Genomic DNA, 115,343 nt, shown 5'->3' with positions numbered 1-115,343 from the left:
AGATCCGGCGCACCGTGTCCGGCGTGATCAGGTTCTCCTGCGGCAGGTTCAGCTCCTCGGCGAGCGCCGAGACCGCCGCGCGGGCCGCCGACAGCCGGGCCGCGGCCGCCGGGTCCTTGTCCGCCCATGCGCGCGGCGGGGGCGGGCCGGTGTACGCGGCCGCCGGCTGCGGCAGCTCCCGCTCGGGCAGCGCCCGGGCCCGGTCGATCGCCGCCTGCCACAGCTCCAGCTGGCGGCGCCCCATCCGGTGGCCGAAGCCGGGCAGCGCGGCGAGCGCGTGCACGTTCGGCGGCGACTCCAGGGCGGCGGTGACGATCGCCGCGTCGGTGAGCACCCGGCCCGGCGAGACGTCCCGCTCCCGGGCCGCCTGGTCCCGGGCCAGCCACAGCTCGCGCACGATGCCGATCTGCCGGCGCCGCCGCACCTTGTGCAGGCCCGATGTGCGCCGCCAGGGGTCCACCCGGGGCGCCGGCGGCGGGGCGGCCGCGATCGCGGCGAACTCCTGCAGCGCCCACTCCAGCTTGCCCTGCTCGCGCAGCTCCGCCTCCAGGGCGTCGCGCAGGTCCACCAGCAGCTCGACGTCCAGGGCCGCGTAGCGCAGCCAGGGCTCGGGCAGCGGGCGGGTGGACCAGTCCACGGCGGAGTGGCCCTTCTCCAGGACGAAGCCGAGGACGTTCTCCACCATCGCGCCCAGGCCCACCCGGGCGAAGCCGGCCAGCCGTCCGGCCAGCTCGGTGTCGAAGAGCGACGTGGGGCGCATGCCCAGCTCGAACAGACAGGGCAGGTCCTGGGTGGCCGCGTGCAGCACCCACTCGGTGTCCGCCAGCGCCTCTCCGAGGGCGGACAGGTCCGGGCACGCGATCGGGTCGATGAGCGCGGTCCCCGCCCCGGCCCGGCGCAGCTGGACCAGATAGGCCCGCTGGCCGTACCGGTAGCCGGAGGCGCGCTCGGCATCGACGGCGACCGGTCCGCTCCCTGCGGCGAAGGCGGCCACGACGTCCGCGAGAGCCTGCGGGCCGGCGGTCACCGGCGGGATTCCCTCGCGCGGGTCCAGCAGCGGGACCGGCGCCGATGGTGCGGGGGTTGCGGTCTCTCTGGCGTCGGTCACCTGTCAAGGGTAGCCGTGCGGAGCCGCTCCGGTGGGTCCGTGTGACCATGCTGTGAAGATCCAACCGCGCGGCGGCGGGTCCGCCGGGTGCCGCACCGCCTGCCGCGCCATCCGTCGTACGACCCGCCGCGCCGTTCGTCGTCCTGCCTGTCGTGCTGCTCGAGCGCAGCCTGTACTACGTGCCTGGGTGCCGCTCGTCGCAGCGCCTGCCGTGCCGCCCGCCGCCGGAACGTTCCGCCGGCGGGCCGGGAGGGGGCGAGCGGTCAGTGGATGATGCCGGTGCGCAGCGCCACCGCGACCATCCCGGCGCGGTCCCCGGTGCCCAGCTTGCGGGCGATCCGGGCCAGGTGGGACTTCACGGTGAGGGCGGACAGGCCCATCGAGACGCCGATCGCCTTGTTCGACTGGCCCTCCGCGACCAGCCGCAGCACCTCGACCTCGCGGCCCGACAGCTCCCGGTAGCCGCCCGGGTGGCCGGGCACGCCCGGCGGGCGGCGCTGCAGGCGGGCCGCGGTGGCGCCGAGCGGGGCGAGCCCGGGGCGGCCGGCCAGCGCGCCCGCGGTGTTGCGGGTGCCGGTGACGACGTAGCCCTTGACACCGCCGGCCAGCGCGTTGCGCACCGCGCCGATGTCGTCGGCGGCGGACAGCGCCAGGCCGTTCGGCCAGCCGGCCGCGCGGGTCTCGGCGAGCAGTGTCAGGCCGGACCCGTCGGGCAGGTGGACGTCGGCCACGCAGATGTCGCGGGGGTTGCCGACCCGGGGCCGGGCCTCGGCGATGGAGGACGCCTCGATCACGTCCCGGACTCCGAGCGCCCACAGGTGTCGGGTGACAGTGGAGCGGACGCGCGGGTCGGCGACGACGACCATGGCCGTCGGCTTGCTGGGACGGTAGGCGACCAGGCTCGTGGGCTGCTCGAGAAGAACGGACACCGGGCCTCCTGTGGCAAAGGGGAGTGAAACGGTCACAGTGTCCTTCGGCAGCATGAGCTCCCGGCTTTAGGGAAAGATCACGATTTGTTGCGAACCAATTCCGGCACATCGGGCAGTGGTGTCCGGCAGGGTGCGCCTCGATGGGTGCACGGGGGCGTACGGGGGCTCGCGCAGGTGCCCGGGGGAGCGCCCCCGGGGGCGCGGAGAGCGCGGCGAGGCCCGGGGACGCGGCCGTGTGGCGGCGGCGTGGGGGCCTCGTACGGGTGTGGTGGAGGGTCGCGCGGACTGTTGGCGGGCAGTGCCGGAGCAAGTGCCGGGGCAGGTATCGGTGCCTGGCCCTGCCGGGCCGGCGATCGGTCAGCTGCGGCGCTTGGGGAGGGGCAGGACGCCGGTGATGCCGCGGGCACCCGGCTCGGGTCCCTCGGACGGCGGCAGGCCCGCGCACGCGCAGAGCAGGTCGCAGAAGGCCGCCAGGTGCGCGGCGGTGTCCGGGCCCGCGCCGCCGGGCCGCTCGCTCGGCGTCCAGGACGCCCGGATCTCGATCTGCGTGTCGTCCCGGCGGTCGGCCAGGGCGCCGAAGTGGTGCGAGGACGCCCGGGAGACGGTGCCGCTCGGGTCGTGGTACCCGGCGCCGTGCGCGGCCAGTGCGCCCGTCAGCCAGGACCAGCTCACCTCGGGCAGCAACGGGTCCCCGGCCATCTCCGGCTCCAGCTCCGCCCGGGTCAGGGTGACCACGCGGAACTCCCCGTGCCACGCGTCGTGGCCCTCGGGCTCGTGCAGCAGCACCAGCCGCCCGTCGGCCAGTTCCTCGCCGTCGGCGAGCACCGTGGCCTCCAGCGCGTACGCGTACGCGGCGAGCCGCCGCGGCGCCGCCGCCTCCTCGATGCGCACCTCGGCGCGCACCCGGGCGGCACGCAGGCCGTCCACCGCGCGCCGGAAGGAGAAGGGAGCCTCGTCGGCCGAGTGCTCGTGAACCGCTGCCATGCCCGGAAGAGTAGGCCGCCCCGGTGTGCTTGGCGCGCATCAACACCCGTGGCCGGCAGTAATTGGCGGCTTCCCGAGGGTGTTCGGCCGGGGCACCTCCCGTGCGTGCGGACGGCGGCCGCGGGCGTGGGAGGATTCGGGGTGTGAGTGCGCACCAGCAGACCGCTGCTTCCCCGTTCATCCGCGCCTGCCGGCGCGAGCCCGTGCCGCACACCCCGGTGTGGTTCATGCGCCAGGCCGGCCGGTCGCTCCCGGAGTACCTCAAGGTGCGCGAGGGCATCCCGATGCTGGAGTCCTGCACCCGGCCGGAACTCATCGCCGAGATCACGATGCAGCCGGTGCGGCGGCACGGGGTGGACGCCGCGATCTACTTCAGCGACATCGTGGTGCCGCTGAAGGCGATCGGCCTGGACCTGGACATCAAGCCGGGCGTCGGCCCCGTCGTGGCCGACCCGATCCGCACCCGCGCCGACCTCGACCGGCTGCGGCCGCTGGAGCCCGACGACGTCCCGTACGTCACCGAGGCGGTCGGGCTGCTCACCGGACAGCTGGGCGCGACCCCGCTGATCGGCTTCGCCGGGGCGCCCTTCACACTGGCGAGCTACCTCGTGGAGGGCGGCCCCTCGCGCAACCACGAGCGCACCAAGGCGATGATGTACGGCGAGCCCGAGCTGTGGCGCGACCTGCTGGACCGGCTCGCCGACATCACGATCACCTTCCTGAAGGTGCAGATCGAGGCGGGCGCGAGCGCCGTGCAGCTCTTCGACTCCTGGGTGGGCGCGCTCGCCCCCGCGGACTACCGCACCCATGTGATGCCGGCCTCCGCCAAGGTCTTCGACGCCGTCGCCGGCTACGGCGTGCCGCGGATCCACTTCGGGGTGGGCACCGGCGAACTGCTCGGCCTCATGGGCGAGGCCGGGGCGGACGTCGTGGGCGTCGACTGGCGGGTCCCCCTGGACGAGGCGGCCCGCCGGGTGGGCCCCGGCAAGGCACTCCAGGGCAACCTCGACCCCTCCGTCCTCTTCGCCCCCACCGCGGCGGTCGAGGCGAAGGCCGACGAGGTGCTGGCCGCTGCCGCGGCTTCCGGGACGGGGCACATCTTCAACCTCGGCCACGGCGTCCTCCCCACCACCGACCCCGACACCCTCACCCGCCTCGTCGACTACGTCCACGGCGCGTAGCTTTTTCCGCGGGGCGGCTTTTCGCCGTTGGGTTCCCCGCCGTTGCCGACTGCCGCGCTGTCCTGGCTGGTCGCGCAGTTCCTCCCCCGGAGCTTCGCCTGGGAGGTGCCCCCAGCGCCCCTATAACGCTTGCCCTTTGCGCGCAGGGCGAGGTTGTACGACCCAGGGGCGCTGGGGGTGCCCCCAGGCGAAGCTCCGGGGGAGGAGCGGCGCGCGCAACCCACCGCCGGGCGGAACCCGGCACCGCAAGGGAACCCGAGTGCGCCGTAAGGGAACCCGAGCGGCGGGGAGCCGTTAGGCGCGGCGGCGACGGATTCGGTACCCCAGGACGGCCGGCACGGCGGCCACCGCGAGAAACGGCGCTGCCGCCGAGACGCCGACGAAGATGCCCCGCAGGGTGACGTAGAAGCCGTGCCAGCCGGAGGCGAACGCGTGGCCCACCGCGCCCCAGAAGCCGCGCCGCGCGTGGTGCCGGGTGGGCGCGGGAGCGACCGGCGGTTCGGAGAGCCGCAGCGTGATGGTCGCGAGGTCGGTCCGCGAGCGGAGCGAATCCCGCTGGGCCTCAAGGGACTCCAGCGACGCCTCGCGCGTACTCAGCTCGCCCTCCAGCGTGACGACGTCGTGCAGGCTCGCCGCCCGGTCCATGAGGGCGCGCACCCGCGCGACACTCGCCTGCTGGGAGCTGATCCGGCTGGCGACGTCCACGACCTGACCGGTGACGTCCGCTACCTTCACCTGGCGGTCGAGCAGGGTGCCCAGGCCCGACAGGCGCGTGAGCAGGTCGTCGTAGCGGGCGGTCGGCACCTTCAGCTGGATCGACGAACTCGCGTGGCCGTGCGCGTCGACCTGCGTGTTCTCGTCGCCCGCGTACCCGCCGGCCGCCTCCACGTATGCCCTGGCCTTGCCCAGCTGCTCGGTCACGTGCGGTGTCTGCACGCTCAGCACCGCGCTCCGTTCCAGGTAGCTCGCCTGCACCTTGGCCGCGCTCGTGGTCCCGGCCGACGCCGTGGGCCCCGCCGTGTCCCCGCCGGCCCCGCTCGGCGCCTGCGTGACACGGGCGACGGCCGGCCCGCCCGCCTTGGCGGAGTCGCTGGTGCTCCCGCCCGACGAACTGCACCCCGCGACGGCGGCCGCCCCCACCAGCACGGCCACCACCCCGCCCACCAGCGCTCCCCGTGCCCGCGCCCGGCGCGCTCTCGTGACTGCGGTGATCCTCATGTCGATCCCCCCTGGCTCAGCGGTTGTTGGAGCACGATCGCGGGTTGGACGCGGCGGGCAGGGGGCGGGTTTCGAGGGGGCGATTTCGATGGGGTCACGTTCGGGAGGCGGAACGGCGTCTGCGACAGTGGGGGGATGAGGCAGGCGCAGGACGGCCGTGGCGACGGGGGCCCGGCCGCGGGACATGTGGTGGTCGTGGGCGGCGGGATCGCGGGGCTCGCCGCGGCGTACGAGCTGGTGCACGGCGGGGCGCGGGTGACCGTGCTGGAGGCCGGCGACCGGCTCGGCGGGACGCTCCACGCCGACGAGATCGCCGGGGTGCCGGTCGATCTGGGAGCCGAGTCGCTTCTGGCGCGGCGGCCGGAGGCGGTGCAACTGGCCCGCGAGGTCGGGCTGGGGGAGGACCTGGAGCCGCCCGCCGTGCTGGGCGCCACGCTGTGGACGCGGGGGCGGCTGCGCCCCATGCCCAAGGGCCACGTCATGGGCGTTCCCGGCGACCTGGCCCCGCTCGCGGCCTCCGGCGTGCTGTCGGCGGCGGGGCTCGCCCGGCTGCCGCTGGACCATGTGCTGCCCCGCACCGAGGTCGGCGAGGACGTCGCCGTGGGCACCTATGTCGCCGCGCGGCTCGGCCACGAAGTGGTGGACCGCCTGGTCGATCCGCTGCTCGGCGGGGTGTACGCGGGCAACGCCTACGAGCTGTCGCTGCGCGCCACGGTGCCGCAGCTGTGGGCGGCCGCCCACGAGGGCCGCTCCCTGATCGAGGCGGCCCGCGAGATCCAGCGCAAGGCGGCGCAGGGCGGTGCCGGCGAACCGGTCTTCAACGGCATCCGTGGCGGGGTCGGGCGCCTGCCGCTCGCGGTCGCCGACGCGTGCCGGGCGGCCGGCGCCGTGATCGAGACCGGAGCGCGCGTGCGCGGCCTGCGCAGGACCGGCGCGCACGGCTGGCGGATCGCCCTGGAGGGGCGCGAGCTGACCGCCGACGCGGTGGTGCTAGCGGTGCCCGCGCCGGCCGCGGCCCGGCTGCTGGCCGCCGAGTCACCCGCCGCGGCGGCGGAGCTGTCGGCCGTGGAATACGCAGGCATGGCCCTGGTCACGATGGCCTTCCGCCGTACCGATGTGCTCCAACTCCCGCAGAGCAGCGGCTTTTTGGTGCCACCGGTGGACGGCCGTACGATCAAGGCGTCGACGTTCGCCAGCCGCAAGTGGGGCTGGCTGGACGAGGCGGGCGGCGACACCTTCGTGCTGCGCACCTCGATCGGGCGGCACGGCGACACCGCCGAGCTGGCGTGGGACGACACCGACCTGGTGCGGCTGTCCCGGGAGGACCTGGGCGAGGCGGTGGGCCTGCGGGCGGCGCCGGTCGCGGCCCGGGTGACCCGCTGGGAGGCGGGCCTGCCGCAGTACGCGGTGGGACACCCGGACCGGGTGCGGCGGATCCGCGAGCAGGCCGCGAAGCTGCCCGGACTCGCCCTGTGCGGCGCCCTGTACGACGGCGTGGGCATCCCGGCCTGCATCGGCGGCGCCCGCAAGGCGGCCGCGGCCCTGCTGGCCACCCTGCCGCAGGGCGGCGCGGACGATGCGGGAGAATAACCGCATGAGCGACTCGACCGCCGATCGCGCCCCGGACGCCGCCGAAGCGGCTGCCGCCGCACCCGCGAAGGCACCCCACGCAGGCAAGAAGGCCAAGGACCTCAACGAGGTCATCCGCTACACCCTCTGGTCCGTCTTCCGGCTCAAGGACGTCCTGCCGGCCGACCGCACGGGGTACGCCGACGAAGTGGAGGAGCTGTTCGCGCAGCTCGCCGCGAAGGACGTCGTCGTGCGCGGCACGTACGACCTGTCGGGCCTGCGGGCCGACGCCGATCTGATGATCTGGTGGCACGCGGAGACCTCGGACGCGCTGCAGGACGCGTACAACCTCTTCCGCCGCACTCGGCTGGGCCGCGCGCTCGTCCCGGTGTGGTCGAACATGGCGCTGCACCGGCCGGCGGAGTTCAACAAGTCGCACATCCCGGCGTTCCTCGCCGAGGAGGAGGCACGGGCGTACGTCAGCGTCTACCCGTTCGTGCGCTCCTACGACTGGTACCTGCTGCCCGACGAGGACCGGCGCCGCATGCTCGCCGACCACGGCAGGATGGCCCGCGGCTACCCGGATGTGCGGGCGAACACCGTGGCGTCCTTCTCGCTCGGCGACTACGAGTGGCTGCTCGCCTTCGAGGCGGACGAACTGCACCGGATCGTGGACCTGATGCGGCACCTGCGGGGCTCCGAGGCGCGCATGCACGTCCGCGAGGAGGTGCCGTTCTTCACCGGCCGGCGGCGTCCCGTGGCCGAACTCGTCGCCGGACTCGCATAAGGACCGCTCCGGCGGGTCCCCAGCCGACAGGGCGTGCTCCCCGTTCGCGGAGGGCACGCCCTTGCTGCTGTCCTTCTGCTGTCCTCCGCTGCCCCTGCCCCGCGGGTGCCTTCTCAGAGCAGTGCGGGGTGCTCGGCCACGACCGTCACCGAACCCGGGGCGACCTCGGTGAAGCCCGCGTCCTGGACGGTGGGGAGGCCCGAGGCCGTCAGGGCGGACCAGCGGGCGGGGCTCGCGGTGCGCGCGGCCAGCGGGAAGCCCGCCTTGCGCCAGGACTCGCGCGCCTGCGGGTCCAGGGCCCACCAGGCGAGCTGGGCGCCGTGCCCGGCCTGGGCCATCGCCTTGCCGGCCGACATGGCCAGGCCCGGGTTCAGCCACAGCACCGGGACGCCCGGCTCGGGGGCCGCGGGCGGCTCGGGATCCTCGAGTTCGGTACCGGAGACCTGGAGGCGGGCCAGATCCTTCGGCCAGCCGTCCAGCGGGACCGGCGGGAAGACCCGCACCTCGGCGCCGGCGCCCTCCACGGTGATGCCGGGCAGTGCCTCGGCCCGGCGCCACTCCGCGCCCCTGGCCCGGCGGACGACCTTGCGGATGCGGGCGTCCTGCCAGTTGCGTACGGCCTCGGTCCACTCGCCGTCCTCGGCGGTCGCCCGCTCGTCGGCGAGCAGGGTCAGCACGGCGCGGGCCGCCGTCTCCAGCGCGTCCGTCCGTGCGGGCGGCGCCCCCCGCTCGATCCGCACGACCAGCGGCAGCACGAACTGCGGCGCCGCGTCGCGATCCTCATCTGTCACGGTCCCACTCTTTCAGGCGGGGGCAGCTGTTCGCCGTCGGGGTTCCTGTCCCGTCGCCGACAGCCGGCGCCGTCGTGGTGGGTCGCGCAGTTCCTCCCCCAGAGCTTCGCCTGGGCGGTGCTCCCAGCGCCCCTATTCGGCTCACCCTTCGGGCGAAGGGCAAGGTTTTCAGGGGCGCGGGGAACTGCGCGCCCAACCGGTCACCGGGCGGCAGGCGGCGACGAGAGAGGAACCCGAGCGGCGCGGAGCCGCCCCGTACTACGCCTTCGGCGCGAGCCGCAGCGAGATGGAGTTGATGCAGTAGCGCTGGTCGGTGGGGGTGGGATACCCCTCGCCCTCGAAGACGTGGCCCAGGTGGGAGCCGCAGCGGGCGCAGCGGACCTCCGTGCGGACCATGCCGAGGGAGCGGTCCTGGATCAGCTCGACCGCCGCGGAGTCGGCCGGGTCGTAGAAGGACGGCCACCCGCAGTGCGACTCGAACTTCGTCTCGGAGCGGAACAGCTCCGCACCGCAGGCGCGGCAGGAGTAGACGCCCTCCGTCGTGGTGTCGGTGTACTCACCGGTGAAGGGGCGCTCGGTGCCGGCCTGCCGCAGGACCGCGTACTCCTGCGGGGACAGCTCGGCGCGCCACTGCTCGTCGGTCTTGTCGACCGGGTACTTGCTCACGTCCTGCGACATGCGGTCCTCCTCAGTCACCGAGGCGGGCGAGAATCTGCGGACCGAGGTCGGTCACGTCGCCCGCACCCATGGTGAGAACGAGATCACCCCTCTTCGCCATTCCTGCCACCACGTCCGCGACCGCCTCGCGCTCGTGCACGGCGGTGGTGTCGGCGCCCGCGGCCCGGGCCGCGTCGATGATGATCGCGCTCGTCACGCCCGGCAGCGGGTCCTCGCGGGCCGGGTAGATGTCCAGCACCAGCGAGGCGTCGGCCAGCGCCAGCGCGCCGCCCATCTCCACGCCCAGCTCCTTGGTGCGGCTGAACAGGTGCGGCTGGAAGACCACGAGTACCCGCCCCGCGCCCGCGGCGCCGCGGATCGCCTCCAGGTCGGCGGTCATCTCGGTGGGGTGGTGCGCGTAGGAGTCGATCACCTGCACCCCGCCGGCCTCGCCCTTCGGCTGCAGGCGGCGCTTGACACCGGTGTACTTCGCCAGGGCCGCGGCCAGTTCCGCCGCGGGCGCGCCGGCCGCGATGCCGGCGGCGAGCGCCGCGGCCGCGTTGGAGGCGTAGTGGCGGCCGGGCACGGAGACGGTGAAGTCCAGCGGGCGGCCCTCGATCTCGACGGTGACCTCGCTGGTCAGCCCGCGCGGGACGATCGCGGTGATGCGCACGTCGGCGTCCGCGGCCTCGCCGACGGTCACGATCCGCAGGCCCTCGCGGCCGCGCAGCCGACGGGTCAGCTCCACCGCGCCGGACTGGTCGGCGGAGACCACGAGGGTGCCGCCCGGCCGGATCCTGCCGGCGAAGGTGGCGAAGGATTCGTAGATCTCCTCCATGGAGGCGTAGTTGGCGTGGTGGTCCAGCTCCACGTTGAGGACGAGGGCGACCTCGGGGGAGTAGGCGTGGAAGCTGCGGTCGCTCTCGTCGGCCTCGGCCACGAAGATGTCGCCGCCGCCGTGGTGGGCGTTGGAGCCGGGAGCGTCCAGGTCGCCGCCGATCGCGTACGAGGGGTCGAGGCCGAGGGCGGCCAGCGAGACGGCGAGCATCGAGGTGGTGGTCGTCTTGCCATGGGTGCCGGCCACCGCGATGGTGCGGGCGCCGGCCATCAGCGCCGCCAGCGCGTCGCTGCGGTGCACCACCGGCAGGCCGCGGGTGCGGGCCGCGGCCAGTTCGGGGTTCTGCTCGCGGATCGCGCTGGAGACCACCACCGCGGAGGCGTCCGGCGCGAGGTGCGCCGCGTCGTGGCCGATGTGCACGGTGACGCCGAGACCGCGCAGGGCCTGGGCGGTCTCCGACTCCCGCGCGTCGCTGCCGGCCACCCGGGCGCCCCGCTGGGCCAGGATCTTCGCGATCCCGGACATGCCCGCGCCGCCGATGCCGACGAAGTGCGGGCGCTCCAGGCCGGGCGGGACGGCGGGACCGGTCGGGCCGGACGGGGCGGACGTGCTCATGCGCGGGTCTCCAGGGTGTCCAGGGGCGGTGCCGAGGGCCGGCGGGGACGGGTGCGACGATTCTCGCACCTCGGCGGGGCGGACCCGGCGGCCACTCGCCCTACCGCTCGCCCTGCTCCTGGGTCTCCTGCTCGACGGGCTCGCTCTGGGCGAAGAGCTTGAGCACGGGCACGCCGACGCGGTGCCGGGCCCGCGAGGTCCAGTCCCGGTGGAAGAACTCCTCCACGAAGTGCGGGGCGGTGAGCACCACGACCTCGTCGGCGCCGTGCTCCTCCACCACGGCCTTCAGCCGGTCCAGCGGGTGGTGCTCGACGACTTCGCCGTCGGCCTGCGCGCCGGCGGCCCGCAGCGCCTCCAGCGAGTGCCGCAGGGAGCGTTCGGCGGCGCCGGCGGCGTCCTTGCCCTCGGGCACCTCGTTCTCCCGGGCGGCGTCGTCGAGGCGGCCGAGTGCCACGTCGTCCACGGCCCGCAGCAGGCGGTCCTGGTCGCCGCGCGGCTGCATGAGTACGACGAAGGAGACCTGCTCGTCGCCGTGGAGCGTGGTGACCAGCTCCACGTCCGCCGGGGCGAGCGGCTTCTCGATCATGAGTACGGTCGTGAACACGGGACGCGTCCTTCTTTCTGGTGGCCTTCTCGCGGCACCCCTGATCTTCCCGGGGCCCGAGACCAAGTGTTCCCGCGCGACACGAAGCGGAACGACTCAATCCGTATTTTCCGCCGAGATCCATCCGGGAGAGTGTGCCGCGCGCGGCCAAACCCCGGCCAGAGCCGATCGGCCCCCCTGCTCATGGGGCCGCCGTACGCTCCTGCCGGCGCGGCTACCCCCGTACGTAGCGGGCGAACAGGAAGCCGTCCTCGGTGAGCAGGCCGGCCGGGACGTAGCGGGCCGGGCCCGGCACCTCGGGGCCGTTCATGATCCGCGGGGCGCTGCCGCCGGTGAGGACCGGGGCGAGCGTCAGGCACAGCTCGTCCAGCACGCCGGCCGCAGCGAACTGGGCCAGGACGCGGGGGCCGCCCTCGTGCAGCAGGCGGGTGTGGCCCAGCGCGGCCAACTCGCGCACCGCCCGCGCCGGGTCCACCGACTCGCCCTCGCCCGCGGTCACCACCACCGCGCCCGCCTTCTCCGCGGCCGCCCGCCGCTCGGGGTCCGCGGCGGAACCGGTGAGCACGATCGTGGGCGTACTGGCTCCTGTGAACAGGGGCGCGGAGAAGTCCAGGTCCAGGCGGCGGCTGAGCACGGCGATCGCCGGGGCCGGGCTCTGGCCGTCCGCGGCGCGCTGCTCCTGGAAGTCCTTGCGGGCCTTCGCCGGGCGGTACCCCTCGCGGCGGGCGGTCTCGGCGCCCACGAGGACGGCGTCCGCCAAGGCGCGGAGCACACCGAAGATCTTTTTGTCGCCCGGTGAGGAGAGGGGGCCCGAGGTGCCCTCGTGGCTTGCCGCGCCGTCGAGTGAGGCGACCATGTTCGCCCGCAGATACGGCCCCCTTGGGCGGCTGGGGTACGGGTACGCCGCCGCCAGGGCTTCGAGGGTGTCCAGGGTGCCGCTGCTGTTGGCTTCGGGGGCCGGCATGAGCTGCTGCATGGACCCGATTTTCCCCCGCCCGCCCACCCCTTGCCCCCACGGCTCCCCGCCGCCGGGGTTCCCGCCGTTCCCGGCCGCCGGGCCGGTGGGTGGTTATTCGCGCAGTTCCTCGCGCCCCTCGGACGAGCGTCTCCCCGATGGGCCCCATCCCGGCTGCGGGGCGGTGGCCTCTTCCCGCGCAGTTCCCCGCGCCCCTGCGGCGACGCGGCTGCCCCCGCCTCGCCGTCCCCGGCTGCCGGGCCGGTCGTCGGTTGCTCGCGCAGTTCCCCGCGCCCCTGTTCGCCTTGCCCTTTGTACGCAGGGCGATCCCGTACAACCCGGGGGCGCGGGGACTGCGGGAGCAGCCGGGGGCGGGCTGCGCCCCGGGACGGCGGCGTAGGTCCGGGGACTCGCCCGGTAGGGTGAAGCCGTGTCGTTGAGGGGAGCTGCCGTGCCGGTCCGGCTGGCCGGGAGGAATCCGGAAGTGGCCGTGGAGCGGCTGCTGGGCGAGATGGTGCCGCCACCGCGGTTCGACGCCGTGCGGTTCAGCACGTACGTGCCGGACCCCGCGCAGCCGAGCCAGGCCCGGGCCGTACGGACGCTGGAGGAGTTCGCCGCGGGACTCGGCGGCGCCGGCGGGGACGGCGGGAAGCGCTCGTGGTTCCGGTCCCGCCCCAAGGCGGAGCGCACCGGGCCCGGCGGGATCTACCTCGACGGCGGCTACGGCGTCGGCAAGACCCACCTGCTCGCCTCGCTGTGGCACGCCACCGACGCCCCCGCGGAGCAGAAGGCGTTCGGCACGTTCGTGGAGCTGACCAACCTCGTGGGCGCCCTCGGGTTCCGCCCCGCCGTGGACGCCCTCAGCGGCCACCGCCTGGTCTGCATCGACGAGTTCGAGCTGGACGACCCCGGCGACACCGTCCTGGTCTCCACGCTGCTCTCCCGTCTCTCGGACGCGGGCGTGCGGCTCGCGGCCACGTCCAACACGCTGCCGGGCCGGCTCGGCGAGGGCCGCTTCGCCGCGGCGGACTTCATGCGGGAGATCCAGGGCCTGTCCGCCCGCTTCACCAGCCTGCGGATCGACGGCGAGGACTACCGCCACCGCGGCCTGCCCGAGGCCCCCGAGCCCTTCACCGACGAGCAGGTGACCGAGGCGGCCGGCCGTACCCCGGGTGCCGCCCTGGACGACTTCCCGGAGCTCGCCGCCCACCTCGCCACCGTGCACCCCAGCCGCTACGGCGCCCTGTGCGACGGCGTGGAGGCGGTCTTCCTGCGCGGGGTGCAACAGGTCGCCGACCAGGCCACGGCGCTGCGCCTGGTGGTCCTCGCCGACCGGCTCTACGACCGCGAGGTCCCGGTGATGGCCTCCGGCGAGCCCTTCGACCGGCTCTTCTCACCGGAGATGCTCGCCGGCGGCTACCGCAAGAAGTACTTCCGCGCGGTCTCGCGCCTCACCGCCCTCGCCCGCGACGCCGGCCGGCTCGCCCGCACCCCCGAGTAGGGCCCGGGGCGCTGGCGGAGCGCCCGGAACCGGCGCAGGATCGGGGCATGGGCAAGGGCAAGGGCACGAGCAAGAACGGCGGCAAGGCGGCCGGCAAGGGCAGTGGCAAGGACGCCACCAAGCCGGCGGGCAAGGCGGCCACCGACGGTACGCACAAGGGCGCGGGCAAGGCCGGGAAGGGCGCCGGCGGGGATCTGCGGGCGTTGCTGCGGGTGCCGTCCGGCGGCGGGGCGGTGGACCTGGCGGCGTACGACACCTCGGCCACCCCCGGTGGGCCCGGCGGCAAGCAGCGCGGCCGGGAGGAGATCGAGCTGATGCGCCCCCGGCTGGCCGAACTGCAGGAGAAGCTCTTCGCACAGAGCGCGGCGGGCGGCGACTCCCGCCGGGTGCTGCTGGTGCTCCAGGGGATGGATACCTCGGGCAAGGGCGGCACCGTCAAGCACGTCGTGGCCGGGCTCAACCCGGCAGGCCTGCGGGTGCGGGCGTTCAAGGCGCCCACCGCCGAGGAGCAGCGGCACCACTTCCTGTGGCGGGTGCGCAAGTCGCTGCCGCTGGCCGGCGAGATCGGCGTCTTCGACCGCTCCCACTACGAGGACGTCCTGGTCGCGCGGGTGCACGGCCTGGTGCCGCGTACCACCTGGCGCCGCCGCTACGGCGAGATCAACCGCTTCGAGCGCGCCCTGGCCGACGACGGCACCACCCTCGTCAAGGTTTTCCTGCACATCGGCTACGACGAGCAGCGCGACCGGCTGCTGGCCCGGCTCGACCGCCCGGACAAGCACTGGAAGTTCACCCCGGGCGACCTGGAGGAGCGCGCCCTGTGGCCGGCCTACCAGGAGGCGTACGAGACCGTCCTGGAGCGCTGCTCCACCGAGGCGGCGCCCTGGTACGTGGTCCCGGCCGACCACAAGTGGTACCGCAACTGGGCGATCAGCCGGCTGCTGCTGGAGCACCTGGAGGAGCTGGGCCCGAAGTGGCCGAGGACGGGCCTGGACGTCGCCGACTACCGCCGGCGGCTGCTCGCCTCCTGAGCCGTCCCGGGCCGCCCTCGCCGTACGCCCTGCCCCGCCTGCCCTGCGGGACCCGCCGAATCCGCTGCTTCCGGCGCTTTTGCCTCCAGCGCCTTCGCGGTCAGCCCGAGCAGGACAGGCGCTGGGCCTCCTGCCACTCGCAGACCGGGCACAGCGTTACGCCCTTCGTGCTGTTCGGGTACTCCGTGGGCTTACCGCACAGCACGCAGCCGGCCGCCGGCTCGGCCGGGGCGGCAGAGGTCCCGCTGGGAGCGGGCGCCGTCGAGGCACCGGCGGAGGCACCGGCGGAGTTCCCGGTCGAGGTCCCGGTGGAGGTCGTGTCGGTCATACGTCCACCGTAGTCCCGGTGCCGTCCGGCCCGTCCCCGTCGTCCACAGCCCCCGCCCCGCCGGCCCCGACCGCCGTGTCCACCTCGTCCGGCGCCTCGTGTTCCTCCGCCCGCAGCACCGCCGCGCCCCGGGCCGGCAGGTACACCGCGGGTCCCGGGAGCACCTTGCACTCCGGGCGGGCCAGCACCACCTCGCAGGGGGTGTTCAAGGGGATGCGGGCGGGGGCGTCGGAGAAGTTGACCAGGATACGGAAGGGGCCGCGGGCCACCCGCAGCGTGCGGCCGCCCGCGGCGGTCGTCACCCGGTCCAGCCGCGGGTCGCTCAGCGCGGGTTCCGAGCGGCGCAGGGCGATCAGCGCCCGGTACCACTCCAGAAGTTCGCGGTGGACCGGCCGGTCGGGCTCGGTCCAGTCCAGGCAGGAGCGGTCGCGGGTGGCCGGGTCCTGCGGGTCCGGCACGTCCTCCTCGGCCCAGCCGTGCGCCGCGAACTCCCGGCGCCGCCCGCGGGTGATGGCGGCGGCCAGCTCCGGGTCGTCGTGGTCGGTGAAGAACTGCCAGGGCGTGCCCGCCCCCCACTCCTCGCCCATGAAGAGCATCGGCGTGAAGGGCGAGGTGAGCACGAGCGCGGCGGCCGCGCCCAGTTGCGCCGGGGTGAGGCGGTCGCCGGTGGCACGGTTGCCCACCTGGTCGTGCGTCTGGGCGTAGCCGAGCAGCCGGGAGGCGGAGAAGGTGGCCGGGTCCAGCGGCCGCCCGTGGTGGCGGCCGCGGAAGGAGGACCAGCTGCCGTCGTGGAAGAAGCCGTGGGTGAGCACCTTGGCCAGGGCGCCCGGGCCCGCGGCGGCGAAGTCGGCGTAGTAGCCCTGGGACTCGCCGGTGACCGCGGTGTGCACGGCGTGGTGGAAGTCGTCGTTCCACTGGGCGTGCAGGCCCAGGCCGCCGGCCTCGCGGGGGGCGGTGGTGCGCGGGTCGTTCAGGTCGGACTCCGCGATCAGGAACAGCGGGCGGCCGAGCGCCGCCGCGAGCCCGTCCACGGCGGTGGACAGCTCCTCCAGGAAGTGCAGGGCGCGGGTGTCGACCAGGGCGTGCACGGCGTCCAGCCGCAGCCCGTCCAGCCGGTAGTCGCGCAGCCAGGCGAGCGCGCTGCCGATGAGGAAGTCGCGCACCTCGTCGGAGCCCGGCGCGTCCAGGTTGACGGCGTCGCCCCACGGGGTGTGGTGCCGGTCGGTAAAGTACGGACCGAAGGGCGGCAGGTGGTTGCCGGACGGGCCCAGGTGGTTGTGGACGACGTCGAGCACGACACCCAGGCCGTGCCGGTGTGCCGCGTCGACAAAGCGCTTCATCGCCTCGGGGCCGCCGTACGGCTCGTGCACCGCCCACAGCGACACGCCCTCGTACCCCCAGCCGTTGGTGCCCGGGAAGGGGCAGACCGGCATCAGCTCCACATGGGTGATGCCGAGGCGGGCCAGGTGCGGCAGGTGCTCGATCGCGGCGTCGAAGGTGCCCTCGGGGGTGAAGGTGCCCACGTGCAGCTCGTAGAGGACCGCGCCGGACAGGGCCCGGCCGGGCCACGGGCCGCACCAGGCGAAGGCGTCGTGGTCGACCACCGCGCTCATGCCGTCGGGGCCGTCGGGCTGGCGGCGCGAGCGCGGGTCGGGCAGCGGCGGCCCGCCGTCGAGCAGGTAGGCGTAGCGGGTGCCGTGGACGGCGGGGACGTCGGCCCGCCACCATCCCGACCGGGCGGGGTCGGGGGCCAGGCCGTGGGCCCGCTCCTCGACGAGGACCTCGACCTGCCGGGCGTTCGGCGCCCACACCTCGAACAGCACGCAACGGCTCCCGTCCGCCCGGGGGTTGCCCGGGCCTGTTGTCGTCCACGGCTCGGGCCGGCACGGCTCCCGAGCGCGCCGGTCCCCGGGCAGATGCATGCCCGGGGACCGGCCGGTCTAGACGGCGGGCGGCGCGAAGTCCACCCCTTCCTGGGTGATCGGGTAACCCGCTCTGGCGAAAGTACCGGCCATCGGGAAGTTCCCCTGGTCGGTGGCGGCGGCGATCCGTGTGGCGCCGTACCCGACCAGGTCGTGGGTGCATTCGACCAGCAGGTCGTAGGAGTGGCCGCGTCCGCGGTGCTCGGGCACCACCGCGATGAAGCCGATACAGGGGGTGGTGGTGTTGGCCGCGGGGACGTGCAGGCCGACGACCTCGCCGTCCTGCGTGCAGGCGACGCGGCGCCACTCGCTGGGCGAGGGCATCCAGTCGAGGATGCCGAGCGTCTCGTCCAGGGCCGCGGCCAGGCCCCGGGTGTCCAGCATGCGGCGGTCATGGGCGTCCAGGGTGCCCTCCATGGTGCGGGCCATCAGGGCGCGGAAGGCCGCGTCGTCGGGCTCCGGGCGGTAGACGAGGCGGCCGGTACGGGGCGGCAGCGGGTCGCGGCCGGCCGTCCACGTGTAGCGGTAGCGCTCGACGAGCTTGCGCAGGCCCGCCGCCTCCGCGACGGCTGCCCGCTCCTCGTACGCGGTCCGCAGCGCCGGCACCTCGCGCCAGCCGGGCGGCAGCAGCAGGCCGTACTCGGCGCGCAGCGGTGCCGCTCGCAGCAGGGCGACGGCGGCTTGCTGCTCGCCGGGGGCGAAGTCGAGCCAGTCGAGGGCGACGGGCTCGGTGTGCTCGGGGCCGCCCCACCAGGCGGCACGGGCCACCACGGTCCCCGCGCGCAGCGCGACCCACGACCACTCGGGCCGGTACTCGCCGCCGGCGTCGAGGGTGGCGAACTTCTGCCCCACGAGGGGGCGGCCGAGGTCCGCCGGCGCGGGCAGGGAGGTGAACAGGTCGGTCTCGCCCGCGGCGAGCGGGCGCAGGACCAGATCGGAGAACTGCTCAGGCATGGACATCCTTCGGGAGTCAGGTGATGCGCTCCCGTCCGGTGTCACGGACGCCCTGCGGGTCGGCGGGAGCGCGGCGTCGTCTGTGTCGACATCGCTCTCGCCTCCCTCCGGCTCCTCACAACGGGCGTCGTACGCCCACGGTACCGGGGGCGGGTGAGCCGCGGCCAACGCATTTACGGGGCGCGGCCCCCGCCGTTTGGGGGTCTGCGCGTTTCCGGGCGCGGCCCGGTACTTGGCTTTGGGGGTGCCCCCCTCTGGGGAGGAACCGCGCGACCAGCCACGATGGCGCGGCAGTCGGCGACGAGAGGGGAACCCCAGCGGTGGGAATCCGCACCGTAAGGCTCAAGGGGCACCCGTGGGGCTCAGAGGGCCGCGGTTCGGTGGGCCCAGGTGAGTTCCGCCGAGCCGGCGCCGTCCAGGCCGGAGGGCCAGGCCGCGGTGATCTCGGCGAGGTGGTGGCGGGGGTGGGCGGCGCCGTGGACGGGGTGGAGGAAGACGGCCGCGAGGGGTGAGGGCAGCGTGCGGCCCGCGGCGAGCAGCATCGGGGTCGCGGCCGCGACGGAGGCGAGCGGCCGGGTCAGCACGACCCGGTGCGCCCCCGCCGGCCGGTGCGCGTCGAACAGCGCGAGCAGGTCCGGCGGCGCGAGCGGCCCGACGTGCGCGGTCAGCGGCGAGCCCAGCCGTCTCAGCGCGGCGACCTGGACCTCGCCCGCCCCCGGGGCGCCCGACCACGCCGGGACCAGCAGCAGCACCGGCGCGCCCCCGGGCCCCGGCAGCACGCCCGCCGTGACGGTGAGCTCGGGCGCCGAGAAGCCGTCGAGCCCGGCGAGGACGGCCGCCGCGTCGGACCAGGCGAAGACGATCGCCCCCGCGGACAGATACGGCAGCCGGTGCAGCCGCACCCGCATCGAGACGACCACCCCAAGCCCTCCGCCGCCGCCCCGCAGGGCCCGCAGCAGGCCCGGCTCGCGCGTCTCGTCGGTGGTCACGAGGTGGCCGTCGGCGAGGACCACGCGGGCCGCGAGCAGATTGTCCGCGGCGAGCCCGATCCGCCCGGTGAGCGGACCCGGGCCGCCGTGCAGGACGATCCCGGCGACGCCGGCGCCCGCGGACGTCCCCGCGGCTGCCGCCAGCCCGTGGCGGTGGGCCGCGGCGGTGAGTTCCCCGGCCGTCGCACCGCCGCCCACCGCCGCGACCCGGGCCGCCGTGTCCACCTCGACATGGCCCATGGCGGCCAGGTCGAGCGTCAGCACGCCTTCCTGCGGCTCGCGTTCGTAACCGCCGCCGCGGACCGAGAAGCGCACCCCGGCATCGCGCGCGGCGCGCACGGCGGCCCGTACGTCCTCGGCGTCGGCGCAGCGCACCACCACCGCGGCCCGCTGCGCCACGGCGGCGCCGCCCGACACCGCCGGGCCGTACGGCGAGGGCGTGCCCGCCCACACCTTTTGCGCTCCGAGCCGTGCCGCCAGCCCGCGCCCCACACTCTCCAGGTCCGCGCCCACGGAACCTCCCAGCTCGCCCGACCTCCCGGCGACCCTACGGTCCCGATCCCCCCGTCCGTCCTGCTTTGCCCCCTCTGTCAGCCATACGAGCGGCCCGCACGCCACCCGCCTGACGCGCGCCCCGAGCCGAGCGGGCCGGACGCCGCGCGCGCGTGAGCAGGGCGGATGCCTCCGGTTACGGGGTCGGGGCGGCCGGCCGTGGGGGCGGGGCGTGACCGGCTGCCGGGCCCCACGGGCGTCGGGCTGAACCCGCGCTGGTGCCGGGTGGGTCGACCGGGGCTGTCGCCACGGGACGCCGTCGGGTGGCGGGTGCCGGAGGCTGAACTCGCGCTGACGGCTGGCGGGTTGGCGCCGTTGCGGCGTGAACGGACGCCGGGCGGCCCGCTCGCGTGGCGGCTGGAGTCGAACACGACCCGGTGCGCCGGGAGTTGGGTGCCGCTTCGTGCGCGCAGCGCGAACCCACCGCCCGGAGCGGCCTCCACCGGCTGCCTGAAGCGGGATGCCGTTCCACGGGGCGGCGGTTGGCTATTCCTCCCGGGTCAGCAGGGCCACCGGCTGTTCCGCGAGGAGGTCACCCACGCGGATACGGCCCCCGTAGGTCCCCCCGGTCAGCAGGTTGCGCCAGCGGCCGTCGGGGAGGGGGAGGACGGTGTCGCGCCAGCCGCCCGCGGCCTGGAGGCGGCGGGAGAGGCGGGTGGCCACCGTCAGGGCGGTGCCGGCGCGCAGGAAGGCGAGGCAGTGGGCGGCGGCGGGGCCCTCGGCGGTGATCGGCTCGTAGGCGGCGTGCGGGCCGTACCAGTCGGGGTGGTCGCGGCGCAGGCGCAGCGCGGTCGCGGTCAGGTGCAGCTTGGCCTCGTCGGTGCCGCGCGGTGCCCGCCCCTCCAGCAGGCCGGCGAGGGTGCGGTCCGGGCCGAGGCGTCGGGTGCCGGGCTCGGGCTCGGCCAGGGTGCCGCGGTTGTCGGGATCCACGAGGGTCCGGACCGGGAACTCGGTGCCCTGGTAAAGGTCGGGCACCCCCGGCATCGTCAGGTGGACCAGGGCCGCGCCCAGGATGTTCGCGGCGGCGTGGGGCTCCAGGCTCCGGGCGAATTCCCCGATGTCGTACGCCTGCGGACCGCACGGGCCCTGCTCGGTGAAGTCGGCGACCGCCTTCTCGTACGCCTCGTCCTGCTCGGTCCACGTCGTGTGCAGCCCCGCCTCGCGGGCGAACTTCAGCGCGGCCGGCACCAGCCGGTCGGGGTGCGCGAAGCCGAGCCCGACGGCCGTCTGGAAGACCGTGTACGCCGTGTGCGGGTCCGGCGCCGCAGGCGCGCCCAGCGCGGCACCCCGGGCAGGCCTGGCGGCCATGAACTCCCGCCACGCGTCCGGCATTTCCGAGAGCACGGCCAGCGTGAGCCGCAGGTCCGCGCTGCGCTTGGTGTCGTGCGTGGACAGCACGGTGCCGGCGGCCGGCCGCTCGCGCGCCATCCGGGCGCAGTAGGCGTGGAACTCCTCGGGGGAGGTGGCGGGCTTGCCCGGGTCGCGCCCCACCTCGCACAGCGGCAGCAGCGGCCCGTAACGGTAGAAGGCCGCGTCCTCCACGGACTTGGCGTGCAGCGCGGAGGCCACCTGCGGGAACCGTACGAGGAAGTCGTCGGCGTCCGTGCCGCTCCCGCCGCCCAGCGCGAGGTCCCGCAGCGCGGCCAGGACGGGCGCGAGCCCCCCGCACGCCTCGGCGGCCTCCTGCGCGGCACGCGTGAGCAGCGCGGTGTCCTCCGGCGTCGCGGGAACCCCGGGCCTGACGTACGTCCGGTAGACCGGCACCCGCACGAGCAGCTCCCGCAGCGCCTCCTCGACCTGCTCCTGCCCGAAGCCCGTGGCTGCGGCGGCCGTGGCCCCGAAGCCCGCAGCCGCGGAGGCCGCGGCTGCGGCCCCATCCGCCCGGGCGCCGCCCGCCCCGGACCCACTCGCTCCGGGCCCGCCCGCCCCCGGCGCAGCTCCGCGCTCGGCCGCCGCCAGCGCCCGCACGGCGCTGCGGGCCAGGCGGGAGACCTCCGCCGCCAGGTCACGGGTGACGACCCGGTGGGCGGCCCGGCGGACCGTCGGGTCCCAGTGGCCGCCGCGGTCGTCGGCGACGCCGGTGAACTCCCGGTAGAAGCCGGCGACTTCGGCCGCGCCTTCGGGGTCGGTGAAGAGGCCGTCGATCCGGGCGAGCGCGTCGTAGCCGGTGGTGCCGGCGCACTGCCAGTCGGCGGGGAGGGCCTCGCCCGGCTGGAGGATCTTCTCGACCACCGTCCACCGGCCGCCGCTCGCGTCGGCCAGGCGGCACAGGTAGCCCGCGGGGTCGGCCAGGCCGTCGGGGTGGTCGATGCGCAGGCCGTCGGCGACGCCGTCGCGCAGCAGGCGCAGCACCGTCTCGTGCGTGGCGTCGAAGACCTCCGGCAGCTCGGCGCGTACGGCGATGAGGTCGGAGATGGTGAAGAAGCGGCGGTAGGTCAGCTCGGTGCGGGCCGCGCGCCAGTAGGCGAGGCGGTAGTGCTGGGCGTCCAGCAGCGCGGGCAGCGGCAGGTGCTCGGTGCCGGGGCGCAGCGGGAAGCGGTGGTCGTAGTAGCGCAGCACCTTGCCGCCCGCGCTCTTGTCGGTCACCACGGCGAGGTCGTCCAGGACGTCGGGCAGCGGCTCGCCGAGGACGGGCAGCAGCACCTTGCCGCCCAGGGCAGCCCAGTCGATGTCGAACCACCGGGCCCAGGGGGAGCCGGGGCCGTCGCGCAGGACGGCCCACAGCGGGCCGTTGAGGTGCTCGGGGGCGGGGACGGCCATGTGGTTCGGCACGACGTCCAGGACGAGCCCCAGCCCGTGCTCGCGGGCCCGCGCCGACAGCTCCCGCAGGCCCTCCTCGCCGCCCAGCTCGGCCCGTACCCGGGTGTGGTCCACCACGTCGTAGCCGTGCGTGGAGCCGGGGACGGCCTCCAGCACCGGCGACAGGTGCAGGTGGCTGACGCCCAGGGCGGCCAGGTAGGGCACCCAGGCGGCCGCGTCGGCGAAGGTGAAGGCGGGCTGCAGCTGGATGCGGTACGTGGCCGAGGGGGCGGGGCGGTCGGAGCGGTCGGGATGGCCGGAGTGGCCGGGGAGGTCGGGGCGCGGTCCGGGCGCGGAAGGAGCCGTCATGGGATCTTCTCTACCCCGGATCGGCCGTTTGGGCGCGCGGGGACGATTTGTACGCGCCCGTCCGGCGGGCTGTTCCTATCATCGCCCGCGCCGGTCGCGGCGAGTGGGCCCCGTCGGGGCCGGTCCCGGTCCAGGTCGGCCGCAGTCGGCCAGCTGCCGGCCGCGCCCGGTCGCGGCCCGGTCGCACCCCGCCGCAGCGCCCGAGCCCGCCCCCGCCCGTGGACCGCCCCCTCAGTCCGCGGGCCGCTGCAGCACCACCAGGCTGTGGTCCGCCAGCAGCAGGTGGTCGCCGGCCGCCACCTTCTCGCCGGTGCCCGGCGGCACCCCGTCCGGCCGCTCGGTGTCGATCACCAGCTGCCATTCGCGCCCGTGGTTGACCGGGACCACGAATTCCAGCGGCTTGGGCGCCGCGTTGAACAGCAGCAGGAACGAGTCGTCGGTGACCGGCTCGCCGCGCGGGCCCGGCTCGGAGATCGCGTTGCCGTTGAGGAAGACTACCAGCGAGCGGGCGTGCGCGGCCTGCCAGTCACGCTGGGTCATCTCGTGCCCGTCGGGGGTGAACCAGGCGATGTCCGACAGCTCGTCGTGGGTGCCCTGCACCGGGCGGCCGTGGAAGAAGCGCCGGCGCCGGAAGACCGGGTGGTCCCGGCGCAGCCACACCATCGTCTTGACGAACTCGTGCAGTTTCGACGCCTCGTCGTCGGCCTCGTCCGCGCCCGCCTTGCCCGGCCAGGCGATCCAGGCCAGCTCGCTGTCCTGGCAGTAGGCGTTGTTGTTGCCGCGCTGGGTGCGGCCGAACTCGTCGCCGTGGCTGAGCATCGGCACGCCCTGGGAGAGCATCAGGGTGGCGATGAAATTGCGCATCTGGCGCATCCGCAGCGCCTGCACGGCGCGGTCGTCGGTCGGGCCCTCCACCCCGCAGTTCCAGGACCGGTTGAAGCTCTCGCCGTCCCGGTTGCCCTCGCCGTTGGCCTCGTTGTGCTTCTCGTTGTAGGAGACCAGGTCCCGCAGGGTGAAGCCGTCGTGGCAGGTGACGAAGTTGATGGAGGCCAGCGGGCGCCGCCCGTCGTCCTGGTAGAGGTCGGAGGAGCCGGTCAGCCGCGAGCCGAACTCCGCGAGGGTGGCGCTCTCGCCGCGCCACAGGTCGCGCACGGTGTCGCGGAACTTGCCGTTCCACTCCGTCCACAGCGGCGGGAAGTTGCCCACCTGGTAGCCGCCCTCGCCGACGTCCCACGGTTCGGCGATCAGCTTCACCTGGGAGACCACCGGGTCCTGCTGCACCAGGTCGAAGAACGCCGAGAGCCGGTCCACCTCGTGGAACTGCCGGGCGAGGGTGGCGGCGAGGTCGAAGCGGAAGCCGTCCACGTGCATTTCGGTGACCCAGTAGCGCAGGCTGTCCATGATCAGCTGGAGCACGTGCGGGTGCCGCATCAGCAGCGAGTTGCCGGTGCCGGTGGTGTCCGTGTAGTAGCGCCGGTCGCTGCCCAGCCGGTAGTACGAGGCGTTGTCCAGGCCGCGCAGCGACAGCGTCGGGCCCAGGTGGCTGCCCTCGGCGGTGTGGTTGTAGACCACGTCGAGGATCACCTCGATGCCGGCCCGGTGCAGCGCGCGCACCGCCGTCTTGAACTCCAGTACCTGCTGCCCGCGGTCGCCCAGCGAGCAGTAGGCGTGGTGCGGCGCGAAGAAGCCGATGGTGTTGTAGCCCCAGTAGTTGGCCAGCCCGGCGTCCGCGAGCCGGTGGTCCTGGATGAACTGGTGCACCGGCATCAGCTCCAGGGCGGTCACGCCGAGTTCCACCAGATGGCTGATCACCGCCGGGTGCGCCAGGGCCGCGTAGGTGCCGCGGATCTCCTCCGGCAGGCCCGGATGCGTCATCGTCAGGCCCTTGACGTGGGCCTCGTAGAGGATCGTCTTGTGGTAGTCCGTCTTCGGCGGCCGGTCGTCGGCCCAGTCGAAGTACGGGTTGACGACCACCGAACTCATCGTGTGCGGCGCGGAGTCCAGGTCGTTGCGGGAGTCCGGCTGGCCGAAGCGGTAGCCGTAGACCGCCTCGTCCCAGTCGATGTGCCCGCTCATCGCCTTGGCGTACGGGTCGAGCAGCAGCTTCGCGGAGTTGCAGCGGTGGCCGCGGGCCGGGTCGTAGGGCCCGTGCACCCGGAAGCCGTACCGCTGGCCCGGCATCACCCCCGGCAGGTAGGCGTGCCGTACGAAGGCGTCGGCCTCGCGCAGCTCCACCGCCGTCTCCGAGCCGTCGTCGTGCAGCAGACACAGCTCGATGCGCGAGGCCACCTCGGAGAACACGGCGAAGTTGGTGCCCGCGCCGTCGAAGGTGGCACCCAGGGGGTACGCCTGACCCGGCCAGACTTGCATGTTGAGACTCTTCCGTTCCGGCCGCAGCAAGCGGCGTGCGTCCGCGCGCTCCGGCGGTTACGTTTGGCTTCTCCGGTTCGGATTGCCCGACCGGCCCTGCCGAAGCATCCTCCCATCCCGGTACGCCCGGGGGGTGACAGCGCGGCAACGGGCTGCGACGGCGCGGCAGATGGGGTTGTCTGCTAGTAACTCAAGTAGGGTCGATACGGCTGCGACGCCCCCCGCACCGCAGTACCCTTCCTTGATCGTGGGCGGGGGCGGGAGGCGGTGAGCGGTGACGTCCGGAGGTCTGATGCTCCCGAGTGGTGGTGAGCAGGGCGACCGGCACGTCACGGACGAGGCGGCCCAGGACAGCCCGTCAGGTGCCGTGTCGGTGGCCGCGCCGGTCGAGATCGGCGCCGAACTGGACTGGGGCGCCGAGGCGTGGGCCGAGGTGCGCACCCGCGCGGCCCGGGCCGGCCGCGCCTACGTCTGGCTCAACATCGTGGAGCAGCGGCTGCGGGCCGTCGTCAACGCGGTGCTGCGGCCCATCTACGAGCCCGTGCACGGCGAGGAGTGGGTGGTCGCCGCCGCCGGCCCGGCCGGTCACGAGTGGGTGCAGCGGGCGGTCGCCGTACGGGAGGTGAGCCGCCGCAAGGGCTTCCTGCTCGACCCGGCCGACGACAATGTGCTCAGCTTCCTGACGCTGCCGCAGCTGCGCGAGCTGGTGGTCCAGCACTGGCCCTGCTTCGAGCCCTACTTCGACGACCGGCGCGAGCTCGAACTCGCCCTCGACGAGCTGGAAGTGGCCCGGCACGTGGTCTCCCGCAACCGGGCCCTGTCGCGCACCGCCCTGGAGCAGGCCGAGCGGGCCTCGGCCCGGCTGCTGGAGCTGCTGGGCTCGGGTCCCGCGCGGACGGCCGGCCGGCGGCTGCCGGTGGACGCCGTGGAGGAGCTGGTCGCCGACCGCTACTCCGACGTCGTCGGCGTCTACCCCGACCGGGTGCGGCTGCAGCGCCAACTCCCCGTCGAGGACCTGTTCTCCGGCGCCCGGCGGCTGGACGCGGTCGGCATCGGCCTCAACCTGCTGGTGCAGAACTTCTCCGGGCGGCGGCTGGTGCGGCTGGCGGAGTCCGGCTGCCGGGTGCGGCTGCTGTTCCTCAACCCGGCGAGCAGCGCGGTGCGCCGCCGCGAGCGCGAACTCGGCCTGGGGCGCGGCGAGCTGGCCCGCTCGGTGGAGATGAACATCATGCACATGCGCCGGGTCCGGGCCCGGCTGCGCGACCAGGGCGCCTTCGAGATCCAGGTCTTCGACGAGACCCCGCGCTTCACCGCCTACCTCATCGAGGGGAACGGGCCCGAGCGCTCCGACGGCCTCGCGGTCGTGCAGACCTACCTGCGGCGGGCGCGCGGCATGGAGGTGCCGGTGATGGTGCTGCGCGGCGGCAGCACACGGGTGGTCACCGACGACAAGCCGGTCGAGAGCGGCCTGTTCGAGGTCTACCGCGAGGAGTTCGAGGGGATCTGGGCGGACTCCCGGCCGGTGTCGTGACCGGCACCGCCCGGCGGTGCTGTCAGAGGGCCACGGGATGATGGACGCGCACACCGGGGGGACAACCGGGGGACGAAGCGGGAGGGACGCGCCCATGGCATGGCACGAAGAGCTGCTGGTCGGCTTCGACCTGGAGACCACCGGGACCGATCCGCGGCAGGCCCGCATCGTGACCGCGGCCGTCACGGAGGTCAAGGCGGGCGAGCCGGTGCGGCACCGCAAGTGGCTGGCCGACCCCGGGGTGCCCATTCCGGCCGAGACCACCGCCATACACGGCGTCAGCACCGAGCAGGCGCACGCCGAGGGCCGCCCCGCCCCCGAGGTCGTCGCCGAGGTCGCCGACGCCCTGCGCGGCTACTGGGCGGCCCAGGTCCCCGTCGTCGTCTACAACGCGCCCTTCGATCTCACCCTGCTGGACGAGGAGTTGGCCCGCTACGCGCTGCCCCGGCTCAGCGCCGCCGCCGGGCGCACCGGCCCCGTCATCGACCCGCTGGTGATCGACCGCGCCCTGGACCGCTACCGGCGCGGCAAGCGCACCCTGGAGGCCGCCTGCACCGTCTACGGGGTGGTGCTCGACGGCGCCCACGAGGCCGGGGCCGACGCCCTCGCCGCCGTCCGGGTGGCCCGGGCGCTGGCGCTGCGCTTCCCCGAGGCAGGGCAGGCCGACCTGTGGGAGCTGCAGAGCCGGCAGCGCGAGTGGTACGCGGTCTGGGCCGAGGACTTCCAGGGCTGGCTGCGCCGCAAGGGCTCCCCGGACGCGGTGGTGGACCCGTCCTGGCCGCTGAAGGCCGCCCAGGCGGCGGTCTGACGCCCCGTCGACCGAAGGTCCACGGCCCGCGGCTCATCGCCGGGGGCCTCACCCGAAAGGAGGACCCTCGGGGTCGGGCCTGACCACCCGTCAGAAGGAGTACCAGCGGACCGAGGGGTCCTCGGCCCGCAGCGAGGCCACCCGGCGGCGGAACTCCGTGCGGGCCGCCGGGTTCGCCGGGGCGTGCTGGGCGACCCAGGCGCAGCCGGCGGTCTCGCGGGCGCCGCGCAGCACCTCATAGCCGTCCCAGTCGATGACGTCCCAGCCGTAGGCGGCGGTGAAGGCGTCGTAGTCGGCGGCGGGCACGCCGTAGCGGTCGCGGTCGAGCGCCTGGACCACCAGGTCGTGCTCGCGCAGGTCGGAGGAGAAGGTCTCCAGGTCGACCAGGACGGGGCCGTCCGGCCCGATGTGCACGTTGCGCGGCAGGGCGTCGCCGTGGATGGGGCCGCGCGGCAGGTGCGGCACGAGGTCGGCGGCGGCCTGTGCCAGGTCGTTCCGGCGGCGGCGCAGGTAGGCCGCGTCGGCCGGGTCGATCGCGTCGCCGGCCGCGAGCAGCCAGCGCTCCACACCGCCGAGCAGGTCGCGCGGCGGCAGGCCGAAGTCCGGCTCGGGCAGGGCGTGCACCAGGCGCAGCAGCGGCGCCACGTCCGCGGTGGTGGCCGGGCGCAGCGACTCCGGCAGGCGCTGCCAGTACGTGATCGGGTGCCCTTCGACCAGCCGCACCTCGGACTCCGCCGAGCGCACCGCCGGCACGTCGTGCTTGGCCAGCCAGTCCGCGGTGCGCACCTCGCGGCGGGCCCGCTCCAGCAGGTCCGCGCCGCGGCCCACCTTGATCACCAGGCGGCCGGCGGCGAAGACCGCGTTCTCCCCGAAGGACAGCAGGTCGGCATCGGGATGTCCGGCGGCGTCCAGCACCGCCCGCGCCCGCTCCCGCGTGAACACCGTGTCCGCCATCACGCCGCCCGCCCCGCCTCTCGCCTCTCCCACCCGTGCCTCACCCGTGCCCGCCCGTCCGCACCCCGTCCCGGTGCCGCCCGCGGCGGCCGCCCTGCCGGGGCCGCACGCATGCTCGCATATGCGCTCGGCACCGGCCACGCGTTCGGACAGGGCAAGTCTCGCACCGTAACCGCGGGAAACCCACGGGGACTGCCGCCGGTTTCCGGCTGTTCCGCGAAAACCCGTCGCCGATACGTACCCCTCCCGGCGATGACTTACCACCGTGCGACCGGTCCTATCACGCGAGGGGCGCGCTCCGGGCGAGCCCCGAGGCATCCCCTAGGGAATCGGCAGGGAATCGGCAGGAAGGGAGGGCGGCTGTGGCGGCCCCCACCGGCCCACGCGCCGCTGCCGTACGGCTGGACGCCCGCGGCCTCGCGGCCACCACCGGCACCCTCGCGGCACTGGCCAGGGTGCTGCTGGCGGCGCGGCGCACCGGCCGACCGGTGCGGCTGTGCAGGGCGTCGGGGCAGCTAGCCGCGCTGCTGCGACTCGCCGGGCTCGCCGGGGAGTTCGAGTGGCAGGCCGAAGAGGGGGAAGAGCCGTTCGGTGTCCAGGAATGAGGTGAGCGCCGTGATCCGGCCTTCGGCGTCGACATCCAGCACTTGCAGGGCCCAAGGGGTGTGGCCGCGGCCGTCGGCGGCCGGACGGTACTGCGCGAAGCCCGGCGCGCCGTTCGCCGCCACCGGCAGCAGCCGGGAGCCGCGGCAGCCGCGGCCGGTGCCCAGGAACCAGGCCCGTATGTCGGCGTGGCCGCGCAGCCACATCGGGTAGGGCGGCATGGACAAGGTGGCGTCCTCGTGCAGCAGGCTGGTCAGGAGGTCCAGGTCGTACCGCTCGAAGGCGTCCACGTACGCGTCGAGCAGCGCCTGGTGCTCCTTGTCCATGCCCGCGGCGTCGGCCGCCCCCTCCCCGTCCGCGGCGACCCCGGCCTGGGCGAGGGTGGCGCGGGCGCGCTGCAGCGCGCTGTTGACCGAGGCGACGGTGGTGCCCAGCAGTTCGGCGGTCTCGCTCGCCTTCCAGGCCAGCACCTCGCGCAGGATCAGCACGGCGCGCTGCCGCGGCGGCAGGTGCTGCAGGGCGGCGACGAAGGCGAGCCGGATCGACTCGCGGGAGACCACCACGTCGGCCGGGTCGCCCGAGGCGGGCAGCGCCCGCACGTCCGGCACCGGCTCTATCCAGTCGGCGGCCGCGGTGGTGCCGGGCAGCACCGCGTCGGCGTGGGAGGCCGGCGACAGGTCGATCGGGCGGGCCCGGCGGCTGCCGGCGCGCAGACTGTCCATGCAGACGTTCGTGGCGATCCGGTACAGCCACGAGCGCAGCGAGGACCGCCCCTCGAAGCCGCCCGCACCGCGCCAGGCACGCACCAGGGTCTCCTGCACGGCGTCCTCGGCCTCGAAGGGCGAGCCGAGCAGCCGGTAGCAGTAGCCCGTCAGCTCCGCCCGGTGGGCCTCAAGACGCTCTTCGATCCCGGCCTCGGCCAGCGCCTGCCCGCCGCCCGAAGCGCCGCTTCCGCTCTGCATTGAGCTCATATGGCCCACCGTACTAGCGCCCACCGACAACGCCCCCGCCCAACCCGGGCAGGGGCGTTGCATGAAGCCGTCCGTGCAGGTCGGCCCTTCCGGCAGGTCGACCGGTGCCGCTGCCGGCCCGCGAGCCGACCGGCTCGGGGACCCCTCACACCGGGTCGGTGAGGCGGTGGGGTTCGGGGGTGGTGGGGTGGGGCGGGGTGGGGAGGGCGGTCTCGTCGTGGGTGAGGTCGGGGAGGCGGTGCAGCCAGCGGGGGAGGTACCAGTTGCGCTCGCCGAGGAGGGTCATCACCGCGGGGAGCAGGACACCCCGGATCACCGTGGCGTCGATCAGCACCGCGAAGGCCAGGCCCACGCCCATCTGCTTCATGCTCTGCATCGACAGCGTCCCGAAGATCGCGAAGACGGCGACCATGATGACGGCGGCGCTGGTGACCACGCCCGCGGTCGTGGTGATGCCGTGCTCGATCGCGCCCTTGGTGGTCAGCCCGCGCATCCGGGCCTCGCGGATCCTGGAGACCACGAACACGTGGTAGTCCATGCTCAGCCCGAACAGGATCACGAAGAGGAACAGCGGCAGCCAGGCCACCACCGCCCCCGTGCCGGACGCGCCCACCAGCGAGGCGCCCACACCGTGCTGGAAGACCAGCGTGAGCACGCCGTAGGCGGCGCCCACCGACAGCAGGTTCAGCACGATCGAGGTCAGCGCGATGGTCAGCGAGCGGAAGGAGAGCAGCATCAGCAGGAAGGCGAAGACCGTCACGAAGGCGAACACCGGCGGCACACTGCTGGTGATCTTGTGCGTGAAGTCCATCGAGGACGCGGTCTCGCCGGTGATCGGCGCCTGCAGGCCGGGCACCTTGCCGAGGGTGTCGGGCCGTACGTGCTCGCGCAGCAGCTTCAGGTCGGCCTCGGCCTTGCCCCGGTCGGTGCCGCCGGCCAGCGGCACGTCGATCCGCGCGAGGTTCTGCGGGCCGTGCAGGGTCACCGTGACCGGGCCGCGGCTGGCGCCCGAGGCGACCGCCTCGGTGCGGAAGTCGGCGATGGCGTGGCGCACTTGCGGCGAGTCGATCCGGTCGGCCTTGACGACGACCTGCGCGGGCTCGGGGCCGCCGGGGAAGGCCGCGTCGATGCGGTCGTAGGTGCGGATGACCGGCAGGTGGTCGCCGAGCTCCTGCTGGAGCGAGAGGTTCGCGGTGTGCATCGAGAACGCGGGCACCGCGATGGCCACCAGCGCGCCGCCGGCGATCACCACCGCCGCCCGGGGGTGGCGCAGCACCGGCCGCAGCACGGTCCGCCAGAAACGGCTGGAGCCCTGCCCGGCCCCGGCGCGGCGGGCGGCCCGGCGCCCGGCCCGGCGGTTCGAGAACGGCAGCCGGCCCTTCTCCACCCGCTCGCCCAGCAGCGACAGCAGCGCGGGCAGCACCGTCACCGAGCCGAACATCGCGATGGCGACGACGATCATCGTGGCCACGCCCATCGCCTTGAAGTCGCCGATGCCGGTGAAGAGCATGCCCGCCATCGCCACGATCACGGTGAACCCGGAGATCAGGATCGCCCGTCCCGAGGTGGCCGAGGCGATCCGCAGCGCAGTGTGCGGGTCGTGGCCCGCGGCCCGCTCCTCGCGCTCCCGGCGCAGGTAGAACAGGCAGTAGTCGACCCCGACGGCCAGGCCCACCAGAAGCATCACCGAGTTCGCGGTGTCGCTCATCGGCACCCGGTGGCTGACCAGGGCCACCACGCCGGAGGCGCCGAGGAAGGCCGTCAGCGCCAGGGCGACCGGCAGCAGCGCGGCGACCAGCGCCCCGAAGGCCACCAGCAGGATCGCCAGCGCCACCGGCACCGCGGAGAACTCCGCGGTCTTGAAGTCACTGCCGAAGGCGTCGTTGACCGCCTTGTTGCCGCTGGCGTCGCCGAACTCCTCGATCCGCAGGTCCTTGTGCTCCCCCTGCACCTTCGCCACCGCGTCCAGCACGGGCTGCACATGGTCGGGCGCGTCGTCGGAGGAGCCGCGCATGTCGAACCGGACGAGTGCCGAACGGTGGTCCGCCGAGACGGACTTGGTGGTGTACGGCGAACTGACCGCCGTCACCAGCCCGGTGCCGTCCACCGCGTGCATCACGTCGGCGACCGCTCCCCGTACCGCCGGGTCCTCGACGCTGCCGTGCGTGGTCTGCACGAGCACCATCTCGCTCGCGGCGTCCTGCAGGCCGGCATTGTCGATCAGGGTGGCCGCCTGGGCCACCTCCCCTGGTGTGGCCTTGTCCTCGTCGACATCGATACGGCCGGCGGCCTGGCCGACGACCATGACGAGGATGACGAAGAGCAGCCAGCCGCCCACCGCCGCCCAGCGGTGCCGGGCGCTCCACCCTCCCATCGCCGCCGCGATGCCCATTCTGCTGCCGTGTGCGCGAGCGCGACTCACGGTGTGCCCCCTTGGTGAAGGATCGTCGTGGGTGGCGGCCTGACCAGCCGCTCTTTCCATCCACGACGGTATGGGCGCGGGCAGCGCCGACCCATCCGGCCAACCGGTGACTTCGGGGAGGGCACTCTCCCCCTCAGGGGTGGGGCTACCCCCACCGTCCCCTTGCGGGACAGCCCCGAGGAGCCCCCGGGGACGGGCCGCTGAGCTGGAACGGCGGATGGGGCCGGCAGGACCGTCGAGCCGGGGAGGACCGGCCCCTGCCGGCCGGACGCCGGGACGGCGGGAGGCCGCGTCCCCCGAACCCGAAGGATCGCCCGCGGCTCAGACGGCAGTGGTGGCGACGGCGGTGCTCACCGCAACGGCCACGGCGACGCCGACCGCGAGCCCGCTCAGGCGATCGCGGGCCGCGCCGACTGCGCCAGCGCCTCGTCGTACCGGCGGAGCAGGAGCCCGCACAGCTCCGGCGCCGCGCCCAGGACCGGCGCGAGCACATCGGCCCCGGCCTCCTCGGCGCCGCGGACGATGCGGTCGGGCAGGAAGCCGGGGGCGATGACGTAGGGGGCCACCGCGACCCGGGCGGCGCCCTCGGCCCGCAGCGCGCGCACCGCGTCCCCGGTGCGGGGCAGCGCGGCCGAGGCGAAGGCGGGACGCACCGCGTACCACCCGGTGCGCTGCCAGGCGCGGGCGACGGCGGCGATCACCGCGGCCGCCTCGGGATCGGTGGAGCCGGCCGAGGCGAGGACGACACCGGTGGACGCGCGCTCGCCCGGCCGCAGTCCGGCCTCACGCAGCCGCCGCTCCAGCGCGGCGGTCAGCAGCGGGGAGGGCCCGAGCACGTCGGCCATGTGCAGCCGCAGGCGCGGCAGCACGGCCGCCGCGCCGCGCAGCACCGCGGGGATGTCGGACTTGGCGTGGAAGGCGCGGGTCAGCAGCAGCGGCAGCGCCACCGCCTCGCGCACCCCGTCGGCCGCGAGGCGCTCCACGGCCTGCGGCACCGAGGGCGCGCAGAAATCCAGGAACGCCGTCTCCACCCGCAGCCCGGGCCGCGCGGCGGCGACCAGGGCCGTGACCTCCCGCACGGTGCGGGCGTGCCGCGGGTCGCGCGAGCCGTGGGCGATCACCAGCAGCGGCGGCCGCTCGCGCCCCATCCCGGCCGGGCCCCGGGCGGCGGCCGACGCCTGCTCGCGTACGGCCCGGCGGCCGCGCGACAGCCCGCCCGGGCCGGCGTGCGGCGCCGGGCCCGGGGGAGCGGGGTACGGGATCATGCGGTGGCTCACAGACTCACAGACTCACAGACTCACAGACTCACAGACTCACAGACTCACGGACTCGGGGACTCACTGGCTCCTGGCCGTCAGGCCGCGGGTGCGCAGGACATGGCGCTCCAGCGGGCTGAAGACGATCTGGTCGATGGCGATGCCGACCACCAGGATCAGCAGGATGCCGAGGAACACCCCGGCCATGTCGGACGCCTCGCGCATGTTCTCCAGGTACCGGCCCAGGCCGACGCCGAGGTCGGGGGAGGAGGCGATCAGCTCGGCGGCCATCAGCGAGCGCCAGGAGAACGCCCAGCCCTGCTTCAGGCCCGAGACATAGCCGGGCAGGGACGCCGGCAGCAGGATGTGCCAGGCGCCGCGCAGCCCGGTGGCGCCGATCGTGCGGCCCGCGCGCAGGTAGATCGGCGGCACCTGGTCGATGCCGGAGACCAGGCCGTTGGCGATGGAGGGCACGGCGCCCAGCAGGATCACCGCGTACATCGCCTTGTCCTCGATGCCGAGCCAGATCACCGCGGCCGGCACCCAGGCCACCGACGGCAGCGACTGAAGGCCGGTGAGGATCGGCCCGATCGCCGCCCGTACGAAGGGCACCCGGGCGACGACGAGGCCGAGCGGCGTGCCGATGACGAGGGCGGCCAGGAAGCCGAGCAGGCCGCGCTCGACGCTGGTCCAGATGATCGAGAACAGGTCGCCGGCCTGCCAGCGGTCCACCAGCTCCTGCCACACCGCGTGCGGGCTCGGCAGCTTCGTCGGGTCCGAGGCGCCGGCGGAGACCGCGATCTGCCACACCGCGACGATGACCACGATCGCGGTCAGCGGCGGCACGACCTTCTTCAGCAGCACCGCCCCGAGCGGGGTGCGGCCGACCGTGCGGGTCTCCAGCGCGTCGAGCCCGGCCTCCAGGCCGCCCAGGTCCTGCCCGGCGGCGCCGTCCCCGCCGGCCCCGCCGGCCCCGATGTCTCCGGTGCCCCCGGCCTTCCCGGGTACCGGTTCGTCCAGCGCGCCCTGCGCGCCCGTCTCAGTGCTTGCCATGGCGGCGGATCTCCCCCCGGAGCTCGTCGGTGATCTCGACGGACAGGTCCGCCACGGCGGCGTCCTCGATCCGCCGCGGCTGCGGTATGTCGATGGCCCACTCGCGGTTGATGCGGCCGGGGCGGGACGAGAGCAGCACCACCCGCTGCGCCAGCCGCACCGCCTCGCGCACGTTGTGCGTCACGAAGAGGACCGACAGGTTCGTTTCGGCCCAGATCCGGGTCAGTTCGTCGTGCAGGACGTCCCGGGTGATGGCGTCCAGTGCCGCGAACGGCTCGTCCATCAGCAGCAGCCGGCTGTCCTGGGCCAGCGCGCGGGCCAGCGCCACCCGCTGCCGCATGCCGCCGGACAGCTCGTGCACCCGCTTGCCGTACGCGCCCGACAGCCGCACCAGCGACAGCAGCCGCTCGGCCTCCGGGCGCCGCTGCTCGCGCGGCACCCCGCGCATCCGCAGCGCCAGTTCGATGTTGCGGCCCGCGGTCAGCCACGGGAACAGCGCGTGTTCCTGGAACATCAGGGCCGGCCGGCCGCCGGGCGTCTCGATGGTGCCGACGGACGGCTTGTCGAGCCCGGCGACCAGGTTGAGCAGCGTGGACTTGCCGCAGCCCGAGGCCCCCAGGAGGCAGACGAACTCGCCCGGTGCCACGTCCAGCGTGATGTCCTCCAGCACCGGCTGGGCGGCGCCGGGCCGGCCGAATGCCTTGGAGACGTGCTCCAGCCGTGCGGCATGGGTGCCCGGCTGCGCGGGCGCGGGGCCGGTGAGTGTGTCGGCCATGGCAGTCACCTCCTGGGGTCTTCCTCGGCCTGCTGTTACTGCTCGCCCAGTCCGGCGGCGCTCACCGTCGGATCACCCTGCTCGGCCAGCACCTTGTTGAGCAGCCGCAGGTCGTAGATGCCGTCCAGCCTGGGCGACTTGAGCAGCCCGGCGGCCACCGCGTGCTCGGCCTCGGCCTTCGCGGTGGAGGCCAGCGGGTCGTCCAGCACCTTGATGGACTGCCAGGCCGGGTCCAGCTGGCTGGCCGGCAGCGCCTTCTGGGTCAGCGCCTTCAACTGGGCATTGGCGTCGGCCTTGGCCTTCTCCGGGTTGGCGTTGATCCACGCGTTGGTCTTCACCGAGCCGCGCAGCACCGCCTCCACCACGTCCGGGTGGGCGGTGAGGAACTTCTGGGAGACGATCACATTGGTGATCACGAACTGCTTGTTCGGCCACAGCGTGCTCTCGTCGAGCAGCACCTTGGCGCCCTCGTCGACCAGCTTGGACGCGGTGGGCTCCGGCACCCACGCGCCGTCGATCGAGCCGTTCTTGTAGGCCTGGGGGGTGATCGAGTTGTCGGTGCGGATCACCGACACGTCGCCCTTGCCGCTCTGCGCGTCGACCTTCCAGCCGCGGGACTTGATCCAGTTGAGCAGCGCCACGTCCTGGGTGTTGCCCAGCTGCGGGGTGGCGATCTTCTTGCCCTTGACGTCGGCGAGCGTCTTGATCTTCTTCGGGTTGACCACCAGCTTGACGCCGCCGGAGGCCGAACCGGAGATGATCCGCAGGCTCTTGCCGTCGGACTTGGTGTAGCCGTTGATCGCCGGGGAGGGGCCGATCCAGCCGATGTCGATGGAGCCGGCGTTCAGCGCCTCGATCTCGGCGGGGCCGGCGTTGAAGGTGGCCTGCTTGATGGTGGTGCCGCCCAGCTCCTGCTGGAAGAAGCCCTCCTTGAGGCCGACCAGCGGGGTGGCATGCGTCAGGTTCGGGAAGAAGCCGATCCTGACCTGGTCGGCCGACAGCTTCTTGGCGCCCGCGGCGGTCGTGGCGGCCGGGGCGGTGGACGCCTTGGCGTCGTCGGACTTGTCGGAGCCGTAGCCGCAGGCGGCGAGCGCGCCGAACAGGATCGGCAGCGCGACCGCCGCGGCGGTGAGTCTGCGGCGGTGCGGGCGGATACGGGAGCCGGTACGGGGCAGGGCAGACACTTCGGGTGTCCTCTCGTCAGGGCCCGGCGTGTCGCGCCCTGCTGGTCAGGGCGCGGCCGGAGGAGCGTCGAGTCGTCGGAGGAGGTGCGGGTGCGCGGCACGCGGGACGTCCGCGGGCACGCGCGGGCCGCTCGCCGCGGCGCGGCAGGCGGCAGGGGCGGTCAGCGCGCACATCGTGCGACCCCGCCCGTTCCCGAGCCGAGCGAGCCGCTGCCGACCCGCCCGCCCTCCTTCGCGAAGCCCGAGAAGGCCTCCTGGACCGGCTGTTCCACGTTCAGAAGTCCCATCCGGCGTCGTCGGCCTGCGCGGCCGCCCCGTCCTCGGCGCCCGCCGCGCCTTGCGCACTTTCCGGGAACGCCTCGCCGGCCATCCCCGCGGTGAGCGTGGTGCCGTCGGCGGGGTCGATCAGCAGGAAGGAGCCGGTGAGGCGGGAGTCGGCGTAGGCGTCGATCGGCAGCGGCTCGGCGGTGCGCAGCACCACCGCGCCGATGTCGTTGACCTCCAGGGCCGCGGGGCCGCGCTCGTGGGCGAGGCCGCGTGAGAGGTCCACCCGGTAGGGGAGTTCCTTCACGATCGCCTTCACGGTGCGGGTGGCGTGCTTGAGCAGCACCCGCTCGCCGACCCGCAGCGGCCGCTCGTGCAGATGGCAGACGGTCGCCCTGACGTCCTGGGTGACCGCGGGCGCGGCCGCGGTGGGCGCGATCAGGTCGCCGCGGGAGACGTCGAGGTCGTCGGCGAGCAGCAGGGTCACCGACTGCGGCGCCCACGCGGTGTCCACCGGCCGGCCGAGCGCGTCGATGCCGGCGATGGTGGTGGTGCGGCCCGAGGGCAGCACCGTGACGGGGTCGCCGACCCGCAGCAGCCCGGAGGTGATCTGCCCGGCGTAGCCGCGGTAGTCGGGGTGCTCGGCGGTCTGCGGCCGGATCACGTACTGGACCGGGAAGCGCGGCGGGCAGGCGGCCAGGTCGTGGCTGACCGGCACGGTCTCCAGGTGCTCCAGCACGGTCGGGCCGCCGTACCAGTCCATGGTCGCCGAGGGCTCCACCACGTTGTCCCCGGCGAGCGCGGAGATGGGGATCGCGGTCACTTCCGGCACGCCGAGCGAGGCCGCGTACGCGGTGAACTCCGCGGCGATACGGGCGAAGACGGGCTCGGCGTAGCCGACCAGGTCCATCTTGTTGACCGCGAGCACCACGTGCGGCACCCGCAGCAGCGCGGCCACGGCGGCGTGCCGGCGGGTCTGCTCGACCACGCCGTTGCGCGCGTCGACCAGCACCACGGCCAGCTCCGCGGTGGAGGCGCCGGTGACCATGTTGCGGGTGTACTGCACGTGGCCGGGGGTGTCGGCGAGGATGAACCGCCGCCGGGGGGTGGCGAAGTAGCGGTAGGCGACGTCGATGGTGATGCCCTGCTCGCGTTCGGCCCGCAGGCCGTCGGTGAGCAGCGCGAGGTCGGGCGCGGCCTGGCCGCGGACCTGAGAGGCGCGCTCCACGGCCTCCAACTGGTCGGCCAGCACCGACTTGGAGTCGTGCAGCAGCCGGCCGACGAGGGTGGACTTGCCGTCGTCCACGGAGCCGGCGGTGGCGAAGCGCAGCAGGGTCGTCGCGAGAAGCTGCTCGGCGGTGATCGGGCCGCTGGTGCTCGTCATGGCTAGAAGTACCCCTCGCGCTTGCGGTCTTCCATCGCGGCCTCGGACAGCTTGTCGTCGGCGCGGGTGGCACCCCGCTCGGTGAGCCGGGAGGCGGCGATCTCGGTGATCACCGCGTCGAGCGTGGCGGCCGCGGAGTCCACCGCGCCGGTGCAGGACATGTCGCCCACCGTGCGGTAGCGCACCGTGCGCCGCTCCACCGGCTCGCCGTCCTTCGGCCCGCCCCACTGACCCGCGGTCAGCCACATGCCGCCGCGGTTGAACACCTCGCGCTCGTGGGCGAAGTAGATCTCCGGCAGCTCGATCCGCTCGCGCGCGATGTACTGCCAGACGTCCAGTTCGGTCCAGTTCGACAGCGGGAAGACCCGCACGTGCTCGCCGGGCGCGTGCCGCCCGTTGTAGAGCGACCACAGCTCCGGGCGCTGGCGGCGCGGGTCCCACTGGGAGAACTCGTCGCGCAGCGAGAACACCCGCTCCTTGGCCCGCGCCTTCTCCTCGTCGCGGCGGCCGCCGCCGAAGACCGCGTCGAAGCGGTGCTCGCGGATGGCGTCGGTCAGCGGCACCGTCTGCAGCGGGTTGCGGGTGCCGTCGGGCCGCTCGCGCAGCCGCCCGTCGTCGATGTAGTCCTGCACGCTCGCCACGTGCAGCCGCAGGGAGTGCCGGGCCACCGTGCGGTCCCGGAAGTCCAGCACCTCGGGGAAGTTGTGGCCGGTGTCGACGTGCAGCAGCGCGAAGGGCACCGCGGCCGGCGCGAACGCCTTCAGCGCCAGGTGCAGCATGACGATGGAGTCCTTGCCACCGGAGAAGAGGATCACCGGCCGCTCGAACTCGCCCGCCACCTCGCGGAAGATGTGCACCGCCTCGGACTCCAGGGCGTCCAGGTGCGTGAGCGCGTACGGGCTGTCCTGTGCCGTGCCGCTCGTGGGCGCGGTCGTCGTCATGCCGCCAGTCCCCTCTCCACCAGCAGCGCGTGGACCGCGGCTGCCGACTCCTCGACGGTGCTCCCTTGCGTCTGGATCCTCAGGTCGGGCCGCTCCGGCACCTCGTAGGGGTCGTCCACGCCGGTCAGGCCGGTCAGTTCGCCGGCCGCCTGGCGCGCGTACAGGCCCTTGACGTCCCGCTGCGAGCAGACGTCCAGCGGGGTGGCCACGTGCACCTCGGCGTAGGCGGTGCCGCGGGCCTCGTGCCGCTTGCGGACCGCCTCGCGGCTGTCGGCGTAGGGCGCGATCACCGGCACCAGGACCAGCACGCCGTGGGAGGCGAGGAGTTCGGCGACGAAGCCGATCCGCTGCACATTGGTGTGCCGGTCCTCGCGGGTGAAGCCGAGGCCGGCGGACAGGAACGTGCGGATCTCGTCGCCGTCGAGCACCTCGGTGCGGCGGCCGGCGGCGGCGAGGCGCTCCGCCAGCGCGCGGGCGATGGTGGTCTTGCCCGCGCTGGGCAGGCCGGTGAGCCAGACGGTGGCACCCGCGGTCATGGGATTCTCCGGAACGGGGGACGAGGCAGGTGGCGGGACAGCGGAGGGGGCGCTCACAGGTGGATTCCGCACTCGGTCTTGCCGAGCCCGGCCCAGCGGCCGGCCCTGGCGTCCTCGCCCTCCAGCACCCGCCGGGTGCAGGGGGCGCAGCCGATGGAGGCGTAGCCGTCGGTCAGCAGCGGGTTGGTGAGCACGCCGTGCTCGGCCACGTACGCCGCCACGTCGTCTTGCGTCCAGCGGGCGATGGGGGCGACCTTCACCTTGCGCCGCCGGGCGTCCCAGCCGACGACAGGGGTGTGCGCGCGGGTCGGCGACTCGTCGCGGCGCAGGCCGGTGGCCCAGGCGTCGTATCCGGCCAGGCCCTCCTCCAGGGGGGCGACCTTGCGCAGGGCGCAGCAGCGGTCCGGGTCGCGGTCGTGCAGCTTCGGGCCGTACTCGGCGTCCTGCTCGGCGACGGTCTGCCGCGGGGTGAGCGTGATGACGTTGACGTCCATCACGGCGGCCACCGCGTCCCGGGTGCCGATGGTCTCGGGGAAGTGGTAGCCGGTGTCGAGGAAGACCACGTCCACGCCGGGCATCGCGCGCGAGGCCAGGTGCGCCACCACCGCGTCCTCCATGGAGGAGGTGACGCAGAAGCGGGAGCCGAAGGTGTCGGCGGCCCAGCGCAGGATCTCCGGCGCGGACGCCTCCTCGAGGTCGCGGCCGGCCTGTTCGGCCAGCTGCCGGAGGTCCTGGGAGGTGTGCGGTGCTGCGGTCACGGGGTGCCTCCTCCATCTGATCCATCTGACGGGCGGGACGGGCCGGTTGCTCCGGGTGTGCCGGTTGCGTCGGGCGCGCCGTGCAGACCCCGGGCCAGCAGGCCGAGGAACTTCAGCTGGAAGGCGCGGTTGCAGGCGCGGCACTCCCAGGCCCCGTGCCCCTCCTCGGAGGGGCGCAGGTCCTCGTCGCCGCAGTAGGGGCAGTAGAAGGGGGCGGCGCGCTCGGTCACTTCAACGCCTCCTCGGGGGCCCGGGCCGCCCACTGGGCGAACCGCTCGCCCTCGGCGCGCTCGGCCTGGAAGCGGCGCAGCACGCGCTCGACGTAGTCGGGCAGTTCGGCCGCGGTGACCTTCAGGCCGCGCACCTTGCGGCCGAAGCCCGGGTCGAGGCCGAGGCCGCCGCCCAGGTGCACCTGGAAGCCCTCGACCTGCTCGCCGTTCGCGTCGGTGACCAGCTGGCCCTTCAGGCCGATGTCGGCGGTCTGGATGCGGGCGCAGGAGTTGGGGCAGCCGTTGATGTTGATGCCGATCGGCTCGTCGAAGTCCGGCAGCCGGCGCTCGAGTTCGTCGATGAGGGCGGCGCCGCGGGCCTTGGTCTCCACGATGGCGAGCTTGCAGAACTCGATGCCGGTGCAGGCCATGGTGCCGCGCCGGAAGGAGGAGGGGCGCACCTGCAGCCCCAGGGCCTCCAGGCCCGAGGTGAGGGAGTCCAGCCGGTCCTGCTCGACGTCGAGGATCAGCATCTTCTGGTCGGTGGTGGTGCGCAGCCGGTCCGAGCCGTGGGCGGCGGCGAGTTCGGCGACCTTGGTGAGGGTGGCGCCGTCGATCCGGCCGACCCGCGAGGCGAAGCCGACGTAGTAGCGGCCGTCGCGCTGGCGGTGGACGCCGATGTGGTCGCGCCAGACCTGGGCGGGCTGCTCGGGCGCGGGCCCGTCGAGCAGCGGGCGCCGCAGGTACTCCTCCTCCAGGACCTGGCGGAACCTCGCCGGTCCCCAGTCGGCCATGAGGAACTTCAGCCGGGCGCGGTGCCGCAGCCGCCGGTAGCCGTAGTCGCGGAAGATGCCGACCACGCCGGCCCACACCTCGGGCACCTCGGCCAGCGGCACCCAGGCGCCCAGCCGCTCGCCGAGCCGCGGGTTGGTGGACAGCCCCCCGCCGACCCACAGGTCGAAGCCGGGGCCGTGCTCGGGGTGCCGCACGCCGACGAAGGCGATGTCGTTGATCTCGTGCACGACGTCCAGCAGCGGGGAGCCGGAGATCGCGGTCTTGAACTTGCGCGGCAGGTTGGAGAACTCCTTGCTGCCGATGTAGCGCTCGTGGATCTCCTCGACCGCCCAGGTGCCGTCGATGATCTCGTCCTCGGCGATGCCGGCGACGGGGGAGCCGAGGATGACGCGGGGCACGTCGCCGCACGCCTCGGTGGTGGACAGGCCCACCCCCTCCAGGCGGCGCCAGATCTCCGGGACGTCCTCGATCCTGATCCAGTGGTACTGGATGTTCTGCCGGTCGGTGAGGTCGGCGGTGCCGCGGGCGAACTCCTGGGAGACCTCGCCGATGGTGCGCAGCTGGGCCGCGGTGAGCCGGCCGCCGTCGATCCGCACCCGCATCATGAAGTAGCGGTCGTCGAGCTCCTCGGGCTCCAGCACGGCGGTGCGGCCGCCGTCGATCCCGGGCCGGCGCTGGGTGTACAGGCCCCACCAGCGCATCCGGCCGCGCAGGTCGGCGCCGTCGATCGAGTCGAAGCCGCGGTGCGCGTAGATCGTCTCAATGCGTGTCCGCACATTGAGACCGTCGTCGTCCTTCTTGCTCTGCTCGTTGGCGTTCAGCGGCGTGAAGTGGCCCATCGCCCACTGACCCTCACCGCGGTGCCGGCCGGCCTTGCGGCCGGCCTTCGCGGCGGGGGCGTCCCCGGCCGGGGACGAGGGGAGGTCGGGACTGGCAGCCATGCGTAGCGTCCTTCGGGCAGGCTCGAATGGGTCGGTACAGCGCAGATGGCCCCGCGGCCTGCGGGCAGCGCGGCGGGGGCCGGTGCGGTGCGGCGGCAGGGAGCCCGCGGCATCCACGACGACGGGGAGGAGGCGGGTGCAGAAGCGGGCGCAGGCGGCGCCGCGGTGGGATCAGGCGACCGGACAGATGGCGCTGGACACGCGGCAGTAGTCGACGTGCGGCCGACCTACCAAGGCGATTCCGGTGCGTGACATGACGAAAGCGTGGCATGCCGTGTTTCCGGCAGTCCACCACTGTCCAGGATGCGGACGAGAATGTCCCGGGATGCGGACAGGTGTGCTTTCGGTCACCCACCGTCCCCGGCCCCGCGGCCCTGCCGGCGCGCCGCCAGCACCGCGGGCGCGACCGAGTGCGGCAGCAGCGAAGCCGGGTCGCAGGGCCGCACCACCTCCACCTCGACGCCGTCGGCGAAACGGTACGGCCGATGCGCCAGCACCCCCGCCAGGTTCCGCCGGAGCCGGGACAGCTCCGCCCGCACCGTCACCGCCCGGCCCGGGTCGCCGAACAGGTCCCCGGCCAGCTGCGCCGCGGTGCGGCCGGCCGGATGCTCGGCCAGCACGAACAGCAGCTCGCTGTGGCGCGGGCTCAGCCGCTGCGTCCAGCTGCCCGCCTCGCCCGTCACCGTCACCGTCCAGTTGCTCGGCCCGCTCACGTCCAGCACCACCCGGCTGCCCGGCGCCGGCTCCCGCTCGCCGACCCGCACCAGCCAGCCGCCCGGCAGCGGCTCCAGCTCGCACAGCCCCAGCTGCGGCAGCCACACCCGCCCGGCCCGCACCTCCGCCGGCAGCGCCACCCGCTCGGTGGGCGTGGTGCCCGTCACCGCGGCCGTCCATCCGTTGGTGTCCACCGCGAGCGCCTGCCCGCGGATCCGCGACAGCAGCGGCGCCGCGATCGACCGCAGCCGCTCCACCGCCTCCCAGTGCCGCATCCGCAGCTCGGCCTCGGCCACCCGCGCCACCGCCGACACCAGCGACAGCATCGCCGGGTGCACCCCGGCCGCGGGCCCGCTGACGTCCACCACGCCCAGCAGCCGCCCGTCCCGCGGGTCGTGCAGCGGGGCCGCCGCGCACGTCCAGCCGTGGTGCGAGCGCACGAAGTGCTCGGCGGAGTGCACCTGGAGCGGGGCCCTGGTGACCAGGGCGGTGCCGATCGCGTTCGTGCCGACGACCTCCTCGGACCAGGAGGCGCCCTCCAGGAAGCCGATCCGGTCCGCGCTCCTGCGCACCGCCACGCTGCCGTCCCGCCACAGCAGGCGTCCCTCGGCGTCGCTGACGACCATGATGTGCCAGGCCGCGTCCGCCACCGGGACCAAGCCGTCGCTGAGCACCGGCAGCAGCTGGCCGAGCGGGGTGGACCGGCGCCGGTGCTCGATCTCCTCCGGGCCCAGCATCCAGTTGCGCAGGCCGGTGTCGGGGTCCACGCCCGAGCGCAGCGCCCGGCGCCACGACTCGCCGATCACCCTGCGCGGCGCCTGCGGCGGCACCCGCCCGGCCAGCGTCGCCTCCCGCACGAGCGCGAGCAGGTGCGGCGAGAGGCGGGTGTCCGCTCCGTCGCCGGGCGCCGGGCCGATCCGCGGATGTGCCAACGTCCCCCCGCTCTCCCCCCGACCCGGCCTCCGGTGTCCCGCCGACGCGTGCAACGGGATGCAACGGTTGCGAGCCTACGCGACTTCGACGGACAGTGACGGCACGTCACCGCGCCGGAATGCGCGGTGCGTTGGAGGCCGGGGTGGTGCCGAGTCGGCGCGGCACCATCCCCCCTTTTTTTGCCGGCACCTCGCCTCGGGGACGCGGACCCCGTCCCGGCCGGCGCGGCCTCGCGCGCCCGGGGTCCGGTGCCTTCTTCCGGGGTTCCGGGGTACAAGCCCTTACTGGACCGGCCTGCTGGTCGGTGCCGTTAACGTAAGGGGGTGCAAGCAGCGGAAGAACGAAGCCACCGGCGTCCAGGCCGCTGGCACAGGGCGCGGGCCCTGTACCGGAACGTCTCGAAGCGGAAGATGGCGTGGCTGCTGCTGAAGGACACCGTGGACTCCTGCATGGAGTACCGGGTGACCGGGCTCGCCGCCGAGGCCGCCTTCTTCGTGCTGCTCTCGCTGCCGCCGCTGCTGCTCGGCCTGGTCGGCGCCCTGGGCTATGTCGACACCGTCATCGGGCTCGACACCATCGACCACATACGCCACAACATCCTCAAGGCGTCCGCCACGGTGCTGTCCGACAAGGGCGTCAACCAGCTGGTCAAACCCCTGGTGGACGACGTCTTCCACGGCCGCCGCCCGGACCTGATCTCCATCGGCTTCCTCATCGCCCTGTGGTCCGGCTCCCGCGCGGTGAACGTCTTCGTCGACACCATCACGATCATGTACGGCCTCGAAGGCCGCCGCGGCATCGTCCGCACCCGGGTGATGTCGCTCGGCCTCTACGTCGTCGCCCTCTTCCTCGGCGCCGCCGTGCTGCCGCTGATCGTCGCCGGGCCCGACGCGGTCAGCCGGATCCTGCCCGGCGGCGCGGGCATGGTGCACATCCTCTACTGGCCGTCCGCGCTGGCCGCCTCGATCGCCTTTCTCGCCACCCTCTACCACGTCTCCGTCCCCGTCCGCCGGAACTGGTACGAGGACGTGCCCGGCGCCCTGGTGGCGCTGCTCATGTGGGTGATCGGCAGCTTCGTCCTGCGCATATACCTCACGCACGCCGTCGAGGGCCACACCATCTACGGCTCGCTGGCCGCCCCCATCGCCGTGCTGCTGTGGATCGGCGTCTCCGCCTTCGCCGTCCTCGTCGGCGCCGCCGTCAACGCCGCCGTGGACCGCGTCTGGCCCTCGCTGGCCACCGCGGCCGCCCGCGAGGAGAACGCCCGCCGGATCGAGGCCGAGGCCGAGGCTGTCATCGCCCGCGCCCACGCCCGCCGCGCCCGCCACGCCGGCGTCCCCGACGACGAGGGCGAGCCGCCCGCCGAGTACCCCGAGCGGTGGGCCGACTTCCTGCCCCACCACGACGTCCGCAGCCGGCTGCGCCCCCGCCGCTCGCCGGGCGGCGGCGCCGCCTCCGGTGCGGGCGGGGGAGCTTCGGCGGGCCCGCCCGAGCAGCGCCGCCCCGAGCAGCCGTCCACCGGCGCGGGGGCGTCAGGCTGGGAGCCCGCGCCGGGCACGGGCCGCCGGGGGCGCCCGCCGGAGGACGGGCAGACATCCGGCTCGGAACCGGGGGAGGCGTCCGGCACCTGGGAGCTCGCCCCGGGTACGGGCAGGAGGGGCCGACCCGCCGAACCGGACGGCACCCCCGGGGACGGCCCCGGCCGCCCGCGGTACCCGGGCCCGGCCGCCGCACCGCCGATGCCGCGCGACCCCGCGGGCGAGCCGTACGGCGTCCCCGCGCTGCGCCCGCCCCCGCGCCCGCCCCGGCCCCCGTATGTGCCCCCGCCTCCGCCGATGCCGCCGTCCCCGCCGGCCCTGCCGCCGTACGCCCCGCCCCCGGGCCGCGACACCCCGCACTGACCGGCGCGGTCGCCCTCATCGGGGCCGCCGGCCCGCGGAGCCGGCCAACTGCCCCCTGGCGCGGGCGCGTTGCCTTCCGTGCGGGCCGTCGCGGCCTGCCGCCGGGCCCGGGAAGGGCCGCAGGGGGGACAGGCGCGGGCTCGCGCGGGAGGATGGGAGTGTGTACGAGGAGTGGGCCGACGCCGGGGGCGCGGTCACCGTGTGGGTGCGCAAGGACGCGGGCGGGGAGTACCGCGTGTTGCCGGACGGGTGCATGGACCTGATCTGGCACGACGGCGAGCTGCTGGTCGCCGGCCCCGACACCGCGGCGCAGGTGGGCGTCGACCGCCCGGGCAGCGCGTACGTGGGGCTGCGGTTCGCGCCGGGTGCGGGGCCGCGGATGCTGGGGGCGAGCGCGCGTGAGGTGCGGGACCTGAGGGTGCCGCTGGAGGCGGTGTGGCCCGGGCGGAGCGCGGCGCTGCTGGCCGAGCGGGCGGCCGAGGACCCGGTGGGCGTGCTGACCGGCTGGGTGCGCGAACGGGCGGACGAGCTGGGGCCGGCCGACCCCTTCGCGCCCGCGGTGGCCGCCGCGCTCGGCGCCGGGCGGGCGGTGCGCGATGTCGCCGCCGCCGGCGGGCTCGGCGAGCGGGCGCTGCACCGCCGCTGCGAGGCGGCCTTCGGCTACGGCCCCAAGACGCTCGCCCGGGTGCTGCGCCTCCAGCGGGCCCTTGCCCTCGCCCGGTCGGGCCGCCCCTTCGCCGAGGTGGCCGCCACCGCCGGCTACGCCGACCAGCCGCACCTGTCCCGCGAGGTGCGCGCGCTGACCGGCGTCACCCTGGGCGCCCTTGTCGGGCAGGGGTCTCAGGAAACCGCCGCGTAGAGGTCGACCGCGTTGCCGTCCGGGTCGTGGACGACCGCGTACCGCTGGCCCCAGAAGGCGTCAAACGGCTTGAGGTGGCCCTCGTACCCGGCGGCGGTCAGCTCGGCGTAGCGCGCGTCCACGCCCTCGGGCGTGCCGCAGTCGAACGCCAGGGCCACCCGCGAGCCGGTGGCCGGTGCCCAGCCCGGGTCGAACGAGCGGACCGTCTCGACGGTGTCCCAGGCCAGCCGCAACCCGCCGGGCAGGCCCACCTCGGCGTGCGGCTCCCGGTCGGCGCTCGCGGGCAGGTCGAGCCCGAGCCGCCGATAGAAGGCGAGGGAGGCGGCCATGTCGGCCACGGTGAGGCCGATCAGGCCGATGCGGGGAGTGATCGCTGTGTCCATGCCCCCCACGCTAGGCAGCCGCGGCGGCCGGCGTCTTGAACGAACCGGACGTTCAGCGGCCCGCATGGATGGGAAGGAAACCTTCCTGTCGGTAGGACGAGAGGATCGCGGTGCCGGCGCCCCGGGTCAAGGGGCTGAACCGACATCAACTCAGCTGCCTCGCAAGCCGCTTGAGGCGATCACGGATTCGACCGCGAGTCATTGACATGAACATAGTCTGGACCTTTGAATCACCTGTACCGGCGCACGTCCCCCACTCGTCGCCCCACAGGAAGGCCCCCCACCCATGGCCCCCACGGTCAGATCCCGCCGCCAGGCGACCTGGTCCCGCCCACTGATCGCCCTCGTGGCCCTGCTCGCCGCCGTCCTCGGCGTGCAGACCGCCCCCGGGCACTCCGCCCACGGCGCCACGCCGATCCACATCCTCGCCTTCTACGACGGCACCTACGACGCCGCCCACATCAGCTTCGACCACGAGGCCAACGCCTGGTTCCCGCAGCAGGGCGCCACCCACGGCTTCACCTACACCGCCACCACGGACTGGAGCCAGCTCAACACCGCGAACCTGGCCAACTACCAGGTGGTGATGTTCCTCGACAACTACCCGCAGACCGCGGCCCAGCAGAGCGCCTTCAAGACGTACATGGACAACGGCGGCGGCTGGATCGGCTTCCACGTCTCGGCGTACAACGACTCCTCGTCCAACACCTGGTCCTGGTACCACCAGACCTTCCTGGGCACCGGCCTGTTCCAGAGCAACAGCTGGGGGCCGACCTCGGAGACCCTGCGGATCGAGGACCGCAACCACCCGGCCACCGCGGGCCTGCCGGCCACCATCACCTCGTCGGTGAGCGAGTGGTACAGCTGGCAGAACGACCTGCGGCAGAACCCCGACATCGACATCCTCGCGTCGATGGACCCCTCGACCTTCCCGATCGGCACCGACCCCAACCAGACCTGGTACAGCGGGTATTACCCGATCGTCTGGTCGAACCGGAACTACCGGATGGTCTACAACAACTTCGGCCACAACGCGATGGACTACGACACCAACACCACGCTGTCGTCCACCTTCGCCAGCGCCCAGCAGAACCAGCTGCTGTTCCAGGAGATCGCCTGGGCGGCAGGCCAGGGCGGCGTCGTGACCCCGCCGCCGTCCCAGCCGACCGGCGCGATCACCGGCTACGGCGGCAAGTGCGTCGACGTCGCCGGGGCGAGCAGCACGAACGGCGCCGCGGTCCAGCTCTACGACTGCAACGGCACCAACGCGCAGACCTGGACTGTCGGTTCGGACGGCACGCTGCGGGCGCTCGGCAAGTGCATGGACGTCAGCGCGGCGGGCACGGCGAACGGCACGAAGGTGCAGCTGTACGACTGCAACGGGACCGGGTCGCAGGTCTGGCAGGCGGGTGCGAACGGTTCCCTGGTGAACCCGCAGTCGGGCAAGTGCCTCGACGCCACGGGGCCGAGCTCGGCGAACGGGACGCGGTTGCAGATCTGGAGTTGCACGGGGGCTTCCAACCAGAGCTGGGTTCTTCCTACGGGGTGACCGTCCGGGAGGGGTGGTCCGGGTCGTGCCCGGACCCTCCGCCGGTGGGTGGTTGTGGGGGTCCCCCCTCTGGGGGAGCAGTTCCTCGCGCCCCTGCGGGTACCGGGTTGCCCCGGGCTGGCTGTTGCCGGCTGCCGGCCGGTTGGGGCTGGGCGCGCCGTTCCTCGCGCCCCTGAGGCCGTCCGGGAGGGGTGGTCCGGGTCGTTTCCGGGCCCTCCGCCGGTGGTGGTTGGGCGCGCAGTTCCTCGCGCCCCTGCGGGTACCGGGTTGCCCCGGGCTGGCTGTTGCCGACTGCCGGCCGGTTGGGGCTGGGCGCGCCGTTCCTCGCGCCCCTTCGGGGGCGCGGGTCTTGGCTGCGGTCGCAGGGTGGCGGGGTGAGGTCAGGCGGGGTAGGCGTGGGTTTGGGTGGCTTTTACTGCGGCCCAGACCTGGGCGCCCTCGTGGAGGGTGAGGTCGGCGACGGCGGGGGTGGTGAGGTCGGCGGCCAGGGGGAGGCCCGTGGTGGAGGTGAGGGCGACGCGGATCTGGTCGCCGTGGGACTCCATGCCCGTGACCGTGGCCGGCCAGGTGTTGCGGGCGCTGGACTCCGGGCGGTCGCGGTGGAGGGTGACGGCGCTGGGCGGGAAGGCCACGAAGGCGGGCCCGGTGAGGGACTCGGTGGTGGTGAGGGTCAGGCCCTCGGCGATCCGCACGTCATGGCCCGCGGCCCGGCCGCGGTAGAGGTTGAGCCCGACCAGGCGGGCGATGTAGTCGGTGCGGGGGCGGCGGGCGATCTCCGCCGGCGTGCCCTCCTGCACGATCTCGCCGTGCTCCACCACGACCAGCCGGTCGGCGAGCACCATCGCGTCCAGCGGGTCGTGCGTGACGAGCACCGCCACCGCCTCGAACGCGGCCAAGTGGCGCCGGAGTTGGGCCCGTACGTCCAGGCGGGCGCCGGCGTCGAGCGCGGCCAGCGGCTCGTCGAGCAGCAAAAGCCGGGGTGCCGTGGCCAGCGCCCGGGCCAGGGCCACCCGCTGTGCCTGACCGCCGGAGAGACGCCGGGGCTTGGCGTGGGTGCGGCCCGACAGGCCCATGCGGTCCAGGAGTTCGGCCGACCCCGCGCGAGCCGGGCCCTTCGGCACGCCGAGGCTGCGCGGTCCGAACGCCACGTTGTCCAGGGCGCTGAGGTGGGGGAAGAGCAGGTAGTCCTGGAAGATCACGCCGACCGGGCGGTGCTCGGGCGCGAACCGCACCCGTGCGGCCGGGTCCTCCAGGGTGCGGCCGTCCAGCCGCAGGTGACCGCCGCCGAGCGGGGCCAGCCCGGCCAGTGCCCGCAACGACGTCGTCTTTCCGGCCCCGTTGGGCCCGAGCAGCGCCAACACCTCGCCGGGCGCGACCGACAGCCGCACGTCGAGGCGGAACGAGCCGCGGTCCACGACGAGATGGGCGTCCAGGCCCTCCTTTGCCGCGCCCACGGAGCGCGTAGACGCGGAGGAGCCCGTGGTGGCCGCGGCGGCCGCGGCGCCGGAGGAGCCCGCAGAGCCCGAGTAGTCGGAGGAGCCCGAGGAGCCCGTGGCGGTCGTGGAGCCCGCGGCACCCGTGGCGTCGGGGGCGTCCGTGAAGTCGCTGGGGCCTGCGACGGCGGTGGGGCCTGCGGTTCTTCCGGTTCCTGCCGTACCCGCCGTACTCGCCGTGCCTGCGGCACCCGTGGCGTCGGGGGCGTCCGTGAAGTCGCTGGGGCCTGCGACGGCGGTGGGGCCTGCGGCACTTCCGGCACCTGCCGTACCCGCCGTACTCGCCGTGCCTGCGGCACCCGCGACGTCGGAGACGTCCGTGAAGTCGCTGGAGCCTGCGACGGCGGTGGGGCCCGCAGCACTTCCGGCACCTGCCGTACCCGCCGTACCCGCCGTGCCTGCGGCACCCGCCGCGCCGGAGGACGCCGCAGAGCCCGCGGAGGCCGTGGAGCCAGGGGCAGCTGCTGCGGCCGCCGAAATCCCGCCGCGGCGCCGTTCCTTGACCAGCGCGGCCATCCGCGCAGCCGCCTGCGGACCGGCCGACGTCGCCGACTCCCCGCCGGTGGCGGCCGCTTGGGGACCCTTGCGGCCGAAGCGCCACGACAGCCGCTCCGCCAGGGGCCCTCGGGCCGTGCCGCCGTCCGGGGGCGAGGACGGCTCCTTTTCGTGCGGGGCCGCCGCGTCGGGGGTGCCCGCGCCCGTCCAGCGGTCGCGCAGGCCCGCGAGGACCGCGATCGAGACGGCGAGCAGGACCAGGCTGAGGGCGACGGCCGCGTCCGGGTCGTTCTGCAGCGCCAGGTAGACCGACAGCGGCATGGTCTGGGTGCGGCCGGGGAAGCTGCCGGCGAAGGTGATGGTCGCCCCGAACTCGCCGAGTGCGCGGGCCCAGGCGAGCACCGCGCCGGCCGCGACACCCGGCGCGATCATCGGCAGGGTGACCCGGCGGAAGGCGGTGAAGCGGGAGGCGCCCAGGGTGGCGGCGGCCTCCTCGTAGCGCGCGTCGGAGGCCCGCAGCGTGCCCTCCACACTGATCACGAGGAACGGCATCGCCACGAACGCCTCGGCGACGACCACGCCGGCCGTGGTGAAGGGCAGCGTGACGCCGAACCACGAGTCCAGCCACCTGCCGACGATGCCGTTGCGCCCGAGCGCCAGCAGCAGCGCCACACCGCCGACCACCGGCGGCAGCACCAGCGGCAGCGTCACCAGGGCGCGCACCACCCGGCGGCCGGGGAAGCGGGTCCTGGCCAGCAGCCAGGCCAGCGGCACCCCGAGGACGAGCGAGACCGCCGTCGCCGAGGTCGCGGTCTCCAGCGACAGCCGCAGCGCCTGCCACACCGCGGAGCTGGTGAGCAGGCCCGGCATGCCGTGCCAGGGCGCGCGCACCAGCAGCGCCAGCAGCGGCACCAGCAGGAAGGCGAGGCCGATCAGGGCCGGGAGGAGCAGCGGCAGGGGCGCCGTGGCGCCGGGGCGCGGCCGCCGCGGCCGGAGGGCGGAGCGCCGTCCGGCCGGGGCCGCGCCGTCGGTGGTCGGGCTCACGGCTTGAGGAAGCCCGCCCCGCTGAGCACCTTCTGGCCCTCGGCGGACTTCACCAGGGCGATGAACGCCTGCGCGCCCGCCGGGTTGGGCGCGTTCTTCACCTGGTCGATCGGATAGGCGTTGATGGCCTGGGCGGCCTCGGGGAAGTTCACGCCCTGCACCTTGCCGCCGGCGGTGTCGACGTCCGTCCGGTAGACGACGGCGGCGTCCACCTCCTTCAACTCCACCTTGGTCAGCGCCGACTTGACGTCCTGCTCGTAGGAGACCGGGGTGAGCTTCAGGTGGCTCGCGGTCAGCGCGGTCTGCGCGGCCGCCCCGCAGGGCACGGTCTTGGCGCACAGCGCCACCTTCAGCCCCGGGGCGGTGAGGTCCTTCAGCGAGGCGATGTGCTTGGGGTTGCCCGGCAGAGTGGCGATCTCCAGCTCGTTGCGCACGAAGGTGCTGGGAGTGCCGGCGCCGTCGCCCGCGTCGGTCACGGTCTTCATCGTCTTCGGGCTGGCCGCGGCGAAGACATCGGCGGGCGCGCCGCCGGTGATGCTCGCGGCCAGCTGGTCGCTGCCGCCGAAGCTGAAGACGACCTTGGTGCCGGGGTACGCCTTCTGGAAGTCCTTGCCCAGCGTCGTGAAGGTCTCCTGCAGCGAGGCCGCGGCGAACACCACCACCGTGCCGGAGACCTTCGCCGGGGAACCGCCCGCGCCGGTCGCCGTGGCGCTCGTCGAAGGGGACGCGCTCGAGGACTTTCCGTGGTCCGAGGAGGAGCAGGCGGAAAGCGCGAGGAGCAGTGCCGCACCGCCCGCCACCGCGCACAGGGACCGGGACCGCGCTCTACGGTTCGTCACAGGAACACTCCCTCTCTCCGCGCCGGCCGGGCGCGGGCACATGCCGATGATAGTTCCGCATCTGCAAGGAGAAAGTCTGCTGTCACATCGCATAACTCACACAATCCGCGGGTGATGCCTGGGTTGTGCGATCGTACGCCCCGTGCGTCGCCCGGTAACGGGCCCCGAACGCGCGGCGGCGGCACGGAGGGGTCCGCCGTGCCGCCGCCGGTGTGGCCGGCCGTGCCGGTCCAGGACCGGTCCTGGACCGGTCCTGGACCGCCTCAGTGCTGCGTGTCCAGGTCCAGGTTGAGCTGCACCACGTTCACATAGGGCTCGCCCATGAAGCCGAGCGACCGGCTGTGGGTGTTGTCCGCGACCAGCTTGCGCACCTCCTGCGTGCTCAGGTGCCGCACGTGCGCCACGCGGTTGACCTGCTCGGCCGCGTACGCCGTGGAGATGTCGGGGTCCAGGCCCGAGCCGGAGGCGGTGACCGCGTCGGCGGGGACGTCGCGCGGGTTCACCCCGTCGAAGGCGGCGACCGCGGCCTTGCGCTCCTTGATCGTCTTGACCAGGCCCGGGTCGTTCGGCCCGAGGTTGGACGCCCCCGAGGCCAGCGGGTCGTAGCCGCCGGCCGACGGGCGCGGCTGGAAATACCGCGGGTCGGGCCGCGGCGCCTCGTTCGGGTCGTTCGGGTTCTTCTTCGGCAGGTCGAAGTTCTGCCCGATCAGGCTCGACCCGACGGTCTTCCCGTCGTGCTTCACCAGGGAGCCGTTTGCCTGGTGGGGGAAGGCCGCCTGGGCGACGCCCGTGACGAGCAGCGGGTAGGCCAGTCCGAGCAGGACCGTGAAGATCAGCAGCATCCGCAGCGCCGCCAGGTGGTTGCGCACCATGATGTGCTCCTTCCTACTTCAGTCCGGGGATGAACTGGACGACCAGGTCGATGAGTTTGATGCCGACGAAGGGCAGCAGCAGGCCGCCCAGGCCGTACACCCAGATGTTGCGGCTGAGCAGTTTGGCCGCCGACGACGGCTTGTAGCGCACCCCGCGCAGCGCGAGCGGGATCAGCGCCACGATGATCAGCGCGTTGAACACGATCGCCGAGGTGATCGCCGACGTCGGGCTGTGCAGGCCCATGATGTTGAGGTGGCGCAGCCCCGGGTACACCCCGGCGAACATCGCGGGGATGATCGCGAAGTACTTGGCGACGTCGTTGGCGATGGAGAAGGTGGTCAGGGCGCCGCGCGTGATGAGCAGCTGCTTGCCGATCTCCACGATCTCGATCAGCTTGGTGGGGTTGGAGTCCAGGTCCACCATGTTCCCGGCCTCCTTGGCGGCCGAGGTGCCGGTGTTCATCGCCACGCCGACATCCGCCTGGGCCAGCGCGGGCGCGTCGTTGGTGCCGTCGCCGGTCATCGCGACCAGCTTGCCGCCCGCCTGCTCCTTCTTGATCAGCGCCATCTTGTCCTCGGGCGTGGCCTCGGCGAGGAAGTCGTCCACGCCTGCCTCGTCCGCGATCGCCTTGGCGGTCATCGGGTTGTCGCCGGTGATCATCACCGTGCGGATGCCCATCCGGCGCAGCTCGTCGAACCGCTCGCGCATCCCGGCCTTGACGACGTCCTTGAGGTTGATCACGCCGAGTACGGACGCGGTCGCGCCGCCCGCCGCGCCTTCGACGACCTCGCCGACGACCAGCGGGGTGCCGCCGCTGCTCGCGATCGCGTCCACCATCGGGCCGACCTCGGCCGTCGGGTGCCCGCCGTGCTCGCGGATCCACTGCATCACCGCCGTGGCGGCGCCCTTGCGCAGCAACCGGTGCCGGCCGTCCTCGGCCAGGTCCACCCCGCTCATCCGGGTCTGCGCGGTGAACGGCACGAACTCCGCGTGCCCCAACTCGCCCTCCGCGCGGGCCCGCAGGCCGTAACGCTCCTTGGCGAGCACCACGATGGAGCGGCCCTCGGGCGTCTCGTCGGCGAGCGAGGACAGCTGGGCGGCGTCCGCGAGCCGCGCCACCGCCACGCCCTCGACGGGCAGGAACTCGGCGGCCTGCCGGTTGCCGAGGGTGATGGTGCCGGTCTTGTCCAGCAGCAGCGTCGTCACGTCGCCGGCCGCCTCGACGGCGCGCCCGGACATCGCCAGCACATTGCGCTGCACCAGCCGGTCCATGCCGGCGATGCCGATCGCGGACAGCAGCGCCCCGATCGTGGTCGGGATCAGGGCGACCACGAGGGCCACCAGGATGACGATGGACTGCTCGGCGCCCGCGTAGATCGCGAACGGCTGCAGCGTCACCACGGCCAGCAGGAAGACGATCGTCAGCGACGCCAGCAGGATGTTCAGCGCGATCTCGTTCGGGGTGCGCTGCCGGGCGGCGCCCTCGACCAGGGCGATCATCCGGTCGATGAACGTCTCGCCGGGCTTGGAGGTGATCCGCACGACGATGCGGTCGGAGAGCACCTTGGTGCCGCCGGTCACCGCCGACCGGTCGCCGCCGGACTCGCGGATGACGGGTGCGGACTCGCCGGTGATCGCCGACTCGTCCACCGAGGCGACGCCTTCGACGACGTCGCCGTCCCCGGGGATGATCTGCCCGGCCTGCACGACGACGTGGTCGCCCAGCCGCAGGCCCGAGGCCGGCACCTCCTCCTCGCGCAGGTCGCCGGCGCCCGGCCGCCAGTCGGCCAGCCGGCGCGCGACCGTGTCGGTGCGGGTCCTGCGCAGCGTCTCGGCCTGCGCCTTGCCGCGTCCTTCGGCGACGGCCTCGGAGAGGTTCGCGAAGAGCACGGTCAGCCACAGCCAGGCGGTGATGACCCAGGCGAAGACGCTCGGGGTGCGGACGGCCTCCAGCGTGGTGAGCACCGAGCCGACCTCGACCACGAACATCACCGGGTTGCGCACCATCACCCGGGGGTCGAGCTTGCGGGCGGCGGCCGGCAGCGAGGTGAGCATCTGCCGCGGGTCGAGCAGGCCGCCGGCGACGCGGTGCCGCTCCGGCTGCGGCGGCATCTCCCCCTGCGGCAGCGGGGGTTCGAGGGTGGTCAGGGAGGACATCAGTGCAGACCTTCCGCAAGCGGCCCCAGCGCGAGCGCGGGGAAGTACGTGAGACCGACGACGATGACGATCACCGCGGTGAGCAGGCCGACGAACTGCGGCCGGTGGGTGGGCAGCGTGCCCGCGGTCGCGGGCACCGGCTGCTGCCGGGCCAGCGAGCCGGCCAGCGCCAGCACGAACACCATCGGCAGGAAGCGGCCGATGAGCATGGCCAGGCCCAGCGCGGTGTTGTACCAGTTCGTGTTCACCGACAGGCCGGCGAAGGCCGAGCCGTTGTTGTTGGCCGCCGAGGTGAAGGCGTAGAGCACCTCGGAGAAGCCGTGCGGGCCGGAGTTGAGCATCCCGGCCCGCTCGCCGGGCAGCGCCATCGCCAGCCCGGCGCCGACCAGCACCACCGCGGGCGTGGTCAGGATGTAGAGCGAGGCGAACTTCATCTCCCGGCCGCCGAGCTTCTTGCCCAGGTACTCCGGGGTGCGCCCGACCATCAGACCGGCCACGAACACCGCGATGACGGCCAGGATGAGGATGCCGTAGAGGCCCGAGCCGGTGCCGCCGGGCGCGATCTCGCCCAGCATCATGTTGAAGATCGTCATCCCGCCGCCGAGCGGCGAGAACGAGTCGTGGAAGGAGTTGACGGCGCCGGTCGAGGTGAGCGTGGTCGAGGTGGCGAACAGCGCCGAGGACCACACCCCGAACCGCTGCTCCTTGCCCTCCAGCATTCCGCCCGCCGCGTGGCCGGCCGCGCTGTGCACGCTGTGCAGCTCGTTGACGGTGATGACCGCCACCGAGGCCGCCCAGATCAGGCCCATCACCGCGATGATCGCGTAGCCCTGGCGCCTGTCGCCGACCATCGTGCCGAAGGTGCGTGGCAGGCTGACCGCGATCACCAGCAGCAGGTAGATCTCGACGAAGTTCGTGAACGCGTTGGGGTTCTCGAAGGGGTGGGCGGAGTTGGCGTTGTAGAAGCCGCCGCCGTTGGTGCCCAGCTCCTTGATGGCCTCCTGCGACGCCACCGGTCCGCCGGTCAGGCTCTGGTGGTCGCCCAGGATGGTCGAGATCGACTGCACGCCGTGGAAGTTCTGCACGGCGCCGCCGGCCACCAGCACGATCGCGAAGATGAACGCGATCGGCAGCAGCACCCGCAGCACGATCCGGGTCAGGTCCACCCAGAAGTTGCCGACCCGATCGGTGTGCCGGCGGGTGAAGCCGCGGATGAGCGCGGCGACCACGGCGATGCCCACCGCGGCGGAGACGAAGTTCTGCACCGCCAGGCCCGCCATCTGCACCAGGTGGCCCATCGTGGACTCGCCCGAGTACGACTGCCAGTTGGTGTTGGTGACGAAGGAGGCGGCGGTGTTGAAGGCCACCCCCGGCGAGACCGCCTTCATGCCGATGGCGAGCAGCAGGTGGTTCTGCAGCCGCTGCAGGCCGTAGAGGAAGAGCACCGACAGCAGCGAGAAGGCGAGCAGGCTGCGCAGGTAGACCGGCCAGCGCTGGTCGGCGTCGCCGTCCACGCCGCCGAGCCGGTAGAGCACGCGCTCGACGCGCAGGTGCCGGGGGGAGGTCAGTACGCGGGCCATGTAGTCGCCCAGCGGCCGGTAGGACAGCGCCAGGACGCCCAGCAGGGCGATGATCTGGAGCCAGCCGGCAAGGGTGTCGTTCACTAGAACTTCTCCGGGTGGATCAGCGCCAGCACCAGGTAGCCGACCAGGGCCGCGGCGACGACGAGTCCGACGATGTTCTCCGCGCTCACAGCCGCTCCGCCCCCTTGGCGGCCAGGCCGATGACGGCGAACACCACGACGGGCAGGACGATGAAGATCAGGTCAGCCATGCTCAGGTACCCCGGAAGGTCATTCGGGCGAGGGACCGCGCTCCCGCGGTCCGCGGGCCTGGCGGTACCGACCGGATGACGGGTCGGCCCACCCAATAAATCCCCGCCGCCCGCCCTCGGCGGTGCCCGTTAGCGCCTCCCTGACGCGCCCCCGCGGCCCCTTGACGTGGCCTTGACGCACAAGGCGGTGGGGTGCGGGAGGACGCCCGCGGGGCCGTTGGCGGGCGGGCGCGGGCCGGGCGTGTCCTCCGGCGTGCGGGTACGGGCCGGGCGTGGTCTACGGCGTGCGGGTACGGTCGTCGGCCAGGTCGTCGGCGGCCGGGTCCGCGGGCGGGGTGCCCGGGCCGGTCGGGGCGGGGGCGGGGTCCGGGGGCGGGACAGGGCAGGTGGTCGCGGCCGGGAGGGAGAGGACCATCGTCAGGCCGCCGCCCGGCGTGTCCTCCGGGGTCAGGGTGCCGCCCATGGCCTCCGTCAGGCCGCGCGCCAGCGCCAGGCCGAGGCCCAGGCCCGTGGTGTTGTCGTTGTCGCCCATGCGCTGGAAGGGCTCGAAGGCGCGTTCCCGATCGGAGGCCGGCAGGCCCGGGCCGCGGTCCACCACCCGCAGCTCCACCCGGTCGCCCAGCGCGCTCGCGGTCAGCACGACCGGGCGGTCCCGTGGCGCGTGCCGCGCCGCGTTCGCCAGCAGATTGGCGATGACCCGCTCCAGCAGCGGCGGATCGGCGGCCACCGCGGGCGCCTCCTCCAGCCCGTGCGCGTCGATCCCCGGCGCGTCCGAGGGCAGCGCCTCCAGCGCGGCCGGCAGCACCTCCTCCAGCGCCGTGGGCCGCAGGTCCAGCCGCAGCGCCCCGGCCTGCAGCCGGCTCATGTCCAGCAGGTTCTCCACCAGCCGGCTCAGCCGCGCCAGCGACTCCTCGGCGGTGGCCAGCAGCTCCTCGCGGTCCTCGGCCGAGAAGTCCACGTCGTGGCTGCGCAGCGAGCTGACCGCCGCCCAGCCGACCGCCAGCGGGGTGCGCAGGTCGTGGCTGACCGCGGCCAGCAGCGCCGTACGCATCCGGTCGGCGGCCTTCACCGGCTCCACCTCCGCCGCCGCCCGCGCCAGCCGGTCCCGCTCGGCGGCCGCCGACACGTGCGCCGCGAAGGCCGCGAGCACACGCTGGTCGGACGCCGACAGCTCCCGCCCCCGCAGCACGAGCGCCGTCCCGTCCCCGGCCGGCACCCGTACGACGGGGAGCCCGGCGTCCGCCCCGGCGTGCTGCCGCGCGGCGCCGTCCGGCCCGGAGCCGGGACGGGAGCCGGGATCCGGCGCGGGATGCTGCCGACTGGTGCCGTACGCCCCGGCGTGCTGCCGCGCGGCGCCGTCCGGCCCGGAGTGGGGCCGAGGGTCAGGAAGCGGCCAAGGCTGTCGCCAACTGGTGCCGTCCGGCCCCGAAAACGGCCGCGCGGCGCCGTCTTCGGCAGGCGCGGTCCCAACCGTCCTTTCCACCGGGCCCGTTGGCGGCATCGCGCTCTCGGCCTCCGGCTCCGGCGCCGTCCGGACGAGTTCCGCGCTGTCCATCGCGAAGGTCTCGCGGGCCTGTTCCAGCAGGGCCGGGACCGCGTCGCCGCCGCGGACGATGCTCGCCGCCAGCGAGGAGAGCGTCTCGGCCTCGGCGGTGGCGCGGGCCGCGCGGCGGGACAGCCGCAGGGAGCGGTCCACGACCGCGGCCACCGTGCCCGCCACGATCGCGAACACCGCCAGCGCCAGGATGTTGTTGGGCTCGGCGATGGTGAACTGCCCGACCGGCGGGATGAAGTAGTAGTTGAGCAGCAGCGACGCCGTCACCGAGGCGACCACCGCCGAGACCACCCCGCCCAGGCACGCCACGCACACCACGGCGAACAGGAAGAGCAGCGCCTCGCTGGTGAGGTTGAGCGTGCCGCGGCTGCCCGCGAGCAGCGCGGTGAGCGCCACCGGCAGCACCAGGCCCGAGACGGGGCCGGCGAGCAGCCGCCACGTGGTCAGGGTGCGCCGCCGCGAGGGCAGCAGCCGCCCGTGCCCGGCCCGCTCGTGGGTGACCATGTGCACGTCGATGTCGGCCGAACTGCCCACCGTCGTCTCGCCGATGCCGCGCCCGGTCAGCAGCCGCTCCCACCGCCTGCGGCTGCTGGTGCCCAGGACGAGCTGGGTGGCGCCGGCCGCCCGGGCGAACTCCAGCAGCGCGGCGGACACATCGTCGCCGACCACCGAGTGGTAGCTGCCGCCCAGGCTCTCCACGAGCTGCCGCTGCCGGGCCAGCGCCGCGGGTGAGGCGCCCACGGCCAGGCCGTCGCTGCGGGCCACATGCACCGCCAGCAGGTCGCCGCCGGCCGAACGGTCGGCGATCCGGGCCGCGCGGCGGATCAGGGTGTCGCCCTCCGGGCCGCCGGTCAGCGCGACGACGACGCGCTCCTTGGTCTCCCACACCCGCCCTATGCCGTGCTCGCTGCGGTAGCGGTGCAGGGCCTCGTCCACCCGCCCGGCCACCCACAGCAGCGCCAGTTCGCGCAGCGCGGTGAGGTTGCCGATCCGGAAGTAGTTGGCCAGGGCCGCGTCGACCTTCTCGGCCGCGTAGACGTTGCCGTGCGCCAGCCGCCGGCGCAGTGCCTCGGCCGGCATGTCCACCAGCTCGATCTGGTCCGCCCGCCGCACCACCTCGTCGGGCACGGTCTCGCGCTGCGGCACCTCGGTGATCTTCTCGACCACGTCGTTGACCGACTCCAGGTGCTGCACGTTGAGCGTGGTCACCACGTCGATCCCGGCGTCCAGCAGGTCCTCGACGTCCTGCCAGCGCTTGGCGTTGCGGCCGCCGGGCGGGTTGGTGTGGGCGAGCTCGTCCACCAGCGCTATCCGCGGGTTGCGAGCGAGCACGGCGGCCACGTCCAGCTCCCGGAACGTGGTGCCGCGGTACTCCCGCTCCAGCCGCGGTACGACCTCCAGGCCGTCGAGCTTGGCGAGCGTGTGCTCGCGGTGGTGGCACTCGGCGAAGGCCACCACCACGTCGGTGCCGCGGGCCACCCGGCGGTGCCCCTCGTCCAGCATCCGGTACGTCTTGCCGACGCCCGGCGCCGCGCCGAGGTACACCTTCAGCCGGCCCCGGCGGGTCCGCTGCGCGGGCCGGCCGGGGGGCTCGGCGGTGGGATCGGACATGAGCGCGTCTCCAGGGGCCGGGCCGTTCCGTCACCCCCAAGCAACCCGCCCCCGCGGCCGCCCGCGTCCCGCCTTGACGCGATCCTGTCGCCACCTCCCACCCCCTTGACGCCCCCTTGACGGCTACGGGCCCGTACGCGGGCACCCCTTCGTACGGGCGGCGAGCCCAAGGGGGCACCGGGGGTACGTCGGAAACGAGGTTCTGGGAGAGGAAACGCGCGCCCGGCCGGTCACCGGGCGGCAGCCGGCGACGGGACAGGAACCCGGACGGCGGGAGTCCGCACCGTGGCTGTTGCTCGTCAGGTGGCCGTCAGGCGCGCTCCACCAGCCGGGCGAGGTTGGCGAGAGCCATCGCCGTGCCGGTCTCGTTGTCGGCGGCGGGTACGGCGTCGGGGATACCCTCGTGGACGATCACCACGTCCGTACCGCCGTCCTCGGCGTCCGTGAGGGTCGTCGTCATCGTCATCTCGCCCCGCAACTCGGGGCGGGCCGTCTCGAAGACGAACACCTCGACCACCTCCGTGCCGGGCACCAGCCGCGCGAAGTACCCGTGGTAGGTGTCGGTACGGCCCAGCGTCTTGCCGGTGGCGTCCGGCGCGTCGTAGGTGAGCGACACGCGGAAGGCCCCGCCCTCGCGCGCGTCGAACTCGTGCACCTGAGCGGTCATCCCGTCCGGCACCCGCCACCGTCCCACGGCCCCGGCGTCCACCAGGGCCCGGTACACCACATCCCTGGGCGCCCTCACCCGCCGCGACACACGCGTCGTCTGCATACCGCCAGCGTATGCGCGAGCCCGGCTCCCCGCGCCCGTGCCGTACGGCCTCGCCCTTCGTGTGAAGAGCAAGGTCGTACAGCCCCGGGGCGCTGGGGGCACCTCCCAGGCGGAGCTCTGGGGGAGGAACCGCGCGCCGAGCCTGATCGGTGCGGCGGTCGGCGACGGGACAGGCGCGCCAACGGCGAGAATCCGCACCGTGATAAGCGCTACGCGCGCGTCGCCCGGAGGAGGACGAGCCGCTCGGGGAACAGGGCGGGGAGCTGGACGCCCGCGGCGGCGAGGGCGGCACCCCTCAGGGTGACGCCCTCCGGCGTCCACCACGGGAGCATCGCGTGCCGTCGCTCCGCGGGCCCCTCGGGGACGTCGCCGGGCGCCTGCGGCCGCACGTGGTAGAGGGCGTCGGGGTCGAGCCCGGGGAGCCGTACCGGCCCCGCGGGGTACAGCTCGGTGGAGCCGGTCGCCACGACCGCGAAGACCGCCTCGGAGCGGTCCGCCGCGACCACGCCGTGCAGCCGCACCGCCGGGTCCGGGTGGTCGGCGTGCACCGCGGTGCCGGAGTGCAGCAGCGGCCGCAGCTCCTTGTGCAGCGCGATCCACGCGGCCAGCCGCTTGCGCTCCTCCGGCGTGGCGCGGGCGATGTCCCACTCGATGCCGAAGTGGCCGAAGAGCGCGGTGCCGGCGCGGAAGTCGAGCGCGTGGGTGCGGCCGGTGGTGTGCGCGGTGCCGGGGCCGACGTGCGTGCCCATCAGCTCCAGCGGCAGCAGCAGGTTCGTCCAGCGCTGGATCTCCTGCCGCTCCAGCGCGTCGTTGCAGTCCGACACCCACACCCGGTCGGTGCGCTGCAGCACCTCCAGGTCGATCCGGGCGCCGCCGGACGCGCAGGACTCGATCTCCAGCCCCGGGTGCCGGGAGCGCAGTTCGTCCATCAGCCGGTAGGCGGCGAGCGTCTGGTCGTGGACGCCGGCCCGGCCGGTCGCCGGGTGCCCGGCCTCGACCAGGTCCCGGTTGTGGTCCCACTTGAAGTACGCGATGGGGTACTCGGTCAGCAGCGCGTCCAGGCAGCCGAGGATGTACGCGTACGCCTCGGGGTTGGCCAGGTCCAGCACCTGCTGGTGGCGGGAGCGGCCGGGTAGCCGGTCGCCGGTGGACATGATCCAGTCCGGGTGCGCGCGGGCCAGGTCGGATTCCTCGTTGACCATCTCCGGCTCGACCCACAGGCCGAACTCCATGCCGAGGCTGTTGACATGGGAGATCAGCGGGCCCAGGCCCTGCGGCCAGACCTCGGGGGAGACGAACCAGTCGCCCAGGCCCCGCCGGTCGTCGCGCCGGCCGCCGAACCACCCGTCGTCCAGCACGAACCGCTCGGCGCCGACCTCGGCTGCGGCGTCGGCCAGCGCCTTGAGCCGCCCGAGGTCGTGGTCGAAGTAGACCGCCTCCCAGGTGTTGATCACGACCGGGCGCGGCCGCCGCGGGTGCCCGGGTCGGGACCGCAGCCAGCGGTGGAAGCGGCCGGCCAGCTCGTCCAGCCCGGTGGCGTAACTGCCGTACTGCCAGGGCGAGATGTACGACTCGCCGGGTGCCAGGCGGACTTCGCCGGAGAGCAGCACCTCGCCGGAGCCGAGCAGCGAGACCGCGTGGAAGGTGCGCTCGGCGAAGGTGCGGTGGTTGCCCGACCACGCGGTGTGCACGCCCCACACCTCGCCGCTGCGTGCGCCGAAGCCCGCGGTGCCGGCGATGAGCAGGAAGGCCGCGTCGAAGCCGGTGCGGCCGGTGCGGCTCTCGCGCATGCGGATGCCCTGGGTGAACGGGGTGCGCTGGGGCGCGCGTTCGCGCAGGTGGTGGCCGGCGAAGTCGAGCAGCTCGGTGGCGGCGGCGGGCACCGGCAGGGTGAGGTTGAGGGCGTCCAGGGCGAACGGGGTGGCGCCCTCGTTGGTCAGCTCCGCGCGCTGGCGGACCAGGCCCTGCGGGGTCAGCTCGACGGTCAGCCGCAGGCCCAGGCCCGCGATCTCGTCCGCCGCCTCGACGGTGAGCCGGCCGCCCGCCGCGTCCTCGGCCGGCAGTTCGCGGCGCACCTCGCGGACGGTGAAGGCGGTCGAGAACTGCGCGCCCTCCCGGTTGCCGACCAGGCCCGGCGTGCCGAGCCAGCCCGCGGACTGCTCGGGCAGGATCGCCACCGGCACGGCGCCGTCCACCGAGAAGGCGATCGGCTGCGGGGCCTGGGCGCGGGCGAAGGCGTCGAGTTCGGCGCCGTCCATCGGCCCGGGGTCGGCGCCCCAGTGCAGCACCCGCGGCAGCGTCCCGCCGGTCAGGTCGAGTACGAGGCTCACTCCCGCGGCACGCAGCTGGACGATGCCGTGGTCGGGAGAGGCGGTGGGCGGCGTCACGACGGGGACTCCCTTGGCAGGTGGCGGACTCGGGCCGGCACGATCATCGCAGGCGGCCCTCCGTGGCCGACAGCCTGGGCCGATCGCGACCGGTGCCGATCCGAACTCAAACGAACAAATTGGCACGCTATTCAACGCTGATCGACATCAGAGCTTGCGGTGAAGCTCCTTGTCAAGCGCGTTGTGCCGCGCCGCCCCGCGGGGCAGCGCCTCCCACGGGCCGACGGGGCCCGGGCCGGGCGGGTAAGGGGCCGATCGGATACGCCCTCCCGGCGCGTGCACGTGCGCGCGGCCGGCGGCAGTTGGGCCGGGGGTGAGTCGACAGGCGCGCCTCGCAGGGGAGTTGGGACCGGTCCTGGTCAATGGAGCGCCGCCCCGGGCGAGTCGGTCCCGCGTGCTGCGGGAGCGGCCGGGGCGGCGGAGGCGGTGGTGCAGGGCGGTACAGGCGGTCCGGGGACGGGCGGTTCGGTGAAGGGGTGGGTGTCGACCGGATGCTGAGTGGAGCGGCCGCGGTTCAGAGCGTGGCGAGGTCGATCGCGTCGGCCATCGCCTGGTAGCCGGCCGGGCCCGGGTGCAGGTGGTCGCCGGAGTCGTAGGCGGGCAGGAACTCCAGCGGGTCGGCCGGGTCCTGGGTGACCTTGTCGAAGTCGACCACGGAGTCGAAGACGCCGCCGTTGTCGCGGATGAAGGAGTTCACCGCCTCGCGCTGCGTCTCGCGGGCGGGGGTGTAGTCCGAGCAGTGCTCGAAGGGGGTCAGTGTGGCGGCCACCACCCGGATGCCGGCCGCGTGGGCGCGCTGCGCGATCTGCGTGAGACCCGCGATGACCTGATCGGCCGGGGTGTTCCCGTCGATGTCGTTGATGCCCTCCAGCAGGACGACGGTGCGGACGTTCGGCTGGGCGAGCAGGTCGCGGTCGAGGCGGGCGAGCGCGGAGATCCCGGCGGTGCCGGTGCCTGCCACGCCGGTGAAGCGGTCGGTGACCACCCGGTTGCCGCTGATGCCCTCGTCGATCACGCCGGGCACCGGCTTGCCGCCGCCCTGCGCGAGCAGCCGCCGGGCGAGGTCGTTCGGCCAGCGGTCGTTGCCGTTGTACGTTGAGTTGTAGCCGTCGGTGATGGAGTCGCCGAACGCCACCACCGTGCCCTGCCGGTGGGCGGGCCGTACGTCGATGCCGGACAGCAGCGTCCAGAAGCCGAAGGTGTTGTTCACGGGGAAGTCCGCGACGTCCTGCGTGCGGTCGCCGGCCTGGTCGGCGCTGGAGTAGTTGTCCTGCATGCCGAGGCTGTGCATCGAGGCGAGGTGCACCGGGCCGGGCAGGAACAGGCTGACCAGCAGGTCGGAGTCGGCCGGCACATGGAAGGCCACGCTGTCGCTCACCGCCTGGCCGCCGGCCGGGATCGTGGTCTGCCGCGCGCCGCCGAAGGTCAGCGTCCGCGGAGTGGCGGCGGCCGCCGAACCCTGGCCGCGTACAGCGATAGTGGCGTGGGCGACCGTCACCGGCGAGGGCGCGAAGGCGTTGTCCAGCCGGATGCGGATCTGGCTTCCGCCGATGCTGGTGTGCTCCACCATGCGCAGGGTGCGGTTGGTCCAGGGGCCGTTGACGAGGCTGTCGTCGGCCGCCGCGGCCCAGGTGCCGGCCCACTGAGGTGCGGACGGGCGGACGCCGACCGCGAAGACGTGCAGCGCGGGCGCCTCGGGGGCGGCCGGGTCGCTGATCTGCGGCAGCGTCACCGACGCCAGGTGCCTGCCGGCGGTGATCGGCACCGAGACCGCGTACAGCTTCGGCGGCGCGGCGACCGTGCCGGAAGGGGTGTTCCAGTGCGGCAGCGCGACGGCCATGGTGTCCGTCGGCCCGGAGATCCAGTCCTGCCCGCCGAGGGTGAAGGACTGCCGGCTGCCGTCGGTGTACGTGATGGTGCCGGTGCCGGAGGTGGCGCCGTGGGTGCCGGTGACGAGGAAGCCGAGGGCGGTGCCGGAGCCGGTCAGGGCGATGGTCTGGCCGTCGGAGATAACGTTGTCAGGTTGGCCGGGGGCGACGTCGGGCCAGGTGAAGCGGGTGTCGTCGAGGGTGATGTGGGCGCCGGGGCCCCAGCCGGCGGCGGCGAGGTCCTGGGCGGAGAGGGTGTTGCCGACGCCGTCGAAGTCGCCTGCGGTGGGGGCGGCGTTGTCGGTGATGGCGGTGTTGTCGAAGGCGGTGGAGAGGGGGTGGGGACGGGGGGAGGTGCGGGCGGGGGTGGCCGGGTCGGCCGTTGCGGTGGCGGTGGTGCTCGGCGTTGCCGCGGGGCCTGCTGGGTTCGCCGTGGTCACGGTGTTCGTCGTGTTCGCGTGGGCGGTGCCGGCGAGGCCGAGGGTGCCGCCGAGGAGGGTCGCGCCGGCGAGGCAGGCGGTGAGGAGGGCGCGGGCGGCGCGGTTGCGGGGGCGAGGGGTCGTGCGGTGGGGGCGGGCGTGGGGCTGGGCGCCGGGCTGGGTACCGGGGCGGCGGCTGCTGGATTTCACGTGCACGGAATCCCTCCGGTGCGGCGGTGGGTGTTACAACGTGAGAAATCTCTCGGGCATTGAGCCACCGGGTGGGACGCCCGTCAAGCCCTGTGTCCGAAGGGGCAGTTCGATTGCGCCGGGTGGCGCAGCCGCAGCGCCCCAGCCGGGTGCCTCGCCTCGCGGGCAAATCATTCGCCGCTCGCTTCACCCCTGGGGGCCAGGCCCGCTACGGAGAGGTGGAAGAGGCGGGTGGCGGCCGTGGCCGGGTCGGGGTGGTGTTCCGTGGCCAGGACGATGCCGACGATCAGGGTGATCAGTTCGGTGAGGGTGGCGCCCTGGGTCACCGCGCCTTGCTGCGCGGCGCGGTGGAGGAGGGGGTTGCCCGCCTCGGCCAGTGCTGCCGAGCAGGCGTTGTCGTGGGTCGGGTCGGCCTCGTAGGAGAGCGCGGCGGCCAGGCCGCGGGCGCTGACGCAGTAGGTGACCACGTCGCCGAGCCATTCCAGGAGCGCGGCGCGGCCGTCGTCCTTGGCGGCCAGCTCGCGGGCGCGGGCGCACAGGGCCTCGATCCGCTGCTTGGAGACGGCCTCCAGCAGGGCGTGGCGGGTGGGGAAGTGGCGGCGGACGGTCGCCGAGCCGACGCCCGCGGTGCGGGCGATCTGCTCCAGCGAGGCGCCGGCGCCGTGGGCGGCGACCTCCTCCTCGGCCACGGCGAGGATGCGCGCGTAGTTGCGCCGGGCGTCGGCCCGCTGGTGCTCGGGCATCGGCTCGTCACCTCCGGGGGTGGTCAAGTGGCGGGGCCCGCCGTATCGTATCGCGCGGTAAGTGGCGGGCCCCGCCGTTTCTGGTCCGGGAGCCGTCGCCGTACCGAGTCGCGCCCTTGCGCCGAGCCCCCGAGGAGCAGCAATGTCCACCGATTGCGCGCCCGTCCTGGTCACCGGAGCCACCGGCCGGCAGGGCGGTGCCACCGCCCGTGCCCTGCGTGCGGCGGGCGTCCCCGTACGCGCGCTGGTGCGCGATCCGTCGAGCGAACGGGCCAGGGCCGTCGCAGAGTTGGGCGCCGAACTCGTCACCGGCGACCTGAGCGACCCTGACTCGCTCGTGCGGGCCGCGCAGGGGGTGCGTGCCGTCTTCTCCGTGCAGATGCCGCCGATGGGCGCGGAGGGCTTCGACTTCGCCGCCGAGGTGGCCCAGGGCACGAACCTGGTCGAGGCGGCCCGCGCGGCCGGGGTGCCGCAGTTCGTGCACACGTCCGTGACCGGGGCGGGCGAGCACACCTCGGTGCCGGGATGGGCGCCCGGCCGGTGGGCCGTCGAGGCGTCGCTGACGGCGAAGAGCGCGGTCCAGGACCGGGTCCGGGCGGCGGGCTTCCCGCACTGGACGATCCTGAAGCCGGGCTTCTTCATGGACAACTTCCTGCCGTCCATGGCGTTCCTCTTCCCGCGCGGCGTCGAGGACGGCCTGGTGAGCGTGCTGAACCCGGGTACGCGGCTGTCGCTGGTCGCGGTGGACGACATCGGTACGGCCGCGGCGGCGGCTCTCGCGGACCCCGAGCGCTTCGACGGGGTCGAACTGGAGCTGGCCAGCGATTACTTGTCCATGACGCAGATCGCCGAGGTGCTCTCGGGCGCCTTGGGCGTGCCGCTCGCGGCACCCGACATGAACGAGGCCGAGGCGCTGGCCGCGGGAATGCCGCCGATGGGGGCGTCGCACGAGTGGCTCAACGTCGCGGGCCAGCCCGCCCGCCCCGAATTCGCCCGCGCGCTGGGCCTTCCGCTCACCACTTTCGAGGAATGGACCCGCGCCCACTTCCCGGCCACGGCCTGAGGGCACGGACGGTTTCCATTGAGCCCGAGTCAGGTGGTCGCAAGACGCGTTACTGAATGGGCGTTGGACTCCACGGCTACGAAAAGACGCCTCGCGTCACGGCGTTGGTGGCGCTCGTGGTCAGGGGAGTTCGGGGGAGGGGGCGGCGGCTTCCGTGTGGATCGCTGTCACCAGGGCGGACGCGGCGGGGGAGCGGTCGGCCTGCGTCAGGAGGACGGTCTCGCGGGTGCGGGTGAAGGAGGGGTCGTGGACGCGGAGCCAGGTGACGCCCCGGGGGAGGGTGTCCGCCGCGAGGCCGGGGAGCAGCGAGATGCCGAGGTTGGCGGCCACCAGGCCGAGCCGGGTGGTCCAACTGCGCGCCTCGTGGACGATGTTGGGCGCCTTCAGGGTCGGCCACGCCTCGAACTGCGGGGCCCCCTGCTCACCCGCGCCAATGATCCACGCCTCGCCCGCCAGATCCTCCGCGTCCACCGTGCCGCGCCCGGCCAGCGGATGTGCGGTGCTGACGGCCACGCCCAACCCGCGGCCGCCGCAGACCCGTTCGACCTGCAGGCCGGTGAGGTCGTAGTCGGGCAGGCCGTCGCCGATCGAGATGAGGGCGACCTCGATGCGCCCGGCCCGCAGGCGCCGCAGCAGCGCCGGGCTCCCGGCCTCGGTCAGGGTGACGGTGAGCGCCGGGTGGGCCGCGCCCAGCCGGGCGATGGCGCGCGGGACCAGGGTCGCCGCCGCCGTCGGGTATGCGCCCACGGCCAGGCGGCCCGCCACCCGGTCGCGCAGCCCGGCGATCTCCGCCTCGGCGGCCTCCACGTGGGCGAGCGCCTGCCGTGCGTGCCGGATCAGCGCCTCCCCCTCGGGTGTCGGCCGCACCCCGCGGGCCTGCCGCTCGAACAGCGGTGCGCCCAGGGCGGATTCGGCGGCGCCGATTTGACGCGAGACCGCCGACTGCGTGTAGCCGAGCGCCTCGGCGGCCGCCGTGAAGGACCCGCGCCGCGCGACCTCGACGACCACCCGCAGCCCGATCAGCGTCAACTCCGACATGCCGGCCACGATATGCGCGGCACGCACCGGCCCTGCCGCACAACGCGCCCGTACCGCATGGGCCGTCAGCGCCCGGCGTACTCCGCGTCGGCCGCGTACGCGCTCTCGCGCTGCCGCTCCAGCGACTCCAGCCGCCGCCGTACGCCCTCGGTGACCGCCTCGTATCCGTCGGAGTTCAACAGCAGCCGTAGCGGCGGGTGTCCGGACAGCGCCGCCTCGATGACGGCGTGGGCGACGCCGGAGCTGCTGCCGGGCATCTCCTCGACCGCGAGGGCCGGGGAGTCGGCCGACCCGCCGCGGTACGGGGCGCTGGGCTCGACCCGCTCGGCGGCGTCGAAGAACCCGGTGCGCACCATGCCGGGCGCGACGAGCACGGTGGCGATGCCGAACGGGGCGATCTCCCGCGCCATCGCGTCGAAGTAGCCCTCCACGCCCCACTTGGCCGCGTGGTAGATCGCGAAGCCGGGGAAAGCGATGTGGCCGCCCATGCTGGAGAGCTGGACGAAGACGCCGCCGCCCTGAGCCCTCAGGTGCGGCACCGCCCGGCGGGCGAGCTGGATCGAGCCGGTGAGGTTCGCCGCGATCACCGACTCCACCTGGGCGTCGCTCAGGTCCTCGGCGGCGCCGAACACGCCGGAGCCGGCGTTGGACACGACGACGTCGATCCGCCCCAACTCCCCGAAGGCGGCGCCCACCACGTCCTCGATCGCCCCCGTGTCGGTCACGTCCAGCCGCCTGCGCCACAGCCGGTCGCCGAACTTCCCCACCAGTTCGTCCAGTTGCTCGGGGCGCCGCAAGGTGGCGGCCACCCGGTCCCCCCGTGCGAGTGCCTGCTCCACGATCTCCCGCCCGATCCCCCTGGACGCCCCGGTAACGAACCACGTCTTCATCCCGCGCTCCTCTTCCATCCGGTTCCATCCGTACCGTTCCGGTCGGCCGCCCTACCTCGGGGCCGCCCACCTCCAACGATCACCGGAGCCACCCATGCCGACAAGCGATAGTTCCGCATCTCAGCCATGCGCATCCGACATGTGTCGGCTCACGGCAAAGGAGCCGGCAGTGCGCGCCGGAGGAGCCCTGGGCGAGGGCGGGTCAGGTCAGGTCAGGTCAGGGGGACGAAGACCGCCAGGGCCACGGCTGCGCCGACCAGGAAGCCGACCGCTGTCTGGGCCGGGGTGTGGTCGCGCAGCGCCACGCGGGCCCAGGCAACGGGGAGAGCGACCGGCAGGGACAGGGCGGCGGGGGGGCCGAAGAGCGCGATGAGGATGACGGCCGCCGCGCCCACCACCGCCGTGTGGCCGGACACCTTCCACCACAGCGTGATCACGCCGCCCGTGAACAGGCCCGCGCCGATCGCGAGGACGAGCGCGATGAGCTGCGGCGGACCGCCGAAGGCAGCGAGCAGGCCCGCCGTCGCAGCCGTCGAGCAGACCGCCGTCAGCAGCGGCACCAGCCGCTGCTCGCGGACCCTGACGTGCAGGTCGGTGTAGCGGCCGCGGCGCACCCCGGCGGCCACGAGCGTCAGCGGCAGCCCGACGGCGAGCGCGGCCGCGCCCAGCGCCCAGGCCACTCCGGTGGCGCCCGCCGCGTGCCGGCCCGTGATCAGCAGCAGCGCCGCGAGGACGTTCGCGGGCGCGACGACGTCGGTGATCCAGCGGGCGGCGCGGCCGCGCACATCGGGCAACTCGGCGACCAGGGGCTGCATTTCGTCCGCGTCTCGTGAGGTCGTTCCGGCGGGGCCGGCGCCCGGGGTCGGACCGCAGCGTGCCACACGGTTCCCGCGGCCCCTCATCCGGGGCCGCCCGCCCGGTCAACAGGCCCCAGCCCCGGAGCAGTTGGGGCGCACCGCTTGCGCGTTCGGCTATGTCTCGGGGGAGTCCCCGGGGAGGGTTTGTTCGCACCAGATGACTTTGCCGGTGGTGGTCTGGCGGCTGCCCCAGCGGTCGGTGAGCTGGGCGACGAGGAGGAGGCCGCGGCCGCCTTCGTCGTTGGCGCGGGCGCGGCGCATGTGGGGGGCGGTGCTGCTGGTGTCGGCGACTTCGCAGATGAGGGCGCGGTCGCGGATGAGGCGCAGGCGGATGCTGTCGCCGCCGTAGCGGATGGCGTTGGTGACCAGTTCGCTGACGACCAGCTCGGTGACGTAGCCCTCTTCCTCCAGTCCCCAGTCGGCGAGGGTGTGCAGGGCGTCGGCGCGGACGGCGGGGACGGCCGCGGGGTCGGTGGGCAGGTCCCAGGCCGCGACCTGCCGGGCATCCAGCCGCCGCAGCCGCGCCAGCAGCAACGCCGCGTCATCCGTGCGGTGTTCGGGCGCCAGGTCGGTCACCAGGCAGGTGCACAGGTCCTCAAGGGTGCGGCCGGGCACGGCGAGGGTCCGCAGGAGGTTGTCGAGCCCGGCGTCCATGCCGTCCTCGCGGGAGGACACCAGGCCGTCGGTGTAGAGGGCGAGCAGACTGCCCTCGGGAAGGTCGACTTCGCGGGCCTCGAACGGCAATCCGCCCAGCCCCAGCGGCGGCCCGGCCGGCAGGTCCAGGAACTCCGCGCTCCCGTCAGGGCGTACGACCGCGGGCGGCGGATGCCCCGCCCGCGCCAGCGAACACCGGCCCGACACAGGGTCGTAGACCGCGTACAGGCACGTCGCCCCGATGTCCCCCGCCTCGCCCCGCGCGGTGCCCCGATCGGTCTCGGACTCCGCCGACAGCCGCAGCACCAAGTCGTCCAGGTGCGTGAGGAGTTCGTCCGGAGCGAGGTCGACATCGGCCAGGGTGCGCACGGCCGTGCGCAGCCGACCCATCGTCGCCGCCGCCTGCAGACCGTGGCCCACCACATCCCCCACCACCAGCGCAACCCGCGCCCCCGACAGGGGAATCACGTCGAACCAATCCCCGCCGACCCCCAGGCGCGGGGCCGCCGGCAGATACCGCGAGGCCGCCTCCACCGCCGACAACCGCGGCAACCACTGCGGCAGCAGGCTCTGCTGCAGGGCGACGGCGCTGCTGCGTTCCCGCGTGAACCGCCGCGCGTTGTCCAACGCTACCGCGGCCCGCGCCACCAGCTCCTCGGCCAGGGTGAGGTCGTCGGCGTCGAAGGGCTCCTCGCGCAGGGACCGGCCGAGCAACGCCACTCCGAGGGTCGTACCGCGCGCGATGATCGGCACGATCATCCACGAGTGGAAGCCGTACTTGCGCATGCTCGCCCCGCGGATGGGGTCCTCCTCCATCCAGGCGGTGACCGCCGGGCCGAAGGAGTGCTGGAGCGTCGGGCGGCCGGTGCGCAGGACGCGGGCGCTGGGCGTGTGCTCGGGGTGGACGTCGACGTCGCCGGGCCGCACCACCGCCTCGGGGACACCGGGCCGCACCGAGGCGTTCGCCGTACGGCGCAGGGCCGGGGCGCCGGTGGTCGGGACAGGGGCGGGCTCGTCGCCGCTGAGCAGGGCGTCCAGCAGGTCCACGGCGACGAAGTCGGCGAGCGCGGGCACGATCACGTCGGCCAGCTCCTGCGCGGTGTGCGTCACGTCCAGGGTGCTGCCGATCCGGGTGCCGGCCTCGTTGAGCAGCGCCAGCCGGTCCTTGTCGCGCTGCTGGTCGGTGATGTCGGTCATCGTGGTGCACACGCCGCGGATCCGGCCGCCCGGCTCCCGCAGCGGCGTAATGGCGGCGGCGAAGACGTGGCGGCGGTCGAGTTCGGCGCGGGTGTTGCGGCGGCAGACGAAGGGGCTCGCGGGCTGCCCGGTGTGCAGGACGCGCTCGGCCCGCGCCTGCCACTCGGCGGCGTCCGGCGCGCTCAGCACCGCGGTGATCCCGTGCCGGCCGACACGCCCGCCCAGCCGGCGCATCGCGGGGTTCTCGCGCACCAGGCGGAGCGACGCGTCGTGGACGGCCACGGCGACCGTGTGGCCGGACAGCACCCAGTGCGCCAGGGCTCCCTCCTCGGCTTCGGGAGAGAGCCAGCCGGGCTCGGGCGGGACGCCTTCTGTCCCCATACGACCAGGATCGTAGGTCGCCGGGACATGGGCAAATGCGTGGCATGTCCAGATCTACCCGGTGCCGCGCCGCCCGGCCGTCTGCGTGGAAACGCCGGACGCCGGCCTCATTGCCCCGGAAGGGAGCCGCTCACCGGGGAGCGAGGCCGCGCGGGGCGGCCGCAGCCCGGGCCTCGTACCCTTCCGGCCCGGAGCGGGCCCGCTGGATGCCGCGCAGCCCCCGACAGCTGTCCCGAGGTCGTGAGGGGAGGCGCCCGGGCCCTCGTCGCACAGCCTCTCCGCGGGCCCGCGGCGCGGTTCGGACCCCGTCGGCTCCGGATCGGATCCGACGTCCGTTCCCGGCGTCGGCCATCCCGGCGGTCCGCCGTCGGCCGGGCTGGTCGGTCGCGGCGCGAGCCGCGGCACCGCCCCCCCGGGTCCCCCGCCGGAAGCGAACACCGCCGACGCGTCCCCCGCTGCCGGGCGCCACCCGGATTCGCCGTCAGGAGGCGCACTCGCTCCGAAGAGGGGCGTGGCCCGCGCCAGTTGACGACCGGGTCGCACCGGCTGCGCGCGGGCTCCCGGAGTTTCCTTCCGAATTGCCGTGTCCCCTCGGTGGATCGGTGCAGATCCGTTTCGGCGCCGGGCTCCTTTTCCGGGGCTCTTCCGCGGGCGGCGGAAGGGCTCGGCACTCCGGTGGGCGCACGGAAAGGGCCGGTGCTTTCCCTCTCTGAGCCGTCGCGCATTCGGCCAACCGGCGTCCGCCGTCAACACGTTCGGCGTGCCGCGCGTGTCTCTTGCATATGCCGAGGGAGTGGCCGTGACCAGCCCGTTCGTCTGACGGCGTTAGTCCATTGCGGGTGGATCGGCGAGAAACAAACCTGACTGCTCGTCACATCCGTGCCTCGCGATCCCTACGCTGAGGCTGTCTCTTTCCATGGGGCTGCCACGGCTCTGCCCGTCGAGGGAAATGCGGGCTGCCAACGGGAAGGGGACCGGCGGGTCGTCGGCCGCCGGTGGACCGTCCTCTCACTTTCTTTTTCCCAAGGGAGTAGGCTCATCGATGAAACTACTGAATGTCCTCGGCGCGCCGGGCAGGAGAATCCTGTCCTCGTCGATCGCCGCGGTGGTGCTTGTCGCGGGCGCCGCTGTGGCGCTGACGCCCACGCAGGCCTCCGCCATCGCGACAGCCGTTCCATTGGGGACAGTTGACAGCTTCGCCGTGCTGGGCGGCCAGTCGGTGACCAACACCGGCCCCTCGACGGTCACCGGCGACCTCGGGGTCAGCCCGGGAACGGCGATCAGCGGTTTCCCGCCCGGCCTGGTCAACGGGGCCACCCACTCCGCCGACGCCGTCGCGCTCCAAGCCCAGAGCGACCTCACCACCGCGTACAACAACGCGGCCGGCCAGGCCCCTGACGCGAGCATCTCCGGCGACCTCGGCGGCCTCACCCTGGCACCGGGTGTCTACAACGCGGCGTCCTCCATCGGGCTCACCGGCACCCTCACGCTGGACGCGGCCGGCGACCCCAACGCCGTCTGGGTGTTCCAGATCGGCTCGACCCTGACGACCGCGTCCAGCAGCCGGGTCCTCCTGGTCAACGGTGCCTCGCCGTGCAACGTCTTCTGGCAGGTGGGGAGTTCGGCCACGCTGGGCACGGACACCACGTTCGTCGGCACCATCATGTCGCTCACCTCCACGGGCCTGAACACGGGCGCGACGGTCGTCGGCCGTGCTCTGGCGCGCAACGGCTCCGTGACGCTGGACACCAACACGATCACCCGGCCTTCGTGCGGCACGACCACCACGGGCACGACGACGGGCACGACGACCGGTACGACGACCGGTACGACCACGGGCACGACAACCGGTACGACCACGGGCGCCACCACCACCGGCACGACCGGCGGCACCAGCGGCGGCCTGCTCGGCGGCATCACCACCGGCGGTCTGCTCGGCGGTATCACGACCGGCGGTCTGCTCGGCGGCAACTCGATCGCCGGCAACACGGTCGGCGGCAGTACCGCGGGCAACACCATCGAAGGCAACACGGTGGGCAACACGGTGGGCAACACCGCGGGCAACACCGCAGGAGGCGGCGGCCAGCCCCCGCACCACGGCCAGCCCCCGCACCACGGCAAGCCGCCGCACCACGGCAAGCCCTCGTACCCGGGCAAGCCCGAGCAGCCGGGTGGTTACGGCAAGCCCGAGCAGCCGGGTGGTTACGGCAAGCCGGGGGAGTCCGGCGGTTACGGCAAGCCGGAGCAGCCGGGTGGCTACGGCGCTCCCGACGACTCCGGCGGCTACGGCGCTCCCGACCAGGACGCATCGGAGAACGACTACGGGCAGCCGGCCACGCAGCACTGACGCCCACCGCTCCGTCCGGCCCGGCGAGCGCTCCCCGCGCTCGCCGGGCCCGGTCGCATGACCGGCAGGCATCGCACGTCCAGCAGAAGAGTTGTGAGAGGAGGGCCGGGATGGCAAAGACTGGCCCAGGAGACGTACAGCACACCGGAGAACCGGTGGGCACGACAGGAACGGCGGGGGATCGGCTCGGCAGGCCACCGGGCACCCGTCGCGAACCGCCCGGCGGACACGTCGTGTTCGCGCCCTCCGGCGGCACGGACCGGCTGACGGCGCTGCCGCTGCCGCTGCGCTTCGCCACGAGAGCGGCGGCTGTCCTGCTCGCGGGGGTGGCCCTCCTGCACCTGGTCTTCGTCTTCCTGCACGTGGCTCCCGCCAACCCCATCTCCCAGCGCTACGCGCGCCAGGTCCAGGGCTGGATCTACCCGTTCTTCGAGCAGAACTGGCGCCTCTTCGCTCCCGACCCCGAGTCGTCCGTCCCCCAGATCTCGGCCCGGACGCTGCACACCTCGGCCGACGGGGCGGAGCAGGTCAGCGGATGGTTCGATCTCACGGCGGTCGACAACGCCGGGGTCAGACACGACCCCTTTCCGAGCCACACCAACCAGAACATGCTCCGCCGAGCGTGGAGCGGCTACCTCGACACCCACGGCACCAGCGACGTGTCCTACTCGGACCGTGCGGTGATGTGGCAGGAGTACCTGCGGAACATCGCCGTGGACCGCGTCTCCGCCGCCCGGCACGGCGCGATCGACGCGATCCAACTCCGCGTCCGCACAAGCCCGGTGGCGCGCTCCGACGCCTCCGGGCACATCACCCCGGTCACCGCGTCGGCGGTCGGGACCCGGAGCCTGCCCTGGTGGAAGGTGACCGGACATGGCCACTGAACGGATCGCGACTCCCACGCCGGCCGCAGCCGGCCGCCCGCCGACCGACGCGGCCGGCACCGCAGCGTCCGCCCGGTACGGGGTCGAGGGCCTGACCGCGCTGCTCACCCACCGCCCGATCTCGCTCCACGCGGCCTCGGTGCTGCGGATCGGATACGGGCTGTGCTACCTCGCCTTCCTGCTCCGCGAACTGCCGCACCGCGAGCAGATCTGGGGTCCGGACTCCCCGTGGACGCCGGCCCTGGCCCGTGAACTGTTCCGCCAGACCGGGTGGTTCAGCATCCTCACACTGTCGGACAGCAGGGTGTACTTCACCATCTGCTACGTGCTGGCCCTCGTGGTCTGCGCGCTGTTCGTGCTCGGCTGGCGGACCCGCGCGACCTCCGTGCTCTTCGCGCTGGTCGTGGTGTCGTTCCACGGGCGGGCCATCTTCATGACCGACGGCGGTGACAACCTGATCCTGCTGATGGCCCTCTACCTGACCGCCACCGCCTGCGGACGCCGCTGGTCGCTGGACGCGCGCCGGGCGGCACTGCGGGCCGCGGGCAAGGCCGGCCCCGGCCGCTGGGCCCTGTGGCGGGCGAGCAGCGATCTGTGGTCCCAGTTCGGCCTGGCCCGCGAGTCCCTGGTCACCGCCCTGCACAACTGCGGAATGTTCGTCATCGCCGCACAGGTCTGCCTCCTATACGGTTCGGCGGGCCTGTACAAGGTGCAGGGCGCCTCCTGGCAGTCCGGCACCGCCCTGCACTACGTGGTGAACCTCGACCTCTTCCGGCCGTGGCCGGCGCTGTCCGCGCTGGCGGACCACTACCCGCTCGTCCTGGCAGCAGTGGGCTACCTGACCGTGCTGATCCAGGTGGCATTTCCGTTCGTCCTGTTCAGCCGGTTCAAGTACGTCGTCCTCGCGATGCTGCTCGGCATGCACCTCGGCATCGCCGTGTTCATGGGGCTCCCGCTCTTCTCCGCCGCGATGATCGTCGCCGATGCGGCCTTCCTCCCCGACCGGTTCTACCTGGCTGCGGCCCGCTGGTGCGGCCGAGCCGTCACCCGCGTCAGGGGCGGGGCACCGGAGTCCCCGGCACCGCCCGCCCCACTGCTGCCCTCCCAGCCGGGTGACTCCACGTCGGCCCACCGCCCCGGTCGGCCGACAGGAGGGGCTCGGAGCCGATGAGCATCGGAGGCGGCCGGGCCACTGCGGACCGGCCGCCTCCGACGCGCACAGGCGCTCGGGCGCCCGCGGCGCCGGGCGAGGGGCCGGCTGCCGGGGGCGACGCGGGCGCGTGCGCCGGCGGCCTCCTCCGGGCAGCGGCCCTCTCCGGGCGCGCCGGCCCGGACTTCGGCGAAGCCGCGCCGGTGGGCTACGCGCTCTCGTCCGGGCTCTCCGAAAGCCCCTCCGGCTTCACCTGGGTCTCGCTGCCGGGGGGTCGGGGGTCCGTGCCGGTGAGGGCTCCGAGGACGGCGGGTTCGTGGTGGGACCACGTGGCCAGGGCCGTGCGCATTTGGGTGTTGGTGGCGGCCGGTTTGGCCATCACGAGGATCACCGCGTCCGCGTGCGGGGTCAGCGCGATGATGCGGGTGTCCAGCACCTTGCCCTCGGCGATGGCGTGGGCGACCCGCAGCGGCAGGCCGTTGGGGCTCGCCGAGCGGACGTCGCCGCGCGGGCGCGGGGTGAACTCCCGGCCGGCGAGGACGTCTTCGAGGGCTCCGTCGGGCCAGCCGACCCCGGCGGCGTAGCGGCGCAGCGCGGACGTCAGCCGCTTCATGGGCTTGCCGCGCTCGATCCCCTGGACGGTGGTCCGTGAGATGCCGGCCATCCTGCCGAAGTCCGTCTGGCTGAGCCCTCTGCTGTTGCGGCACGCGGCCAGTGCTTTTCCGAGCCGATTCCAATCACCGTCCACGGCGCCCATCATGCCCCAACGACACCGCGCCCAGGGGGAGTCGGGGACACAGGCTTGTATTCAGTTGCCCGCACGGTCCGGTGACACGGCTCTGCCCATGCTCTCGGAACGGCTACGGTGCGATCCCCGCGGCGGGCCGTCAGGGCCGTCAGTGCCGCGCGCCCCAGGGCCCGCCGGGGCTGTGTATCGGATGCGTCACAGGTGCCGATGCGTCCGACTACCGCGAGTCGCGCCCACGTATCGTGGGACCCACCGAACACGCGTGCACCAGGTGAACCACCTTGTGCGTGTGCGATTCGTGCCATGTATGGGGGGACGATGACGGATTTCGCGGGGGTGGACCCGCAGCGCGTACGGCAACTGGCCAACCGGCTCAAGGACTTGGCCGCGGCGCTGACGTCGGACGGCGGAACGATCCGGACGAACTTCGGACGCTGGGGCGGCTCCCTGGACCTGAGCGTGATCGCGCAGCAGGCCCAGCAGGTCGCCGACGACGCCCACGACATGGCGCTGCGGGCCGACGAGGCGATGAACCTGCTCGACGGCGCCGGCCGACCGTACCTGTGCGGCATCAACGGCGACATGTACCAGATCCCCTGGGACACCAAGGACATCGACCCGGCCAAGGAGGCCCAGCAGGAGGCGAACGAGCTGAGCAAGGCGCTCGCCGACCCCAAGGCCCCCGACTCCCGCCGGATCATCCTGGACGTGGCCCAGTCGCTGGCCGACCACCAGGAGGACACCGCGTACATGACGGCCTTCATGGTCAACGGCGGCATCAAGGACATCGCCGGGGCCGCCGGCGCGCTGCACGCCGAGGACGGCACACACGAGAACGCCCTGCTCAGCAAGGAGTCCATAGCCGCGCTCGCGCAGTTCGGGCAGGCCGCCCAGAAGCTGACCGATCTCGCGGTGAAGGGCGACTACCCTCACCCCGCGCCGGACTACCTGGCCCCGCTCACCCACCCGACCGACGACGACGCCTGGTCGATCGGCATGCTGCTGAAGTACGGGCCCCCGGGCGACAAGTGGAACGCCCAGGTGCTCTCCGGCATCAGCGGCGGCATGCTGGACTGGCGCGAGAAGCAGGGCGCCATGCGGCCGGATTACGAGATGTTCCCCGGCAACGGCGCCTTCCCCGGGTACTACGGCGACGGCAAGGCGTGGTTCGACGACCTCGGTCTCCGCGCTGTCGGCTCCGAGCCCGGTGCGGAGCAGGCCGCGGCTGCCATCCGCGCCAACGACCCCGTCCTCGCCGTCCTGGACAAGCTCGGTGACAACGCGCAGGGCTCCCGCGATCTGCTCGGCCAGGACACCGCCGCCAGCAGGCGGTACGCCGCCGACCTGGTGGAGTACAACTGGCAGACCACGGGCAGGACCGGCACCGTGGACGACTCCGAACCCATCGGCCGGGTTCTCGCCCTGGCCGCCAGTGACCGCGGTCCTGCCTTCGCCGACCAGTCCGGCCAGGCCGCGTACAACATCCTGGCCGCCGCGGCGAAGGAGAACACCACCTTCGGCAGCCGCTCCCAGAAGGAGCAACTCGCCTACCCCACCTACCCGCAGAGCACCGCTGTGGCCCTGGCCGGCATCACCGCCACCTGGGCCGACCAACTCGGGGCCTCATCCAAGATCGCCGGTCCGCAGGCGGGTGGGTACGCGACCTTGGAACACGACCTGGTCCTCCCGCACGACGACCTGCAGTCGGTGATGGAGCTGTTCACGCGGAACGACCCGAGCGCGGCCGCGATGTTCGACACCGCGATGCACGCTCAGCTCAGCGACGCCGCCGATTCCCGCCTGGACGTCAGCAACCTGGGCAACATGATCGGGCTGTTCACCAAGGCCAAGAACGCCATCAGCTACAGCGCGGCCCAGTAACTGGACGAGCAGCACAAGTTCAACCTGGCCGTCCTGAACACCGCCGGTGTCCTGTTCAGCGCTACCACCCTGCCCACAGGCGTCACCAGCAAGGTGGTCACCAAGGGCTTCAAATACTCGCAGACGCTCGTCACCTGGGGCAGGTCGGTCAAGGCCCCGACCACCGACCCCTTCTCCACCGGCAACGCCGCCGCGCAGCAGGTCGCCAACTCGAAGAACGCCGAGGACGTCGAGAAGTCGTACGCGCCGGCAGTGGCCCAGGGCCTCATACGGTCGGGGAAGATACCGGCCCCCACCGGCCGGTCGTGGTACGACCCCAAGACACAGACCGTCTCTCCGGACGCGTGGCAGAACACCGACTTCACCGGCTGGTTCAGCGGTCGCGGCATCTTTTCCACGACCGACGCCGTCATGGCGCATCTGGGCAGCGGCTTCAGGACGTACGAGGGATCACTTGATGGCAACTAGCGCAAGGCCATGGACCAAGCGGTACCTGGCGTCGGCAGCGGCCGCGGTCGTGTTGCTGGCCGGGTGCTCGGGCGGCGGTCACAAGGGCGGCCACGCCGGTCTGCCGACGCCCGCCGCCGGGAAGGTCGCCGCCTTCGATCTCGGCACGCTGAGCGACACGTACGACCTGAACGAGGTCGTCACGGCCGGCGACATGCTGGTGAGCTCCGACGGGTCGGGGGATGTGTACATGCTGGATTGGAACAGTGGCTACCATCCCGACGTGATCCGGATGACCCCGCAGGGCGTCGTCAGCAGGTACGTGCAGGTCGACCACCGGGTGGGTCCCACGTCCATGGTGGTCCGCTCCGACGGCTCCGTCGTCTTCGGCGTCTCCAAGGACGACTCCGGCACGAAGACCGCCACCCTGCCCGTGACCGACAAGGACGGTAGCGACAGTACGCTGGCCATCCCGCCGACCTCCAGCGACGCGCTGCCGATCGGCGAACGCCCGGACGGTTCGCTCATCGTCAGTGAGGGCGGTGACCTGTGGTCGCTGAAGGCCGGCCGCTTCACCCGCCTTTACCACCAGGCGGAGAAGATCTTCGCCGGCGCCGTGGTGGATCCGGCGGGAACGGTGTACATCGTCACCGGCGCGGACCTCTCGGACATCGTGGTGATCCCGGTCGGCAAGGCCCCCGAACACGTGCACCTCTCCGGTACGGTGCCCGGCACCGGCACGCCGATCGCCTCACTGTCGATGGTGCAACTGGCGCCCGCCGGCGCCGGGGGCTTCTACACCCTGAACCAGGACCCTCCCCACTCCTCGACGCCCGTCGTCTACGTGCGGGACGGCCACGCCACCGTCCCGGCGGTGTTCCCGGAGGACGGCCACGCCTGCACAGCCGGCAAGCAGTACCCCGCCCTGTCGAACACCTGCGGATCGCGGGCGTACATCGCCCAGACCGGCAAGCGCCTCCTGCTCTTCGGCAGCCTGGTGTCCCGCAAGCCCGCAGATCCCGCCCTCGCCCTCAACGCGGCAGGCAAGTGAGAGCCGCGCCGGCACCGGACGAATTCCTGAGGAGCACGCATGAGTGACGTGGACGACTGCACGAAGGACATGGCCGCGGTGAAGACCGCCGAGGGCAACATCAGGTCCGCCGTCGCAAAGGTGAACCAGATGATGACCGGGACCTGGGTCGGCAGCGCGGCCGACAAGTGGGGCACCGACTTCCACGGCCGCATGAGCAGGCTGACCAAACTGCTCGACCAGTTCACGGCGGAGGAGCAGCGGCTGATCGCCAAGGCCCGGAAGGCGGACAAGACCCCGAAGGGCGCGTCCTGACCGTCTCCTGGCCGCAGTGCACCGCGCGCACCGCCGTGCGTCCGATACCCGGGCCGCAGCCGCCAGGCCGATGATCGGACGTACGGTGCCGGGCCGGGGCGGCGGCAGGTCAGGCCTTGGCGCCCGGCATGCCGCTGGTGACGGCGATCACGGCCACCTCGCCGGCCTCGCTGCGGCCCAGCCAGACGATGCCGCCCGATTCCGCGGTGAAGGTGACCAGGTCGGCCCGGTGCGTCTCGTCGCCGATCCGCTCGCAGCCATCGGACAGCTCCTCGGAGTCACGCGGGGCCGGCACACCGTCGGTGAACGTGCGGAACGGCGCGGCCAGGGCCGGCCACGCGCCGGCGTCGGCGAAGCAGCCCACATTGGCATCGGAGAAGAAGCGGGGCTGCTCGCCCGGCGGAAGCCGGTCGATGTCCTCGCCGACGCCCAAGGCCATCTCCCAGCAGGCCACGGGCTCGTCGCTGATGCGCAAGCGGGTCGCGGCACACGCGACGCCGTCGAACTGCTCCCCGAAGAACTCGTACGGCCCGGCCGTCCACGCCATCTCCACCGGGTAGGTGCCCGGCGGGATCCTCACCGCCAGCTCCCGCGGCGGCCTCGTCGGCAGCCCCCGCTCGTACTCGTCGATCTCGTCGTCGTGCCACGGCGCGTCCACGACGAGGCGGCCGCTGGGGACGCGCATGGTGGTCACCTCCTCGACACCCGTGACCATGACGGGCGTCGAGGGATCGTCGTACACCGTCCCCAGCTGCTTCCCGGGCGTGAAAGCCGTATCGAGATACCAGGCGGCCTCCGCCCCGGCCGCCAGCCGCGCGTCCCCGACCGACTCCACGTCCCACTCCCCCTTCCCGGCCGAGGTCTGATCCGGTCGCTCGGCCGCAAAGGTACGGGCACCCACTGACATCGCCGGCACCGGACCGGGGTGCGCCGTGGAGAGCGAGGGGCGGTGGGCCGGCATCGGATGCGCACCGCCCCTCGGGAGCTCGGGGTGGGTCAGACGGCGATGCGGCCGCCGTCGACGGGGAGCAGGGCGCCGTGGACGAACTTCGCCTCGTCGCCGGCGAGGTACACGATGGCGGCCGCGATGTCCTCGGGCAGGCCCGGCTTGCCGTGCGGGGTGGTGGCGGCGAGCTGGTCGAGGGCCTCGCCCATGGCGGCGGTTCCCTCGGTGCGGGTGGGGCCGGGGCTGACGGCGTTGACCCGTACGCCCGCCGGCCCGTACTCCGCGGCCCACGCCTTGGTCAGCAGGACGAGCGCCGCCTTGCTCGAGCCGTAGAGCGCCATCCCCGCCTGGCCGTACTCGGCGACCATCGTGGTGACGTTGACGATCGCGCCCTTGCCGCGGGCCGCCATCGCCGGTGCGAGTTCGGCGACGAGGAAGAAGGGGACCTTGACGTTGACGCCGTAGACGGAGTCGAAGTCGTCCTCGCTCGTCTCGTGGGTCGGGCCGAAGGGGAAGACGCCGGCGTTGTTGACCAGGATGTCCACGTGGCCCCCGCCCAGCTCGACGGCGCGCCGGGCCAGGTCGCGGGCGCTCGCCTCGTCGAGCAGCGAGGCCCGAACGAAGTCCGCTGTGCCGCCGTCGGCCCGGATCGCCCGGACGACCTCCTCGCCGCGGGCCTCGTCGCGGCCCGAGAGCACGACGTGGGCGCCGCGGGCGGCAAGACCGAGGGCGGTGGCGCGGCCGATGCCGCTGTTGCCGCCGGTGACCAGCGCGGTCGCGCCGGAGAGTGATGCGTTCACTGGACTGTTCCTTCTGTTGGGCTTTTGGGCTCTTGGACGGTCGGTGTCCGGTCCGGATGCCGGAGCGAGGGGCCCGCGGGGACGGGGCCGGAGGACCGCAGGCGCGGCCTCCCGTGCTTCTGTCGGCTGCTCCCGCTGATCCAGAACGGCACCGCGCCGGCGCCTATTGCGATCCGGTGCCTCGGCCTGCTGGTGGCGGCCATAAGCCCTGGCGATGGCCTGATCTGCGGGCCCCGAACGCGGCGCGCGGCCGTGGACCCGTCCGCCGTGGCCGACAATGGCCGGGTGGAGATTCGTGAGCTGCGCGCCTTCGTGGCAGTGCTCGAGGAGGGCGGCCTGTCGGCCGCCGCGCGACGGCTGCACGTGAGCCAGTCGGCGATCTCCCAGACAGTGCAGTCGCTGGAGCGCCAGCTGGGAACCGCCCTGCTGGTCCGTGATCACGCCGGGTCGCGGGCGACGCCGCAGGGTGAGCTGCTGGCCAGGGAGGCGCGGCTGCTCATCGAGCAGCACGACCGGGCCGTCTCCCTCGTGACCGGTCAGGGCCGGCGGGCCCCGGGGCTCGTCCGACTCGGCGTGCCGCTGGAGTTCCCCAGCGACGTGCTCCCGCGCACCCTCGCGCGGCTGGCCCTGGAGCGGCCGGAGCTGAAGGTCGTGCTCAGGCACGACTCCAGCGCCGCGCAGCTCGCGGCCCTGGCCGCGGGGGATCTCGACATCGCGTTGACCCGGGACCTGCCCGGCGATCCCGCCTACGACGCGGTGCTCGTCGTCCACGAGACGATGGGCGCGATCCTCGCCAGGAGCGTCGCCGCGGAGGTGGAGACCGGTGGGAAGGTCCCGCTGCACCGTCTCGCCCGACTCGAGTGGGTGGGGTTCTCCCGGAGCGAGACGCCGGCCTGGCACGACCAGGTCAGCGCGATCCTGCGCGGGCACGGCGTCACCGCTGTCGTCGACCGCAGTGATTCCCGGCCGGTGACGCCCGAGGTCAAGCTGGCCGCGGTCGCGGCCGGGACCGCGTTCGGACTGGCGGCACCGGGGTGGGGCCCGCCCTTGCCCGACGAGCTGGGCTGGTATCCGCTGGTCGACGATCCGATCATCCGGCGGACTTGGGCGGTCTGGCACGCGGACTCCACCAGCCGGCACATCGCGGCGGTGCTGGCCGCGCTGGAGCCGGGGGCGTAGCTCGCGGCTCGGGGGTGCGCGGGTGTGGATGGGCCGCGGTGCGGACGGGGCGCGGCGCGGCTCGCGGCGCGGACGGGCGTGGCAGTTCGGCTCGGTGGCCCGCGAGGTGAGGGTCCCGCGGGTCGCGGGGACGAGGGTCCCTCCCCAGCCCCGTCGGGCGGAGGCAGCCGGTGGATCGCGTGCTGGATCGCGCGCGTCGCGGGGGTGGATCGCGCGCGTCGCGGAGCGAGGACCTCCGTCGGCCGTCATGGGTCCGCCCTCCGTCCGCCCTTCGTCTGCTCACCGGGCGGGGTTGGGCTGTCGGGGTGGTCGGCCGTCGGTGAGCCGTGCCGCCACGAGGGGTTGCGTGCGGGCGGCCTCCAGGATGGGCACGCCGCCCATACCGCGCCGACCCCAGGAGGAACCCGTGGCCACGACGCCTGCCGCCGCCGACGCGCCGCCGGCCCGTTACGACGACCTGCGTGCGCTGTTCGTCAACTGCACGCTCAAGAGGTCACCCGAACGCAGCCACACCCAGGGGCTGGTGGACCGCAGCGTCCGGATCATGGCGGAGCAGGGCGTGGACGTGGACGTGGTGCGGGCCGTCGACCTCGACATCGCCACCGGTGTCTGGCCCGACATGACCGAGCACGGCTGGCCGAGCGACGCCTGGCCCGCGCTGTACGAGCAGGTCATGGCCGCCGACATCCTGGTCCTGGCCGGTCCGATCTGGCTCGGCGACAACGCCTCGGTGACCAAGAAGGTCATCGAGCGGCTCTACGCCTGCTCCAGTCTGCTCAACGAGGCAGGCCAGTACGCCTATTACGGGCGGGTCGGCGGCTGCCTGATCACCGGCAACGAGGACGGCATCAAGCACTGCGCCATGGACATCCTCTACAGCCTCCAGCACTTGGGGTACGTGATCCCGCCGCAGGCGGACGCCGGCTGGATCGGCGCCGCGGGCCCCGGACCGTCCTACCTGGACCCCGGTTCGGGCGGCCCGGACAACGAATTCACCCAGCGCAACACCGCCTTCATGACGTGGAACCTCCTCCACCTCGCCCGGATGCTGAAGGACGCGGGCGGCATCCCCGCCTACGGCAATCAGCGCAGTGCCTGGGACGCCGGATGCCACCGCGACGCGGACAACCCCGAACACCGCTAGCACGGCGGGGCGTTCGGGTCAGGCCACGACTTAGGGCGGCAACGTCGTCCACCACGTGTTCTCGGCGGCAACCGGGTGCGGATCACGGGCACCCACGACATCTTCCTCATCCCCTCGGCAGAGACCCATATCGCGTGGTTCGCCTTCGTAGGAACGTCGGCGCACCGCTGATCCGAACGAGGCGGTGCCGCGCCACGTGGGAACACCCCGGCCGCGTGGCGGCGGCGACGGCTGGGGTGTGGTGCGACGGGCAGAACCGCCGGTGCGCAGAGGGTGTGGGCGATGCGGTGGAGGATGGCCTCTGGGTCGCGCCGCCCGGGCTCAGTCCAGCCCGGGTCTCAGGAGATCGCTCAGGGTGGAGGGGTTGTCTGTTGGCGCGAGTTCGCGCCCGCGCCGCGAGCCGACGTGGCGAGGGCGCCGCAGCCACGCGGGCCGCTGTGCCCTCGTCCCCTTACCGTCTCACAAACCGGCCTGCGAGCCCGGTCCTGACGGGGCCGGCTGCGCCGCGCGTCGGCGTTGAACCTCTCGCCAGATCCACCGCGGCAGCTCCCAGTACACCAGCCGCATCGGCCAGTAGCAGCAGTACACGAGCATCCACCACATGAGCAGGCCGGTGCCCTTGAACAGTCCTGCCAGCGCGCTGGCGCCTCCGCCGCCACCCCGGCGACGTCTGCGTGGTGTCAGCGGCACCGAAACCCGCAGCGGCCCCAAACCGCCCGACAAACGCACCCCCACAGCGATCCCTCCTCGACCGGTCCCAGAAGCCGACCACGGTAGCCGGGTCACGCACCCTGTCGCCGCGAGGCCGCTGAATGTCACCACGACGCAGTAGTCGCGACCGCGCCCGGCCGCCCAGATGCCCGCGCCACGACGGCAAAGAGGCAGCTCGAATAATCGGTGGCGGGCCTGGGGCAGAGGGGCTACGGTGCGGGGTGTTGGTCGATGGGAACCGGCTGGGTCGTAGCCGGGCGAGGAGGTGTGGACCGATGGCTGTCGTTGCGATGGGCGCTGCCCGCATTCAGCAGATCGTGCAGTTCACCTCCGTGGTCTCCGGCTGACCTCACTTCCTTTTGTTGCCGCGTACCTGAGTGCGTGGTGCGCCGGGGGCTGCCCTGTTCGAAGGGTTCTCCCTTGTCTTTCTCTTTTCGTGACGCCTCTTCGCGCGCTCTCGTGCCCTATGGGTGGGACGACGTGTGGGAGGCGGAGTTCGCCCCGTACGCCGAGGCCGGGTTGGTGCCCGGGCGGGTGGTGCGGGTGGATCGGGGGATGTGCGACCTGGTCACACCGGTCGGCGCCGTGCGGGCGGACACCGAGTTCGTCGTGCCTCGCGATCCGATGAAGGTGGTGTGCACGGGGGACTGGGCCGCGGTGGATGCCGAGGGCGATCCCCGCTATGTGCGCGCGCTGCTGCCGCGGCGGTCCGCGGTGGTGCGTTCGACCTCGTCCAAGCGCTCGGAGGGCCAGGTGCTGGCCGCGAACCTGGACTACGCGGTGGTGTGCGTCTCGCTCGCCGCCGAACTGGACCTGGGCCGCCTGGAACGCTTCGTCTCCCTGGCCTGGGAGAGCGGGGCCGAGCCCGTTGTCGTGCTCACCAAGGCCGACCTCGTGCCCGACACCAGCCATCTGCTCGCCGACGCCGAGGCCACCGCGCCCGGCGTGGGGATGTACGTCGTCAGCGCCGAAACCGGCGAGGGCGTCGAGGAGTTGGCGGCGAAGTTGCGGGGTGCCAGTTCCGCGTTGCTCGGGCAGTCCGGCGCGGGCAAGTCCACCCTCACCAACGCGCTGACCGGCACCACCGCCCAGGAGGTGCAGGCCACCCGGGACGCCGACGGCAAGGGGCGGCACACCACGACCACCCGCGACATGCTGCCGCTGCCCGACGGCGGAGTGCTCATCGACACCCCGGGGCTGCGCGGGGTCGGCCTGTGGGACGCCGCGGCCGGGCTCGGCCAAGTCTTCGCAGAAATTGAGGAGTTGGCCGCCGACTGCCGCTTCCAGGACTGCTCCCACGTCTCCGAGCCCGGCTGCGTGGTGCTGGCCGCGATCGAGGACGGCACACTGCCGGTGCGCCGACTGGAGAGCTACCGCAAGCTGCAGCGCGAGAACGCCTGGATCGCCTCGCGCAGCGATCAGCGGCTGCGCGCGGAGCTGCGCAGGGAGTGGAAGCAGCGCTCGGCGGCCGGCCGTGAGATGTACCAGCGCAAGCGCGGGGGCGGCGGCGGGCACCGCCACGACCGCGTGTACTGACCGTCTGCTGACGGCAGTTCGCAGGAGCCGGCCCACGCGACCGTCGTGCCCGCCCCGAGCCGGGCACGGCGGCGCGGGCCCGGCCCCGCGTCGGCCGGGGCGGCACCGGTCACCTCACCCGGTGCCGCCACGCCGCCCGTCCCGCCGCTTGACCGCGATCGGGCTGCCCGCACTCCAGAACGAGCCGATCACGCCCGCGACGACCAGCGCCACGATCACGATCCCGAGAATCACGCTGTAGGCCATACCGTGACCTCCTCGCATCCGCGCGGCCTTCACCGCTCCATCACTTTTCGCTGCGCAACCGTGACTTTCCCGTAGCCCGCCGTTCTCAATCCACCGCCGACCGCCAGGAATTGCCCCCTGTGCCGGTATGACAGTCACTCCGGCCCAACGCCATGCCAACGGCCCACCCCGCAGGGTCCACTTCGCAGGGCCCGCCACGCCGCCCGGCACCCAACACTTCCTCCCCGCAGCAGTGGGAAGCCGGCTCCGACATGACGACCGAACGAACCGAGGACCGCGGCGAGCAACAGGCCCGCCCACTCCTGTACGCGGAAGACCGCGTGGCGTTGACCCCACGGTTTGCCGGGGCGCCGCCCCTCCTTACGCCGATGCGCGGACCACCAGCTTCGTGCGCGTCACGATCGGCGACAGCGGCACCGACGCGTCCTCCGAACCCGCCAGCACCGCACCCGTGCTGGGGGCAAGAGCCGCGCCGGCCTCCGGCGGGTCGATCCGGCGCAGCAGCAGCCGGGCCATCATCCGGCCCATCTCCTCGATGTCCTGGCGGATCGTCGTCAGCGGCGGGTCCGTCCACTCGGCGACCGAGACGATGTCGTCGAAGCCCACCACCGCCACGTCCTCCGGCACCCGCAGGCCGCGTTGGCGCAGCAGTCGCAGCGCGCCCGAGGCCATGACGTCGGAGGCGGCGAACACGCCGTCCACGTCGGGGCAGTGGTCGAGGAGTTGCGCCATCGCGCGGGCGCCGCCGTCCGGTGTGAAGTCGCCCATCACGATCAACTCCGGGTCGGCGTCCGGCAGGACGTCCCGGAAGCCGTCCAGCCGGTCGACGGAGGCGGTCTGGTCGAGCGGGCCGGCGATGTGGCCGATCCGGCGCCGGCCGAGCCCGAGGAGGTGGTGCACGGCGTCGCGGGCGCCGCCGCGGTTGTCGCAGTCGACGTAGAGCGTCTCGCTGTCCGACCAGGCCGGGCGGCCCCCTATCACGGTGGGCACCCCGGCGCGGCGGGCCAGCGCGGGCAGCGTGTCGTCGTCGTGCAGGGAGAAGATCAGCGCGCCGTCCACGTGCCCGCCGGCCAGGTAGCGGCCCACCCGCTGGTAGTCCGCGGCGCCCTCGGTGAGCAGCAGCACCAGCTGGTTGTCGTGCGCGGTCAGCTCCCGGCTGATGCCGCGCACCTGCTGGGCGAAGAAGGGGTCGGCGAAGAACCGCGTCTCGGGCTCGGCGACGACCACCGCGATGGCGTCGTTGCGCCGGGTGACCAGGGCGCGGGCGGCCTGGTTCGGTACGTAGCCCAGCTCGTCCACGGCCTGCCTGACCCGCTCGGCCAGCGGCGCCCGGACGCCCTCGCTGCCGTTGACTACGCGGGAGGCGGTGGCCCGCGACACCCCGGCCCGCGCGGCGATGTCCTCCAGTGTGGGACGGGGCGCGAAGCTCGGGTCGGACAACGGAGGGCTCCTTCGTACGCGGATAACAGAAATCTGCGGACTGTTTTCTCATCCACAGCGTATCCGGTCGCGGGCCACTTGTGAGAGCGCTCTCTGAGTATGCCAAGGCCGGTACCGGCGGTGTTCCGCGGCGCCTGTCCTCCCCATGGCGGAACGGAAGGGCGGGGCGGGCGGAACGCGCCGGGCGGCCCTACGACCTCGGGACCGGGCGCGGCGGGACCGCCGGCCGATGCGCGCCACGGCTGCGGCGGCGAGAGTGGAGACATGACGACTTCCGCCGCACGTACCGAACTGACCGCCGACGAACTCGCCTACCTGCGCGAACCCCACCTCGGACGGCTCGCCACGGTGGACGCCCACGGCCGCCCGCAGGCGAACCCGGTCGGCTACCACCTGCGCGAGGACGGCACCGTCGACATCGCCGGCTTCGCCATGGGCACGACGAAGAAGTGGCGCAACATCGCGGCGAACCCGCACGTCTCCCTGGTCGTGGACGACATGGCCCGGCTCGGCGACGCGCGCACCGCCCGCGGGGTGGAGATCCGCGGCACCGCCGAGCAGGTGGTCGGCCCGCACGGCTACGGGGCGCACCTGAGCGAGGAGCTGATCCGCATCCGCCCGTACAAGATCATCAGCTGGAACCTCAGCCGGTGACGACCGCCCACACCCATGCCGCCGTCACCAGCAGGCAGGCCATCAGCTCCACCAGCACCGAGGCGCCCACCTCGCGCATGGCCCGCCGGGTGGCCGCCCACGCCGAGCGGTGGCTGCCCAGACGCCTGCGCTCCTTGACGTAGAGGGTGCCGCTGAAGCCGAGCGGGCCGCCGAGGACCGGCAGCAGGAAGAAGCCCCGCGATGCCGACGCCGGCCGCGGTCATCACCGTGCGCCAGTCGACGCCGGAGTCGCGGATGCGGCGGTTCGGCATCAGCCACAGCACCACCTGCGTGACGGCCAGCAGCCCGGTCGCGCCCGCGAGGACGCCCCAGGTCAGGCTGGTGTGCTCGCTGGTGGCCCACCACAGCACGGCGCCCCAGCAGAGCAGGGTGCCGGGAACGCCCGGCGCAGGCACGCAGACCAGACCCAGCAGCATCACCGCGCCGATCAGGCACACCTGTGCGGTCCCCATGGGAGCCACCCTGCCCGAAGCGCGGCGTGTCCGCCGTCCGACGGCGCGCCCGGGGGCGCGGTGTTACACGATCGCGCCCCGGCTCGCCTGGCCGGGCCGGGGCACGGGCGGTGCCGGTAGCCGCGGGCCGGGCGCGCGAGGCGGGACGGCCGAGGGCGGCGGGCAGGTCGCGTGGGAGCCCTGGGCCGCCGGGGAGGGAGCCGGGCTGCTCAGGTGCCGCCGCGTCGGGCTCCGCCCCGTGCCCGTACCGTCCGGCGGGAGCAGCCGGGATCAGGCTCCGCCCAGGTGCGACGCCCCCCGTTCGCGTACCGCCCTGTTCCACGTACGCCGAGGTCAGGAGCCGCCGCGGGCGACCCAGCCGCGCTCGTACGCGTGCCACCCCAGCTGGAGCCGCGTCGTCACGCCCGCGATCTCCATCAGCCGCTTGACCCGGCGCTGGACGGTGCGCAGGCCGAGATCGAGCTGCTTGGCGGCCGAGACGTCGGTGAGACCGGCCAGCAGCAGCGAGAGGATCGCCAGGTCCGTGGCGTCCGGGCCCTGAGTCGGCTCCTCGGTGACCGAGCCGCGCTCGTCCATCCGCAGCGGCATCGCCTGCTGCCAGACACTCTCGAAGAGCCCCATCAGGGCCTCCAGCAGGCCGCTGACGTGGACCACGAGCGCCGCGGGCTCCGCGCGGCGGCCCAGCGGCACCATCGCCAGCGTGCCGTCGGCGACCACCAGCTTGGTCGGCACCCGGTCCACCACGCGGACCTCCTCGTCGCGGCCGAGCGCCGCGGCCAGCTCGGCCATGCCGCTGGGCGCGGTGACCACCGCCCGCTCCAGGACGACCCGGTAGCGCACCCCGCGGGCGGCGGCCTCCTGCTCGGCGTCGTTCTCCATTCCCGTGATCGCCACGGGACGGTCGGTGACCAGCGCGCACACCTCGCGCTCGGCGCCGAACTGCAATTGCAGGAAGCGGCGGGCCACCGCGCCGGCGCCGGTCACGACCTCGACCAGGTCGTGCACGGGCGGCTCCGCGGCCTGGGTACGGAACTCCGCGGCGAGCACGGCGGCGGCCAGTTCGGCCCGCTCCAGCTCGTAACGGCGGCTGGTCAGCAGCGCCGACAGCGCGACGGCGGGCGGGGCCACCACCCAGCGGTCCGGCCGTGCGGAGGACTGCGCGACCAGCCCGTGGCCCTCCAGCCGGCGCAGCAGCCGGGCCACCTCGTCCTCGGGAAGGGCCAGCCGGCGGGCGAGTTCGGTGAGGTCGGCGGCGCCGAGCGCGACAAGGGCGCGGTACGCCGTCTCCTGTGCGTCGTCCAGACCGATCGCGCCGAGCAAGGTCGCTCCTCAACGTGCCGTGCGGGTGGCGGAAATGAGCCACGGCGGCTTTCCGCCCCGGACCATCCTCTCCTCCGCCGCCCGGCCTCTGCCACTGTGATCCGCATCGCACCGACGAACATACGCGCATGGCACATGCGCCTGGTGACCACCGGGGCGGCCCCCGCCGTGGGGGGAGGGGCCGCCCCGGCGTTTCGCGTTTCCCCGGCCGCGCGGCGGTGGACAATAAGGGCATGAGCCAGCAGGGCCACGAACGCGGCAGCCAAGAGGACGACTGGTGGCGGCAGTTGTACGACGAGGAGGCCGCCGCCGCGGCGTCCGCGCCCACCCGGTCCGACTCGCTCGACGCGCACTTCGACTCCGCCGTCGGGGCGATCACTCCGCCGCCTCCGCCCCGCTCCGAGACGATGCGGCTGCGCCGGCCCACGCCGCCCCCGGCGCCGCCCTCCTGGCCCCGGCCGACCCGCCCGCCGACACCGCCGCCCCCGCCCGAGCCGCCCAACCCGCCCGCGGGACGGCCGGATTCGGCCACACCGGAGCAGTCCGCGTGGGACCCGTGGTCCGCCGCGCCCACCTTCGGGGCGCCCCTGGACGCGCCGGCTCCCGCCGCTTCGGAGGACGAGGCGTGGCCTTTCGGTCCCTCGGACACGGCCGCCGGTTCGACTGCGGGCTCGACTACGGGTGCGGCTGCCGGTTCGCCTGCGCCGAGGCCGGAGCCCGAGCCGCAGGACGCGGTGCCCTTCGCCCTGCCCACACCGCCGTTGCCTTTCGACGTGTGGAACGCGGAGCCGACGTTTCCGGATACGGGAGGTGCCGAGCCGCCACGGGAGCAAGGTGAACAGGCTGCGTCGGAAGGGGTGTTCGGGCGGGAGCAGGGTTCGCCGGCTCCTGAGGAGCGGGAAACAAGGGGGCCGGTCGATCAGCGGCCACCCGATGGGGTGTTCGGGCGAGGTACTGGGCAGCCGGTTGCCGGTGAGGCCGAACAGGGTTTCCCTCGGGGTGAGTTGACTCAGAGGCCGGCGGAACCTGTGGGGCCCGCCGAGGGGTTCGTCGCGGAGGAGGGTGGGCCCGGCTCCTCCGAGGGAGCCGGCGCCTCGGGGCGTGGCGATTTGCGGTCCGGCGACGGCACCGAAGAGGCGTTCAGGCAGCAGCGGGGCCGGACGGGGATTCCCCGGAGCGGCCTCGCGTGGGAGTGGCGCGAGCAGGGCGGCTCCGGGTGGGGAACTGTTCCGGGTCGGCGTGAACCCGCTGCCTCCGAAGGGGCGTTGGGGGAGCGCGTGGTCGAGGGGCGGGTCGGCGAGCGCGGTGCCTCCTCGGCCGAGGACGAGGACCCTACGCTAGTGGTGCCGACCGTCGACGTTCCGCGGGCGCCGGAGCCGGCCGTGTCGTCAGAGCTACCCGAGTCGTCCGAGCCGCCCGAGCAACAGAGCGAGGACGTACGGTCGTTCGGAGCCGCCGGTGCCGCCTTCACCGAGGAACGGCATCCGGAACCGCCGCCCGCGCAGCCCTGGGATGCCTGGGTCACTCCGCGCCCGACGGCGGCCACGGGTTCCGCGGAGCCCACGGCGCCGCCATCCGCCGAGGAGTGGGGCGCCGTCGCCCCCGAACCGCCCGCCCGCCCCCCGCGCGACCCGCGCACCGACCTCGCCTACGGCCGGGAGACGGTGCCGCATCCGAGCGAGGAGTACGAGCCCGCGGGACAGTCCGCGGCGCAGCCGGAGCAGGGGGCATCCCCGACACTGGAAACGGGCCAAGGCCCCGAGCCGGAAGAGGGACCGACACCCGCAACAGGCCAAGCACCCGGGTTTGAAGGGGCGCCGAGTCCGGAGGCAGGCCAAGTACCGGGCCGCGAGCAGGCGCCGATTCCGGAGGCGGACCGAGCACCTGGCCGCGAACAGGTGCCGACGGCAGGTGCCGACCTGGTGCGTGGGTCTGTGGAGGCGCCGAGCCCGGAGACGGGCCGGGAGTCTGCGCGCGAGCAGGCGCCGGCACCCGAGGCGGGCCAAGGACCGGCGTACGGGCGGGTATCGGCGCCGGAGGCGGGCCAGGCACCGGGGCCTGTAGAGACGCCGACATCCGAGGTGGGCCAGGCATCGGCGTACGGGCGGGTATCGGCGCCGGAGGCGGGCCAGGCACCGGGGCCTGTAGAGACGCCGACATCCGAGGTGGGCCACGCGTCGGCGTACGGGCAGGAATTGACGCCGGAGGTCGGCCAGGCACCGGGGCTTGAAGGGGCGCCGGCACCCGAGTCGGGCCAAGTAGCGCCGTACGGGCAGGTGCCGACACCGGAAACGGACGAAGCCCCCGGGGCTGTAGAGGCGTCGGCACTCGAAGCAGGCCAGGGACCCGCGCCCGAGCAGGTGCGGACGCCGGAATCAGACCAACCACCCGGGCCTTTGGAGGTGCCGACTCCGGAGGCTGGCGAGGTACCCGCGCCGGAAGACGTGCCGACGCCCGAGACGGGTCACGTACCCGCGCCCGAAGAGTCGCCGACAGCCGCGCCTGCGCCTGAAGTCTGGGGCGAGGTCGCCTCGGAGCCGTATCCCGTCTCGGAGGGCGCCCCCGAGCCGGCGGTGCCGTCCGACCCCGCAGAGGGGACTGCCCCCGAGGGGATAGCTGAGGCGGGGCCCAGCAGTGTCCAGCACGTGCCGCCCGTACGGCCGCACGGGTCGCCCTCCGCGGAGTCCGGCCCTGAACTCCCCGACAGTCCGGGGACGTTCGCCGAGCCCGGGCAAGGCCGACCCGGGGGCGAAGCCTCACCCTTCCCCACGGCTCGCGCCCCGGAGCCCGGCGGCGGCAGCGTACCCGTCGAGCCGGCCGCCTCCGCGGAACCGGAGCCGGCACCGCCGGGGCTCGTGGACCCCGAACCCTCCTGGTCGCAAGCGGAGTTCGGGCTGGCGGCACCCAGCCGCGAGGACAGTCCCTCACTTCGCAAGAGCCCGCCTCCGTTCACCGCGAGCGAGCCTCCGGTATCTGACATCGAGGCCCGCGCCGCTGGAGCCGAACTGCCGCCGCTGCCCAGCGCTTTCCAGCCCGCCGGGCCCTTCGAACGTGCGGAACCCGCCGCCGCGCGGGAGGCGGACGCGGACGCCTGCCCCGCGGTGCCGCCCACGCCCGTCGAACCCGAAGCCCGAGCCGTTCCCCCGACCGTTCCCCCAACGCCCGCCGAGCGGACCGCCTTTGGCGAAGGCGCCGTGCGCTGGGCGCCGGAGCTGCCGCCCGGGTGGGTGGCCGCGGGGGAGGACATCGGGGAGGTGGAGGTCGTCGGGGACGGCGCGCCCACCTACGCGGCGGAGCCGACCGCCTGGCCCGAGGCCGACCCGGACGCGCTGGACGCGCTCGTGCCCGACACCGTCCTGGACGGGGCCGCGTACGGGACGATGACGCTGCGGACGGTCGCCCTGCGCGGCGACTCCGCGCGCTACCGGGGCCAGCCGCGCCGCGACGCCCTGCTGACCGCGCGGTTCGGCACCGGCGACGACGCGCTGCTGCTGGTGGCCATGGCGAGCGGCGCCCGCGGCTCGGACGACGCCCACCGGGCCGCGCAGGACGCCGTGCGCTGGATCGCCGGCGCCGTGGGCCGCAGCCGGGCCCGGCTCGCCGACGACCTGCGCGCGGCCCGCCGCGGCTCGCTGAAGTCGGGCCTGCACCGGCTGACCGACCGCTGCTACGGGCGACTGCGGGCCCGCGGCCAGGACCTGGGCCTGGACGACGGCGCCTACACCGCGTCGGTGCGCTGCCTGCTGCTGCCGGCCGACCCGCAGTGCCGCATCCGGCTCTTCTTCGGCGTCGGCGACGGCGGCCTGTTCCGCATCCGGGACGGCGCCTGGCAGGACCTGGACGTGCCGCCCGAGGACCCGGCCGCGCCTTTCCGGTTCCGCGCCTCGGTCGCGCAACCGGGTGACGCGCTGCTGATGTGCAGCGCGGGCCTGGCCGAGCCGCTGCGGGGCGAGCCCCAGCTGGCCGCCCACCTGGCCGAGCGCTGGGGCAGCGGCCGGGTGCCGGGGCTGGCCGCCTATCTGGCCGACACCCAGACGCGGGTGAAGGGCTACGCGGACGACCGCACCGCGGTGACCGTCTGGGACGCCTGAGCCGCGCCCGCGGAACGGGTGCCGCCGGGATGCGGGGGCGCCCGATCCGTGGGGTGATGACTGCATGGCGAAGCAGACCGTGGCCGAGCAGTTCGTGGACATCCTGGTGCGCGCGGGCGTCCAGCGCCTGTACGGGGTGGTGGGCGACAGCCTGAACCCCGTGGTCGACGCCGTGCGCCGCACCCGCTCACTCGAATGGGTGCACGTGCGGCACGAGGAGACGGCGGCCTTCGCGGCGGGCGCCGAGGCGCAGCTGACCGGGCGGCTCGCGGCCTGCGCCGGCTCCTGCGGCCCGGGCAACCTCCACCTGATCAACGGCCTGTACGACGCCCACCGTTCGATGGCGCCGGTGCTCGCGCTCGCCTCGCACATCCCCAGCAGCGAGATCGGCACCACGTTCTTCCAGGAGACCCACCCCGACCGGCTCTTCCAGGAGTGCAGCCACTACAGCGAGTTGATCTCCAACGCCCAGCAGATGCCGCGGGTGCTGCAGACCGCGATCCAGCACGCCGTGGGCCGCGGCGGGGTGTCGGTGATCGCCCTGCCCGGCGACATCGCCGCCCACCCGGCGCCGCAGCGCACCGTGGAGCACGCCCTGGTCACCCGCCGCCCCACGGTCCGCCCGGGCGACGACGAGATCGACGCGCTGGCCCGCCTGGTGGACGGCGCCCGCAAGGTCACCCTCTTCTGCGGCAGCGGCACCGCGGGCGCCCACGACGAGGTGATGGCCTTCGCCGAACGGGTCAAGTCCCCGGTGGGACACGCCCTGCGCGGCAAGGAGTGGATCCAGTACGACAACCGCTACGACGTCGGCATGAGCGGTCTGCTCGGCTACGGCGCCGCCTACGAGGCGATGCACGAGTGCGACCTGCTGGTGCTGCTCGGTACCGACTTCCCCTACAACGCCTTCCTGCCCGACGACGTGGCCGTCGTGCAGGTGGACGTGCGGCCCGAACACCTGGGCCGGCGCTCGAAGCTGGACCTGGCCGTGTGGGGCGACGTGGCCGAGACACTGCGCTGCCTGACCCCGCGGGTGAAGGAGAAGACCGACCGCCGGTTCCTGGACCGGATGCTGAAGAAGCACAGCGACGCGCTGGAGGGCGTCGTGAAGGCGTACACCCGCAAGGTGGACCGGCACCTGCCCATCCACCCGGAGTACGTCGCCTCCGTGCTGGACGAAGTCGCCGACGACGACGCGGTGTTCACGGTCGACACCGGGATGTGCAACGTGTGGGCCGCCCGCTACCTGACGCCCAACGGGAAGCGGCGGGTGATCGGTTCGTTCTCGCACGGCTCGATGGCCAACGCGCTGCCGCAGGCGATCGGCGCCCAGTTCCTGGACCGGCGGCGGCAGGTCGTCTCGATGTCCGGCGACGGCGGGTTCAGCATGCTGATGGGCGACTTCCTGACGCTGGTGCAGTACGACCTGCCGGTCAAGGTGGTGCTCTTCAACAACTCCTCGCTGGGCATGGTTGAGTTGGAGATGATGGTCGAGGGGCTGCCCGCCTACGGCACCGGCAATCTCAACCCCGACTTCGCCGCCGTGGCCCGGGCGGCGGGCGCCTACGGGGTGCGGGTGGAAAAGCCCAAGCAGCTGCGCGACGCGCTCAAGGACGCCTTCCGCCACAAGGGCCCGGCGCTGGTGGACGTGGTGACCGACCCGCACGCGCTGTCCATCCCGCCGAAGATCACCGGTGAGCAGGTGGGCGGGTTCGCGATGTCGATGGGCCGCACCGTCCTGGACGGTGGCGTCGGCAAGATGGTCCAGCTGGCCCGCTCCAACCTGCGCAACGTGCCACGCCCGTAGGGGAGTCCACGGACGCGGCACGCCGTCGTTCAAGGAGCATGACCTGACGGCCGGTCAGGAGCGAAGCACCGGCCGCCGGTCGGTTCGTCAGTCGGTGATGAGGTCGAATTCTTCCCAGGGGCCGATGGCGGTGCGGTTGGCGATGAGGGGGTCGGCTCCTGCGTTGTCGGCGGTGACGTAGTCGTTGTTGATGCGGGCTTGGAGGCTGATGCTGCCGTCGGTGTTGTGGATGAGCTGGAATTGTTCCCAGGTGCCGACGGCGTCGACTTTGGCGAGCAGGGGTGCGGCTCCTGCGTTGTCGGCGGTGACGTATTTGTTGTTGGCGTGGGCGCGCAGGGCGATGTAGCCGCCGCCTTCGTCGAGGAGGTCGAACTGTTCCCATGGGCCGATGGCGGTGCGGTTGGCGATGAGGGGTGCGGCTCCTGCGTTGTCGGCGGTGACGTAGTCGCCGTTGGCGTGGGCCCGCAGCGAGACCACGGAACCGTTTCCGGGCGTCGTCCCGCTGCCCGCGTCCAGGCCGATCTGCACGTTGCCCAGGTGCTTGGCGGCCGTCGCCGGGGTGCCGGAGACCTGCGCGTAGGGCAGCGAGGTGGTGGGGGAGCCCACCTGCTCCACAAGGTAGGACTGGCCGGAGGTGACCGGCACGTTGATCGTGGCCGCGGTGGTGGAGGACACCACGACGCCGCTGCCCGAGCCGTTCACCACCTGGATCGCCTGCCCCGGCCAGGGGTTGCGGACCTTCATGGTGCGTGTGGAGCCGGCCTGGATGGCGACCGTGACCGGGGTGCCGCCCTGGACCTGGACGTCCACCTTGGTGTTGCCCTGCACCGAGACCGTGCCGCTGGCGTCCCAGGTGCTCGGCCAGGCGGGGGCGATCCGCAGGGTGCCGTCGTAGTCCTGCACCAGCGCCTCGTCCATCGCGGTGGCGACGCCCGACATCTGCTCGATGTAGCCCTCGGTGCCGACCGTGTTGCCCAGGTCCGCGAGGCCGTTGATGTACACCTGGTGGCTCTGCGTGATCGACACCAGCTTCGCGGCGACCTCGCTCGCCATGCCCAGCCGGGCCGCGTCGATCGCGTCCATGCTCCAGTCGTTGCCGCCGGTGAAGGCCCGGTGGTTGTAGCTGCGCACCGCCAGGTCGTGCAGCGGCCCCGGGTCGTCGGTGATCAGGTCGTACGGCCACACCGGTTCGAGGTCGATGTTCTCGCCGTTCCTGATCTGCGCGGTCGGCTGGTACGAGTACGCGATGATGTCGTTGTTGGAGGAGTCGGCCGACGGCGCCAGCACCTGGGTGCGGCCGTAGTCGGTGCGCGCCCACGGCGGTATCTGGCCCTCGGCCGTGGTCAGTTGGGACTGCAGCGAGGTGTCGGTGCCGAGCAGCTGGGCGGCCTGCACCACCACGGGGAAAAGTGCGGCGTCGGCGGCCAGGTCGGTGGTCGGGTCCTGCACCGCCCACTGCGTCTCGTGCGCGTTGGCCACCGCGTGCAGTTTCCCGTCGGAGCCGACCTTCTGGTAGGCGAGCAGGAAGGTCGCCGAGTCGCGCATCAGCGGGTAGTAGTGGCGCAGGAAGTCCAGGTCACCGGTGTCCTGGTACTGCTGCCAGACGTAGAGGCTGATCTCGGCGCCCGAAGTGATGTCCAGGGCGTTCCAGTTGGGGCTGCCGGGCTCGCTGCAGGCCGCGTTGGCGCCCGCGCCGGGGTCGCCGCCGTTGCCGTTGAAGCGCATGACCTCCGGCACGCATGCGCCGGGCAGGCCGCCCATCTGCTGCTTCGTCCACGCCTCGATCGCCGCCAGGTTGTCCTGGTAGAGGTTGAAGATCGGGGTGTTCAGGGCGAAGTTGCCGCTGCTCATGTTGGCCGAGATCTGCGTGCGCAGGTTCCACAGCCAGGTCGCCGAGGGCGTCCATGCCTGCTGGTCCTGGCCGAAGTTGAACATGTCGGCGACCCCGGCCTGGCTGCCCGGGATGGTGCCGCGCATCGAGGCGGCCTCCATGAACAGGTAGATCGTCCGCAGCGACTCCACGTAACTTGCCTGGCCGTCACTGGAGTTGGCCTCCAGCAGGCCGCTGTTCGCCCAGTAGTTCGCCCACCAGGACTGCTGCGAGGACAGCAGCGAGGACTCCGCCGCGGTGGCGTCGGAGCCGAGCAGGGAGGAGGCGGTGCTGCCGGCGTTGCCGCCGGTCCAGGTGGGCGCGCCCACGACCACCCGGAACGAACCGTCGGTGTTCGGCGTGAAGTTCACCTTCACCTGGGTGCTGTTGACCACCTGGGCCGTCACATTGCGGCCGCCCGCCGTCAGGGCGGCCAGTGAGCCGAAGGTGCGGCCCGAGGAGCCCGCCTCCTGGTTGTCCACCCAGGTCTCGGCGAGCGTGCCGATCGCGCCGGAGGCGGCCGCCTGCGGGCTGCGCCCGGACCACAGACCGACGGTGGCGGACTGCGCCGTGTTCGGATCCGCGCCGGTGACGTCCACCACCAGCTCGTCCTTGGTCGCCGACACCCAGGCCTTGAGCGTCATGCCGCCGCCGGACTCGTTGAGCACGCCTGTGTAGAGGTCCAGGCTGCCTTTGAAGTCGGCGGCGCCGGTGAGCTTGCCGAGGCCGGGGATCTGCACCTGACCGGGCGACTTGCGGCCGGGCAGGGTGTCGGCCCGGTTGAGCTGGGCGGTGAAGCCGCCGGCCGCCCACGCGGCCACGCCCAGCGAGCCGTTGCCGAGCGGAAGGGACTGCGCGGCCTGCGTGTTGGCCCGGCCGAGCACGATGTCGGAGCGGCGCACCACGTTCGGGGTGTCAACGTGGAAGGCGCCGTTCTGCCACGCGGTGGTCGCGGTGGCCGCGGCGGCCGGCTGCGAGACGGCGGGAACGAGTAAGCCGGCCGCGAGTGTGGACGCGGCGACGAGAACCAGCACATTGGGTGGTCGGACCATTCGGAGACGTCCGACAAGACGGTGCGGTGAGGACACGGCCCCTCCCGAGGCGACGGGATTATCACGACACAGGCGGCGTCATCCACGAGACGTACGGGATGAGTGGGCCACACAGTGGCGGCAGGGAAGGGGAGTGTCAAGGGCTCTCGTCGCCGGGAAACCGCTATACATCGGACGTATGGCCGCGCCTTGAAGGGCAGTTGGCTGGTTCCGTCAAAGTCGTCAAGGCCCTGTCAAACGGTCGGATGACTGGACGTGTCACCACTGGGGCATGACTGACCACAGGGGATACGGCTTGGACCAGATCGGGGGAAGCAGACGGACATCACGGGGCACCGGTTGCGGTACGCGGTGCGGCGGGCGGATCTGCCCGCCGTGGCCGAGACCCGCAGGCTCCTTCGGGAGCGCCTGCGGCAGTGGGGCGTACCGGCACTGGTGGATACGACGGAACTGCTGGCTACCGAACTCCTCACCAACGCGCTGCAGCACACCCGGGGCGGCGCCGTGGTCACCGCGACGCTCTCCCCCCACCCGCGGCGCAGGCTGCGGGTCGAGGTGCGCGACGGCTTCGCGCAGCCGCCCGCCCCGCGCCCGGCGCGGCGGGCGGGCGACCACGCCACCTCGGGCCGGGGGCTGATGCTGGTGGAGGCGCTCGCCGACGACTGGGGGGTGCGGCCCTGTCACGCCGGGAAGGCGGTGTGGTTCGAGCTGGACACACAAGCGGCGTGACCCCGCGGGGGGATCACGCCGCTCGCGCGCCGGCAGCGCGCCGACGGCCGCCAACAGCCTCAGCGGGCCGCCGCCTTGCCGTCCGGAGCTGTGCCGGTCAGCCGAACTGCCGCTCCAGGTCCTGGAGTTTGCGCTCCAGGGAGTCCAGGCGGGGCAGCGTCATCGTGTCGTCCTCGGCCGTGAGGTCGATCGTCGGCGCGGCGGCCGACGGCGTCGCCGGGGCGGCCTCCTCGCGGACCGGCTGGAGGGCGGGCCGCTGGCGCACCGGCAGTTCACCGGCCGGGAGTTCGGCCGCTATGGCAGGCTCCGATGCGGGCTGCCCACCGCCTGCGCCGCTTGCCGCGGGCAGCTCCACCTGGCGCCCGCCCCGGCCGCCGCGCGGCCAGGTGCGGTTCTGACGGGCCAGCGCCTTGATCTTCGCCCGCTCCATGCGGTCGTGGTCGCGGCGGCGCAGTTCGCGCTGCTCGCGCTGCCGCTTGTCCTCGCGGACCTCCTCGACCGCCTCGTCCAGCGAGCGCACGCCCTCCAGCAGCATCAGCGACCAGGCGGCGAAGGTCTCGCGGGGCGCCCGCAGCCAGCGGACCATGCGGATCTGCGGCAGCGGGCGGGGCACCAGGCCCTGCTCGCGCAGCGCCGCCCGGCGGGTCTGCTTCAGCGCGCGGTCGAAGAGCACCGCGGCCGACAGCGACATGCCGGCGAAGAACTGCGGGGCGCCGGCGTGGTCCACCCCGCGCGGCGCGTGCACCCAGTTGAACCAGGCCGCGGCGCCCGCGAACAGCCACACCAGCATGCGCGAGCCGAGCGCGGCGTCACCGTGGCTGGCCTCGCGCACGGCGAGCACCGAGCAGAACATCGCCGCGCCGTCCAGGCCGAAGGGCACCAGGTACTCCCAGCCGTTGGTCAGGCCGAGGTTCTGCTGGCCGAATCCCACCAGCCCGTGGAAGGACAGGGCGGCCGCCACCGCGGCGCAGCAGAACAGCAGGACGTAGGAGGCGCTGCCGTAGATGGCCTCCTTGCGCCGCCGCCGCTCCTCGCTGCGCTCCCAGGAGTCGGTCTGGCCGCTGTCGCCCGCGTGCCGGCTGCGGACGACGTACACGCAGGCCGCGAGGACGAACAGGCCGACCACGCCCGAGATCGTCCAGCTCAGCGATATTCCGGTAAGTCTCATGTACGAATCCTCGGGTCGCTTCCGTCGCGCTCGGGCCGCGGGACGGCTCACGAGCGACATCATTGCGAAGAGCACGGGTGGGCGCAGACATTTCGCCGACTTTCCGGCACAAGAGCACGCGTACGGGTCCCCGGGTGCTCGAACTCTCGTACCAGAACAGTCGAGTTGAGCGAGATCGTAGCGCGGTCGGTCAGGCCGCGTTCGCCGGGTGTCCGATTCGGGGGCGTTCGCACGCGCGCGGGCAGCCGGAGCAGATACCGGCGGGGTCGATGGTGTAGTAGAGGCAGCAGGTCTCACGGGTGCGTGACACTCCGTCAGGTCCGTGCCTGAAGTGCGCGCCGCCGGCCAGTGGTTTCGTCCCGCCCGGCAGCAGCAGGCCGAGTTCGGCGACCGCACGGTCCCGCTCGCCGAGCAACTCCGCGACGTAGGAGAGGCCCTCGGCGATCTCGTCGGTGACCAGACCCCACAGGGCACGCGGCCCGCGGCGCAGCAAGGGGGCGAATCCGGCCAGCAGGGGGGTCGCGTGCTCGGCGACCGCCGCCCGGACCTCGGCCCGCAGTTCGTCCGGCGACGCCACGACCCGCGCGCCGGGCAGTGCGGCGGCCGGGTCCTCCGGCAGGCAGGCGAACTCCCGCATCCGTACGGTCATCCGCCCGGTGGTGGTGTGGAACGACACGTCGCCGACCGGCAGTCGGGGCACCCGGCGGGACAGGAACCACGGCACCGTGAACAGCAGCGCGGCCGGCCACAGATAGCGGTGCAGGGCGAGGGTGGCCGCGACGTCGGTCCGCACCTCGGCGCCGCGGCCGCCGCCCAGCTGCTTCGCGTTCGCCGCGACGTACGCCTCCACCGCCGGGCCGCCCGCGGCGAGTTCGGCCGCGCCCAGCCAGCCGCGCCCCCGGCGCGGGGGACCGGCGCTGACGTGCGCGGAGGGCAGCACGGCGGACAGGCGGGCGTAGGACGTCGCAATCGCTGGCATGGTAAGCCTTACCTTAGCGGCCCCTGCTCGCGTTCGGCTCGACCGCGGTAGGCCGGCCGGGTGATTCGGCCCGGTGCGCGCCACCTGGTCCCTCGCGGGCCGCCGCCGACCGCGGGCGGAACACTGCGTGGCCGGTGGGCAGCGGTGCCGTGACGGCCGGGGAGCCGCTTGCCCGCTCGTGAAAGTGATCCCGTTCACAAGAACTGATCTCCGACCCCTTGGCGCGGGGCCCCCGGCCGTGCTGGACTTCCGCCACTGCACCCGTAACGCACGCGGGCCGGCCCTCTGTGCGCCCCGCTCGCGCTGCTCTCGCACTGCACCGCTCGCACTGGCTCGATGACGCGCTTGGGGAGATGCCGTGACGGATACCGCCTTGTCGGAATCGGTGGTCGGAGTACCGGACGTGTGGCGGCTGCGGGCCCGTGGCTGCTGGGCGGAGGCGGCGGCCCTGCTCGCGCCCTTCTGCGCCGAGGACGCCGGTGCCGCGCTGCTGCGGGCGGAGCTGCTGGTCGAGTCGTGCTTCTACCACGTCGCGGGGTGGGCCGAGGCCGAGGACGCGCTGCGTACGGCCGAGGCGGTCGCGCACAGCGACGAGGAGCGCGGCGGGGCCGCCTCCGAACGCGGCTACCTCGCCTACGGGGCGACCGTCTTCGCCGTCCACGACCGCGCGGACGAGGCCAGTGCCGCCTTCGGGCGCAGCGCCGCGCTGCTCGGGCCCGGCTCGCCCGGCCGCCCGCTGCTGGACTTCCGCCGCGGCCTGGTCGCCGAGAACATCGCCGCGGACCCGGCGGCGGCCCGCGCGGCCTACCGCAGGGCGCACGCCGGCGCCGTCGCCCACGGCGACGCCTTCCTGACCTCCTTCACCTGGCGCCACCTGGCGGGCCTGGCCGCCGCCGAGGGCGACCTCGCCGAGGCGCGCCACGGGTACGGCGAGTCCCTGCGCATCCGCGTCGGACTCGGCCACCTCGTCGGCACCGCCCCCGCGCTGCTCTCCTGCGCCGAGGTCGCCGCCGACCCGGAGGAAGCGGCGCGGCTGCGCGCCGAGGCGATTCGCCTCCACACCCTCCTGGGCGGAGTGCCCACCTGGCTGACCCCGGCACCGGACGCCTGAGAACCCCCCACCTCACCTCGCCCGACCGGCCCGGCCGTCCGTGCCGGCAACGCCCGCCGGGCCGTGACCGGCCCGCCCGGTCAGCGCCCGCCCGCCGTTTGCGGCCCGCCTGCCTGTCGCGCTGCCCACCGGGGTGCCCCGTGAGCGGCTGCCGCTCCGTTCCGGGCGGGGACCGGCATCAGCTCATGCGCAGGGCCAGGAAGAAGTCGAGCTTGTCCTCAAGGCGGGACAGGTCGCGGCCGGTGAGCTGCTCGATGCGGCCGACGCGGTAGCGCAGGGTGTTGACGTGCAGGTGGAGGCGGTTGGCGCAGCGGGTCCAGGAGCCGTCGCACTCCAGGAATGCCTCCAGGGTGGGGATCAGGTCGGCCCGGTGCCGCTGGTCGTAGGCCCGCAGCGGGTCCAGCAGCCGGGCGGTGAAGGCGCGGCGGACGTCGTCGGGCACGAAGGGCAGCAGCAGGACGTGCGAGGCCAGCTCGTCGTGACCGGCCGCGCAGACCCGGCCGGGGCGCGCGGCGGCCACCCGGCGGGCGTGCCGGGCCTCCTCCAGCGCGCCGCGCAGCCCCTCGGCGGAGTCCACCGCCGCGCTGATCCCCACCGTCAGCCGCCCGTCGTCGCCGAGCCCGCGGGTCAGCGGCCCGCGTACCGCCTCCAGCAGCCGCTCCGCCCGCAGCGCCCGGCCGCCGTCCTCGGCGAGCGGCACCAGCGCCATCGCCTCGTCGTCCACGACCGTGACCGCCACCCGGTCCGAGGGGTCGGCGAGCAGTTCCTCCAGCAGGGCGCGGGCCGGCGGGCCCGGCGGCACCTCGCCGCCCGACCAGTCCACCCGCGCCACCACGACCTGCCAGTGCGGCGCGCCCGCGCCCGGCACCAGCACCGGCACCGCGGCCCGCAGCCGCGCCCCGATCTCGGCGGCCGGCGCGCCGGTCCCGACCAGCTCGAAGACCTCCGCGGCCAGCCGCCGCCGCACCGCGCGGGCCGCCTCCCGCCGTTCGCGCTCCACCGCGATCAGCTGGGCCACGCCCCGCAGCAGGTCGAGCCGCTGCGCCGGCCAGTCGCCGGCGTCGGCCTCCACCGCGAGGAACCAGTCGGAGAGCACGGACGCCCGCAGGTCCGCGTCCGCCTCGCCGCCGCGCACAGGGAAGTTCGAGTACGTGCGCCCGCCCTGGGCGGCCACCCGGTACGGGCCGGGGCGGCCGGTGCGGCGGGCGGCCTGCTGGGCGCCGGCCAGTTCGCCGCGCACCGGAGCGGGCAGCGTGCCGCCCGCGCCCGCGATCTCCCGGCCGGTGGAGGAGAGCACCCAGGCCCGCAGGTCGAGGTCGCCGGCGAGCAGGTCGAGCACGGCGCCGGGTCCGCCGGGGCCGGCGGACATCAGCCGGCGGTGCCGCTCGACCACGGCGGCCAGGTCGCCGGCCCGCTCGCCGGAGACCTGCCGCAGCACGTACTCGGTGATGGTGGAGAAGGCGACCCGCTCGTCCACGGCGAACAGCGGCAGCCGGTGCCGCGCGCAGGCGTCCACCACGTCGCGCGGGACGGCGCCCAGGTCCGCCTCGCCGGCGCCGAGCGCGGCCACCCCCGCGGCAGCCAGCACCCGGACGAAGGGCTCGGAGTCGGCGGGCGTGCGGCGCCAGGCGAGGCCGGTGAGCACCAGTTCGCCGCCGCTGAGGTAGCGGCCGGGGTCGCGCAGGTCGGTGGTGGTCACGCCGCGCACGGTGCGGTCCAGTTCGTCCTCGCCGCCGAGCAGCCGCAGCCCGAGGGCGTCGGTCTCCAGCAGTGCGCGCAGCCGCATACGTCTCGCCTTCGTCCGCGGCCGGGGGCCGGCCGCTCGTCGCCGGTGGTGGCGCGGTCGCGTCCGCCCCCACCCGGAGTGTGCGGCATCCGTGTTGCCGATGGGATGCGGCGAGGTTTCACGGCCCGCCCTTTCGGAGGAATCTACAAGACCCGGGGCCCGGCCGGCGCGGCGCTTCATGTGTTCGGTGACTGCACCCGGATGGCCGGTGGGCCGTGTACTGGCCCCACGCCGCGTGTAACAGGACATGAACAGCACCCGGACCCGAGAAGAGACGCCCCCATGGAATTCCTGCGCCCCGCCACCTGGCAGGAGGCGGTCGCCGCCAAGGCCGAGCACCCTTCCGCGGTGCCCATCGCCGGCGGCACGGACGTGATGGTGGAGATCAACTTCGACCACCGCAGGCCCGAGCACCTGCTGGACCTCGGCCGCATCCCGGAGCTCTCGGAGTTCGACACCGACAGCGGGTCCGGGACCGTACGGCTGGGCGCGAGCGTGCCCTACAGCCGGATCATGGAGCACCTGCGCACCCAGGCGCCGGGCCTGGCGCTCGCCTCGCACACCGTGGCCTCCCCGCAGATCCGCAACCGCGGCGGGGTGGGCGGCAACCTCGGCACCGCCTCGCCAGCCGGCGACGCCCACCCGGCGCTGCTGGCCGGCGGCGCCGAGGTCGAGGCGGTCTCGGTGCGCGGCACCCGGCTGATCCCCATCGACGACTTCTACGTCGGCGTGAAGCGCAACGCGCTGGCGCCCGACGAGCTGATCCGCGCGGTCCGGCTGAAGACGGCCACCGGGCCGCAGCAGTTCTCCAAGGTCGGCACCCGCAACGCGATGGTGATCGCGGTGTGCGCCTTCGGGATCGCCCTGCACCCCGAGGTCCGGCAGGTGCGCACCGGCATCGGCTCGGCCGCGCCCACCCCGATCCGGGCCCGGGCCGCCGAGGAGTTCCTGGCGGCGGCGCTGGAGGAGGCGGGGCTGTGGGAGAGCCGGGCGGCCCTGCCGCCCGCGGTGGCACGGCAGTTCGCGACGCTGGTCTCCGGCGCCGCCAATCCCATCGACGACGTGCGGGGCACCGCCTCCTACCGGCGGCACGCGCTGGGCGTGATGGCCCGCCGCACCCTGGACTGGACCTGGCGGGAGTACCGCGGAGCGGAGAGGACCGAGTCATGCGCGTGACCTTCACCGTCAACGGCCGCCAGGCGAGCGCCGACGACGTCTGGGAGGGCGAGAGCCTGCTCTACGTGCTGCGCGAGCGGCTCGGCCTGCCGGGCTCGAAGAACGCCTGCGAGCAGGGCGAGTGCGGCTCGTGCACGGTCCGCCTGGACGGCGTGCCGGTGTGCTCCTGCCTGGTGGCCGCGGGCCAGGCGCAAGGCCGCGAGGTCACCACCGTGGAGGGACTGGCCGGACCCGAGGGCGAACTGTCCACCGTGCAGCAGGCGTTCGTGGACGCCGGCGCCGTGCAGTGCGGCTTCTGCACCCCCGGACTGCTGGTCGCCGCCGACGAGTTGCTGGAACGCAACCCCGAACCCTCCGACGGCGACATCCGCGAGGCCCTGTCGGGCAACCTGTGCCGCTGCACCGGCTACGAGAAGATCCTCGACGCGGTCCGCCTCGCGGCCGCCCGCACCGAAGGGGCGGTGTGAGCATGAGCACGGCCGAGCAGAACCGCGCCGCCGAGGGCGGCCGCACCCCCACCGGGGTCGCCCGCGGCCTGACCCAGGGCGCCACCGGCACCCGCGGCGGCATCGGCGAGTCCACGCTGCGCCCGGACGGCGTCCTGAAGGTCACCGGCGAGTTCGCGTACTCCTCCGACCTGTGGCACGAGGACATGCTGTGGGGCCACACCCTGCGCAGCACCGTCGCCCACGCCAGGATCGTCTCCATCGACACCGCCGAGGCGCTGGCCACCCCCGGGGTGTACGCGGTGCTCACCTACGACGACCTGCCCACCGAGGTCCGCCACTACGGGCTGGAGATCCGCGACACCCCCGTCCTCGCCCACGGCAAGGTCCGCCACCACGGCGAGCCCGTCGCGCTGGTCGCCGCCGACCACCCCGAGACCGCCCGCCGCGCGGCCGCCAAGATCCGCGTGGTCTACGAGGAGCTGCCCGTCGTCACCGACGAGGCGTCCGCGACCGCACCCGGCGCCGTACTGGTCCACGAGGACCGCGACGACCACCACAGCGGCCACGTGCCGCACCCCAACATCGTGCACCGCCAGCCGATCGTACGCGGCGACGCCGACGCCGCCGCCCGGCGCGCGGACGTCGTCGTACGCGGCGAATACGTCTTCGGGATGCAGGACCAGGCGTTCCTCGGCCCGGAGTCCGGGCTCGCGGTGCCCGCCGAGGACGGCGGGGTGGACCTCTACGTCGCCACCCAGTGGCTCCACTCCGACCTGCGGCAGATCGCCCCCGTGCTCGGCCTGCCGGAGAAGAAGGTCCGCATGACCCTCTCCGGCGTCGGCGGTGCCTTCGGCGGCCGCGAGGACCTGTCGATGCAGATCCACGGCTGCCTGCTCGCGCTGCGCACCGGCAAGCCCGTCAAGATCGTCTACAACCGTTTCGAGTCCTTCTTCGGCCACGTCCACCGCCACCCGGCGAAGCTGACGTACGAGCACGGGGCCACCCGGGAGGGCAAGTTGACGCACGTGCGCTGCCGCATCGTGCTGGACGGCGGCGCCTACGCCTCCTCCTCCCCGGCCGTCGTCGGCAACGCCGCCTCGCTCGGCGTCGGCCCCTACGTCGTGGACGACGTCGACATCGAGGCCCTGGCCCTCTACACCAACAACCCGCCGTGCGGGGCGATGCGCGGCTTCGGCGCGGTGCAGGCGTGCTTCGCCTACGAGGCGCAGATGGACAAGGTCGCCGCCGAACTCGGCATGGACCCCGTCGAGTTCCGGCAGCGCAACGCCATGGAGCAGGGCGCGGTGATGCCCACCGGGCAGGTCGTGGACTCGCCCGCGCCGGTCGCCGAACTGCTGCGCCGGGTCAAGGCGATGCCGCTGCCGCCCGAGCGGCAGTGGGAGACCACCGAGGGCGCCGACGTGCGGGCCCTGCCCGGCGGCCTGTCCAACACCACCCACGGCGAAGGCGTCGTACGCGGGATCGGCTACGCGGTCGGCATCAAGAACGTCGGCTTCTCCGAGGGCTTCGACGACTACTCCACCGCCCGGGTGCGCATCGAGGCGATCAACGGCGAGGCCGTGGCCACCGTGCACACCGCGATGGCCGAGGTCGGGCAGGGCGGCGTCACCGTGCACGCCCAGATCGCCCGCTCCGAACTCGGCGTCACCCAGGTCACCATCAACCCGGCCGACACGCAGGTCGGTTCGGCCGGCTCCACCTCGGCCTCCCGGCAGACGTACATGACCGGTGGCGCGGTGAAGAACACCTGCGAGGCGGTGCGGGAGAAGGTCCTCGCCATCGGCCGCCGCAAGTTCGGCACCTACCACCCCGCCTGGGCGACCGCCGAACTCCTGCTGGAGGACGGCCACGTGGTGACCGACGGCGGCGAGAAGCTCGCGCCCATCGCCGAAGTGCTCGAGGACGAGGCGGTGGACCTGGAGCTGGAGTTCCGGCACCGGCCCACCCAGCCGTTCGACCTGCGCACCGGGCAGGGAAACGGCCATGTCCAGTACAGCTTCGCCGCCCACCGGGCCGTGGTCGAGGTCGACACCGAACTCGGCCTGGTCAAGGTGGTCGAGCTGGCCTGCGCGCAGGACGTCGGCAAGGCGCTCAACCCGCTGTCGGTGGCCGGCCAGATCCAGGGCGGCTCCACCCAGGGCCTGGGCGTGGCCGTCATGGAGGAGATCGTGGTCGACCCCGTGACCGCCAAGGTGCGCAACCCCTCCTTCACCGACTACCTGATCCCCACCATCCTCGACACCCCGAGCATGCCGCTCGACATCCTCGAACTCGCCGACGAGCACGCCCCCTACGGGCTGCGCGGCATCGGCGAGGCCCCCACCCTGTCGTCCACGCCCGCCGTCCTCGCCGCCATCCGGCAGGCCACGGGCCTGGAGCTCAACCGGACCCCGGTGCGACCGGAACACCTCACCGGGTCCTGAACGCCGCCCGTACCGGCCGCGCCGAGCGGCGCCGCCGGTACGGGAAGGCACCGCACGTGTTCGCCTCGGGCCGTCCCCCGGGTCGTGCAGGCCACGCGGAATCCCAAATCCCGCCCGCGCTCCGGCGGCCGGGTGCCCCTGTGAACCTTGGGAGTTGGCGCACATGACCCAGACACCAGTGGAGCCGCGCCCGGCGGCCGGCGGCACGGGCCCCGGCCCGCACTCGGCCGCCGGCACCGGACGGCTCGACGGCTACTTCCACATCTCCGCGCGCGGGTCCTCCATCCCGCGCGAAGTCCGCGGCGGCATCACCACCTTCATGGCGATGTGCTACATCCTGCTGCTCAACCCGCTGCTGCTGTCCGGACCCGACGCGCACGGCCACCGGCTCGGCCACGCGGCCCTGATCACCGCCACCGCGCTCGCCGCCGCCGTCTCCACGCTGCTGATGGGCCTGGTGGGCAAGGTACCGCTGGCGCTGGCGGCCGGGCTGAGCGTAGCCGGGGTGATCTCCACCCAGGTCGCCCCGGACATGACCTGGCCGCAGGCGATGGGCATGTGCGTGATCTACGGCGGCGTCATCGTGCTGCTCGTGGTCACCGGGCTGCGCGAGATCGTGATGAACGCGATACCGCTGCCGCTCAAGCACGGCATCACCATCGGCATCGGCCTGTTCATCGCGCTGATCGGCCTGGTCAACGCCGGCTTCGTCGGCCGCGGCGACCCGCACGGCAGCTCGCCGGTCGCCCTCGGCCGCGGCGGGCAGCTGTCCGGCTGGCCGGTGCTGCTGTTCTGCGTCACGCTGCTGCTGATCTTCATGCTCCAGGCCCGCGGCGTGCCCGGCGCGATCCTGATCGGCATCGTCACCGGCACCGTGCTCGCCGTCGCCGTCAACGCCGCCGCGGGGCTCAGCGCCGCCGACTGGGGCGGTACCGCGCCCGAACTGCACGGCAGCGCCGTGTCGATGCCCGACTTCTCGCTCCTCGGGCACGTCGCCTTCGGCGGCTGGGGCGCGATCGGCGGCATGACGGTCGCCGTCATCGTCTTCACCCTCGTGCTCGCCGGGTTCTTCGACGCGATGGCCACCATCATCGGCGTCGGCACCGAGGCCGGGCTCGCCGACGCGCGCGGCCGGATGCCGGGCCTGTCCAAGGCGCTGTTCGTGGATGGGGCCGGCGGCGCGATCGGCGGCATCGCCGGCGCCTCCGGGCAGACCGTCTTCATCGAGTCCGCCACCGGCGTCGGCGAGGGCGCCCGCACGGGCCTGTCCTCCGTGGTCACCGGACTGCTCTTTGCCCTCGGGCTGTTCTTCACCCCGCTCGCGCAGATCGTGCCCGGGCAGGTCGCCGCCGCCGCGCTGGTGGTGATCGGCTCGATGATGATGGGCAACGCCCGGCACGTCGACTGGTCGGACCGGGCGGTGGCCGTGCCGGTCTTCATGACCGTGGCGCTGATGCCCTTCACGTACTCCATCACCGCCGGGGTCGGCGCCGGGGTGGTCTCCTACACCGCGATCCGGTTCGCGCAGGGGCGCTGGCGCGAGCCCGGGATTTTCATGTGGGCGCTGACCGCCGTCTTCACCGTCTACTTCGCGCTGCACCCCATCGAGGCGTGGCTGGGCGTCAACTAGGGCTCCGTCAGAGGTGTCTGACGATATTTCAGGTCACTTCTCCATGAAGGGGAACACCATGCTGGATCTCGCCGGGGAGCTGCACCGCTGGAGCGGGCTCGGCCGCCCGTTCGCCGTCGCGACCGTGGCCGCCACCGGGGGCAGCGCCCCGCGCCGGCCCGGCGCCGCGCTCGCCGTCGACGCCGACGGCACCGCGATCGGCAGCGTCTCGGGCGGCTGCGTGGAGGGCGCGGTCTACGAGCTGTGCCGCCAGGCGCTCTCCGGCGAGGGGCCGGCGACCGCGCTCGAACGGTTCGGCTACTCCGACGACGATGCCTTCGCCGTCGGGCTGACCTGCGGCGGCGTCATCGACGTCGCCATCCAGCGGATCGACCCCGCCGAGCGGCCCGAGGTGGCCGCCGCGCTTGCCGCCGCCGCCTCGGGGGAGGCGGCGGCGCTCGCCCGCGTCGTCGCGGGCCCGGCCGAACTCCTCGGCCGCGCCCTGCTGATACGGCCCGACGGCTCCCGCGTCGGCTCCCTCGGCGACCCCGTACGGGACCGCACGGCGGCCGCCGAGGCCGCGGCGATGCTCGCCGCCGGGCGCTCCGGCACGGTGGGGATCGGGGCCGAGGGGAGCCGCTGCGGGGTGCCGCTGACGCTGCTGGTGGAGTCCAGCGTGCCGCCGCCGCGGATGCTGGTGTTCGGGGCGATCGACTTCGCGGCCGCCCTCGTACGGGCCGGGCGGTTCCTCGGCTACCGGGTCACCGTCTGCGACGCCCGCGCGGTCTTCGCCACCGCCGCGCGCTTCCCCGAGGCCGAGGACGTCGTCGTGGACTGGCCGCACCGCTACCTCGACGCCGAGGCCGCGGCCGGGCGGCTCGATGCCCGTACGGCCGTCTGCGTCCTCACCCACGACGCGAAGTTCGACGTCCCGCTCCTCGACCGCGCCCTGCGCCTTCCGCTCGCCTACGTGGGCGCGATGGGCTCGCGCCGCACCCACGACCACCGGTCGGAGCGCCTGCGCGCCGCGGGGCTCCCCGCTTCCGCCCTGGCCCGCCTCCACTCCCCGATCGGCCTCGACCTCGGCGGCCGCACCCCCGAGGAGACGGCGCTCTCCATCGCGGCGGAGATCGTCGCCTCGCGGCACGGCGCCACAGGGCGCCCTTTGAGCGAAACGGCTTCCGCGATCCACGCATAAGGGTTCTTTACGGGGTTGGGTGCCGCCGTTGCGGCAGCGCGGCCACGGCGCCCCGCCGTGGGGGTTGTCCCACAGTGCCGGGTGCTGCCCGCAGGATGGCTGGTCGCGCAGTTCCCCGCGCCCCCAAGAACGGCTGCCCGCCGTGGGGGCTTCCGCCGGTCCCCGGCCGCAGGCCGGTTCTGGGCTCGTCGCGCAGTTCCCCGCGCCCCTGATGTGCTCGCCCTTCGCGCGCAGAGCGAGGTTTTCCGGGGCGCGGGGAACGGCTCCCCCAGAGGTGGGAACCCCCAGAAGAGGCCACCGGCCTCGGGGCGGCATTGGACCCCCGTGGGGCGGACGGGAACCCGAAAGGGGCGCTGGGGGTGCCCCCAGGCGAAGCCCTGGGGGAGGAACTGCGCGCGCAACCGGTCACCGGCCGGCTGTCGGCGACGAGACAGGAACCCTCGCGGCGGGCAGCCGCACCCGCACCGCCTCGGGCGGCACCCGGCGGCGTACCGGAACCCCTGCGGCGGGGAGCCGCCCGGCTCAGCGGGCCCTTTCGAAGGCGCGGCCCTCTTCCGTGGCCACGGGGCCGCTGTGGAAGAGGCCCGTGCTCGGGGCGCCGTCCTTGGCCGGGAGGCCGAACCACGCGTAGCGCTGGACGTAGGGCAGCCCGTCGAGCATCTTCGTCGCCGCGGTGAGGAACGCGGCCTGCTGGGCGTCGCTCGGGTAGCGCGCGGTGCCCGTGGAGAAGTCGGTGAGCGCGAACTCCGTGAGCCAGATCGGCTTCCCGTAGCGGCTGTGCACCGCCTCGAGGTAGGAGCGCAGCTGCGCGACCGCGTCCGACGTGGTGAAGTCCCCGCCGTACCAGTGCAGCGCGATGAAGTCGACGCGGTACCCCTTCTGCTTCGCGCCGGTCATGAAGCGGTCCAGCCAGCCGCCCGGGGTGTCGCCGCCGTACGCGACCGCCGGACTGCCCAGCACCTTGCCCGCCGATTCCAACTTCGGCCACAGAGAGAGCGCCTGATCGACCGTCATGTTGGACTGGCCGCCCATGTCGGGCTCGTTGAAGCCCAGCAGGTAGGGCCCGTCCTGCCGCGCCTGCGCGAGCGCGGCCGAAGTGACGCTGCCCGAGCCCCAGATCATCGGCACGAAGCCGGGGCCGCTGATGCCGGAGTGCGTGGTGGACCACGTGTAGTACCAGCTCGCTCCCGACTCGGCGAGCGCGGTGTTGACCCCGTCGAAGCTCCATACGCCGACGCCCTTGCGGGAGGAGGACGCGGGCGGCGCGGGCGGGGGCGGCGCCTTGACGGGCGCGTGCGTGGCGGGCTTCTTCGGCGCGGGCGGGTGCGTCTTCGTCGGCGTCGGGGTGGGCGACGTGGTCGTGGGCACCGGGGTGGTGGGGGCCGCGGTGGTGGGCGAGGCGGTCGTGGTGGCGGGGGCCGCGTGCGCGGCGGGCGCGTCCTTGCCGTCGCTGACGTGGACGGCGACCAGCGCGGAGGCCGCCACCGCGGCGACGGCGGTCACGGCCGCGGCGGGCACGGCGAGCGGAC

The 115,343-nt window shown here is 73.9% G+C and carries 87 protein-coding genes and 3 pseudogenes (2 of these 90 running past the window's edge); 31 read left to right on the top strand and 59 right to left on the bottom strand.

All coding sequences use genetic code 11. From position 1 onward, the window contains the following. The 3 genes from BLR33_RS23035 to BLR33_RS23025 form a co-directional block, all read right to left on the bottom strand. Positions 1 to 1,108: the 5' portion of a ribonuclease D gene (locus BLR33_RS23035; protein ID WP_093786457.1), read on the bottom strand. It extends 140 nt beyond the left edge of the window; 1,108 of the gene's 1,248 nt are visible here — the first part of the coding sequence; its start codon is at positions 1,106 to 1,108; its stop codon lies beyond the left edge, outside the window. A 263-nt stretch (positions 1,109 to 1,371) separates the two neighbouring features. Next, positions 1,372 to 2,037: a response regulator transcription factor gene (locus tag BLR33_RS23030; protein ID WP_093786456.1), complete on the bottom strand. Its 666-nt coding sequence runs from the start codon at positions 2,035 to 2,037 to the stop codon at positions 1,372 to 1,374. A gap of 357 nt (positions 2,038 to 2,394) precedes the next feature. Beyond that, complete coding sequence (locus BLR33_RS23025) at positions 2,395 to 3,021, bottom strand: DUF3000 domain-containing protein (RefSeq protein WP_093786455.1); 627 nt, start codon at positions 3,019 to 3,021, stop codon at positions 2,395 to 2,397. 134 nt (positions 3,022 to 3,155) lie between these two features. Here BLR33_RS23025 and hemE point away from each other — a divergent pair, with 134 nt between their 5' ends. Further along, positions 3,156 to 4,202: a uroporphyrinogen decarboxylase gene (gene hemE, locus BLR33_RS23020; protein ID WP_093786534.1), complete on the top strand. Its 1,047-nt coding sequence runs from the start codon at positions 3,156 to 3,158 to the stop codon at positions 4,200 to 4,202. 294 nt (positions 4,203 to 4,496) lie between these two features. Here hemE and BLR33_RS23015 read toward each other — a convergent pair whose 3' ends face one another. Further along, a complete protein-coding gene (locus BLR33_RS23015) occupies positions 4,497 to 5,420 on the bottom strand; it encodes a DUF4349 domain-containing protein (RefSeq protein WP_176930398.1) in 924 nt (307 codons plus the stop codon). 135 nt (positions 5,421 to 5,555) lie between these two features. On the opposite strand from BLR33_RS23015, the gene hemG reads away from it, so the two are divergent. Together hemG and hemQ are read left to right on the top strand one after the other, a co-directional pair. Further along, entirely contained in the window at positions 5,556 to 7,010 is a 1,455-nt protein-coding gene (hemG, locus tag BLR33_RS23010) for a protoporphyrinogen oxidase (protein WP_093786453.1), read from the top strand. 4 nt (positions 7,011 to 7,014) lie between these two features. Further along, the gene (hemQ, locus tag BLR33_RS23005) at positions 7,015 to 7,776 is read left to right on the top strand and encodes a hydrogen peroxide-dependent heme synthase (RefSeq protein WP_093786452.1); all 762 of its coding nucleotides are present in this window, start codon (positions 7,015 to 7,017) and stop codon (positions 7,774 to 7,776) included. Between the two features lie 113 nt (positions 7,777 to 7,889). On the opposite strand, the gene BLR33_RS23000 is transcribed toward hemQ, so the two are convergent. The 5 genes from BLR33_RS23000 to BLR33_RS22980 form a co-directional block, all read right to left on the bottom strand. Next, positions 7,890 to 8,567, bottom strand: coding sequence for a peptidyl-tRNA hydrolase (locus BLR33_RS23000; RefSeq protein ID WP_093786451.1), 678 nt, complete (start codon positions 8,565 to 8,567; stop codon positions 7,890 to 7,892). A gap of 258 nt (positions 8,568 to 8,825) precedes the next feature. After that, entirely contained in the window at positions 8,826 to 9,245 is a 420-nt protein-coding gene (gene msrB, locus BLR33_RS22995; RefSeq protein WP_093786450.1) for a peptide-methionine (R)-S-oxide reductase MsrB, read from the bottom strand. Between the two features lie 10 nt (positions 9,246 to 9,255). Continuing rightward, a complete protein-coding gene (gene murC / locus BLR33_RS22990) occupies positions 9,256 to 10,677 on the bottom strand; it encodes a UDP-N-acetylmuramate--L-alanine ligase (RefSeq protein ID WP_093786449.1) in 1,422 nt (473 codons plus the stop codon). A 100-nt stretch (positions 10,678 to 10,777) separates the two neighbouring features. After that, positions 10,778 to 11,281 carry an indole-3-glycerol phosphate synthase gene (locus BLR33_RS22985; RefSeq protein WP_093786448.1) on the bottom strand — a complete coding sequence of 168 codons (504 nt, stop codon included), beginning with the start codon at positions 11,279 to 11,281 and terminating at the stop codon, positions 10,778 to 10,780. Between the two features lie 214 nt (positions 11,282 to 11,495). Further along, positions 11,496 to 12,257 (bottom strand): pyrimidine reductase family protein, encoded by a 762-nt coding sequence (locus BLR33_RS22980; protein ID WP_093786447.1) that lies wholly within the window; start codon positions 12,255 to 12,257, stop codon positions 11,496 to 11,498. A gap of 490 nt (positions 12,258 to 12,747) precedes the next feature. Here BLR33_RS22980 and zapE point away from each other — a divergent pair, with 490 nt between their 5' ends. Continuing rightward, the gene (gene zapE / locus BLR33_RS22975; protein ID WP_093786533.1) at positions 12,748 to 13,737 is read left to right on the top strand and encodes a cell division protein ZapE; all 990 of its coding nucleotides are present in this window, start codon (positions 12,748 to 12,750) and stop codon (positions 13,735 to 13,737) included. Positions 13,738 to 13,784: 47 nt separating this feature from the next. After that, positions 13,785 to 14,768, top strand: a complete 984-nt coding sequence (locus BLR33_RS22970; protein ID WP_093786446.1) for a PPK2 family polyphosphate kinase — start codon at positions 13,785 to 13,787, stop codon at positions 14,766 to 14,768. A 100-nt stretch (positions 14,769 to 14,868) separates the two neighbouring features. Here BLR33_RS22970 and BLR33_RS22965 read toward each other — a convergent pair whose 3' ends face one another. From BLR33_RS22965 to glgX, 6 genes are all read right to left on the bottom strand, one after another. Continuing rightward, positions 14,869 to 15,096 (bottom strand): hypothetical protein, encoded by a 228-nt coding sequence (locus tag BLR33_RS22965; protein ID WP_093786445.1) that lies wholly within the window; start codon positions 15,094 to 15,096, stop codon positions 14,869 to 14,871. Continuing rightward, the gene (gene treZ / locus BLR33_RS22960; RefSeq protein WP_093786444.1) at positions 15,093 to 16,919 is read right to left on the bottom strand and encodes a malto-oligosyltrehalose trehalohydrolase; all 1,827 of its coding nucleotides are present in this window, start codon (positions 16,917 to 16,919) and stop codon (positions 15,093 to 15,095) included. The genes BLR33_RS22965 and treZ overlap by 4 nt, the downstream gene beginning before the upstream one ends. A 117-nt stretch (positions 16,920 to 17,036) precedes the next feature. After that, positions 17,037 to 17,972, bottom strand: a complete 936-nt coding sequence (locus tag BLR33_RS22955; RefSeq protein ID WP_093786443.1) for a GNAT family N-acetyltransferase — start codon at positions 17,970 to 17,972, stop codon at positions 17,037 to 17,039. A gap of 362 nt (positions 17,973 to 18,334) precedes the next feature. Beyond that, positions 18,335 to 19,474, bottom strand: a complete 1,140-nt coding sequence (locus BLR33_RS22950) for an FAD-binding protein (protein ID WP_143031739.1) — start codon at positions 19,472 to 19,474, stop codon at positions 18,335 to 18,337. A 525-nt stretch (positions 19,475 to 19,999) separates the two neighbouring features. Beyond that, complete coding sequence (locus BLR33_RS22945) at positions 20,000 to 22,621, bottom strand: alpha-amylase family glycosyl hydrolase (protein WP_093786441.1); 2,622 nt, start codon at positions 22,619 to 22,621, stop codon at positions 20,000 to 20,002. Between the two features lie 231 nt (positions 22,622 to 22,852). Beyond that, on the bottom strand, positions 22,853 to 24,991 hold the full coding sequence (gene glgX / locus BLR33_RS22940; RefSeq protein WP_093786440.1) for a glycogen debranching protein GlgX: 2,139 nt from the start codon (positions 24,989 to 24,991) through the stop codon (positions 22,853 to 22,855). A 274-nt stretch (positions 24,992 to 25,265) separates the two neighbouring features. On the opposite strand from glgX, the gene BLR33_RS22935 reads away from it, so the two are divergent. Then, a complete protein-coding gene (locus BLR33_RS22935; protein ID WP_093786439.1) occupies positions 25,266 to 26,522 on the top strand; it encodes an SAV2148 family HEPN domain-containing protein in 1,257 nt (418 codons plus the stop codon). A 94-nt stretch (positions 26,523 to 26,616) separates the two neighbouring features. Further along, positions 26,617 to 27,330 carry a 3'-5' exonuclease gene (locus BLR33_RS22930; protein WP_093786438.1) on the top strand — a complete coding sequence of 238 codons (714 nt, stop codon included), beginning with the start codon at positions 26,617 to 26,619 and terminating at the stop codon, positions 27,328 to 27,330. Positions 27,331 to 27,420: 90 nt separating this feature from the next. Here the strand turns inward: BLR33_RS22930 and BLR33_RS22925 are convergent, their stop codons facing one another. The 14 genes from BLR33_RS22925 to BLR33_RS22860 all read right to left on the bottom strand — a co-directional run bounded on the left by BLR33_RS22925 (position 27,421) and on the right by BLR33_RS22860 (position 44,022). Next, positions 27,421 to 28,284 (bottom strand): aminoglycoside phosphotransferase family protein, encoded by an 864-nt coding sequence (locus BLR33_RS22925; RefSeq protein WP_093786437.1) that lies wholly within the window; start codon positions 28,282 to 28,284, stop codon positions 27,421 to 27,423. Positions 28,285 to 28,799: 515 nt separating this feature from the next. After that, complete coding sequence (locus BLR33_RS22920; RefSeq protein WP_322987187.1) at positions 28,800 to 29,849, bottom strand: sigma-70 family RNA polymerase sigma factor; 1,050 nt, start codon at positions 29,847 to 29,849, stop codon at positions 28,800 to 28,802. Positions 29,850 to 30,003: 154 nt separating this feature from the next. Continuing rightward, positions 30,004 to 32,250, bottom strand: coding sequence for an MMPL family transporter (locus BLR33_RS22915; RefSeq protein ID WP_176930411.1), 2,247 nt, complete (start codon positions 32,248 to 32,250; stop codon positions 30,004 to 30,006). Positions 32,251 to 32,669: 419 nt separating this feature from the next. Then, positions 32,670 to 33,428 (bottom strand): sirohydrochlorin chelatase, encoded by a 759-nt coding sequence (locus tag BLR33_RS22910; RefSeq protein WP_093786530.1) that lies wholly within the window; start codon positions 33,426 to 33,428, stop codon positions 32,670 to 32,672. Between the two features lie 189 nt (positions 33,429 to 33,617). Further along, entirely contained in the window at positions 33,618 to 34,589 is a 972-nt protein-coding gene (locus tag BLR33_RS22905; protein WP_093786436.1) for an ABC transporter permease, read from the bottom strand. Further along, positions 34,576 to 35,364, bottom strand: a complete 789-nt coding sequence (locus tag BLR33_RS22900; RefSeq protein WP_093786435.1) for an ABC transporter ATP-binding protein — start codon at positions 35,362 to 35,364, stop codon at positions 34,576 to 34,578. Before BLR33_RS22900 ends, BLR33_RS22905 begins: the two co-directional genes overlap by 14 nt. Before the next feature lie 35 nt (positions 35,365 to 35,399). After that, positions 35,400 to 36,539 carry an aliphatic sulfonate ABC transporter substrate-binding protein gene (locus BLR33_RS22895; RefSeq protein WP_407639715.1) on the bottom strand — a complete coding sequence of 380 codons (1,140 nt, stop codon included), beginning with the start codon at positions 36,537 to 36,539 and terminating at the stop codon, positions 35,400 to 35,402. Positions 36,540 to 36,822: 283 nt separating this feature from the next. Next, a complete protein-coding gene (locus BLR33_RS22890) occupies positions 36,823 to 38,196 on the bottom strand; it encodes a sulfate adenylyltransferase subunit 1 (RefSeq protein ID WP_093786434.1) in 1,374 nt (457 codons plus the stop codon). 2 nt (positions 38,197 to 38,198) lie between these two features. Next, on the bottom strand, positions 38,199 to 39,137 hold the full coding sequence (cysD, locus tag BLR33_RS22885; RefSeq protein ID WP_093786433.1) for a sulfate adenylyltransferase subunit CysD: 939 nt from the start codon (positions 39,135 to 39,137) through the stop codon (positions 38,199 to 38,201). Beyond that, positions 39,134 to 39,673: an adenylyl-sulfate kinase gene (gene cysC, locus BLR33_RS22880; protein ID WP_093786432.1), complete on the bottom strand. Its 540-nt coding sequence runs from the start codon at positions 39,671 to 39,673 to the stop codon at positions 39,134 to 39,136. Before cysC ends, cysD begins: the two co-directional genes overlap by 4 nt. A 53-nt stretch (positions 39,674 to 39,726) precedes the next feature. Next, the gene (locus BLR33_RS22875) at positions 39,727 to 40,431 is read right to left on the bottom strand and encodes a phosphoadenylyl-sulfate reductase (protein WP_093786431.1); all 705 of its coding nucleotides are present in this window, start codon (positions 40,429 to 40,431) and stop codon (positions 39,727 to 39,729) included. Continuing rightward, on the bottom strand, positions 40,428 to 40,661 hold the full coding sequence (locus BLR33_RS22870) for a hypothetical protein (protein ID WP_093786430.1): 234 nt from the start codon (positions 40,659 to 40,661) through the stop codon (positions 40,428 to 40,430). Before BLR33_RS22870 ends, BLR33_RS22875 begins: the two co-directional genes overlap by 4 nt. After that, positions 40,658 to 42,376 (bottom strand): nitrite/sulfite reductase, encoded by a 1,719-nt coding sequence (locus BLR33_RS22865; protein ID WP_093786429.1) that lies wholly within the window; start codon positions 42,374 to 42,376, stop codon positions 40,658 to 40,660. Before BLR33_RS22865 ends, BLR33_RS22870 begins: the two co-directional genes overlap by 4 nt. 347 nt (positions 42,377 to 42,723) lie before the next feature. Beyond that, a complete protein-coding gene (locus tag BLR33_RS22860) occupies positions 42,724 to 44,022 on the bottom strand; it encodes a GAF domain-containing protein (RefSeq protein ID WP_093786428.1) in 1,299 nt (432 codons plus the stop codon). A gap of 324 nt (positions 44,023 to 44,346) precedes the next feature. On the opposite strand from BLR33_RS22860, the pseudogene BLR33_RS22855 reads away from it, so the two are divergent. Next, positions 44,347 to 45,456, top strand: a pseudogene (locus BLR33_RS22855) (YihY/virulence factor BrkB family protein); the annotation flags it as partial. A gap of 628 nt (positions 45,457 to 46,084) precedes the next feature. Beyond that, positions 46,085 to 46,783 carry a helix-turn-helix transcriptional regulator gene (locus BLR33_RS34810; RefSeq protein ID WP_245771597.1) on the top strand — a complete coding sequence of 233 codons (699 nt, stop codon included), beginning with the start codon at positions 46,085 to 46,087 and terminating at the stop codon, positions 46,781 to 46,783. Here BLR33_RS34810 and BLR33_RS22845 read toward each other — a convergent pair. Further along, complete coding sequence (locus BLR33_RS22845; RefSeq protein WP_176930394.1) at positions 46,765 to 47,166, bottom strand: VOC family protein; 402 nt, start codon at positions 47,164 to 47,166, stop codon at positions 46,765 to 46,767. The two genes, BLR33_RS34810 and BLR33_RS22845, sit on opposite strands and share 19 nt — an antisense overlap. Positions 47,167 to 47,452: 286 nt before the next feature. On the opposite strand from BLR33_RS22845, the gene BLR33_RS22840 reads away from it, so the two are divergent. Next, the gene (locus BLR33_RS22840) at positions 47,453 to 48,715 is read left to right on the top strand and encodes a ThuA domain-containing protein (RefSeq protein WP_093786426.1); all 1,263 of its coding nucleotides are present in this window, start codon (positions 47,453 to 47,455) and stop codon (positions 48,713 to 48,715) included. 380 nt (positions 48,716 to 49,095) lie between these two features. Here the strand turns inward: BLR33_RS22840 and BLR33_RS22835 are convergent, their stop codons facing one another. The 12 genes and pseudogenes from BLR33_RS22835 to BLR33_RS22780 form a co-directional block, all read right to left on the bottom strand. Further along, positions 49,096 to 50,169, bottom strand: coding sequence for an ABC transporter ATP-binding protein (locus BLR33_RS22835; RefSeq protein ID WP_245771613.1), 1,074 nt, complete (start codon positions 50,167 to 50,169; stop codon positions 49,096 to 49,098). A gap of 732 nt (positions 50,170 to 50,901) precedes the next feature. Continuing rightward, positions 50,902 to 51,747, bottom strand: a pseudogene (modB, locus tag BLR33_RS22830) (molybdate ABC transporter permease subunit); the annotation flags it as partial. After that, positions 51,744 to 52,628, bottom strand: a complete 885-nt coding sequence (gene modA / locus BLR33_RS22825) for a molybdate ABC transporter substrate-binding protein (protein ID WP_093786425.1) — start codon at positions 52,626 to 52,628, stop codon at positions 51,744 to 51,746. The gene modA and the pseudogene modB, both read right to left, overlap by 4 nt. A 221-nt stretch (positions 52,629 to 52,849) precedes the next feature. Beyond that, complete coding sequence (gene kdpC, locus BLR33_RS22820) at positions 52,850 to 53,458, bottom strand: potassium-transporting ATPase subunit KdpC (protein ID WP_093786424.1); 609 nt, start codon at positions 53,456 to 53,458, stop codon at positions 52,850 to 52,852. 13 nt (positions 53,459 to 53,471) lie between these two features. Then, a complete protein-coding gene (gene kdpB, locus BLR33_RS22815) occupies positions 53,472 to 55,571 on the bottom strand; it encodes a potassium-transporting ATPase subunit KdpB (RefSeq protein WP_093786526.1) in 2,100 nt (699 codons plus the stop codon). A gap of 44 nt (positions 55,572 to 55,615) precedes the next feature. Next, positions 55,616 to 57,280 carry a potassium-transporting ATPase subunit KdpA gene (kdpA, locus tag BLR33_RS22810; protein WP_093786423.1) on the bottom strand — a complete coding sequence of 555 codons (1,665 nt, stop codon included), beginning with the start codon at positions 57,278 to 57,280 and terminating at the stop codon, positions 55,616 to 55,618. Continuing rightward, positions 57,280 to 57,369, bottom strand: a complete 90-nt coding sequence (gene kdpF, locus BLR33_RS22805) for a K(+)-transporting ATPase subunit F (RefSeq protein WP_093786422.1) — start codon at positions 57,367 to 57,369, stop codon at positions 57,280 to 57,282. Before kdpF ends, kdpA begins: the two co-directional genes overlap by 1 nt. Before the next feature lie 357 nt (positions 57,370 to 57,726). After that, positions 57,727 to 60,615 carry an ATP-binding protein gene (locus tag BLR33_RS36245; protein WP_093786421.1) on the bottom strand — a complete coding sequence of 963 codons (2,889 nt, stop codon included), beginning with the start codon at positions 60,613 to 60,615 and terminating at the stop codon, positions 57,727 to 57,729. Positions 60,616 to 60,925: 310 nt separating this feature from the next. After that, positions 60,926 to 61,387 carry an SRPBCC domain-containing protein gene (locus BLR33_RS22795; protein ID WP_093786420.1) on the bottom strand — a complete coding sequence of 154 codons (462 nt, stop codon included), beginning with the start codon at positions 61,385 to 61,387 and terminating at the stop codon, positions 60,926 to 60,928. 209 nt (positions 61,388 to 61,596) lie between these two features. Beyond that, complete coding sequence (locus BLR33_RS22790; protein ID WP_093786419.1) at positions 61,597 to 63,774, bottom strand: alpha-galactosidase; 2,178 nt, start codon at positions 63,772 to 63,774, stop codon at positions 61,597 to 61,599. Positions 63,775 to 64,288: 514 nt separating this feature from the next. Next, on the bottom strand, positions 64,289 to 66,271 hold the full coding sequence (locus BLR33_RS22785; protein ID WP_265737044.1) for an SGNH/GDSL hydrolase family protein: 1,983 nt from the start codon (positions 66,269 to 66,271) through the stop codon (positions 64,289 to 64,291). A 170-nt stretch (positions 66,272 to 66,441) separates the two neighbouring features. Continuing rightward, complete coding sequence (locus tag BLR33_RS22780; protein WP_093786418.1) at positions 66,442 to 67,014, bottom strand: TetR/AcrR family transcriptional regulator; 573 nt, start codon at positions 67,012 to 67,014, stop codon at positions 66,442 to 66,444. 142 nt (positions 67,015 to 67,156) lie between these two features. On the opposite strand from BLR33_RS22780, the gene BLR33_RS22775 reads away from it, so the two are divergent. Beyond that, on the top strand, positions 67,157 to 68,077 hold the full coding sequence (locus BLR33_RS22775) for an NmrA/HSCARG family protein (protein WP_093786417.1): 921 nt from the start codon (positions 67,157 to 67,159) through the stop codon (positions 68,075 to 68,077). 120 nt (positions 68,078 to 68,197) lie between these two features. On the opposite strand, the gene BLR33_RS22770 is transcribed toward BLR33_RS22775, so the two are convergent. The 4 genes from BLR33_RS22770 to BLR33_RS22755 form a co-directional block, all read right to left on the bottom strand. Beyond that, positions 68,198 to 69,115 carry a LysR family transcriptional regulator gene (locus BLR33_RS22770; protein ID WP_093786524.1) on the bottom strand — a complete coding sequence of 306 codons (918 nt, stop codon included), beginning with the start codon at positions 69,113 to 69,115 and terminating at the stop codon, positions 68,198 to 68,200. A gap of 65 nt (positions 69,116 to 69,180) precedes the next feature. Beyond that, positions 69,181 to 70,005, bottom strand: coding sequence for an SDR family oxidoreductase (locus BLR33_RS22765; RefSeq protein ID WP_093786416.1), 825 nt, complete (start codon positions 70,003 to 70,005; stop codon positions 69,181 to 69,183). 212 nt (positions 70,006 to 70,217) lie between these two features. Continuing rightward, positions 70,218 to 70,820 carry a phosphatase PAP2 family protein gene (locus BLR33_RS22760; RefSeq protein ID WP_093786415.1) on the bottom strand — a complete coding sequence of 201 codons (603 nt, stop codon included), beginning with the start codon at positions 70,818 to 70,820 and terminating at the stop codon, positions 70,218 to 70,220. Between the two features lie 156 nt (positions 70,821 to 70,976). Further along, complete coding sequence (locus tag BLR33_RS22755; RefSeq protein ID WP_093786414.1) at positions 70,977 to 73,094, bottom strand: ATP-binding SpoIIE family protein phosphatase; 2,118 nt, start codon at positions 73,092 to 73,094, stop codon at positions 70,977 to 70,979. Between the two features lie 1,042 nt (positions 73,095 to 74,136). On the opposite strand from BLR33_RS22755, the gene BLR33_RS22750 reads away from it, so the two are divergent. From BLR33_RS22750 to BLR33_RS22740, 3 genes are all read left to right on the top strand, one after another. Then, positions 74,137 to 75,441 carry an ice-binding family protein gene (locus BLR33_RS22750; RefSeq protein ID WP_093786413.1) on the top strand — a complete coding sequence of 435 codons (1,305 nt, stop codon included), beginning with the start codon at positions 74,137 to 74,139 and terminating at the stop codon, positions 75,439 to 75,441. Between the two features lie 233 nt (positions 75,442 to 75,674). Further along, positions 75,675 to 76,325 (top strand): DUF5819 family protein, encoded by a 651-nt coding sequence (locus BLR33_RS22745; RefSeq protein WP_245771595.1) that lies wholly within the window; start codon positions 75,675 to 75,677, stop codon positions 76,323 to 76,325. Then, positions 76,315 to 77,496, top strand: a complete 1,182-nt coding sequence (locus tag BLR33_RS22740) for an HTTM domain-containing protein (RefSeq protein ID WP_245771594.1) — start codon at positions 76,315 to 76,317, stop codon at positions 77,494 to 77,496. Before BLR33_RS22745 ends, BLR33_RS22740 begins: the two co-directional genes overlap by 11 nt. Before the next feature lie 187 nt (positions 77,497 to 77,683). Here the strand turns inward: BLR33_RS22740 and BLR33_RS22735 are convergent, their stop codons facing one another. Continuing rightward, on the bottom strand, positions 77,684 to 78,223 hold the full coding sequence (locus BLR33_RS22735; RefSeq protein ID WP_176930390.1) for a helix-turn-helix transcriptional regulator: 540 nt from the start codon (positions 78,221 to 78,223) through the stop codon (positions 77,684 to 77,686). A gap of 318 nt (positions 78,224 to 78,541) precedes the next feature. Here BLR33_RS22735 and BLR33_RS22730 point away from each other — a divergent pair, with 318 nt between their 5' ends. From BLR33_RS22730 to BLR33_RS22715, 4 genes are all read left to right on the top strand, one after another. After that, positions 78,542 to 80,104: a hypothetical protein gene (locus BLR33_RS22730; RefSeq protein ID WP_143031738.1), complete on the top strand. Its 1,563-nt coding sequence runs from the start codon at positions 78,542 to 78,544 to the stop codon at positions 80,102 to 80,104. A gap of 93 nt (positions 80,105 to 80,197) precedes the next feature. Next, on the top strand, positions 80,198 to 80,572 hold the full coding sequence (locus BLR33_RS22725) for a hypothetical protein (protein WP_093786410.1): 375 nt from the start codon (positions 80,198 to 80,200) through the stop codon (positions 80,570 to 80,572). Then, positions 80,562 to 81,602, top strand: a complete 1,041-nt coding sequence (locus BLR33_RS22720; RefSeq protein ID WP_143031737.1) for a hypothetical protein — start codon at positions 80,562 to 80,564, stop codon at positions 81,600 to 81,602. The genes BLR33_RS22725 and BLR33_RS22720 overlap by 11 nt, the downstream gene beginning before the upstream one ends. A gap of 39 nt (positions 81,603 to 81,641) precedes the next feature. Then, on the top strand, positions 81,642 to 81,896 hold the full coding sequence (locus BLR33_RS22715) for a hypothetical protein (protein ID WP_093786408.1): 255 nt from the start codon (positions 81,642 to 81,644) through the stop codon (positions 81,894 to 81,896). Between the two features lie 109 nt (positions 81,897 to 82,005). Here the strand turns inward: BLR33_RS22715 and BLR33_RS22710 are convergent, their stop codons facing one another. Both BLR33_RS22710 and BLR33_RS22705 read right to left on the bottom strand, forming a co-directional pair. Continuing rightward, positions 82,006 to 82,731, bottom strand: coding sequence for a DUF4241 domain-containing protein (locus BLR33_RS22710; protein WP_176930388.1), 726 nt, complete (start codon positions 82,729 to 82,731; stop codon positions 82,006 to 82,008). A 161-nt stretch (positions 82,732 to 82,892) separates the two neighbouring features. Next, a complete protein-coding gene (locus BLR33_RS22705; protein WP_093786406.1) occupies positions 82,893 to 83,642 on the bottom strand; it encodes an SDR family NAD(P)-dependent oxidoreductase in 750 nt (249 codons plus the stop codon). A 285-nt stretch (positions 83,643 to 83,927) separates the two neighbouring features. On the opposite strand from BLR33_RS22705, the gene BLR33_RS22700 reads away from it, so the two are divergent. From BLR33_RS22700 to rsgA, 3 genes are all read left to right on the top strand, one after another. Then, a complete protein-coding gene (locus tag BLR33_RS22700; RefSeq protein WP_176930387.1) occupies positions 83,928 to 84,821 on the top strand; it encodes a LysR family transcriptional regulator in 894 nt (297 codons plus the stop codon). 406 nt (positions 84,822 to 85,227) lie between these two features. Then, on the top strand, positions 85,228 to 85,965 hold the full coding sequence (locus tag BLR33_RS22695; protein WP_093786404.1) for a flavodoxin family protein: 738 nt from the start codon (positions 85,228 to 85,230) through the stop codon (positions 85,963 to 85,965). A 1,170-nt stretch (positions 85,966 to 87,135) separates the two neighbouring features. Continuing rightward, the gene (gene rsgA / locus BLR33_RS22690) at positions 87,136 to 88,212 is read left to right on the top strand and encodes a ribosome small subunit-dependent GTPase A (RefSeq protein ID WP_245771593.1); all 1,077 of its coding nucleotides are present in this window, start codon (positions 87,136 to 87,138) and stop codon (positions 88,210 to 88,212) included. A 114-nt stretch (positions 88,213 to 88,326) separates the two neighbouring features. On the opposite strand, the gene BLR33_RS36755 is transcribed toward rsgA, so the two are convergent. Together BLR33_RS36755 and BLR33_RS22685 are read right to left on the bottom strand one after the other, a co-directional pair. Continuing rightward, positions 88,327 to 88,458 carry a hypothetical protein gene (locus BLR33_RS36755; protein WP_265737043.1) on the bottom strand — a complete coding sequence of 44 codons (132 nt, stop codon included), beginning with the start codon at positions 88,456 to 88,458 and terminating at the stop codon, positions 88,327 to 88,329. Between the two features lie 360 nt (positions 88,459 to 88,818). Continuing rightward, the gene (locus BLR33_RS22685) at positions 88,819 to 89,898 is read right to left on the bottom strand and encodes a LacI family DNA-binding transcriptional regulator (RefSeq protein WP_093786402.1); all 1,080 of its coding nucleotides are present in this window, start codon (positions 89,896 to 89,898) and stop codon (positions 88,819 to 88,821) included. 264 nt (positions 89,899 to 90,162) lie between these two features. Between BLR33_RS22685 and BLR33_RS22680 the strand changes: the two genes are divergently transcribed. Then, complete coding sequence (locus BLR33_RS22680; protein ID WP_093786401.1) at positions 90,163 to 90,552, top strand: PPOX class F420-dependent oxidoreductase; 390 nt, start codon at positions 90,163 to 90,165, stop codon at positions 90,550 to 90,552. Here BLR33_RS22680 and BLR33_RS36990 read toward each other — a convergent pair. The 3 genes and pseudogenes from BLR33_RS36990 to BLR33_RS22670 all read right to left on the bottom strand — a co-directional run bounded on the left by BLR33_RS36990 (position 90,542) and on the right by BLR33_RS22670 (position 92,345). Next, the gene (locus tag BLR33_RS36990) at positions 90,542 to 90,736 is read right to left on the bottom strand and encodes a DUF456 family protein (RefSeq protein WP_322987186.1); all 195 of its coding nucleotides are present in this window, start codon (positions 90,734 to 90,736) and stop codon (positions 90,542 to 90,544) included. The genes BLR33_RS22680 and BLR33_RS36990 overlap by 11 nt on opposite strands. 79 nt (positions 90,737 to 90,815) lie before the next feature. Further along, positions 90,816 to 90,989 (bottom strand): annotated as a pseudogene (locus tag BLR33_RS36985) (DUF456 family protein); the annotation flags it as partial. Positions 90,990 to 91,358: 369 nt separating this feature from the next. Then, on the bottom strand, positions 91,359 to 92,345 hold the full coding sequence (locus BLR33_RS22670) for a helix-turn-helix domain-containing protein (RefSeq protein WP_093786400.1): 987 nt from the start codon (positions 92,343 to 92,345) through the stop codon (positions 91,359 to 91,361). Positions 92,346 to 95,539: 3,194 nt separating this feature from the next. Here BLR33_RS22670 and BLR33_RS36240 point away from each other — a divergent pair. Together BLR33_RS36240 and BLR33_RS22660 are read left to right on the top strand one after the other, a co-directional pair. Next, positions 95,540 to 96,436, top strand: coding sequence for a protein phosphatase 2C domain-containing protein (locus BLR33_RS36240; RefSeq protein WP_407639712.1), 897 nt, complete (start codon positions 95,540 to 95,542; stop codon positions 96,434 to 96,436). A 64-nt stretch (positions 96,437 to 96,500) separates the two neighbouring features. Continuing rightward, positions 96,501 to 98,243 carry a pyruvate dehydrogenase gene (locus tag BLR33_RS22660; protein ID WP_093786399.1) on the top strand — a complete coding sequence of 581 codons (1,743 nt, stop codon included), beginning with the start codon at positions 96,501 to 96,503 and terminating at the stop codon, positions 98,241 to 98,243. Positions 98,244 to 98,330: 87 nt separating this feature from the next. Here BLR33_RS22660 and BLR33_RS22655 read toward each other — a convergent pair whose 3' ends face one another. Then, complete coding sequence (locus BLR33_RS22655) at positions 98,331 to 101,165, bottom strand: fascin domain-containing protein (RefSeq protein ID WP_143031736.1); 2,835 nt, start codon at positions 101,163 to 101,165, stop codon at positions 98,331 to 98,333. Positions 101,166 to 101,516: 351 nt separating this feature from the next. Between BLR33_RS22655 and BLR33_RS22650 the strand changes: the two genes are divergently transcribed. Beyond that, on the top strand, positions 101,517 to 101,894 hold the full coding sequence (locus BLR33_RS22650; protein ID WP_322987185.1) for an ATP-binding protein: 378 nt from the start codon (positions 101,517 to 101,519) through the stop codon (positions 101,892 to 101,894). A 97-nt stretch (positions 101,895 to 101,991) separates the two neighbouring features. Here BLR33_RS22650 and BLR33_RS22645 read toward each other — a convergent pair whose 3' ends face one another. Together BLR33_RS22645 and BLR33_RS22640 are read right to left on the bottom strand one after the other, a co-directional pair. After that, on the bottom strand, positions 101,992 to 103,062 hold the full coding sequence (locus BLR33_RS22645; RefSeq protein ID WP_093786396.1) for a DUF2637 domain-containing protein: 1,071 nt from the start codon (positions 103,060 to 103,062) through the stop codon (positions 101,992 to 101,994). 190 nt (positions 103,063 to 103,252) lie between these two features. Then, the gene (locus BLR33_RS22640; protein WP_093786395.1) at positions 103,253 to 104,041 is read right to left on the bottom strand and encodes a (2Fe-2S)-binding protein; all 789 of its coding nucleotides are present in this window, start codon (positions 104,039 to 104,041) and stop codon (positions 103,253 to 103,255) included. Positions 104,042 to 104,399: 358 nt separating this feature from the next. On the opposite strand from BLR33_RS22640, the gene BLR33_RS22635 reads away from it, so the two are divergent. After that, positions 104,400 to 105,152 carry a hypothetical protein gene (locus BLR33_RS22635; RefSeq protein WP_093786394.1) on the top strand — a complete coding sequence of 251 codons (753 nt, stop codon included), beginning with the start codon at positions 104,400 to 104,402 and terminating at the stop codon, positions 105,150 to 105,152. 178 nt (positions 105,153 to 105,330) lie between these two features. Here BLR33_RS22635 and BLR33_RS22630 read toward each other — a convergent pair whose 3' ends face one another. Then, a complete protein-coding gene (locus BLR33_RS22630) occupies positions 105,331 to 106,938 on the bottom strand; it encodes a PucR family transcriptional regulator (RefSeq protein ID WP_093786393.1) in 1,608 nt (535 codons plus the stop codon). Positions 106,939 to 107,220: 282 nt separating this feature from the next. Between BLR33_RS22630 and BLR33_RS22625 the strand changes: the two genes are divergently transcribed. The 5 genes from BLR33_RS22625 (at position 107,221) to BLR33_RS22605 (ending at position 113,814) form a co-directional block, all read left to right on the top strand. Then, positions 107,221 to 108,114, top strand: a complete 894-nt coding sequence (locus tag BLR33_RS22625; protein WP_093786392.1) for an FAD binding domain-containing protein — start codon at positions 107,221 to 107,223, stop codon at positions 108,112 to 108,114. Continuing rightward, the gene (locus tag BLR33_RS22620; RefSeq protein WP_093786391.1) at positions 108,105 to 108,581 is read left to right on the top strand and encodes a (2Fe-2S)-binding protein; all 477 of its coding nucleotides are present in this window, start codon (positions 108,105 to 108,107) and stop codon (positions 108,579 to 108,581) included. The genes BLR33_RS22625 and BLR33_RS22620 overlap by 10 nt, the downstream gene beginning before the upstream one ends. A 2-nt stretch (positions 108,582 to 108,583) precedes the next feature. Further along, positions 108,584 to 111,007 carry a xanthine dehydrogenase subunit D gene (gene pucD, locus BLR33_RS22615; RefSeq protein WP_093786390.1) on the top strand — a complete coding sequence of 808 codons (2,424 nt, stop codon included), beginning with the start codon at positions 108,584 to 108,586 and terminating at the stop codon, positions 111,005 to 111,007. Positions 111,008 to 111,170: 163 nt separating this feature from the next. Continuing rightward, a complete protein-coding gene (locus tag BLR33_RS22610; RefSeq protein ID WP_093786389.1) occupies positions 111,171 to 112,637 on the top strand; it encodes an NCS2 family permease in 1,467 nt (488 codons plus the stop codon). A gap of 58 nt (positions 112,638 to 112,695) precedes the next feature. Next, complete coding sequence (locus BLR33_RS22605; protein WP_093786521.1) at positions 112,696 to 113,814, top strand: XdhC family protein; 1,119 nt, start codon at positions 112,696 to 112,698, stop codon at positions 113,812 to 113,814. 522 nt (positions 113,815 to 114,336) lie between these two features. On the opposite strand, the gene BLR33_RS36235 is transcribed toward BLR33_RS22605, so the two are convergent. Further along, on the bottom strand, positions 114,337 to 115,343 hold the end of the coding sequence (locus tag BLR33_RS36235; protein ID WP_245771592.1) for a sigma-70 family RNA polymerase sigma factor. 1,087 nt of this gene lie beyond the right edge of the window; only the last 1,007 of its 2,094 coding nucleotides appear in the window; its start codon lies off the right edge, out of view; the stop codon is at positions 114,337 to 114,339.

This window comes from Actinacidiphila guanduensis (assembly GCF_900103985.1).
Classification (GTDB): Bacteria; Actinomycetota; Actinomycetes; order Streptomycetales; family Streptomycetaceae; genus Actinacidiphila; species Actinacidiphila guanduensis.
Note: the sequence above shows the minus strand (reverse complement) of the source record. Positions and strands in the feature narration are given on the sequence as shown.

Excerpts from the sequence above, each read along its gene's own strand:
- BLR33_RS36755 (WP_265737043.1), bottom strand. The coding sequence starts at position 88,458 with ATGGCCTACAGCGTGATTCTCGGGATCGTGATCGTGGCGCTGGTCGTC.
- BLR33_RS22755 (WP_093786414.1), bottom strand. The coding sequence starts at position 73,094 with ATGGGGACAGAAGGCGTCCCGCCCGAGCCCGGCTGGCTCTCTCCCGAA.
- BLR33_RS22630 (WP_093786393.1), bottom strand. The coding sequence starts at position 106,938 with ATGCGGCTGCGCGCACTGCTGGAGACCGACGCCCTCGGGCTGCGGCTG.
- BLR33_RS22955 (WP_093786443.1), bottom strand. The coding sequence starts at position 17,972 with ATGCCTGAGCAGTTCTCCGATCTGGTCCTGCGCCCGCTCGCCGCGGGC.
- BLR33_RS36245 (WP_093786421.1), bottom strand. The coding sequence starts at position 60,615 with ATGTCCGATCCCACCGCCGAGCCCCCCGGCCGGCCCGCGCAGCGGACC.
- BLR33_RS22795 (WP_093786420.1), bottom strand. The coding sequence starts at position 61,387 with ATGCAGACGACGCGTGTGTCGCGGCGGGTGAGGGCGCCCAGGGATGTG.
- glgX (WP_093786440.1), bottom strand. The coding sequence starts at position 24,991 with ATGCAAGTCTGGCCGGGTCAGGCGTACCCCCTGGGTGCCACCTTCGAC.
- BLR33_RS22750 (WP_093786413.1), top strand. The coding sequence starts at position 74,137 with ATGAAACTACTGAATGTCCTCGGCGCGCCGGGCAGGAGAATCCTGTCC.
- BLR33_RS22930 (WP_093786438.1), top strand. The coding sequence starts at position 26,617 with ATGGCATGGCACGAAGAGCTGCTGGTCGGCTTCGACCTGGAGACCACC.
- BLR33_RS22660 (WP_093786399.1), top strand. The coding sequence starts at position 96,501 with ATGGCGAAGCAGACCGTGGCCGAGCAGTTCGTGGACATCCTGGTGCGC.
- kdpC (WP_093786424.1), bottom strand. The coding sequence starts at position 53,458 with ATGGTGCGCAACCACCTGGCGGCGCTGCGGATGCTGCTGATCTTCACG.
- BLR33_RS22625 (WP_093786392.1), top strand. The coding sequence starts at position 107,221 with ATGGAATTCCTGCGCCCCGCCACCTGGCAGGAGGCGGTCGCCGCCAAG.
- pucD (WP_093786390.1), top strand. The coding sequence starts at position 108,584 with ATGAGCACGGCCGAGCAGAACCGCGCCGCCGAGGGCGGCCGCACCCCC.
- BLR33_RS22965 (WP_093786445.1), bottom strand. The coding sequence starts at position 15,096 with ATGACCGACACGACCTCCACCGGGACCTCGACCGGGAACTCCGCCGGT.
- murC (WP_093786449.1), bottom strand. The coding sequence starts at position 10,677 with ATGAGCACGTCCGCCCCGTCCGGCCCGACCGGTCCCGCCGTCCCGCCC.
- BLR33_RS22945 (WP_093786441.1), bottom strand. The coding sequence starts at position 22,621 with ATGACGGCTCCTTCCGCGCCCGGACCGCGCCCCGACCTCCCCGGCCAC.
- BLR33_RS22680 (WP_093786401.1), top strand. The coding sequence starts at position 90,163 with ATGACGACTTCCGCCGCACGTACCGAACTGACCGCCGACGAACTCGCC.
- BLR33_RS22925 (WP_093786437.1), bottom strand. The coding sequence starts at position 28,284 with ATGGCGGACACGGTGTTCACGCGGGAGCGGGCGCGGGCGGTGCTGGAC.
- BLR33_RS22760 (WP_093786415.1), bottom strand. The coding sequence starts at position 70,820 with ATGCAGCCCCTGGTCGCCGAGTTGCCCGATGTGCGCGGCCGCGCCGCC.
- BLR33_RS22900 (WP_093786435.1), bottom strand. The coding sequence starts at position 35,364 with ATGGCCGACACACTCACCGGCCCCGCGCCCGCGCAGCCGGGCACCCAT.
- BLR33_RS22720 (WP_143031737.1), top strand. The coding sequence starts at position 80,562 with ATGGCAACTAGCGCAAGGCCATGGACCAAGCGGTACCTGGCGTCGGCA.
- hemG (WP_093786453.1), top strand. The coding sequence starts at position 5,556 with ATGAGGCAGGCGCAGGACGGCCGTGGCGACGGGGGCCCGGCCGCGGGA.
- cysC (WP_093786432.1), bottom strand. The coding sequence starts at position 39,673 with ATGACCGCGGGTGCCACCGTCTGGCTCACCGGCCTGCCCAGCGCGGGC.
- BLR33_RS22620 (WP_093786391.1), top strand. The coding sequence starts at position 108,105 with ATGCGCGTGACCTTCACCGTCAACGGCCGCCAGGCGAGCGCCGACGAC.
- BLR33_RS22865 (WP_093786429.1), bottom strand. The coding sequence starts at position 42,376 with ATGGCTGCCAGTCCCGACCTCCCCTCGTCCCCGGCCGGGGACGCCCCC.
- BLR33_RS22775 (WP_093786417.1), top strand. The coding sequence starts at position 67,157 with ATGTCCACCGATTGCGCGCCCGTCCTGGTCACCGGAGCCACCGGCCGG.
- BLR33_RS22905 (WP_093786436.1), bottom strand. The coding sequence starts at position 34,589 with ATGGCAAGCACTGAGACGGGCGCGCAGGGCGCGCTGGACGAACCGGTA.
- kdpB (WP_093786526.1), bottom strand. The coding sequence starts at position 55,571 with ATGCCGCCGCAGCCGGAGCGGCACCGCGTCGCCGGCGGCCTGCTCGAC.
- BLR33_RS22715 (WP_093786408.1), top strand. The coding sequence starts at position 81,642 with ATGAGTGACGTGGACGACTGCACGAAGGACATGGCCGCGGTGAAGACC.
- BLR33_RS22740 (WP_245771594.1), top strand. The coding sequence starts at position 76,315 with ATGGCCACTGAACGGATCGCGACTCCCACGCCGGCCGCAGCCGGCCGC.
- BLR33_RS22605 (WP_093786521.1), top strand. The coding sequence starts at position 112,696 with ATGCTGGATCTCGCCGGGGAGCTGCACCGCTGGAGCGGGCTCGGCCGC.
- modA (WP_093786425.1), bottom strand. The coding sequence starts at position 52,628 with ATGTGCCCGCGCCCGGCCGGCGCGGAGAGAGGGAGTGTTCCTGTGACG.
- BLR33_RS23025 (WP_093786455.1), bottom strand. The coding sequence starts at position 3,021 with ATGGCAGCGGTTCACGAGCACTCGGCCGACGAGGCTCCCTTCTCCTTC.
- BLR33_RS22840 (WP_093786426.1), top strand. The coding sequence starts at position 47,453 with ATGGCCCCCACGGTCAGATCCCGCCGCCAGGCGACCTGGTCCCGCCCA.
- BLR33_RS22845 (WP_176930394.1), bottom strand. The coding sequence starts at position 47,166 with ATGGACACAGCGATCACTCCCCGCATCGGCCTGATCGGCCTCACCGTG.
- BLR33_RS22910 (WP_093786530.1), bottom strand. The coding sequence starts at position 33,428 with ATGGGGCGCGAGCGGCCGCCGCTGCTGGTGATCGCCCACGGCTCGCGC.
- BLR33_RS22640 (WP_093786395.1), bottom strand. The coding sequence starts at position 104,041 with ATGCCAGCGATTGCGACGTCCTACGCCCGCCTGTCCGCCGTGCTGCCC.
- BLR33_RS22915 (WP_176930411.1), bottom strand. The coding sequence starts at position 32,250 with ATGGGCATCGCGGCGGCGATGGGAGGGTGGAGCGCCCGGCACCGCTGG.
- BLR33_RS22770 (WP_093786524.1), bottom strand. The coding sequence starts at position 69,115 with ATGTCGGAGTTGACGCTGATCGGGCTGCGGGTGGTCGTCGAGGTCGCG.
- BLR33_RS22610 (WP_093786389.1), top strand. The coding sequence starts at position 111,171 with ATGACCCAGACACCAGTGGAGCCGCGCCCGGCGGCCGGCGGCACGGGC.
- BLR33_RS22970 (WP_093786446.1), top strand. The coding sequence starts at position 13,785 with ATGGGCAAGGGCAAGGGCACGAGCAAGAACGGCGGCAAGGCGGCCGGC.
- BLR33_RS22890 (WP_093786434.1), bottom strand. The coding sequence starts at position 38,196 with ATGACGAGCACCAGCGGCCCGATCACCGCCGAGCAGCTTCTCGCGACG.
- BLR33_RS22645 (WP_093786396.1), bottom strand. The coding sequence starts at position 103,062 with ATGAGACTTACCGGAATATCGCTGAGCTGGACGATCTCGGGCGTGGTC.
- BLR33_RS22765 (WP_093786416.1), bottom strand. The coding sequence starts at position 70,005 with ATGAAGACGTGGTTCGTTACCGGGGCGTCCAGGGGGATCGGGCGGGAG.
- BLR33_RS22655 (WP_143031736.1), bottom strand. The coding sequence starts at position 101,165 with ATGGTCCGACCACCCAATGTGCTGGTTCTCGTCGCCGCGTCCACACTC.
- BLR33_RS23015 (WP_176930398.1), bottom strand. The coding sequence starts at position 5,420 with ATGAGGATCACCGCAGTCACGAGAGCGCGCCGGGCGCGGGCACGGGGA.
- hemQ (WP_093786452.1), top strand. The coding sequence starts at position 7,015 with ATGAGCGACTCGACCGCCGATCGCGCCCCGGACGCCGCCGAAGCGGCT.
- BLR33_RS22730 (WP_143031738.1), top strand. The coding sequence starts at position 78,542 with ATGACGGATTTCGCGGGGGTGGACCCGCAGCGCGTACGGCAACTGGCC.
- zapE (WP_093786533.1), top strand. The coding sequence starts at position 12,748 with ATGGTGCCGCCACCGCGGTTCGACGCCGTGCGGTTCAGCACGTACGTG.
- BLR33_RS22920 (WP_322987187.1), bottom strand. The coding sequence starts at position 29,849 with ATGCAGAGCGGAAGCGGCGCTTCGGGCGGCGGGCAGGCGCTGGCCGAG.
- BLR33_RS22780 (WP_093786418.1), bottom strand. The coding sequence starts at position 67,014 with ATGCCCGAGCACCAGCGGGCCGACGCCCGGCGCAACTACGCGCGCATC.
- msrB (WP_093786450.1), bottom strand. The coding sequence starts at position 9,245 with ATGTCGCAGGACGTGAGCAAGTACCCGGTCGACAAGACCGACGAGCAG.
- cysD (WP_093786433.1), bottom strand. The coding sequence starts at position 39,137 with ATGACGACGACCGCGCCCACGAGCGGCACGGCACAGGACAGCCCGTAC.
- BLR33_RS22980 (WP_093786447.1), bottom strand. The coding sequence starts at position 12,257 with ATGCAGCAGCTCATGCCGGCCCCCGAAGCCAACAGCAGCGGCACCCTG.